This window comes from Cronobacter universalis NCTC 9529 (assembly GCF_001277175.1).
In the GTDB taxonomy this organism is placed as follows: domain Bacteria; phylum Pseudomonadota; class Gammaproteobacteria; order Enterobacterales; family Enterobacteriaceae; genus Cronobacter; species Cronobacter universalis.
Window position 1 is genome coordinate 1,492,756 of sequence record NZ_CP012257.1, and the last position, 115,343, is coordinate 1,608,098.

General features: G+C 58.3%; 94 protein-coding genes and 1 tRNA gene (2 of these 95 only partly in view). 54 read left to right on the forward strand and 41 right to left on the reverse strand.

The genetic code is table 11. The annotated features are described in order from the left end of the window. Positions 1-48: the end of an N-acetylmuramoyl-L-alanine amidase gene (locus AFK65_RS06830; protein WP_038857607.1), read on the forward strand. The gene continues 783 nt to the left of window position 1, outside the view; the window shows 48 of its 831 coding nt (coding positions 784-831); the start codon falls outside the window, past its left edge; its stop codon occupies positions 46-48. 63 nt (positions 49-111) lie between these two features. On the opposite strand, the gene AFK65_RS06835 is transcribed toward AFK65_RS06830, so the two are convergent. From AFK65_RS06835 to AFK65_RS06860, 6 genes are all read right to left on the reverse strand, one after another. Then, a complete protein-coding gene (locus AFK65_RS06835) occupies positions 112-1,128 on the reverse strand; it encodes an NAD-dependent epimerase/dehydratase family protein (protein ID WP_038857604.1) in 1,017 nt (338 codons plus the stop codon). 129 nt (positions 1,129-1,257) lie between these two features. Then, positions 1,258-2,265: a low-specificity L-threonine aldolase gene (gene ltaE, locus AFK65_RS06840; protein WP_007707369.1), complete on the reverse strand. Its 1,008-nt coding sequence runs from the start codon at positions 2,263-2,265 to the stop codon at positions 1,258-1,260. 34 nt (positions 2,266-2,299) lie between these two features. Further along, a complete protein-coding gene (gene poxB, locus AFK65_RS06845) occupies positions 2,300-4,018 on the reverse strand; it encodes a ubiquinone-dependent pyruvate dehydrogenase (protein WP_007707372.1) in 1,719 nt (572 codons plus the stop codon). A 253-nt stretch (positions 4,019-4,271) separates the two neighbouring features. Continuing rightward, positions 4,272-5,240, reverse strand: coding sequence for an NADH oxidoreductase (gene hcr, locus AFK65_RS06850; RefSeq protein WP_007707376.1), 969 nt, complete (start codon positions 5,238-5,240; stop codon positions 4,272-4,274). 10 nt (positions 5,241-5,250) lie between these two features. Next, on the reverse strand, positions 5,251-6,903 hold the full coding sequence (hcp, locus tag AFK65_RS06855; protein ID WP_007707379.1) for a hydroxylamine reductase: 1,653 nt from the start codon (positions 6,901-6,903) through the stop codon (positions 5,251-5,253). 140 nt (positions 6,904-7,043) lie between these two features. Then, a complete protein-coding gene (locus AFK65_RS06860) occupies positions 7,044-7,943 on the reverse strand; it encodes a lysine exporter LysO family protein (protein WP_007707382.1) in 900 nt (299 codons plus the stop codon). A 266-nt stretch (positions 7,944-8,209) separates the two neighbouring features. On the opposite strand from AFK65_RS06860, the gene AFK65_RS06865 reads away from it, so the two are divergent. Next, the gene (locus tag AFK65_RS06865; protein ID WP_038857603.1) at positions 8,210-9,868 is read left to right on the forward strand and encodes an ATP-dependent endonuclease; all 1,659 of its coding nucleotides are present in this window, start codon (positions 8,210-8,212) and stop codon (positions 9,866-9,868) included. Between the two features lie 104 nt (positions 9,869-9,972). Here AFK65_RS06865 and AFK65_RS06870 read toward each other — a convergent pair whose 3' ends face one another. After that, a complete protein-coding gene (locus tag AFK65_RS06870; protein ID WP_007707388.1) occupies positions 9,973-10,926 on the reverse strand; it encodes a VirK/YbjX family protein in 954 nt (317 codons plus the stop codon). Positions 10,927-11,086: 160 nt separating this feature from the next. Here AFK65_RS06870 and macA point away from each other — a divergent pair, with 160 nt between their 5' ends. Together macA and macB are read left to right on the forward strand one after the other, a co-directional pair. Then, positions 11,087-12,199 carry a macrolide transporter subunit MacA gene (macA, locus tag AFK65_RS06875; protein ID WP_007707391.1) on the forward strand — a complete coding sequence of 371 codons (1,113 nt, stop codon included), beginning with the start codon at positions 11,087-11,089 and terminating at the stop codon, positions 12,197-12,199. Further along, on the forward strand, positions 12,196-14,139 hold the full coding sequence (gene macB, locus AFK65_RS06880; protein ID WP_038857601.1) for a macrolide ABC transporter ATP-binding protein/permease MacB: 1,944 nt from the start codon (positions 12,196-12,198) through the stop codon (positions 14,137-14,139). Before macA ends, macB begins: the two co-directional genes overlap by 4 nt. A 64-nt stretch (positions 14,140-14,203) precedes the next feature. Here macB and cspD read toward each other — a convergent pair whose 3' ends face one another. After that, positions 14,204-14,434 carry a cold shock-like protein CspD gene (gene cspD / locus AFK65_RS06885; RefSeq protein WP_007707404.1) on the reverse strand — a complete coding sequence of 77 codons (231 nt, stop codon included), beginning with the start codon at positions 14,432-14,434 and terminating at the stop codon, positions 14,204-14,206. A 325-nt stretch (positions 14,435-14,759) separates the two neighbouring features. Between cspD and clpS the strand changes: the two genes are divergently transcribed. Both clpS and clpA read left to right on the forward strand, forming a co-directional pair. Beyond that, entirely contained in the window at positions 14,760-15,080 is a 321-nt protein-coding gene (clpS, locus tag AFK65_RS06890; protein WP_004387936.1) for an ATP-dependent Clp protease adapter ClpS, read from the forward strand. 28 nt (positions 15,081-15,108) lie between these two features. Beyond that, on the forward strand, positions 15,109-17,382 hold the full coding sequence (gene clpA / locus AFK65_RS06895) for an ATP-dependent Clp protease ATP-binding subunit ClpA (RefSeq protein WP_038857599.1): 2,274 nt from the start codon (positions 15,109-15,111) through the stop codon (positions 17,380-17,382). Positions 17,383-17,555: 173 nt separating this feature from the next. Here the strand turns inward: clpA and infA are convergent, their stop codons facing one another. The 5 genes from infA to trxB form a co-directional block, all read right to left on the reverse strand. Continuing rightward, positions 17,556-17,774, reverse strand: coding sequence for a translation initiation factor IF-1 (infA, locus tag AFK65_RS06900; RefSeq protein ID WP_001040187.1), 219 nt, complete (start codon positions 17,772-17,774; stop codon positions 17,556-17,558). Positions 17,775-18,049: 275 nt separating this feature from the next. Then, a complete protein-coding gene (gene aat, locus AFK65_RS06905) occupies positions 18,050-18,754 on the reverse strand; it encodes a leucyl/phenylalanyl-tRNA--protein transferase (RefSeq protein WP_007707412.1) in 705 nt (234 codons plus the stop codon). Positions 18,755-18,791: 37 nt separating this feature from the next. Continuing rightward, positions 18,792-20,525, reverse strand: coding sequence for a heme ABC transporter ATP-binding protein/permease CydC (gene cydC / locus AFK65_RS06910; RefSeq protein ID WP_038857593.1), 1,734 nt, complete (start codon positions 20,523-20,525; stop codon positions 18,792-18,794). Beyond that, entirely contained in the window at positions 20,526-22,292 is a 1,767-nt protein-coding gene (gene cydD, locus AFK65_RS06915; RefSeq protein ID WP_038857592.1) for a heme ABC transporter permease/ATP-binding protein CydD, read from the reverse strand. 115 nt (positions 22,293-22,407) lie between these two features. Next, a complete protein-coding gene (gene trxB / locus AFK65_RS06920; protein WP_038857591.1) occupies positions 22,408-23,376 on the reverse strand; it encodes a thioredoxin-disulfide reductase in 969 nt (322 codons plus the stop codon). A gap of 469 nt (positions 23,377-23,845) precedes the next feature. Between trxB and lrp the strand changes: the two genes are divergently transcribed. The 6 genes from lrp (at position 23,846) to AFK65_RS06950 (ending at position 33,585) form a co-directional block, all read left to right on the forward strand. Next, a complete protein-coding gene (lrp, locus tag AFK65_RS06925) occupies positions 23,846-24,340 on the forward strand; it encodes a leucine-responsive transcriptional regulator Lrp (RefSeq protein WP_002439523.1) in 495 nt (164 codons plus the stop codon). 119 nt (positions 24,341-24,459) lie between these two features. Beyond that, a complete protein-coding gene (gene ftsK / locus AFK65_RS06930) occupies positions 24,460-28,590 on the forward strand; it encodes a DNA translocase FtsK (RefSeq protein WP_038857588.1) in 4,131 nt (1,376 codons plus the stop codon). 189 nt (positions 28,591-28,779) lie between these two features. Continuing rightward, the gene (lolA, locus tag AFK65_RS06935) at positions 28,780-29,394 is read left to right on the forward strand and encodes an outer membrane lipoprotein chaperone LolA (protein ID WP_007707449.1); all 615 of its coding nucleotides are present in this window, start codon (positions 28,780-28,782) and stop codon (positions 29,392-29,394) included. A 12-nt stretch (positions 29,395-29,406) separates the two neighbouring features. Further along, complete coding sequence (rarA, locus tag AFK65_RS06940; protein WP_007707450.1) at positions 29,407-30,750, forward strand: replication-associated recombination protein RarA; 1,344 nt, start codon at positions 29,407-29,409, stop codon at positions 30,748-30,750. Positions 30,751-30,846: 96 nt separating this feature from the next. Next, positions 30,847-32,139 (forward strand): serine--tRNA ligase, encoded by a 1,293-nt coding sequence (gene serS, locus AFK65_RS06945; protein ID WP_007707452.1) that lies wholly within the window; start codon positions 30,847-30,849, stop codon positions 32,137-32,139. Positions 32,140-32,436: 297 nt separating this feature from the next. After that, positions 32,437-33,585, forward strand: coding sequence for an MFS transporter (locus tag AFK65_RS06950; protein WP_007707453.1), 1,149 nt, complete (start codon positions 32,437-32,439; stop codon positions 33,583-33,585). A gap of 33 nt (positions 33,586-33,618) precedes the next feature. On the opposite strand, the gene pflA is transcribed toward AFK65_RS06950, so the two are convergent. The 4 genes from pflA to ycaO form a co-directional block, all read right to left on the reverse strand. Beyond that, positions 33,619-34,359 carry a pyruvate formate lyase 1-activating protein gene (gene pflA, locus AFK65_RS06955; RefSeq protein WP_007707455.1) on the reverse strand — a complete coding sequence of 247 codons (741 nt, stop codon included), beginning with the start codon at positions 34,357-34,359 and terminating at the stop codon, positions 33,619-33,621. Positions 34,360-34,554: 195 nt separating this feature from the next. After that, complete coding sequence (pflB, locus tag AFK65_RS06960) at positions 34,555-36,837, reverse strand: formate C-acetyltransferase (protein WP_007707457.1); 2,283 nt, start codon at positions 36,835-36,837, stop codon at positions 34,555-34,557. A 51-nt stretch (positions 36,838-36,888) separates the two neighbouring features. Beyond that, entirely contained in the window at positions 36,889-37,746 is an 858-nt protein-coding gene (focA, locus tag AFK65_RS06965; protein WP_032804456.1) for a formate transporter FocA, read from the reverse strand. 403 nt (positions 37,747-38,149) lie between these two features. Next, entirely contained in the window at positions 38,150-39,913 is a 1,764-nt protein-coding gene (ycaO, locus tag AFK65_RS06970) for a 30S ribosomal protein S12 methylthiotransferase accessory factor YcaO (protein WP_007707461.1), read from the reverse strand. A gap of 141 nt (positions 39,914-40,054) precedes the next feature. On the opposite strand from ycaO, the gene AFK65_RS06975 reads away from it, so the two are divergent. From AFK65_RS06975 to kdsB, 13 genes are all read left to right on the forward strand, one after another. After that, positions 40,055-40,747, forward strand: a complete 693-nt coding sequence (locus AFK65_RS06975) for a DUF421 domain-containing protein (protein ID WP_032805300.1) — start codon at positions 40,055-40,057, stop codon at positions 40,745-40,747. A gap of 162 nt (positions 40,748-40,909) precedes the next feature. Next, the gene (serC, locus tag AFK65_RS06980; protein WP_007707471.1) at positions 40,910-41,995 is read left to right on the forward strand and encodes a 3-phosphoserine/phosphohydroxythreonine transaminase; all 1,086 of its coding nucleotides are present in this window, start codon (positions 40,910-40,912) and stop codon (positions 41,993-41,995) included. A gap of 68 nt (positions 41,996-42,063) precedes the next feature. Then, positions 42,064-43,350, forward strand: coding sequence for a 3-phosphoshikimate 1-carboxyvinyltransferase (gene aroA / locus AFK65_RS06985; RefSeq protein WP_007707474.1), 1,287 nt, complete (start codon positions 42,064-42,066; stop codon positions 43,348-43,350). 143 nt (positions 43,351-43,493) lie between these two features. Continuing rightward, positions 43,494-44,261: a metalloprotease LoiP gene (gene loiP / locus AFK65_RS06990; RefSeq protein WP_007707476.1), complete on the forward strand. Its 768-nt coding sequence runs from the start codon at positions 43,494-43,496 to the stop codon at positions 44,259-44,261. Between the two features lie 174 nt (positions 44,262-44,435). After that, the gene (cmk, locus tag AFK65_RS06995) at positions 44,436-45,122 is read left to right on the forward strand and encodes a (d)CMP kinase (RefSeq protein ID WP_007707479.1); all 687 of its coding nucleotides are present in this window, start codon (positions 44,436-44,438) and stop codon (positions 45,120-45,122) included. Positions 45,123-45,233: 111 nt separating this feature from the next. Further along, positions 45,234-46,907 (forward strand): 30S ribosomal protein S1, encoded by a 1,674-nt coding sequence (rpsA, locus tag AFK65_RS07000; RefSeq protein WP_007707482.1) that lies wholly within the window; start codon positions 45,234-45,236, stop codon positions 46,905-46,907. Between the two features lie 114 nt (positions 46,908-47,021). Beyond that, positions 47,022-47,306: an integration host factor subunit beta gene (gene ihfB, locus AFK65_RS07005; RefSeq protein WP_004387353.1), complete on the forward strand. Its 285-nt coding sequence runs from the start codon at positions 47,022-47,024 to the stop codon at positions 47,304-47,306. Positions 47,307-47,510: 204 nt separating this feature from the next. Beyond that, positions 47,511-49,769, forward strand: coding sequence for a ComEC family protein (locus tag AFK65_RS07010; protein ID WP_038857585.1), 2,259 nt, complete (start codon positions 47,511-47,513; stop codon positions 49,767-49,769). Between the two features lie 36 nt (positions 49,770-49,805). Beyond that, positions 49,806-51,554 carry a lipid A ABC transporter ATP-binding protein/permease MsbA gene (gene msbA, locus AFK65_RS07015; RefSeq protein ID WP_007707486.1) on the forward strand — a complete coding sequence of 583 codons (1,749 nt, stop codon included), beginning with the start codon at positions 49,806-49,808 and terminating at the stop codon, positions 51,552-51,554. Beyond that, entirely contained in the window at positions 51,551-52,528 is a 978-nt protein-coding gene (lpxK, locus tag AFK65_RS07020) for a tetraacyldisaccharide 4'-kinase (RefSeq protein WP_038857583.1), read from the forward strand. The genes msbA and lpxK overlap by 4 nt, the downstream gene beginning before the upstream one ends. Positions 52,529-52,562: 34 nt before the next feature. Then, on the forward strand, positions 52,563-53,822 hold the full coding sequence (locus tag AFK65_RS07025) for a winged helix-turn-helix domain-containing protein (protein WP_032804461.1): 1,260 nt from the start codon (positions 52,563-52,565) through the stop codon (positions 53,820-53,822). A 25-nt stretch (positions 53,823-53,847) separates the two neighbouring features. Continuing rightward, a complete protein-coding gene (gene ycaR, locus AFK65_RS07030; RefSeq protein WP_007707496.1) occupies positions 53,848-54,030 on the forward strand; it encodes a protein YcaR in 183 nt (60 codons plus the stop codon). Beyond that, positions 54,027-54,773 (forward strand): 3-deoxy-manno-octulosonate cytidylyltransferase, encoded by a 747-nt coding sequence (gene kdsB, locus AFK65_RS07035; RefSeq protein WP_038857580.1) that lies wholly within the window; start codon positions 54,027-54,029, stop codon positions 54,771-54,773. The genes ycaR and kdsB overlap by 4 nt, the downstream gene beginning before the upstream one ends. A 25-nt stretch (positions 54,774-54,798) precedes the next feature. On the opposite strand, the gene AFK65_RS07040 is transcribed toward kdsB, so the two are convergent. Further along, positions 54,799-55,287: an Lrp/AsnC family transcriptional regulator gene (locus tag AFK65_RS07040; RefSeq protein WP_007707501.1), complete on the reverse strand. Its 489-nt coding sequence runs from the start codon at positions 55,285-55,287 to the stop codon at positions 54,799-54,801. A 126-nt stretch (positions 55,288-55,413) separates the two neighbouring features. Between AFK65_RS07040 and AFK65_RS07045 the strand changes: the two genes are divergently transcribed. Then, the gene (locus tag AFK65_RS07045; protein ID WP_007707504.1) at positions 55,414-55,836 is read left to right on the forward strand and encodes a DUF2000 domain-containing protein; all 423 of its coding nucleotides are present in this window, start codon (positions 55,414-55,416) and stop codon (positions 55,834-55,836) included. A 91-nt stretch (positions 55,837-55,927) separates the two neighbouring features. Continuing rightward, a complete protein-coding gene (locus AFK65_RS07050) occupies positions 55,928-56,821 on the forward strand; it encodes a YcbJ family phosphotransferase (RefSeq protein WP_007707508.1) in 894 nt (297 codons plus the stop codon). On the opposite strand, the gene elyC is transcribed toward AFK65_RS07050, so the two are convergent. Beyond that, positions 56,798-57,577 (reverse strand): envelope biogenesis factor ElyC, encoded by a 780-nt coding sequence (gene elyC / locus AFK65_RS07055; RefSeq protein WP_038857578.1) that lies wholly within the window; start codon positions 57,575-57,577, stop codon positions 56,798-56,800. The two genes, AFK65_RS07050 and elyC, sit on opposite strands and share 24 nt — an antisense overlap. 132 nt (positions 57,578-57,709) lie before the next feature. Between elyC and cmoM the strand changes: the two genes are divergently transcribed. The 7 genes from cmoM to AFK65_RS07090 all read left to right on the forward strand — a co-directional run bounded on the left by cmoM (position 57,710) and on the right by AFK65_RS07090 (position 68,318). Next, on the forward strand, positions 57,710-58,489 hold the full coding sequence (cmoM, locus tag AFK65_RS07060) for a tRNA uridine 5-oxyacetic acid(34) methyltransferase CmoM (RefSeq protein ID WP_007707513.1): 780 nt from the start codon (positions 57,710-57,712) through the stop codon (positions 58,487-58,489). Between the two features lie 3 nt (positions 58,490-58,492). Continuing rightward, on the forward strand, positions 58,493-59,815 hold the full coding sequence (mukF, locus tag AFK65_RS07065; protein WP_007707516.1) for a chromosome partition protein MukF: 1,323 nt from the start codon (positions 58,493-58,495) through the stop codon (positions 59,813-59,815). Continuing rightward, entirely contained in the window at positions 59,796-60,506 is a 711-nt protein-coding gene (gene mukE / locus AFK65_RS07070) for a chromosome partition protein MukE (RefSeq protein ID WP_071602539.1), read from the forward strand. Before mukF ends, mukE begins: the two co-directional genes overlap by 20 nt. Next, positions 60,499-64,947, forward strand: a complete 4,449-nt coding sequence (gene mukB / locus AFK65_RS07075) for a chromosome partition protein MukB (protein WP_038857576.1) — start codon at positions 60,499-60,501, stop codon at positions 64,945-64,947. Before mukE ends, mukB begins: the two co-directional genes overlap by 8 nt. A 154-nt stretch (positions 64,948-65,101) precedes the next feature. After that, the gene (gene ldtD, locus AFK65_RS07080; RefSeq protein ID WP_007707523.1) at positions 65,102-66,904 is read left to right on the forward strand and encodes a L,D-transpeptidase; all 1,803 of its coding nucleotides are present in this window, start codon (positions 65,102-65,104) and stop codon (positions 66,902-66,904) included. A gap of 179 nt (positions 66,905-67,083) precedes the next feature. Beyond that, a complete protein-coding gene (locus AFK65_RS07085; protein ID WP_032805302.1) occupies positions 67,084-67,632 on the forward strand; it encodes a YcbK family protein in 549 nt (182 codons plus the stop codon). Between the two features lie 38 nt (positions 67,633-67,670). Next, a complete protein-coding gene (locus AFK65_RS07090) occupies positions 67,671-68,318 on the forward strand; it encodes an MBL fold metallo-hydrolase (protein WP_007707528.1) in 648 nt (215 codons plus the stop codon). A gap of 59 nt (positions 68,319-68,377) precedes the next feature. On the opposite strand, the gene AFK65_RS07095 is transcribed toward AFK65_RS07090, so the two are convergent. The 4 genes from AFK65_RS07095 to pncB form a co-directional block, all read right to left on the reverse strand. Then, positions 68,378-69,568, reverse strand: coding sequence for an amino acid aminotransferase (locus AFK65_RS07095; protein WP_007707530.1), 1,191 nt, complete (start codon positions 69,566-69,568; stop codon positions 68,378-68,380). Between the two features lie 185 nt (positions 69,569-69,753). Then, positions 69,754-70,848, reverse strand: coding sequence for a porin (locus AFK65_RS07100; RefSeq protein WP_007707533.1), 1,095 nt, complete (start codon positions 70,846-70,848; stop codon positions 69,754-69,756). Between the two features lie 531 nt (positions 70,849-71,379). After that, on the reverse strand, positions 71,380-72,780 hold the full coding sequence (asnS, locus tag AFK65_RS07105; protein WP_007707536.1) for an asparagine--tRNA ligase: 1,401 nt from the start codon (positions 72,778-72,780) through the stop codon (positions 71,380-71,382). A gap of 166 nt (positions 72,781-72,946) precedes the next feature. Further along, the gene (gene pncB / locus AFK65_RS07110; protein WP_032804465.1) at positions 72,947-74,149 is read right to left on the reverse strand and encodes a nicotinate phosphoribosyltransferase; all 1,203 of its coding nucleotides are present in this window, start codon (positions 74,147-74,149) and stop codon (positions 72,947-72,949) included. A 266-nt stretch (positions 74,150-74,415) separates the two neighbouring features. On the opposite strand from pncB, the gene pepN reads away from it, so the two are divergent. After that, positions 74,416-77,028 carry an aminopeptidase N gene (gene pepN, locus AFK65_RS07115; protein WP_007707545.1) on the forward strand — a complete coding sequence of 871 codons (2,613 nt, stop codon included), beginning with the start codon at positions 74,416-74,418 and terminating at the stop codon, positions 77,026-77,028. 280 nt (positions 77,029-77,308) lie between these two features. On the opposite strand, the gene ssuB is transcribed toward pepN, so the two are convergent. From ssuB to ssuE, 5 genes are read right to left on the reverse strand one after another with little or no spacing between them, the layout of a single operon-like run. Continuing rightward, entirely contained in the window at positions 77,309-78,076 is a 768-nt protein-coding gene (ssuB, locus tag AFK65_RS07120) for an aliphatic sulfonates ABC transporter ATP-binding protein (protein WP_007707547.1), read from the reverse strand. Continuing rightward, positions 78,073-78,864 carry an aliphatic sulfonate ABC transporter permease SsuC gene (gene ssuC, locus AFK65_RS07125; protein ID WP_007707551.1) on the reverse strand — a complete coding sequence of 264 codons (792 nt, stop codon included), beginning with the start codon at positions 78,862-78,864 and terminating at the stop codon, positions 78,073-78,075. Before ssuC ends, ssuB begins: the two co-directional genes overlap by 4 nt. 9 nt (positions 78,865-78,873) lie before the next feature. Next, complete coding sequence (gene ssuD, locus AFK65_RS07130; RefSeq protein ID WP_032982531.1) at positions 78,874-80,019, reverse strand: FMNH2-dependent alkanesulfonate monooxygenase; 1,146 nt, start codon at positions 80,017-80,019, stop codon at positions 78,874-78,876. Then, on the reverse strand, positions 80,016-80,987 hold the full coding sequence (locus tag AFK65_RS07135; RefSeq protein WP_007707559.1) for a sulfonate ABC transporter substrate-binding protein: 972 nt from the start codon (positions 80,985-80,987) through the stop codon (positions 80,016-80,018). Before AFK65_RS07135 ends, ssuD begins: the two co-directional genes overlap by 4 nt. Next, positions 80,980-81,555 (reverse strand): NADPH-dependent FMN reductase, encoded by a 576-nt coding sequence (gene ssuE, locus AFK65_RS07140; RefSeq protein ID WP_007707561.1) that lies wholly within the window; start codon positions 81,553-81,555, stop codon positions 80,980-80,982. The genes AFK65_RS07135 and ssuE overlap by 8 nt, the downstream gene beginning before the upstream one ends. Before the next feature lie 248 nt (positions 81,556-81,803). Here ssuE and pyrD point away from each other — a divergent pair, with 248 nt between their 5' ends. After that, positions 81,804-82,814 (forward strand): quinone-dependent dihydroorotate dehydrogenase, encoded by a 1,011-nt coding sequence (pyrD, locus tag AFK65_RS07145; RefSeq protein WP_007707563.1) that lies wholly within the window; start codon positions 81,804-81,806, stop codon positions 82,812-82,814. A gap of 165 nt (positions 82,815-82,979) precedes the next feature. After that, complete coding sequence (locus AFK65_RS07150; RefSeq protein ID WP_007707565.1) at positions 82,980-83,525, forward strand: cell division protein ZapC; 546 nt, start codon at positions 82,980-82,982, stop codon at positions 83,523-83,525. On the opposite strand, the gene AFK65_RS07155 is transcribed toward AFK65_RS07150, so the two are convergent. Beyond that, positions 83,522-84,628: a YcbX family protein gene (locus AFK65_RS07155; protein ID WP_038857573.1), complete on the reverse strand. Its 1,107-nt coding sequence runs from the start codon at positions 84,626-84,628 to the stop codon at positions 83,522-83,524. The two genes, AFK65_RS07150 and AFK65_RS07155, sit on opposite strands and share 4 nt — an antisense overlap. Before the next feature lie 102 nt (positions 84,629-84,730). Between AFK65_RS07155 and rlmKL the strand changes: the two genes are divergently transcribed. The 6 genes from rlmKL to rmf all read left to right on the forward strand — a co-directional run bounded on the left by rlmKL (position 84,731) and on the right by rmf (position 92,657). Then, on the forward strand, positions 84,731-86,848 hold the full coding sequence (rlmKL, locus tag AFK65_RS07160) for a bifunctional 23S rRNA (guanine(2069)-N(7))-methyltransferase RlmK/23S rRNA (guanine(2445)-N(2))-methyltransferase RlmL (RefSeq protein ID WP_007707568.1): 2,118 nt from the start codon (positions 84,731-84,733) through the stop codon (positions 86,846-86,848). A 6-nt stretch (positions 86,849-86,854) separates the two neighbouring features. Beyond that, complete coding sequence (locus AFK65_RS07165) at positions 86,855-88,759, forward strand: ABC transporter ATP-binding protein (protein ID WP_007707570.1); 1,905 nt, start codon at positions 86,855-86,857, stop codon at positions 88,757-88,759. A gap of 16 nt (positions 88,760-88,775) precedes the next feature. Next, positions 88,776-90,044, forward strand: a complete 1,269-nt coding sequence (gene pqiA / locus AFK65_RS07170; protein ID WP_038857572.1) for a membrane integrity-associated transporter subunit PqiA — start codon at positions 88,776-88,778, stop codon at positions 90,042-90,044. Further along, entirely contained in the window at positions 90,034-91,674 is a 1,641-nt protein-coding gene (gene pqiB / locus AFK65_RS07175; protein ID WP_038857570.1) for an intermembrane transport protein PqiB, read from the forward strand. The genes pqiA and pqiB overlap by 11 nt, the downstream gene beginning before the upstream one ends. Beyond that, entirely contained in the window at positions 91,671-92,234 is a 564-nt protein-coding gene (gene pqiC / locus AFK65_RS07180; RefSeq protein ID WP_007707576.1) for a membrane integrity-associated transporter subunit PqiC, read from the forward strand. The genes pqiB and pqiC overlap by 4 nt, the downstream gene beginning before the upstream one ends. A 255-nt stretch (positions 92,235-92,489) precedes the next feature. Next, on the forward strand, positions 92,490-92,657 hold the full coding sequence (gene rmf, locus AFK65_RS20830) for a ribosome modulation factor (RefSeq protein ID WP_004385424.1): 168 nt from the start codon (positions 92,490-92,492) through the stop codon (positions 92,655-92,657). Between the two features lie 69 nt (positions 92,658-92,726). Here rmf and fabA read toward each other — a convergent pair whose 3' ends face one another. Then, positions 92,727-93,245 carry a bifunctional 3-hydroxydecanoyl-ACP dehydratase/trans-2-decenoyl-ACP isomerase gene (gene fabA / locus AFK65_RS07185; RefSeq protein WP_007707580.1) on the reverse strand — a complete coding sequence of 173 codons (519 nt, stop codon included), beginning with the start codon at positions 93,243-93,245 and terminating at the stop codon, positions 92,727-92,729. Positions 93,246-93,313: 68 nt separating this feature from the next. Further along, positions 93,314-95,071, reverse strand: coding sequence for an AAA family ATPase (locus AFK65_RS07190; RefSeq protein WP_038857569.1), 1,758 nt, complete (start codon positions 95,069-95,071; stop codon positions 93,314-93,316). Positions 95,072-95,254: 183 nt separating this feature from the next. Here AFK65_RS07190 and matP point away from each other — a divergent pair, with 183 nt between their 5' ends. Next, positions 95,255-95,710, forward strand: a complete 456-nt coding sequence (matP, locus tag AFK65_RS07195; protein ID WP_038857568.1) for a macrodomain Ter protein MatP — start codon at positions 95,255-95,257, stop codon at positions 95,708-95,710. A gap of 163 nt (positions 95,711-95,873) precedes the next feature. Here the strand turns inward: matP and ompA are convergent, their stop codons facing one another. Together ompA and sulA are read right to left on the reverse strand one after the other, a co-directional pair. Continuing rightward, entirely contained in the window at positions 95,874-96,917 is a 1,044-nt protein-coding gene (gene ompA / locus AFK65_RS07200; RefSeq protein ID WP_105538005.1) for a porin OmpA, read from the reverse strand. A gap of 357 nt (positions 96,918-97,274) precedes the next feature. After that, positions 97,275-97,781: an SOS-induced cell division inhibitor SulA gene (gene sulA / locus AFK65_RS07205; protein WP_007707589.1), complete on the reverse strand. Its 507-nt coding sequence runs from the start codon at positions 97,779-97,781 to the stop codon at positions 97,275-97,277. 217 nt (positions 97,782-97,998) lie between these two features. On the opposite strand from sulA, the gene AFK65_RS07210 reads away from it, so the two are divergent. Next, a complete protein-coding gene (locus tag AFK65_RS07210; RefSeq protein WP_038857527.1) occupies positions 97,999-98,613 on the forward strand; it encodes a TfoX/Sxy family DNA transformation protein in 615 nt (204 codons plus the stop codon). Here AFK65_RS07210 and yccS read toward each other — a convergent pair. Continuing rightward, positions 98,604-100,739, reverse strand: coding sequence for a YccS family putative transporter (yccS, locus tag AFK65_RS07215; RefSeq protein WP_007707595.1), 2,136 nt, complete (start codon positions 100,737-100,739; stop codon positions 98,604-98,606). The genes AFK65_RS07210 and yccS overlap by 10 nt on opposite strands. 14 nt (positions 100,740-100,753) lie before the next feature. Then, positions 100,754-101,200: a YccF domain-containing protein gene (locus AFK65_RS07220; protein ID WP_038857526.1), complete on the reverse strand. Its 447-nt coding sequence runs from the start codon at positions 101,198-101,200 to the stop codon at positions 100,754-100,756. A 126-nt stretch (positions 101,201-101,326) separates the two neighbouring features. Here AFK65_RS07220 and helD point away from each other — a divergent pair, with 126 nt between their 5' ends. Beyond that, complete coding sequence (gene helD, locus AFK65_RS07225; RefSeq protein WP_038857524.1) at positions 101,327-103,381, forward strand: DNA helicase IV; 2,055 nt, start codon at positions 101,327-101,329, stop codon at positions 103,379-103,381. Between the two features lies 1 nt (position 103,382). Here the strand turns inward: helD and mgsA are convergent, their stop codons facing one another. Beyond that, positions 103,383-103,841, reverse strand: coding sequence for a methylglyoxal synthase (gene mgsA, locus AFK65_RS07230; protein WP_007707605.1), 459 nt, complete (start codon positions 103,839-103,841; stop codon positions 103,383-103,385). 163 nt (positions 103,842-104,004) lie between these two features. Here mgsA and AFK65_RS07235 point away from each other — a divergent pair, with 163 nt between their 5' ends. Continuing rightward, complete coding sequence (locus tag AFK65_RS07235; RefSeq protein WP_007707608.1) at positions 104,005-104,418, forward strand: CoA-binding protein; 414 nt, start codon at positions 104,005-104,007, stop codon at positions 104,416-104,418. A gap of 27 nt (positions 104,419-104,445) precedes the next feature. On the opposite strand, the gene hspQ is transcribed toward AFK65_RS07235, so the two are convergent. Together hspQ and rlmI are read right to left on the reverse strand one after the other, a co-directional pair. Then, the gene (gene hspQ, locus AFK65_RS07240) at positions 104,446-104,763 is read right to left on the reverse strand and encodes a heat shock protein HspQ (protein WP_007707610.1); all 318 of its coding nucleotides are present in this window, start codon (positions 104,761-104,763) and stop codon (positions 104,446-104,448) included. Between the two features lie 59 nt (positions 104,764-104,822). Further along, positions 104,823-106,013, reverse strand: coding sequence for a 23S rRNA (cytosine(1962)-C(5))-methyltransferase RlmI (gene rlmI, locus AFK65_RS07245; protein WP_038857522.1), 1,191 nt, complete (start codon positions 106,011-106,013; stop codon positions 104,823-104,825). 88 nt (positions 106,014-106,101) lie between these two features. On the opposite strand from rlmI, the gene yccX reads away from it, so the two are divergent. Further along, positions 106,102-106,383 (forward strand): acylphosphatase, encoded by a 282-nt coding sequence (gene yccX / locus AFK65_RS07250; protein ID WP_007707629.1) that lies wholly within the window; start codon positions 106,102-106,104, stop codon positions 106,381-106,383. On the opposite strand, the gene tusE is transcribed toward yccX, so the two are convergent. Together tusE and yccA are read right to left on the reverse strand one after the other, a co-directional pair. Further along, on the reverse strand, positions 106,380-106,709 hold the full coding sequence (tusE, locus tag AFK65_RS07255; RefSeq protein WP_007707633.1) for a sulfurtransferase TusE: 330 nt from the start codon (positions 106,707-106,709) through the stop codon (positions 106,380-106,382). The two genes, yccX and tusE, sit on opposite strands and share 4 nt — an antisense overlap. Positions 106,710-106,816: 107 nt before the next feature. Continuing rightward, on the reverse strand, positions 106,817-107,476 hold the full coding sequence (gene yccA, locus AFK65_RS07260; protein WP_004385411.1) for an FtsH protease modulator YccA: 660 nt from the start codon (positions 107,474-107,476) through the stop codon (positions 106,817-106,819). Positions 107,477-107,735: 259 nt separating this feature from the next. Between yccA and AFK65_RS07265 the strand changes: the two genes are divergently transcribed. From AFK65_RS07265 to AFK65_RS07285, 5 genes are all read left to right on the forward strand, one after another. Continuing rightward, entirely contained in the window at positions 107,736-109,361 is a 1,626-nt protein-coding gene (locus AFK65_RS07265; protein WP_038857519.1) for an ABC transporter substrate-binding protein, read from the forward strand. 157 nt (positions 109,362-109,518) lie between these two features. Then, positions 109,519-109,606 (forward strand) — tRNA-Ser (locus AFK65_RS07270). Between the two features lie 302 nt (positions 109,607-109,908). Next, positions 109,909-111,495 carry a type VI secretion system protein TssA gene (gene tssA, locus AFK65_RS07275; protein WP_038857517.1) on the forward strand — a complete coding sequence of 529 codons (1,587 nt, stop codon included), beginning with the start codon at positions 109,909-109,911 and terminating at the stop codon, positions 111,493-111,495. A gap of 31 nt (positions 111,496-111,526) precedes the next feature. Beyond that, complete coding sequence (gene tssE, locus AFK65_RS07280; RefSeq protein WP_007707646.1) at positions 111,527-111,982, forward strand: type VI secretion system baseplate subunit TssE; 456 nt, start codon at positions 111,527-111,529, stop codon at positions 111,980-111,982. Between the two features lie 23 nt (positions 111,983-112,005). Continuing rightward, positions 112,006-113,340 carry a VasL domain-containing protein gene (locus tag AFK65_RS07285; RefSeq protein ID WP_038857552.1) on the forward strand — a complete coding sequence of 445 codons (1,335 nt, stop codon included), beginning with the start codon at positions 112,006-112,008 and terminating at the stop codon, positions 113,338-113,340. A 164-nt stretch (positions 113,341-113,504) separates the two neighbouring features. On the opposite strand, the gene AFK65_RS07290 is transcribed toward AFK65_RS07285, so the two are convergent. Further along, complete coding sequence (locus AFK65_RS07290) at positions 113,505-114,407, reverse strand: LysR family transcriptional regulator (protein WP_038857515.1); 903 nt, start codon at positions 114,405-114,407, stop codon at positions 113,505-113,507. A 72-nt stretch (positions 114,408-114,479) separates the two neighbouring features. Here AFK65_RS07290 and blaCSR point away from each other — a divergent pair, with 72 nt between their 5' ends. After that, a protein-coding gene (gene blaCSR, locus AFK65_RS07295; RefSeq protein ID WP_236612734.1) for a CSR family subclass B3 metallo-beta-lactamase-like protein crosses the window boundary here: on the forward strand, positions 114,480-115,343 show its 5' portion. It continues 24 nt past the right edge of the window; only the first 864 of its 888 coding nucleotides appear in the window; its start codon is at positions 114,480-114,482; its stop codon lies beyond the right edge, outside the window.

Here is a 115,343-nt window from a genome sequence, read left to right on the forward strand (position 1 = left end):
AGCGAGGCCATCGCCGGGGCGCTGCTGGAGAAATATGGTCAGGGGTAAGATTCCAGAGCCAGAAATAAACAACGCCGTACGATGCGGCGTTGTTTTTATCCGTGAGGGGCGTTACCCGCGGTGCAGCGTACCGTGGTCGCGTAGCCAGTACGCGGTGCGCTCAATGCCTTCATCCAGCGACACCACCGGTTTATAGCCCAGTTCGCTCTCGGCGCGGCTGATATCCAGGGTGAAATCGAAATTCAGCTTGGAGACGCCGTAATGCGTCAGCGCCGGCTCTTTGTGCGAATGTTTGCCGAGCCGCTCCAGGCTTCTCGCCATCATATCCAGCATCGGGTAGGGCACCGAGCGGATACGACACGACATCCCCAGTTCATCAATCAGCTTCTGCACGATGCTTTTCAGCGGGCGCGCTTCGCCGTTGGTGATGTTATAGGCGCGGCCTGACGGCAGGGCGTCGCAGGCGCTGCTGCTCGCAAGCCACATCGCGTGCACCGCGTTTTCGTGATAGGTCATATCGACCATCGCCTCGCCGCCGCGCGGCAGCAACACGCTGCCGTAATGGCGCATCATCTGCACCAGGCGCGGGAAAAAGACTTTATCGTGGGGCCCGAACAGGCTTTGCGGACGCAGAATGGTAAAGCGCGTCTGCGGGTTGGCCTGCGCCAGCAACTGGATCACCTCTTCGCTGGCGGCTTTGCTGCGCGCAAAGGCGTTAGCCAGCCGGTGCGGGCGGAAATCTTCGCGGATATCGCGATGGTGGTGGTAATCGAAATAGAGCGCGGGCGAGGAGATATGCACGAAATTGCGCACGCCCCAGGCGACGGCCCATTCGCCAAGACGGCGGGTGGCACGCACGTTCGCGAGATCGAACGCCTCCTGCGGGCCCCAGGGAGAGGTAAAGCTGGAACAGTGCCAGAGGGTATCGATACCGGCCAGCATCGCTTTCGCCTGCGACGAGACCAGCTCGGTTAAATCGGCCTGGATAAACCCCGCGCCCATTTTCTCAAGCAGCCTGCCCATCGCTTCGTTGCGCCCGGTGGCTCTGACCTGGACGCCCTGATGACGTAAATATTCGACCGCGTTTCGGCCTAAACCGCTGGTGGCGCCCGTGACCAGTACCTTCATATCGATCCACTGTGCTGTAACGTTTAGCCGCGCATTCTTCCGTGAAATCAGCGCTGATGCAATGGGAACAACGTAACAATGCGCGTTAGCGCAGCTGAATATTCCCCTCGCCGCAGCGCTGTAAACGCGTTATGCCGCCTGCTGTAAAAATTCCCGCCAGTACGCCGCGACGGTTTCAAGCTGCGCGCGGTTGACATCAAGATGCGTGACCAGACGCGTCACCGGCGCGGCGCTTATCAGCACATCGCGCGATTTCATAAACGCGCCCAGCGCGGCCACCTGCGCCTGCGGCACGCTGACAAACAGCATATTGGTGTCGTGACGGCGCACCTCTGCGCCCGCGTCGCGCAGCGCCGCCGCAAGCCAGGCGGCGTTGTCGTGATCCTCTTGCAGTCGCGCGGCGTTATGCTCCAGCGCATACAGCCCGGCTGCCGCGAGAATACCCGCCTGGCGCATACCGCCGCCGGTCATCTTCCGCCAGCGTTTCGCGCGCTTAATATAGTCATGGCTGCCGACCAGCAGCGAACCCACCGGCGCGCCAAGCCCTTTGGAGAGGCAAATCGTGAAGGTATCGCAATACTGCGCGATATCTTTCAGCTCGCAGCCATACGCCACCACCGCGTTGAAAATGCGCGCGCCATCTACGTGCAGCGCCAGACCGCGCTCGCGGGTGAAATCCCACGCCTGCTGGAGATAGTCGCGCGGCAGCACTTTGCCGTTATGGGTATTTTCCAGGCTCAGCAGACGGGTGCGGGCGAAGTGAATATCGTCGGGTTTGATTTTCGCCGCCACTTTATCCAGCGGCAGCGTACCGTCGCCGTCCGCCTCAATCGGCTGCGGCTGAATGCTGCCGAGCACCGCCGCGCCGCCCGCTTCATACAGATAATTATGCGCGAGCTGGCCGACGATATACTCCTCGCCGCGTTCGCAGTGGCTCAGCAGCGCCACCAGGTTGGCCTGGGTGCCAGTCGGCAAAAACAGCGCCGCCGCTTTACCGCTTAAACGCGCGGCATAGTCCTGAAGCGCGTTGACAGTCGGGTCGTCGCCATAAACATCATCCCCGGTGGGGGCTGCCATCATGCGCTCCAGCATCGCTGTACCGGGGCGCGTGACGGTATCGCTGCGTAAATCGATCACGGCATATCCTTTTCAGTGAACAGAAAAGACTCTTTTACCGGAACCAGTTGGTTTTCGCCAGATCGATAACCTCATCCCCGCGGCCATTAATGATGGCGCGCAGCATATAGAGGCTGAAGCCTTTGGCCTGCTCCATCTTGATTTGCGGCGGCATCGCCAGCTCTTCTTTGGCGACGGTGACATCTACCACCACCGGGCCGTCGGTGCTGAAGGCGCGCGAAAGGGCGTCGTTCAGTTCGCTCGCTTTCTCGACGCGAATGCCCGGAATGCCGCACGCTTCCGCGATGCGCGCATAGTTGGTGTCGTGCAGGTCGGTGCCGTCGGTCAGATAGCCGCCCGCTTTCATCTCCATCGCCACAAAGCCCAGCACGCTGTTATTAAAGACGATGACTTTCACCGGCAGCTTCAGTTGCACCAGCGAAAGCAGATCGCCCATCAGCATACTGAAGCCGCCGTCGCCGCACATCGCCACCACCTGACGCCCCGGCGCGCTCGCCTGAGCGCCGATCGCCTGCGGCATGGCGTTCGCCATCGAGCCGTGGTTAAACGAACCGAGCAGGCGGCGTTGGCCGTTCATCTCCAGGTAACGCGCCGCCCATACCGTCGGCGTGCCGACATCGCAGGTGAAAACGGCGTCCGGCGCGGCGAAATGGCTTATCTGGCGGGCCAGATACTGCGGATGCAGCGCTTTCTCGCCCGGCTGCGCCAGGTCATCCAGCCCCTTGCGCGCGTCGCGGTAATCTTCCAGCGCTTTATCCAGGAAGTGGCGGTCGGTTTTCTCTTCAAGCAGCGGCAGAAGGGCGGTAAGCGTGGCTTTCACATCGCCCACCAGCGCCATGTCCACTTTGCTGTGCGCGCCAATGCTGCCGGGGTTGATATCTATCTGGATGATTTTGGCGTGAGTCGGGTAGAACGCGCGGTAGGGGAAGCGGGTGCCGAGGAGGATCAGCGTGTCGGCGTTCATCATGGTGTGATAGCCGGACGAGAAGCCGATAAGCCCGGTCATGCCCACATCATACGGGTTGTCGTACTCGACATGCTCTTTGCCGCGCAGGGCGTGGACGATGGGCGCTTTCAGCGTGCGGGCGAATTCCAGCAGCTCCTGATGCGCGCCCGCGCAGCCACTGCCGCACATCAGCGCGATGTTATCGGAGTAGCGCAGCAGCTGAGCGAGCTTTTTCAGCTCGTCATGCGGCGGCACGATGATCGGCTGCGGCGCGTGATACCAGCCGGGGCTGGTCTCTTCCGGCGCGGGTTTCAGCGCCACGTCGCCTGGCAGAACAATCACCGAGACGCCGCGCTCCAGCACCGCTTTACGCAGCGCGATGGCCAGCACCTGCGTGATCTGCTCCGGGCTCGACACCAGCTCGCAATAGTGGCTGCATTCGCGAAACAGTTCCTGCGGGTGCGTCTCCTGGAAATAGCCGCTGCCGATTTCGCTGGAGGGAATATGCGCGGCGATGGCCAGTACCGGGACATTGTTGCGGTGGCAGTCAAACAGGCCGTTGATGAGATGCAGGTTGCCAGGCCCGCAGGAGCCCGCGCAGACCGCCAGCTCGCCGGTCAGTTGAGCTTCCGCGCCTGCCGCGAACGCCGCGACCTCTTCATGGCGGGTGGACATCCACTCGATAGTGCCCATGCGGTTTAAGCTGTCGCTGAGGCCGTTGAGCGAATCGCCCGTCACCCCCCAGATGCGTTTCACGCCCGCCTGCTCCAGGGTTTTTGCGATATAGGACGCCACGGTCTGTTTCATTTTCCCTCCTTCGTGAAAAGTCAGTGATAACGGTTACAAGCGTAGTTCAAAATCGCAGCCAGGAAGGGACGTAGCCGTGAGTGGAGTTGATTTTACGGGCATGGTGGGTGCGCTTCGCTTACCCACCCTACGGGGCGTTGGGTTGGTTTTATTGGAATGGCGGGTGCGCTTCGCTTACCCACCCTACGGGGGGCGTTGGGTTGGTTTTACGTAGGGCTGGTAAGCGTAGCGCACCCGCCGCCCCGGAATCACATCACGCCAGAACCAGATTGCCTGCCGGATGGCACGAACACGCCAGCACGTAGCCGTCGGCGATCTCCTGCTCCGTCAGCGTCATGGTGCTCGTCACGCTGTACTCGCCGGAGAGCACCCGCGTTTTACAGCAGCCGCACACGCCCGCGCGGCATGCGGCGTTGACCGGCACCTGATTGCTCTCAAGCGCCGCCAGCAGCGTGGTGCCGACCGCGCCGTAAAACTCGCGGGCAGGCGTAATCGTGGTGAACTTAATCCCGCTGGTCGCGGCCTCGGCTACCGGTGTGAAAAACTGTTCTTTATAAAAGCGCATCACGCCGAGCGCTTTCACTTCCTGCTCCACGAAATCCATATACGGCGCGGGGCCGCACACCATCACGGTACGGCGGGTGAGATCCGGCACCGCCATCAGCATCTCGCGGGTCAGACGCCCGTGAACAAAACCCGGCGCGTCGCCGTTTTCCGCCACCAGCGTCACCGGGTAATCACGCCACTCGTCGGCGAAAATCACATCCTGCGGCGTGCGCACGTTATAGATCACCTGAACATCCGCCTGCGGGCGATATGCCGCGAGCCATCGGCGCATCGACATCACCGGCGTTACGCCGCAGCCGCCCGCCAGCAGCAGGAAGCGATCGTCGGTTTTGTCGGCGCAGGTAAAGTCGCCCTGCGCGTCGGACAGCCACAGATAATCGCCGCGTTTTACCTCGCGCGTCAGCCAGCCGGAGCCCTCGCCATTGTCGATGCGGCGCACCGTCAGCGTAATCAACGGGCTCACGCCAGGCGTTGAAGAAATCGTATACGCGCGCAGGGTATCGGCGCTGTTGCGAATGCTCACCAGCGCATATTGCCCGGCCTGATACGGATAGAAATCGTGGCACAGCAGCGAGAGCGTCCAGACATCCGGCGTCTCCTGCCGGATGTGATGCACCTGCATTCGCCACGGACATTGTGGGGTCGGCATCGTCATTCTTTCCTCCTTACGCGCCTAGCAGCGCACGCATATCCTGCTCAACGGTGGTCACCTGGCGCAGGCCGAATTTCTCATTCAGCACCGCCAGCAGATCCGGCGTCAGGAAGCCTGGCGCGGTCGGGCCGGTGACGATATTGGTCACGCCGAGCGACAGCAGCGTCAGCAGGATCACAATCGCTTTTTGTTCAAACCACGACAGCACCAGCGACAGCGGCAGGTCATTGACGCCGCAGCCCAGTTTTTCAGCAAGCGTCACCGCGAGAATAATGGCGGAGTAGGCGTCGTTGCACTGACCGGCGTCCACCAGACGCGGCAGCCCTTCGATCGCGCCGAAATCGAGCTTATTAAAGCGGTATTTGCCGCAGGCGAGCGTCAGGATCAGGCAGTCGTTCGGTACCTGGGTGGCGAAATCGGTGAAATAACTGCGCTCACCGCGCGCGCCGTCGCAGCCGCCGACCAGGAAGATGTGGCGCAGCTTTTCGCGGCTCACCAGATCGATCAGCGTATCGGCGGCGCCGAGCAGCGTCTGACGACCGAAGCCAACGGTGATGAGGTGTTGGATTTCGCTGTACGGGAAGCCCGCCATCTGCTGCGCCTGGGCGATCACCGGCCCGAAATCGTCGCCTTCAAGATGGCTCACGCCCGGCCAGCCGACGATGCTGCGGGTCCAGATACGATCGTCGTAGCTGCCGACGGTCGGGTCGATAATGCAGTTGGAGGTCATCACAATGGGGCCTGGGAAGCGGGCGAATTCAACCTGCTGGTTCTGCCAGCCGCTGCCGTAGTTGCCGACCAGATGCTTAAATTTGCGCAGCTCCGGGTAACCGTGCGCGGGCAGCATTTCACCGTGGGTATAAACATTCACGCCGGTGCCTTCCGCCTGCGCCAGCAGGTTATAGAGATCTTGCAGATCGTGGCCGGAAATCAGGATGCATTTCCCGGCCACGGCTTTGACGTTGACCTGCGTCGGCGTCGGATGACCATATTTACTGGTTTCGCCCGCGTCCAGAATACGCATCACACTGAAGTTCATCTGGCCGATTTCCATCGCGCATTCCAGCAGCGCGTTCATGTCCGCAGGCCAGGTGCCGAGCCACGCCATGATCCTGTGATACTGGCCGTAAATCTCGTTATCATACTGGCCGAGCACATGCGCATGCTCCATATAGGCCGCGGCGCCTTTCAGGCCATAAAGGCAGAGCAGGCGCAGGCCGAGAATATTCTCGCCAATCACCGCTTTGTCGATATTGGGCGCAAACGCGGCGGCCTGACGCTGTAAATCGCCCAAATCGTCGCTTGCCAGCGTCAGCGACGCCATCGGGTTATCCACCTGCGCGTTGGGGTCAATAGCCTGGCACCGGGTTTTCAGCGCCTCGCGCAGGGCGATGGCCTCGCGAGCGTAACCGACGATACGTGGTGAATCGAAGTTGACGTTGGTCAGGGTCGAGAAAAACGCGCGGGGCGCGAAGCTGTCTGTAGGGTGGTCGATGATGCCAAGCTCGCGTGCTTTGACCGCCCAGGCGGAAAGCCCCTGCAAAGCCGCAATCAGCAGATCCTGAAGGTCGGAGGTTTCGGCGGTTTTCCCGCACATCCCTTGCGCATACGCGCAGCCGTTGCCTGCCGGAGTACGAATCGTTTGTTCACATTGCACGCAAAACATGATGACACCTTAAAGTTATATTTAATATGCATGTTTAAGGTTAGGCTTCGGCATGAAAGGAGAAAAGCGATTTTTCAGGAACCTGAAGAGAGATTGATTTAACGCAATTTTGGCGGCAGGAGCCTACCGCCAAAGGAGTATCAGGCGGCGAAAAACGCCATCAGCAACGGCACCAGCAGGCTCAGAATAAACCCGTGCACGATAGCCGCAGGCACCAGCTCCAGGCCGCCGCTGCGTTGCAGCACCGGCAGCGTGAAATCCATCGACGTCGCCCCGCAGATGCCGAGCGCGCAAGAGCGGCTGCGGCGCACCAGCGCCGGGATCAGCATTATTGCGATAAGCTCGCGCCCCAGATCGTTAAAGAACGCGGCGCTGCCAATCACCGGCCCGAAGGATTCCGTCATCAGAATGCCGGAGAGTGAATACCAGCCGAAGCCGGACGCCATCGCAAGCCCCGTGCGCAGCGGCAGCCCGAGCAGCAACGCATTCACCACGCCTGCAATAAGGGAACTGACCAGAACCACAATAGCCACCATCATGCCGCGGCGGTTAAGCACTATCTGTTTCAGCGTCATGCCGTTGTTGCGAAGCTGAATACCAATCAGGAACAGCAGGAAAATTAAGGTGTATTCGCTGGCTTCGGTGGCGTGCCTGAGAAACGCAAGGCCGGTCAGTCCCAGCAGGAAACCCAGCACCACCACGCCGCAAAGCTTAAGGGACTCCAGCGCCATCGCGAGACGCGACGGCAGTTTTTCCTGGCGATGCTGATGGCGCCAGGGAATCGCGCGTTCAAGCCACAGAAGGGCGGCGATATTGCACAGCATAATGACCGTAATACTGACGGCGGAATAGTGCAGGATCGCCAGCAGATTCGCCGACAGATTATCGAGAAACGCCAGGCTGATGCCCATAAAGAAGAGAATGATGTACACCAGCCAGCTCAATAACTGATTGATAAGCCGCAGCGCGCCTGCGCTGCGCAGGGGAATAAGGTAGCCGAGAATAAGCGGCACTAAGATAATTAACAGTCCTGAAAACATGAGGCGAGCGGTCCCTGAGAGAGCTGAAATAAGCGTGCCGCCACACCCTACAGAATTCATCCTGGCGAGTAAAGCCAGGGTTATTAGCCATATTTCATTGCGTTAGCGCATCATGAACGCCATTTATAACCTGCCCTGAACATCACCTTTTTATTATTTCGAGACGCCTCGCAATGCGGCTTTTCCGTGCCGCCTTTCGCTGTTAAGGCTCTGATTGAATAGCTATACTGCCGACACGCAGCCATGCAGATGCAGCCGGAGGAGAGATGTTTCTTGAGCGCGTGGAGGTAGCCGGGTTTCGCGGAATTAACCGCTTATCGTTAATGCTTGAACATAATAACGTGCTGATTGGCGAAAACGCATGGGGGAAATCAAGCCTGCTGGATGCGCTGACGCTGCTGCTGAATCCGGGCGACTCGCTCTACGCTTTTACACGCAATGACTTCTGGTTCCCGCCGGGCGATATTCACGGGCGCGAACGCCATCTGCATCTTATTCTGATTTTTCGCGAGACAGAGCCGGGCGATTTTCAGCGCCGCCGTTTTCGCGGTCTGCGCGCATTAATGACGCCTGGCAGCGATGGCTTTCAGCGGATTTTCTACCGGCTGGAGGGCGAGCTGAATGACGATAACAGCGTACTGACGCTGCGCAGTTTTCTTAACGCCGAGGGTGAACCGCTCGCGCTTGAAGATATCGACGCGCTGGCGCGGCAACTTATCCGCTTAAACCCGGTGCTGCGGTTGCGTGACGCCCGTTTTATGCGCCGTCTGCACGACAGCGCCATCACCCATACGCCCCAGATGGAAGTGACCGCGCGCGAGCTTGAGTTTCTGACGCGCGAGCTGGTCTCCCGCCCGCAAAACCTCACGGATGAACAGATTCGCCAGGGGCTGTCGGCGATGGTGCAACTGCTGGAGCACTATTTTTCCGAGCAGGGCGTCGCGGGCCCGCGCTACCGTCTGATGCGTCGCCACTCGCATGATGAACAGCGCAGCTGGCGCTATCTCGATATCATCAACCGCATGATTGATAAGCCCGGCGGGCGCGCCTACCGGGTTATTCTGCTGGGGCTGTTCGCCACGCTGTTGCAGGCCAAAGGCAACGTGCGGCTTGATAAATACGCCCGGCCGCTGCTGCTGGTGGAAGACCCCGAAACGCGATTGCACCCTATTATGCTCTCTGTGGCCTGGCAGTTGCTGAACCTGCTGCCGCTGCAAAAGCTGACCACCACCAACTCCGGCGAGCTGCTGTCGATGACCCCGGTTGAACATGTCTGCCGGCTGGTGCGCGCTTCCGGCAAGGTGGCGGCGTGGCGGCTGGGGCCTGGCGGCATGAATGCCGAAGACAGCCGGCGCATCGCGTTTCATATCCGCTTTAACCGGCCATCGGCGCTGTTCGCGCGCTGCTGGCTGCTGGTGGAAGGGGAAACGGAAGTCTGGATGATGAACGAGCTGGCGCGTCAGTGCGGTTATCATTTTGAGGCTGAAGGCATCAAAGTCATTGAGTTCGCCCAGTCCGGCTTAAAACCGCTGATTAAATTCGCCCGCCGGATGGGGATTGAATGGCATGTGCTGGTGGATGGCGATGACGCCGGGCGCAAATATGCCGCGACGGTAAAAAGCATTGTGAATAACGACAGCGAGCAGGTGCGCCAGCATCTCACCGAGCTTCCTGCGCCGGACATGGAACATTTTATGTATCGCGAAGGATTTGACGCGGTGTTTTACCGCGTCGCGCAACTACCGGAAACGGTGCATATGAATATGCGGCGGGTCATCGTTAAAGCGATTCACCGCTCCTCGAAACCCGATCTGGCGATTGAAGTGGCGATGGAAGCCGCCCGCCGTGGGATGGACGCCGTGCCGCCGCTGCTGCGCAAAATGTTCTCGCGCGTGCTGTGGCTCGCCCGCGGACGCGCGGATTAGCGTTTGTGGGCAGGCGTAATCTCTCGCAGGGCGGGTAAGCCACGCCACCCGGCGAATACGTTTGTAGGGCGGGTAAACGAAGCGCACCCGCCAGACCGGGCCGGTTATCGCTCGTCAAACCGTGCGTCGATTTGCGCGGTCATGGTGTCCAGCAACGCATAACGACGACGATACTCCGCGCGTTTTTTACTGGCGATCTCCTCAAGCGACTTACGGGCAATCTGCAACGGCAAATGATATAGCCCCTGCACGTCTTTATAGCCGCCGAGCGATGCCCAGAAGCTGTCGTAGTCGGCGTGCAGCTTGTCCTTTTTCTTCTTCGCATAACGCCAGCTACGGTAGATATGCGTCTCATTGCTGACGGCGAGTATCTGGCTCACCGCAAAACGCTGCGCCAGCAGACAAACCGCCTCCAGCACCAGGCGTTTTGGAAACAGGCCGTGGCAGGCTTTGGTCGCGAGCTGGATCTGATCGTGCTCAACCCAGGCCTTGGCGCCCTGTAAGCCGCCGATAAACAGTACAGGCTCACCGTCAGCCTCGCACAGGGTAAACGTCATTTCGGCGAGCACGATGCCAGCGACATCACGGAAAATCACGGTCGTTTCGCCTTCTTTATCCAGATCCGCGACGGCGGCGAGATCCAGACAATACTGCGCGTCGTTTTTCCCGGTGAGCGTGGCAAGCGTAACGCCCTGGCGCATCAGGTGTCCCTGCATCAGCGCGTTGGGCAGCAGCCGCACGATATGCTGGTAATGATATTCCAGCGCCGCCAGCGCCGCTTTGCGGGACACATTGACCGACAGCCAGGGCCGGTGCAGACGGCACGGCAGGCCCGGCTGGGCGTGCAGTAGCGCGTCGAGCATGGGATGGCGCGCCAGTACCGCCAGCCAGCGGCGTGTGGCGAAGGGCGTCGCCAGCGAGCGCAGGATAAATTTCCGGCGATAGGCCGGATTCTGCCAGGCGAGCCCCGGCGTTTTCTGGCCTGTTGCGAGCAGGCGAAAGAGTTGCCAGGCGCTGTGGGCTGGCGGCTGAATGGATATTTCGGCAAATGCGGACATAACCTGATCTCGTCATGAGGTATGGGGTTATGGAAACAAACCATCACTTAACGCAATATCAACGCTGTGGTTTATTTGCGGGCTGCATAGGGTTTGGTTGAGATTGCGTTTAGAATAGAAGAGCAAACTCTGTTTACTCGTCCGAAACGTCAGGAAAGATATGAAGCTTAAGGGAAGGATCAAGAAGCGCTACGTGGCGCTGGCTCTGGTTATCGTTATCGGCGCGGTCTGGCTCTGGAAGACGCTGAATGCGCCGCTGCCCCGTTATCAGACCATGCTGGTGCGTAAAGGGGATTTGCAACAGAGCGTGCTGGCGACCGGCAAGCTCGACGCGCTGCGTAAAGTGGATGTCGGCGCGCAGGTGAGCGGCCAGCTTAAAACGTTGTCGGTCAATATCGGCGATAAAGTCAAAAAAGATCAGCTCCTCGGGGTTATCGATCCTGAGCAGGCCGAAAACCAGATTAAAGAAGTGGAAGCGACGTTAATGGAGCTGCGCGCCCAGCGGCGTCAGGCCGAGGCCGAGATGAAACTCGCCCGCGTCACGCTTTCTCGCCAGCAGCAGCTTGCCCGCACCCAGGCGATTTCACGCCAGGATCTCGACACGGCCGCGACCGAGCTTGCGGTCAAAGAGGCGCAGATCGGGACTATCGACGCGCAAATCAAGCGCAACCAGGCCTCCCTCAGCACGGCCAGAACTAACCTGGATTACACCCGCATCACCGCGCCGATCGCCGGTGAGGTGACGCAGATAACCACGCTACAGGGGCAGACGGTCATCGCCGCGCAGCAGGCGCCGAATATCCTGACGCTCGCCGATCTCAGCACCATGCTGGTGAAGGCGCAGGTCTCCGAAGCCGATATCATCCACCTGAAACCAGGGCAGAAAGCCTGGTTTACGGTGCTTGGCGATCCGCTGACCCGCTACGAAGGGCGGCTGAAAGATATTCTTCCGACGCCCGAGAAAATCAACGACGCCATTTTTTACTACGCGCGTTTTGAGGTGCCCAACCCGCAGGGCGTGCTGCGCCTGGATATGACCGCGCAGGTGCATATTCAGCTCGGCGGCGTCGACGATGTGCTGACCATTCCGCTGGCGGCGCTGGGCGAGCCGGTCGGCGATAACCGCTATAACGTGACGCTGCTGCGTAACGGCGAAACCCGCGAGCGTGAGGTGACCATTGGCGTGCGTAACGACACGCAGGTCGAAGTGGTGCAGGGCCTCGCAGAAGGTGATGAAGTGGTCATTGGCCGCGCGAGCGGGAGCGATCAATGACGGCGCTGCTTGAGCTGCGCGATATTCGCCGCAGCTATCCGTCGGGCGAAACGGAGGTCGAGGTCTTAAAAGGCGTCACGCTGACCATTAACGCCGGTGAAATGGTGGCGATTGTCGGCGCGTCCGGCTCCGGTAAATCGACGCTGATGAATATTCTCGGCTGTCTCGATAAGCCGAGCAGCGGCAGCTACAAAGTCGCGGGTGTGGATGTGGCGACGCTCGGCGACGACGCGCTCGCCCGTCTGCGGCGCGAACATTTCGGCTTTATTTTTCAACGCTATCACCTGCTTTCGCACCTGACCGCCGCGCAGAATGTCGAAGTACCCGCTATTTATGCCGGCACCGGGCGGGCCGCACGTGAGGCGCGGGCGCGCGAATTACTGGCGCGGCTGGGTCTTGAAGCGCGCGTCGATTACCAGCCCTCGCAGCTTTCGGGCGGTCAGCAGCAGCGCGTGAGTATCGCCCGCGCGCTGATGAACGGCGGGCAGGTGATTCTGGCCGACGAGCCGACCGGCGCGCTTGACAGCCGCTCCGGCGAAGAGGTGATCGCGACCTTAAAACAGCTGCGCGATCGCGGGCACACGGTGATTATCGTCACCCACGATCCTGATGTCGCCGCACAGGCTGAGCGCATTATCGAAATTCGCGACGGGGAGATCATCAGTAATCCGCCGCCGGCCGGGAAACGCGGCGTGGCCAGATTGCCTGCGCAACCGCACGACGCCCCGGCGCTCGGGCAGTTTATCAACAGCTTCCGTGAAGCGCTGACAATGGCCTGGCTTGCGATGGCGGCGAACAAGATGCGCACGCTGCTGACCATGCTCGGAATTATTATCGGCATCGCGTCGGTGGTCTCTATTGTGGTGGTGGGCGACGCCGCCAAACAGATGGTGCTGGAGGATATCCGCTCGATCGGCACCAACACGATAGATGTCTACCCGGGCAAAGATTTTGGCGATGACGATCCGCAATATCAACAGGCGTTACAGTATGACGATCTACAGGCTCTCCAGCGCCAGCCGTGGGTGAGTTCCGCCACGCCGGCGGTGTCGCAAAACCTGCGCCTGCGCTATGGCAACGTGGATGTCGCCGCCAGCGCAAACGGCGTGAGCGGGCAATATTTCAACGTCTACGGCATGACCTTTAGCGAAGGCAACACCTTTAACGACGAACAACTGCGCGGCCGCGCGCAGGTGGTGGTTATCGACAGCAACGCGCGCCGCCAGCTCTTCCCCAACAAGGCGAAGGTGGTGGGCGAAGTGGTGCTGGTCGGCAATATGCCCGCGACGGTCATCGGCGTGGCGGAAGAGAAGCAGTCGATGTTCGGCAGCAGCAAAATTCTGCGGGTATGGATGCCGTACAGCACCATGTCCGGGCGCATTATGGGGCAGTCGTGGCTGAACTCCATCACGGTGCGGGTAAAAGAGGGCTACGACAGCGGCGAGGCGGAGCAGCAGCTCACGCGGCTCCTGACGTTGCGGCACGGCAAAAAAGATTTTTTCACCTGGAATATGGACGGCGTGTTGAAAACGGCGGAAAAGACCACACGTACTCTTCAACTGTTTTTAACGCTGGTGGCGGTGATTTCACTGGTGGTCGGCGGTATCGGGGTGATGAACATCATGCTGGTGTCGGTCACCGAGCGCACCCGGGAGATCGGCATTCGTATGGCGGTCGGCGCGCGCAAGAGCGATGTGCTGCAGCAGTTTTTGATTGAGGCGGTGCTCGTCTGTCTGGTGGGCGGCGCGCTGGGTATCGGGCTCTCACTGCTCATCGCGTTTGCCTTACAGCTGATTTTACCCGGCTGGGAGATTGGCTTTTCGCCCGTGGCGCTGCTGACGGCGTTTTTGTGCTCGAGCGCGACGGGGGTGTTGTTCGGCTGGCTGCCCGCCCGCAATGCCGCCAGACTCAATCCTGTGGATGCGCTGGCTCGGGAATAAATAAAAATGCCAGTCCACGGGACTGGCATTTCAGGAGCAGGATGTACACAATGAAACAGAAGAGTTACGCAACTGCGGGTGCGGCTTCTGCTTCAAGAGGGACAATGACGCTGGCATGGTTGCCTTTGGGACCCTGATGTACATCGAACCTCACGACTTGTCCGGCTTTCAGCGTTCTGTAGCCGTCCATCTGGATTGTAGAGTAGTGCGCGAAGATATCTTCGCCGCCGCCTTCAGGGCAGATGAACCCAAACCCTTTGGCGTTATTGAACCATTTAACAGTACCCGTCTCCATGCTTCGACATCCTTCATAAGTCTTATTGAGTAAGATGGATTGAACCGGTGGGTGAGGGGGGCTGTTCAAAACCTCGCCAACTCACGCTTGTACAATTTAGAGAAATCGCACTCTGCGTCAAGCGTTGAGCGGGGTCTGGCAGGTGGGATTGAGTCAAAATTTTGAAGCAGTTAACGCTATTTTCATTAATGTGACAGAGCTCGCGAATACCAGTGATAGCTGGTTGCTTGCTGAACATTAGGGTAGATTCAGGATGCGTATTACACTCAACCAGAGCGCCGGAAAACACGCTGGCTGTACTGTTTAACCATGATGACGACTGGCAATGAGTAAAGACAAAAGTTGGCTGGATTTTGACCATTTGGCGGAAGATGATCTGCGCGAAGCGCTAAAGCCGCCATCTATGTATAAAGTTATATTAATGAACGACGATTACACGCCGATGGAATTTGTTATTGACGTGCTACAAAAGTTCTTTTCTTATGATGTAGAACGTGCAACGCAACTGATGCTCACGGTTCACTATCAGGGGAAAGCCATCTGTGGCGTTTTCACCGCGGAAGTGGCGGAAACCAAAGTGGCGCTGGTGAACAAATATGCGAGGGAGAACGACCATCCGTTGTTGTGTACGCTGGAAAAAGCCTGATTAAGGCAAACTATTGAGGGGGTGCCCTATGCTCAACCAGGAACTGGAACTCAGTTTAAACATGGCTTTCGCCAGAGCGCGCGAGCACCGACACGAGTTTATGACCGTCGAGCATCTGTTACTGGCTCTGCTCAGTAACCCATCGGCACGGGAGGCGCTTGAAGCCTGCTCCGTGGATCTGGTGGCGCTGCGTCAGGAGCTCGAAGCCTTCATTGAACAAACCACACCCGTACTGCCCGCGAGCGAAGAGGAGCGCGACACTCAGCCGACGCTCAGCTTCCAGCGCGTGTTGCAGCGCGCCGTGTTCCACGTCCAGTCCTCCGGCCGTAGCGAAGTGACTGGCGCCAATGTCTTAGTGGCTATCTTCAGCGAACAGGAGTCCCAGGCGGCCTATCTGTTGCGTAAACATGAAGTCAGTCGCCTTGATGTGGTGAATTTCATCTCCCACGGTACCCGTAAAGACGAGCCAGGCCAGGCGCCGGGCAATGACAATCCGGTCAACGAAGAGCAGGCAGGCGGGGAGGAGCGTATGGAAAACTTCACCACCAATCTCAATCAGCTTGCCCGCGTTGGCGGCATCGATCCGCTGATTGGCCGTGACAAAGAGCTGGAGCGCGCGATTCAGGTGCTCTGCCGTCGCCGGAAAAACAACCCGCTGCTGGTGGGCGAGTCGGGCGTCGGGAAAACCGCGATCGCCGAGGGGCTCGCCTGGCGTATCGTGCAGGGCGACGTGCCGGAAGTCATGGCCGACTGCACTATCTACGCGCTGGATATCGGCTCGCTGCTGGCGGGCACCAAATACCGCGGCGATTTTGAAAAACGCTTTAAGGCGCTGCTCAAACAGCTGGAACAGGATAACAACAGTATCCTGTTTATCGATGAAATCCATACCATCATCGGCGCGGGCGCGGCCTCCGGCGGCCAGGTCGATGCGGCAAACCTGATTAAACCGCTGCTCTCCAGCGGCAAAATCCGGGTGATGGGCTCCACGACGTATCAGGAGTTCAGCAATATTTTCGAAAAAGACCGCGCGCTGGCGCGTCGCTTCCAGAAAATCGACATCACCGAGCCGAGCGTTGAGGAAACCGTACAGATTATTAACGGCCTGAAGCCGAAATATGAAGCGCACCACGACGTCCGTTACACCGCGAAAGCGGTACGCGCGGCGGTGGAGCTGGCGGTTAAATACATTAATGATCGCCATCTGCCGGACAAAGCCATCGACGTTATCGACGAAGCGGGCGCGCGCGCGCGTCTGATGCCAGTCAGCAAGCGTAAGAAAACCGTCAACGTGGCGGATATCGAAACCGTGGTGGCCCGCATCGCGCGTATCCCGGAGAAGAGCGTGTCGCAAAGCGATCGCGATACGCTGAAAAATCTGGGCGATCGCCTGAAAATGCTGGTGTTTGGTCAGGATAAAGCCATTGAGGTATTAACCGAAGCCATCAAAATGAGCCGCGCGGGGCTGGGGCATGACCGTAAACCGGTGGGCTCTTTCCTCTTCGCAGGCCCGACCGGCGTCGGTAAAACCGAGGTGACGGTACAGCTCTCCAAAGCGCTGGGTATTGAACTGCTGCGCTTTGATATGTCCGAGTATATGGAACGTCATACCGTGAGCCGCCTGATTGGCGCGCCTCCGGGCTACGTTGGGTTTGATCAGGGCGGCCTGCTGACCGACGCGGTCATCAAACATCCGCATGCGGTACTGCTGCTTGATGAAATCGAAAAAGCGCATCCGGACGTCTTTAACCTGCTGCTGCAGGTGATGGACAACGGCACGCTGACCGATAACAACGGGCGCAAAGCGGATTTCCGCAACGTGATTCTGGTGATGACCACCAACGCCGGCGTGCGTGAAACCGAGCGTAAATCGATTGGTCTTATCCGTCAGGATAACAGCACCGACGCGATGGAAGAGATTAAAAAGATCTTTACGCCGGAGTTCCGCAACCGTCTCGACAATATCATCTGGTTCAACCATCTCTCTACCGAGGTGATTCATCAGGTGGTCGACAAGTTCATCGTCGAACTGCAGGCGCAGCTTGACCAGAAAGGCGTCTCCCTGGAAGTTACCCAGGAAGCGCGCGACTGGCTGGCGGAGAAAGGCTACGATCGTGCGATGGGCGCACGCCCGATGACCCGCGTGATTCAGGATAACCTCAAGAAACCGCTGGCCAACGAGCTGCTCTTCGGCTCGCTGGTGGATGGCGGTCAGGTCGCCGTCGCGCTGGATAAAGAAGGCGATAAGCTGACGTACAGCTTCCAGAGCGCGCAGAAGCATAAGCCTGAAGCCGCGCACTAAAGCAGTACGCCTGTAAAGCACAACGCCGGATAGCGATATCCGGCGTTTTTTTATGGCGTTTTTATGGGCGGCGCGCATAAAAAAAGCGCCGCGAAAGGGCGACGCTTTTTCTCAGGCTGGCGCGGCAAACGGCGGCGCGGCCTGGCTTCTCTTAACAAGAAGCCGGTATAAACTTAGCGACTACGGAAGACAATGCGGCCTTTGCTCAGGTCGTACGGGGTCAGCTCAACAGTCACTTTGTCGCCCGTCAGAATGCGGATGTAGTTTTTGCGCATTTTACCGGAGATATGGGCAGTTACCACGTGACCGTTTTCCAGTTCTACGCGGAACATAGTGTTAGGTAACGTTTCAAGAACGGTACCCTGCATTTCAATATTGTCTTCTTTGGCCATCTAATCCTCTGGGGTATCACTACCATAGTTTGAACCGGCAAGATAATGCCCAAGTTCACCCATTAAGTAAAGTTTTGCGGGCGAAATGCCCGTTGTACCGCTGCGCCTGCTTGTCTCCACGACAAAACCGCGCGGGCAGCGCAAGCATAACGGGGAGCGTGAGATCCAAAGCGTTGTCTTAACGGAGGGTCCCAAAACGGCGGCAGGGTAATGGCAGTCATTTTCTGCGTGCGTAAGTATAACACCCTGACAAAAAATGTGCCGAAAACATTCTGCTATCCTGCGGACGTAAAAAGAGTTTGCGGCACCCAGCAGCGTTTTTCGAGCGGCAACGGGCGAAGTTCAGCCAGCCGCTGTAAATAATCACGGCGCGGGATCTCGACCGCGCCCAGCGAGGCGGTGTGCGGGTTGAGTACCTGACAGTCGATAAGCCTGCCGCCCTGCGCTAAAAAGTAGTCGCAAAAGACCAGCAGCGCGGTTTTGGAGGCGTTTTCCCGGCGGCTGAACATCGACTCGCCGCAAAACAGCGCGCCCTGCGCCACGCCATACATGCCGCCCACCAGCGTATCGTCCTGCCAGACTTCAATAGAGTGCGCATGGCCCAGTTCATGCAGACGCTGCCAGGCGATCACCACATCGTTGGTTATCCAGGTGCCGTCGTCGCGGTCGCTGGCGCAGCCCTGGATCACGGCGTTAAAGGCGTGGTTCAGCGTCACGCGATAGGGCGAGCGGCGGTGAAAGCGCTTCATGCTGCGGCTGATGTGTAATCGCTCAGGCCAGATCACCGCGCGCGGATCGGGCGACCACCATAAAATCGGATCGCCCGGCGAGAACCACGGGAAAATGCCCTGCTGATAGGCCATCATCAGGCGCGCCGGGCTGAGATCGCCGCCTAATGCCAGTAAGCCGTTGGGTTCACGTAACGCCCCCTCAGGCGAGGGGAAAGCAATCGAATGACGAGAAAGCTGCACCAGACGCATCACAACGGCGCTCCCTGACAACAGTGCCAAATATCAATCAATGATAGTGTACTGAACGCGCGCGAAACTGATAATAACGTCCCTGCTGCGCCAGTAATTCCTTATGACTACCTTGCTCAGTAATCTGCCCGTTGTCCATGACAATGATGCGATCGAACGCCGTCAGGCCCTGCAGACGGTGGGTCACCATCAGCAGCGTTTTTTGCGCGGCGACTTCTTTTACCAGCGTGAGTATCTGACGCTCGGTTTCAGCATCCAGTCCTTCCGTTGGTTCATCCAGTAAAAGCATCGGCGCGTCGTGCAGCAGCGCGCGGGCGATGCCGAGACGGCGCAGCTCGCCGCCGGAGAGCTGGCGTCCGCCTTCGCCAAGCCACGCGTTCAGCCCGTCGTCTTCCAGCAGTTTTTCAAGCCCCACGCGGGCGAGCGCGGCGCCGAGGGCCGCGTCATCGGTCTGCGGCGCGGCGAGCAGGAGGTTGTCGCGAAGCGTGGCGCTAAAGAGATGCACGCGCTGCGGTACGACGCTCATGGCGGCGCGCAGCGCCGCTTCGCGGTATTCGGTAATGGAGACGCCGCCAAGCGCCACGTCGCCTGAGGTCGGGTCCCAGGCGCGGGTCAAAAGTTGCAGCAGCGTCGATTTACCACAGCCGGTGCGTCCGAGGATCGCGATATGCTCGCCCGGCGCGACATCAAGCGTAATATCGCGCAGCGCAGGTTGCGGCTGGCCCGGGTAGCTAAAGCTCACGTTGCGCAGCGACAGCGAGGCCTCGCGCGGCGAATCTTTGCCCGACTCTGCAAAGGCGATGTCAGCGGGCTGGTCAATGACGTCGCTGACGCGACGCGCGGAGGCGATAACCTGGCCCAGGTGCTGGAACGCGCCGCCGACCGGCGCCAGCGCTTCAAAGGCGGCCAGCGCGCAGAAGACAAACAGCGCAATAAGCGAGCCGGGTGTGCTGTTGCCGCCAACGCCGCCTGCGGCCATCCACAGTATCAGCACCACCGTCATGCCGCTTATCAGCATCATCATCGCCTGCGAAAGCGCCGTCAGCCCGGCCTGGCGGCGCTGCGCCTCGTGCCAGACTTGCTCGGTCGCATCAAGATTATCGCGATAACGCCCGGCGGCGCCGAAAATCGACAATTCCGCCTGGCCCTGCAACCAGCCCGTCAGTTGCTGACGATAGCTGGCGCGAAGCATCGTCAGCGCTTCGCCCACCGGGCGACCGGCGCGATAGAAGAGGGGAGGGAGCAGCAGCAGCGTCGCCAGCATGATCCCGCCAAGCGTCAGCGCCAGCGTCACATCCAGCAGGCTTAAGCCAAGCGTCACCACCGCGATAACAGCGAGCGCGCCAATGAGCGGTGAAATCACGCGCAGATAGAGGTGATCCAGCGTATCGACATCCGCCACCAGGCGGTTCAACAGTTCGCCCTGACGAAAACGCGCCAGTCCAGACGGAGAAAGCGGCAGCAGGCGGCTGAAGGTATAGACTCGCAAGTGTTCAAGCACGCGGAACGTGCCTTCGTGGCTCACCAGTCGCTCGAAATAACGCCCGGCGGTGCGGATAATCGCGGCGCCGCGAACCCCTGCGGCAGGCAGCATATAGTTAAAGCTGTACAGGCCAGCCATGCCCACCACCGCGGAGGCGGAGAGAAACCAGCCGGAGAGGGTCAGCAGGCCGATGCTGGCGAGCAGCGTCACGATAGCCAGCACGACGCCAAGCGACAGCAGCCATTTGTGGCGTTTGTAGAGCGCCAGATAAGGTAGCAACGCGCGCATTTAAATCTCCTCCTGACGGTGCGCCAGCAGCGCCGCGAAATAGCCGTCGGCCTCGCTAAGCGCGGCGACGTCGCCGCGCTCCACGATACGCCCGTCGCGCATCACCCAGACTTCATCCCAGGCGGCGATATCATCAATCTGATGGGTGACCATCAATGTGGTCTGCGCCAGCGACGCGGCCTCCAGCGCCTGCATTACGCGGCGCTCGCTGCCCGCATCCAGGCTTGCGGAAGGCTCATCCAGCAGCAGCAAACGGCATGGCGTTAACAGCGCGCGGGCAACCGCCACGCGCTGCGCCTGGCCTACGGAGAGGCCGGACGACTGATCGCCAATCGGCGTGTCGACGCCCTGCGCCAGCAGCGGTAAGAATTCGCTCACCCAGGCTTTATCAAGCGCCGCCTGAAGCTGCGCGTCGCTCGCCTCGGGATCGGCCAGTAAGACGTTCTCTTTGAGCGTCCCGGCAGGCAGTTGCGGGTTTTGCCCCACCCAGCTTAACTGGCGCCGCCAGCTGTCCGGCTCCAGCTCGCGCAGTTCAACACCATTGACGCGCAGCGAGCCTTCATACGGCAGAAACCCGGCCAGCAGGTTTAAAAGCGAGCTTTTCCCGGCGCCGCTTTGCCCCACCAGCGCCACGCGTTTGCCCGCAGGCAACGTAAAATTCAGCGGCCCGGCGAGACGTTTCCCCTGCGGAGAAAGAACGATCAGGCCCTGCGCCTCAAGCGAAAGCGGCTCGCAGCCAGGAAGCTCCAGCGTGCCTTTTTCGGCATGCTGAATTGGGGTTTCAAGGAACGTTTTCAGGCTGTCCGCCGCGCCGACAGCCTGCGCTTTGGCATGGTAAAAGGTGCCGAGATCGCGCAGCGGCTGGAAGAATTCCGGCGCCAGAATCAGCGCCAGGAAACCGGCGAACAGCGTAACGCCGGTGCCGTAATGGCCAAAATTCAGCTCGCCCAGATAAGAGAAGCCGAAATAAACCGCGACCAGCGCAATGGAAAGCGAGGTGAAAAACTCCAGCACGCCGGAGGAGAGAAACGCCAGGCGCAATACTTCCATCGTTCGCTGGCGGAAATCCTGCGAGGCAGCCTGAATATTGTGCGTTTCCGCCGCGCCGCGGTGGAAAAGGCGCAGCGTTTCCATACCGCGCAGGCGGTCAAGGAAGTTGCCGCTAAGGCGCGCCAGCGCCTGAAAATTGCGGCGGTTGGCGTCGGCTGCGCCCATGCCGACCATCGCCATAAACAGCGGGATCAGCGGCGCGGTGCAAAGCAGGATCAGCGCCGCCGCCCAGTTATAAGGGAAAATCGCCAGCACAATCAGCAGCGGCACGCTCGCCGCCAGCGCCATTTGCGGCAGGTAGCGGGCGTAGAAATCGTGCATATCGTCAATCTGCTCAAGGATAAGCGTCGCCCAGCTGCCGGCGGGTTTTCCCTGGATCCAGGCAGGCCCGGCCTCCTGCAGGCGGTTCATCACCTGCCGGCGAATGCGGGCGCGGATATGTTGCCCGGCATGAAACCCGACTTTTTCGCGCAGCCATACCACCCAGGCGCGCAGCACAAAGACCAGAATCAACAGCACAAACGGCAGCAGCAGCGCCTCGCGCGGGATGCTTTTGATTATCAAATCGTTAAGGAGATCGGCCAGCAGCCAGGCCTGCGCGACGATAAGCAAACCGCTTACCACGCCCAGCAGGCGCGACAGGCTGAGCCAGCGACGGGAGAGAACGCTTTGCTGCTTAAGCCAGCGGGTCAGTTCTTGTTGACGGGTTTTATTCATTGCATGCACTGAGCAGTAAAATCCAGAGTGCTCGCCGCAAGGCGAGAGAGCAGGCAATGTTACAACGGGGATAAAAGAAAGGCGACTGATTCGTCGCCTTGTTTAACGTGCGGAATTAACTCTGCTTTTCAGCGAGGCCGTCCAGGTAGCGTTCGGCGTCCAGCGCGGCCATACAGCCGGTACCGGCGGAGGTGATAGCCTGACGGTAAATATGGTCCATCACGTCGCCCGCGGCGAAGACGCCCGGGATGCTGGTCTGGGTGGCGTTGCCGTGAATGCCGGACTGCACTTTGATGTAGCCGTTCTCAAGCTCCAGCTGGCCGTCAAAAATCGCGGTGTTCGGGCTGTGGCCAATCGCGACGAACAGGCCTGCGACATCCAGCGTCTCGATGTTTTCCGGGTTCACGGTGTCGCGCAGACGCAGGCCGCTCACACCCATCTGGTCGCCAGTCACTTCTTCCAGCGTGCGATGGGTGTGCAGCACGATGTTGCCGCTTTCCACTTTATCCATCAGGCGCTTTATCAGGATCTTCTCGGCGCGGAAGGTGTCGCGACGGTGGATCAGGTGCACTTCAGAGGCGATATTCGCCAGATACAGCGCTTCTTCTACGGCCGTGTTGCCGCCGCCGATGACCGCGACTTTCTGGTTGCGGTAGAAGAACCCGTCACAGGTGGCGCAGGCGGAGACGCCGCGGCCTTTGTAGGCTTCTTCAGACGGCAGACCCAGATAACGCGCGGAGGCGCCGGTGGCGATGATAAGCGCGTCGCAGGTGTATTCGCCGCTGTCGCCGATAAGACGGAACGGACGGTTTTGCAGATCGACCTTGTTGATATGGTCGAACAGGATTTCTGTTTCAAACTTCGCGGCATGCTCGTGCATGCGTTCCATCAACAGCGGACCGGTCAGATCGTGCGGGTCGCCCGGCCAGTTTTCCACTTCGGTGGTCGTGGTCAACTGACCGCCTTTTTCCATACCGGTAATCAGAACCGGCTTCAGGTTGGCGCGCGCCGCGTAGACCGCAGCGGTGTATCCCGCCGGGCCGGAGCCAAGAATTAACAGCTTACTGTGTTTAGCCGTGCCCATGAGATCCTCATTGTTGTTGGCAGACAATGGGCTGGATTGTAGGGAATTTACGGGGCTAAAAAAAGAGTGTGGCAATTTTGTTAACGATTCATGCAATAGCCGCGGCCGATAGCGTCATTATTTTTACTGATTAAAAAGCGCGGCGGATAAGGCAGTAAAATGAGGAATAATCGCCGCTCGTTACCACTCTCTGGCACGTTCTACTAAAAATCGATGTTTTGCTTTGACAATCCCCTGCGCTTTTGCGAAAACATTCGAGGAAGAAAAAAGGGTTGGCTTTGGTTGCAGCGCATTCTGGCGCAAGCTTGTGCCACTTTCCGGGCTATTGAAATTCACGCATGGCGTGGACAGACGCCATGCGTAATGTCGATAGCTGCCAGCGGGCAACGGTCTTCTAACTGACGCCCTGAACAGTGAAGTGCAACGGGTAATGGCAGGTGTAGGGAAGGAATACAGAGAGACAATAATAATGGTAGATAGCAAAAAGCGCCCTGGCAAAGATCTCGACCGTATCGATCGTAACATTCTTAATGAGCTGCAAAAGGATGGGCGCATTTCTAACGTCGAGCTTTCAAAAAGAGTGGGTCTTTCACCGACGCCGTGCCTTGAGCGCGTTCGTCGCCTGGAACGACAGGGTTTCATTCAGGGCTATACGGCGCTGCTGAACCCGCATTATCTGGATGCCTCACTTCTGGTATTTGTTGAGATTACTCTGAATCGTGGCGCGCCGGATGTGTTTGAGCAGTTTAATTCCGCTGTACAAAAGCTGGAAGAAATTCAGGAGTGCCATCTGGTTTCGGGCGATTTCGACTACCTGTTGAAAACCCGCGTACCGGATATGTCCGCGTACCGTAAGCTGCTGGGCGAAACCCTGCTGCGTCTGCCGGGCGTAAACGACACCCGCACTTACGTCGTGATGGAAGAAGTCAAGCAAAGTAATCGTCTGGTTATTAAGACCCGCTAACACAGAACAGGTGCAAACCGGGCGTAGTTTGATTACACTCCTGTTAATCCATACAGCAGCAGTGGCGGGGTTTCTCGCCACTGCTGTCCGTTTTACCTCATGGACCTGGAGAGCCTGTCTTGAGCCAGGAATACACCGAAGACAAAGAAGTCACACTCACTAAATTAAGCAGCGGGCGACGACTGCTCGAAGCGCTGCTGATCCTCGTGGTGCTGTTTGCCGTCTGGCTGATGGCCGCCCTGTTAAGCTTTAACCCTTCCGATCCGAGCTGGTCACAAACGGCCTGGCATGAGCCTATCCATAATCTGGGCGGCGCGCCGGGGGCCTGGCTTGCGGACACGCTGTTCTTTATTTTCGGCGTGATGGCCTACACCATTCCCGTGATTATGGTGGGCGGCTGCTGGTTTGCCTGGCGTCAGCGCGGCAACGAAGATTACATCGACTATTTCGCGGTAGCGCTGCGCCTTATCGGCGTGCTGGCGCTGATCCTTACTTCCTGCGGGCTGGCGGCGATTAACGCCGACGATATCTGGTATTTCGCCTCCGGCGGCGTGATTGGCAGCCTGCTCAGCACCGCGCTTCAGCCGATGCTGAACAGCAGCGGCGGCACCATTGCGCTGCTCTGCGTCTGGGCGGCAGGGCTGACGTTGTTTACCGGCTGGTCCTGGGTCAGCATCGCCGAGAAAATCGGCAGCGTCGTGCTTACCGTACTGACGTTCGCCAGCAACCGTACCCGCCGTGACGACACCTGGCAGGATGAAGACGACTACGAGGACGATGAAGAGCACGACGAATATGAAGAGGATGAGCGTGAGCCTCAACCCGCGAAAGGGGAATCCCGTCGCGCGCGTATTCTTCGTGGTGCTTTAGCCCGCCGCCAGCGGCTGGCGGACAAATTCAGCAACCCTGTCGCCCGTAAAACCGACGCCGCGCTCTTTTCAGGCAAGCGTATGGATGACGCCGACGAGGTGCAATACAGCGTGCGCGGCACCCCTGCGGATGCTGACGACGTGCTGTTCTCCGGCCATAAAGTGACCGAGCCGGACGCGTTTTATGATGAAAACGATCCGCTGCTGAACGGCCATTCTATTGCCGATCCGGCCGCCGTTGCCGCGGCCGCTACGCCGGTGGCGCCTGTCTGGGCATCCGCTCAAACGGCCATGCCGTCTGAAGCGGTAAATGTACAGGCGCCGGACGTTGCGCCTGAGATTGAATGGCATTCCGCGCCTTCGGCGCCGCAGTCGCATCCGGGCATCGCGCCGGAGCCGGATTACTACGCGCAGCCGCCAGTCGCGCAAGCGCCGCTACAGGAAGAAGAGTACTGGCAACCCGCGCCGAACAGCGCGCCGGTAGCCCCCGCTTATCAACCTGCGCAACAGCCGCAGCCCTATCAGACGCAGCAACCGCATCCTGGGGCGTATCAACAGGCACCGCACGATCCGTATGCGCAGCCGCACGCCGCACAGTATGCGCCAGACCCTTACGCGCCTGCGCCTGAACCCTATACCCCTGCGCCGCAGCCATCTTACGCCGCGTCGCAACCGTACGCCCCGGCACCGGCGCACGAGCCGGAGCCCGCAGCCCCGGTGGAAGAAGTGAAGCCCGCGCGTCCGCCGCTGTATCATTTCGAAGAAGTGGAAGCGCAGCGCGCCCGCGAGCGCGAACAGCTGGCCGCCTGGTATCAGCCGATTCCTGAGCCGGAAGAGCTTACCCGTAAGCCTGAGCCCGCACGGGCGCCTGAGCCTGCACCTGCGGCGCCGTCAGTCTCCGCTACCGATATAACAGGCGCCGCCGCGTCCGGCCTGAATGTGGCCGCGCAGGCGACCGCCGCCGCGGCTTCCGTGCACGGTGCGGCGCAGGCAACATCGGCGGCAGCGCAAACCGCGGGCCTGGCTTTTACGCCAGTGGCCGGCGAGGCGCCGCGTCCGCAGGTGAAAGAGGGCATTGGCCCGCAGCTGCCGCGCCCGAACCGCGTTCGTGTGCCTACGCGTCGTGAACTGGCTTCCTATGGCATTAAACTGCCTTCTCAGCGGATGGCGGAAGAACGCGCCCGCGAAGAGGCGGAGCGTCGTATGGCGCAACAGCAGCAGGGCGTTTCCGATGAAGAAGCGGATGCGATGTACCAGGATGAGCTGGCGCGTCAGTTCGCCGCGTCCCAGCAGCAGCGTTACGGTGAAGAATACCAGGCGGAGATGAGCCCGGAAGAGGAAGACGCCGCTGAGCAGGCGGAGCTGGCGCGCCAGTTTGCCGCGTCTCAGCAGCAGCGTTATTCCGCCCCGCAACCGTCTGGCGCTGCGCCATTTGCGCCGGATGAGGCAGCGTATTCTCCGACGGCGCAGGTAAACGAGAGCCCGAGCCAGCCGCTGTTCATGCCGGAGCCTGCCGCGCCACAGCCGCATCGCCCGGTATCACCGGCTGAGACGCAACACTATCAACAGCCGCCGCAACAGCCACCCGCGCATGTTGCGCCTGTGCGGCCCGCAGCGCCTGCGCAAAGCTACGCGCCGTCGCAGGCTTATACGCCGCAGCCGCAGGCACCGCAGGGTTATGCACAACCTGTTACCACGCATCAGCCTCAGGTGTCGCCGCCGCAGTACGCTGCGCCAGAGGCGGCCCACCAGCCGTATTCAGCGCCTGCGCAGTACCAGACGGAGCCTCCGGCCGCGCCTGTACAGCCTCATCAGCCTGCGGCTCCGGCATCGCCTCGCGACAGCCTGATCCACCCGCTGCTGATGCGTAACGGCGAAGAGCTGCCGAAGCATAAACCGTCAACGCCGCTGCCGTCGCTGGATCTCCTTACGTCGCCGCCTGCGGAAGTGGAGCCGGTAGATACCTTCGCCCTGGAGCAGATGGCGCGTCTGGTGGAGGCGCGTCTCGCCGATTTCCGCATTAAAGCTGATGTGGTGAACTACTCGCCAGGCCCGGTCATTACCCGTTTCGAGCTGAACCTGGCGCCGGGCGTTAAGGCCGCGCGCATTTCTAACCTGTCGCGCGATCTGGCCCGTTCGCTCTCGACCGTCGCGGTGCGCGTGGTGGAAGTGATCCCCGGCAAGCCGTATGTCGGCCTTGAGCTGCCGAACAAAAAGCGTCAGACCGTTTACCTGCGTGAAGTGCTCGACTGCGCGAAATTCCGTGAGAACCCGTCGCCGCTGAGCGTGGTGCTCGGTAAAGATATCGCCGGCGATCCGGTCGTGGCGGATCTTGCGAAAATGCCGCACCTGTTGGTGGCCGGTACGACCGGTTCCGGTAAATCGGTGGGCGTGAACGCCATGATCCTGAGTATGCTCTATAAAGCGACGCCGGAAGAGGTGCGCTTTATCATGATCGACCCGAAAATGCTGGAGCTGTCAGTGTATGAAGGCATTCCGCATCTCCTGACTGAAGTGGTCACCGACATGAAAGACGCCGCCAACGCGCTGCGCTGGAGCGTGAATGAGATGGAGCGCCGCTACAAGCTGATGTCGGCGCTCGGCGTGCGTAACCTCGCCGGTTACAACGAGAAGATTGCTGAAGCTAAACGTATGGGCCGACCGATCCCGGATCCGTACTGGAAACCGGGCGACAGCATGGACGCCACCCATCCGGTGCTGGAAAAACTGCCGTATATCGTGGTGCTGGTCGATGAGTTCGCCGATCTGATGATGACGGTCGGTAAAAAAGTCGAAGAGCTGATCGCGCGTCTCGCGCAGAAAGCGCGTGCGGCGGGTATTCACCTGGTGCTGGCGACGCAACGCCCGTCCGTGGATGTCATCACCGGCCTGATTAAAGCCAACATTCCGACGCGTATCGCGTTTACCGTATCCAGCAAAATCGACTCGCGCACCATTCTCGATCAGGGCGGCGCGGAATCGCTGCTGGGGATGGGGGATATGCTCTACTCCGGTCCGAACTCCTCCATGCCGGTGCGTGTTCACGGCGCCTTCGTGCGTGATGAAGAAGTCCATGCCGTTGTGCAGGACTGGAAAGCGCGCGGCCGTCCGCAATATGTTGATGGGATTACCTCCGACAGCGAAAGCGAGGGCGGCGGCGGCGGTTTTGACGGCGGCGAAGAACTGGATCCGCTGTTCGATCAGGCCGTCTCGTTCGTGGTGGAAAAACGTAAAGCGTCAATTTCCGGCGTACAGCGTCAGTTCCGCATCGGCTATAACCGCGCGGCGCGCATTATCGAACAGATGGAAATGCAGGGCATCGTCAGCGAGCAGGGCCATAACGGCAACCGCGAAGTGCTGGCGCCGCCGCCGTTCGAGTAACCGTTCTTTTCCCTGCGCGCGCGTCATCTGGCAGCGTGCGCAGGGCGTCACGCTCATCATGATTCTGAAAAGATGGGTAAATTACCAAAAAATCAGGTTTTTCTTCTGTCGAAAATGTCAGCCTTATGGCTACAGTTAGGGACAGTAAGCGATCCCGTACCGGGGTCGGTCGTATTCTGAGGGATAACAATGAAAAAAATCGCCGTTACCTGTGCTTTGCTTTCCGCGTTTGCCGTATCGTCCGTCTGGGCGGATGCCGCAGGCGATTTGAAAAGCCGCCTTGATAAAGTCAGCAGCTTCCACGCCAGCTTCACCCAGAAAGTGACCGATGGCAGCGGGGCCGCCGTTCAGGAAGGCCAGGGCGATCTGTGGGTCAAACGTCCGAATCTTTTCAACTGGCATATGACGCAGCCGGATGAAAGCGTGCTGATTTCCGATGGCAAAACGCTGTGGTTCTACAACCCGTTTGTAGAGCAGGCGAGCGCCACCTGGCTGAAAGACGCCACCAGCAATACGCCGTTTATGCTGATTGCGCGTAATCAGAGCAGCGACTGGCAGCAGTACAACATTAAACAGAACGGCGATGATTTCGTGCTGACGCCGAAAGCCAGCAGCGGCAACCTGAAGCAGTTCACCATCAACGTGAGCCGCGATGGCACCATTAATCAGTTCAGCGCCGTTGAGCAGGACGATCAGCGCAGTAACTATCAGCTTAAATCCCAGCAGAATGGCGCGGTGGATATGAGCAAATTTACCTTTACGCCGCCGCAGGGCGTAACGGTGGACGACCAGCGTAATAAGTAAGTAGAGGTCCGGGTGGGCAATCTTTCGCTCGATTTTTCCGAAAACACCTTTCAGCCTCTGGCCGCGCGTATGCGGCCAGAAAATCTGGCGCAGTATATCGGGCAGCAGCATCTGCTGGCGCCCGGTAAGCCGCTGCCCCGCGCTATCGAGGCAGGGCATCTGCACTCCATGATCCTCTGGGGCCCGCCGGGCACCGGGAAAACCACGCTTGCCGAAGTCATCGGGCGTTACGCGAATGCTGATGTGGAACGTATTTCGGCGGTGACATCCGGCGTGAAAGAGATTCGTGAAGCCATTGAGCGCGCCCGCCAGAACCGCAATGCGGGTCGCCGCACGATTTTGTTCGTCGACGAAGTGCATCGCTTTAACAAAAGCCAGCAGGACGCCTTCCTGCCGCACATCGAAGACGGCACCATTACGTTTATCGGCGCGACCACGGAAAATCCGTCGTTTGAGCTGAACTCGGCGCTGCTTTCCCGCGCGCGCGTCTATCTGCTGAAATCCCTGACGGTGGAAGATATCGAACAGGTGCTGACGCAGGCGATGAACGACCGGGAGCGCGGCTACGGCGGCCAGGATATCGTATTACCGGATGCAACCCGGCTCGCCATCGCGGAGCTGGTCAACGGCGATGCGCGCCGCGCGCTTAATACGCTGGAAATGATGGCCGATATGGCGCCGACCGATGACAACGGCAAACGGGTGCTGAAACCCGAACTGCTGACGGAAATCGCTGGCGAGCGCAGCGCCCGCTTTGATAATAAAGGCGACCGTTTTTACGATTTGATTTCCGCGCTGCATAAGTCGGTGCGCGGCTCCGCACCCGATGCGGCGCTCTACTGGTACGCGCGTATTATCAGCGCGGGCGGCGATCCGCTGTATGTCGCCCGGCGCTGTCTGGCGATCGCCTCGGAAGATGTCGGCAATGCCGATCCGCGCGCCATGCAGGTAGCGATTTCCGCGTGGGACTGCTTTACGCGCGTCGGCCCGGCGGAAGGCGAAAGGGCGATTGCCCAGGCGATTGTCTATCTCGCCTGCGCGCCGAAGAGCAACGCGGTCTATACCGCCTTCAAGGCGGCGCTGAAAGACGCGCGCGACCGCCCGGATTACGACGTACCGGAACATCTGCGCAACGCCCCGACGAAGCTCATGAAGGAAATGGGTTACGGACAGGAGTACCGTTATGCGCATGACGAACCCAACGCCTACGCGGCTGGCGAAGACTACTTCCCCGCGGAAATGGCACAAACGCGCTACTATCACCCCACCAACAGAGGTCTTGAAGGCAAGATTGGCGAAAAGCTAGCCTGGCTTGCTGAGCAGGATCAGAAAAGCCCCACAAAACGCTACCGCTAACGCGATCGTTGCGGTAAGGTTAATCGTTGAATATCAGTGCGACCGCAGGCTGCGGTCGCCTTTCCCTTTTCTTTTTTCGATAAGCACAGGATAAGCATGCTCGATCCCAATCTGCTGCGTACCGAGCCAGACGCAGTCGCAGAAAAACTGGCACGCCGGGGCTTTAAGCTGGATGTAGATAAGCTGGTCGCTCTTGAAGAGCGTCGTAAAGTTCTGCAGGTAAAAACTGAAAATCTGCAGGCTGAACGTAACTCGCGATCGAAATCCATCGGCCAGGCGAAAGCGCGTGGGGAGGATATTGAGCCGCTTCGTCTGGAAGTGAACAAACTCGGCGAAGAGCTTGATGCGGCGAAAAATGAGCTGGATGCGCTGCTCGCTGAAATCCGTGATATCGCGCTGACCCTGCCGAACCTGCCGGATGATGACGTACCGCTTGGTAAAGACGACAGCGAAAACGTGGAAGTGAGCCGCTGGGGCACGCCGCGTAAATTCGATTTCGAAATCCGCGATCATGTGACGCTGGGCGAAACGCTGGGCGGCCTGGATTTTGCGAGCGCCGTGAAGCTGACCGGCTCGCGTTTTGTGGTTATGAAAGGGCAGATTGCCCGCCTGCACCGCGCGCTGGCCCAGTTTATGCTGGATCTGCATACCGAAGAGCATGGCTATAGCGAAAACTATGTGCCGTACCTGGTGAACCATGACACGCTCTACGGTACGGGTCAGTTGCCGAAGTTCGCAGGCGATCTATTCCACACGCGTCCGCTGGAAGAAGAAGCCGACAGCAGTAACTACGCGCTGATCCCGACGGCGGAAGTGCCGCTGACGAACCTCGTGCGCGATGAGATCATCGACGAAGAGACGCTGCCTGTTAAAATGACCGCGCATACGCCGTGCTTCCGCTCTGAAGCGGGTTCTTACGGTCGCGACACCCGTGGTCTTATTCGTATGCACCAGTTCGATAAAGTGGAAATGGTGCAGATTGTACGTCCGGAAGATTCCATGCAGGCGCTGGAAGAGATGACGGGCCATGCGGAGAAAGTGCTGCAACTGCTCGGTCTGCCGTATCGTAAAGTACTGCTGTGCTCTGGCGACATGGGCTTCGGCGCGCGTAAAACCTACGACCTGGAAGTCTGGCTTCCGGCGCAGGATACGTACCGCGAAATCTCTTCCTGCTCCAACATGTGGGATTTCCAGGCTCGCCGTATGCAGGCGCGCTGCCGCAGCAAATCTGATAAAAAGACGCGTCTGGTGCACACGCTGAACGGCTCAGGTCTGGCGGTAGGACGTACGCTGGTCGCTGTGCTGGAGAACTATCAGCAGGCGGATGGACGCATCGAAATTCCTGACGTGCTGCGTCCGTATATGAAAGGGCTTGAGTTCATCGGTTAAGGTGAATGGCCCGTTCTTTTAAAAGCGCCTGCGGGCGCTTTTTTCGTTTTTACCCCGCCTGTTTTTTTAGCAGAATTATTGATAAATTTTTTCATCGATATCCGCGCAGTATTATTCAGCTAAATTATTATTTTTAATAGATAAAGATAAGTAAAACGCGTCAGTGCCGTAACGGATAAATGAACGCTGTTCATCGACAGCCTGTTTCAGCCAGAAAAGGCGATTTCTGGCAGATTGACTTTGCCGCGGCTGGTGGCATGATGCGCACGAATTCTTACCTTCCTCACGGTTTTATCCATGTCTATCTATACCCGGCCAGTGCTGCTTTTGCTCTGTGGCCTGCTTCTGTTGACCCTGGCGATAGCGGTGTTAAATACGCTCGTACCGCTGTGGCTTGCCCATGACAATCTGCCGACCTGGCAGGTCGGTATGGTCGGTTCATCCTATTTTACCGGCAACCTGCTGGGCACGTTGATTACCGGGGCGCTTATCAAGCGCTATGGATTTAACCGCAGCTACTATCTCGCCTCGCTGATTTTCGCCGCTGGCTGCGCCGGGCTTGGCGTGACGCTCGGTTTCTGGAGCTGGCTGGCGTGGCGCTTTATCGCCGGTGTCGGCTGCGCCATGATTTGGGTGGTCGTGGAAAGCGCGCTCATGTGCAGCGGTACGGCACGCAACCGCGGGCGCCTGCTGGCGGCGTATATGATGGTTTACTATCTTGGCACGGTTGCGGGCCAGTTGATGGTCAGTAAACTGCCGACCGACCTGATGAGCGTTCTGCCGTGGGTCACCGGCATGGTGATGGCGGCCATTCTGCCGCTGCTCTTTACTCGTATCGTTAACAGCAGTAGCGAGCATCAGGAAAAAACGCACGTCTGGCCGATGTTTAAGCTGCGTCAGGCGCGTCTCGGCGTTAACGGCTGTATTATCTCTGGCATTGTGCTGGGCTCGCTGTATGGCCTGATGCCGCTGTATCTCAACCATCAGGGCGTGAGCGACGCCGGGATTGGCTTCTGGATGGCGGTGATGGTGAGCGCCGGGATTATCGGCCAGTGGCCAATTGGTAAGCTGGCTGACCGCTTCGGGCGTTTGCTGGTGCTGCGCGTGCAGGTGTTTGTCGTGATTGTGGGCTGTATGGCGATGCTGGCGCAGGCCGCGATGGCGCCTGCGCTGTTTGTGCTGGGGGCCGCCGGTTTTACGCTTTATCCGGTTGCGATGGCCTGGGCCTGCGAGAAAGTCGAGCACCATCAGCTGGTGGCGATGAATCAGGCGCTGCTGCTGAGCTATACCATCGGCAGCCTGTTGGGGCCTACGTTCACGGCGATGCTGATGCAGAGCTATTCAGACAGCCTTCTGTTCGTGATGATTGCCAGCGTGTCTTTTGTCTATCTGATGATGCTGATGCGCAAAGCCGGGCATCATCCTACGCCGGTGGCACACGCCTGATAACAAAACGCCCGCATGATGCGGGCGTTGTTTTTAGTACATCACTTTGTGGCCGTACTGCTCAAGGATCCCTTTGACGCGCTCCATCGTTTCCTTTTTCGGTGGTTTCACGCCATCAAGCTTATATTCTTCACCCATCGCCACCCATTTATGTTTACCCAGCTCATGATAGGGCAGAAGCTCAATTTTCTCGACGTTGCCCATATCACGGGTAAATTCGCCCAGGCGATGTGCGGAATCATCATCATCAGACCAGCCAGGAACGACGACATAGCGGATCCAGGTTTTGATGCCTTTGGCTGAAATATATTTGGCGAACTCCAGCGTGCGGTGGTTGGATACGCCGACCAGATTCTGGTGGATGTCATCGTTCATCTGCTTGAGATCGAGCATCACCAGATCGGTGACTTCCAGCAGCTCATCGATCACCGGATCGTAGCGACGCACGAAACCGTTGGTATCAAGGCAGGTGTGAATGCCTTCTTTCTTACAGGCGCGGAACCAGTCACGCACGAACTCCGCTTGCAGTATCGCTTCGCCGCCGGACGCCGTCACGCCGCCGCCGGATGCATTCATAAAATGCCGGTAGGTCACCACCTCTTTCATCAGCTCTTCAACCGTGATCTCTTTGCCGCCATGCGTGTCCCAGGTGTCGCGGTTATGGCAATAGAGGCAGCGCATCAGGCAGCCCTGAAAGAAGGTGATAAAGCGGATCCCCGGCCCGTCGACGGTGCCACAGGATTCGTAGGAGTGAATGCGACCAATAACTGACATTGCGGTGTTATCTCCAGTTCTGGCCCGAAACAACGGGGCCGGGTGAGCGCGGTCTGTGCCGCGTCGAGTCTTTTTTGCGAGATAACTGAAGTATAGTCAGTCGCCTTGCAGAAAAGGCTCATACCGGGGTGGGTTATAAGAAAGGCCCCACAAACGTGGAGCCTTCATTTTACGCATTTTCAGTCAGAGCGGGTATTACATTGTCTGAGTGAAAGTACGGGTGATGACGTCCTGCTGCTGTTCTTTGGTCAGCGAGTTGAAGCGTACCGCGTAGCCAGACACGCGAATGGTCAGCTGCGGATATTTCTCAGGATGTTCCATCGCATCCAGCAGCATTTCACGGTTCATGACGTTCACGTTCAGGTGCTGACCGCCTTCGATGGACGCTTCATGATGGAAGTAACCATCCATCAGGCCCGCCAGGTTGGTTTTACGCACTTCGTCGTCTTTACCCAGCGCGTTCGGCACGATAGAGAAGGTGTAAGAGATACCATCTTTCGCGTAGGCGAACGGCAGTTTAGCGACGGAGGTCAGAGAAGCGACAGCGCCTTTCTGGTCGCGGCCGTGCATCGGGTTCGCACCCGGACCGAACGGTGCGCCAGCGCGACGACCATCCGGGGTGTTACCGGTTTTCTTACCATAAACCACGTTAGAGGTAATGGTCAGCACGGACTGGGTCGGGATAGCGTTGCGGTAGGTTTTCAGCTGCTGAATTTTCTTCATGAAGCGTTCAACCAGGTCAACCGCCAGGTCATCCACGCGAGCGTCGTTGTTACCGAACTGCGGGTATTCGCCTTCGATTTCGAAGTCGATGGCCAGACCGTCTTCATCGCGAATCGGTTTCACTTTCGCGTATTTAATGGCGGACAGGGAGTCGGCCGCAACGGACAGACCTGCGATACCACACGCCATGGTGCGGATAACGTCGCGATCGTGCAGCGCCATCAGCGAAGCTTCGTAGCTGTATTTATCATGCATGTAGTGGATGATGTTCAGGGCGGTGACGTACTGTTTCGCCAGCCAGTCCATGAAGTGATCCATACGTTCCATGACTTCGTCGAAGTTCAGCAGATCGCCTTTGATCGGTTCAGATTTCGGGCCTACCTGCATTTTCAGTTTTTCATCAACGCCGCCGTTGATAGCGTACAGCATGGTTTTCGCGAGGTTAGCGCGAGCGCCGAAGAACTGCATTTGCTTACCAACCACCATCGGGCTTACGCAGCACGCGATAGCGTAGTCGTCGTTGTTGAAGTCCGGACGCATCAGGTCATCGTTCTCGTACTGCAGAGAAGAGGTGTCGATGGAAACTTTCGCCGCGAATTTTTTGAAGTTCAGCGGCAGTTTTTCGGACCACAGGATAGTGATGTTCGGCTCCGGAGACGGCCCCATGGTGTACAGGGTGTTCAGGAAGCGGAAGCTGTTTTTAGTCACCAGCGTACGGCCGTCAACGCCCATACCGCCAACGGATTCGGTCGCCCAAATCGGGTCGCCGGAGAACAGCTCATCATATTCCGGCGTACGCAGGAAGCGCACCATACGCAGTTTCATGACCAGGTGGTCGATCAGTTCCTGGGCTTCCTGCTCGTTGAGTTTGCCGGCTTTCAGGTCGCGTTCGATGTACACGTCAAGGAACGTGGAGACGCGGCCGAAGGACATGGCAGCGCCGTTCTGGGATTTCACCGCAGCCAGGTAGCCGAAGTAAGTCCACTGTACGGCTTCCTGCGCGTTAGTCGCCGGACCAGAAATATCGCAGCCATATTTCGCTGCCATCTCTTTGATCTGACCCAGCGCGCGGTGCTGTTCAGCAATCTCTTCGCGCAGACGAATAGTCGCTTCCAGGTTTACGCCGTTTTCCAGATCCTGCTGCAGAGAGACAAACTGCGCATATTTGTCTTTCATCAGGAAGTCGATACCGTACAGCGCAACGCGGCGGTAGTCGCCGATGATACGGCCACGGCCGTAAGCATCCGGCAGACCGGTCAGCACGCCGGATTTACGGCAGTTCAGGATGTCTTTGGTGTAAACGTCGAATACGCCCTGGTTATGGGTTTTACGGTATTCTGTGAAGATTTTTTTCAGTTGCGGATCCAGTTCGCGGTTATACGCTTTGCAGGAACCTTCAACCATTTTGATGCCGCCAAACGGGATAATGGCGCGTTTCAGCGGAGCTTCAGTCTGCAGGCCAACAATTTTCTCAAGAGATTTGTTGATATAACCTGCGTCATGCGAGGTGATGGTGGACGCCACGGAAGTGTCGAAGTCTACTGGCGCATGAGTGCGGTTCTCCAGTTTGACGCCTTCCATAACTTTGTCCCACAGGGTAGTGGTGGCTTCAGTTGCGCCAGCCAGGAAGGATTCGTCACCCTCGTATGGCGTGTAGTTTTTCTGGATAAAGTCGCGGACGTTGACTTCATTCTGCCAGTCGCCTTTCGCAAAACCTTCCCAGGCTGTGGCTAACTTTTCATTAAGCTCGGACATGTAACACCTACCTTCTTAAGTGGATTTTTTATTTACTGCCTGGAACAACTATCAGCGATGGTCGTCGCCACGCAGGTAAATGACCCAGTATGTCAATCCGACAAGTAACCCCCCACCGATAATATTACCAATCGTTACCGGTATCAGGTTATCGATGATGAAATTCATCACGGTCAGATGAGAAAATTGGTCTGGCGAAGCGTGGATCGCGCTCCAGAACTCCGGGCTGCCAAAGTGACGAATCACTATCCCCATCGGGATCATAAACATGTTGGCGATACTGTGTTCGAAACCGCTGGCCACAAACATGCCGACCGGCAGAATCATAATAAAGGCCTTATCGATAAGGCTGCGTCCTGAGTAACTCATCCAGACGGCCAGACAGACCATCAGGTTAGCCAGGATGCCGAGGCAAACCGCCTCAATAAAGGTATGTTCAACTTTATGCGACGCGGTCTGGAGGACATTAAGCCCCCAGCCGCCATTGGCGGTCATATACTCGCCAGAAAGCCACATCAGTAAAACAAAGAGCAGAGCGCCTATCAGGTTGCCGATATAAACATTCACCCAGTTACGCGTCAGTTGACCCCAGGTGATGCGACCGCTGGCTTTAGCGACCACAATCAGCACCGTTGAGGTAAAAAGATCGGCGCCGCAAATGACGCAAAGAATCAGGCCGAGTGAGAAACAGATACCGCCAATCAGTTTGGTAATGCCGAAAGGCATCGCGGCAGCGCCGGTGGTGGCGGTGATATAGAAAACGAAAGCAATAGAGATAAATACGCCAGCCGTAATTGCCAGATAAAACGTCTTTAACGGATGTTTCGTGGCTTTGTAAACACCCGCTTCTTCGGCGACTTTGGCCATAGCAGCGGGGAGTAAGGAGTCAAAAGGGTTGTCAGCTTTCACACTAACTCTCTCTTTATTTATTCGGCGAGTTGATACTAACAAAGCATGATGCAGTGAAATTTGATATGGATCATATCTCGCCAGGTTTGCAGGACTGAAAGGTGTCTGGTTTTTACGCAGTTTCAGCTTAACGTTTTGATTATCCAATAAAAAATAAATTTTAAAAATTATTAAAAGTGTTGAAAAAAAGCGGTTTGCCTCTCCCCATAAAGTGTTAATCAATATGAATTATTGGCTAAAAAAAGTAACAATCAAGCCGGGTGGATATAATTCATATTCACCAGTAATTAACTCAATATTCACAATTTATTTTTTAGCCAGACAAATAAAAACGGGGCCGTAAACGTGCCCCGTCATATTTGCTAAACATAAGTGTGAAGCAGGTCAATTGATATGCGTTATATCAATTTCCCTGCCAAAACCTGGCTTTAGCGCGCTGAAGCTTCTCATAGGCTGCCAGCAGCGACTGATGCGCCGTGAAGGCTTGCAGGTCGGCGTCAACCGGCTGGAGGCCATAGAAGGGCGCTTCGCCACTAATGGCCGCGCTGGCGGCTTCGACCGCTTCTGCGCCATACATACGAACAAAGGCATTCAGGTATTGCAGCGGCTCGCGCTCCTCTTCCTGCGCCAGCAGCAGCAGCGTCTGCAGGCAGCGATAGTAATTGGCGCGTTCAGCGCTGAAGACCGACGCGTTAAATTCCATGGTCCATTCGGTCCAGATCAGCGCCTGATCCAGATCGCCGCCTGCCAGCGCCAGCATCGCTTTCAGCTCGCCGATGCGCAGGGTATACCAGCCGTTATCTTTACCGGTCGCAAGACCCAGCAGCTCGCGCACGCGCGTAAAATCGTCATGGCCTTCTTCGTCCAGTTGGGCGATAAGGTTGAGATAATCTTCTTTCTCCCACTCGCTGCCCGGCAGGGCCAGCAGGGTTTCACGCAGATGGCTGCCCATGCTGTTGTTGGCGAGCAGCAGATCTTCCGCCGGGTAGATATCAGACATGCCCGGTACCAGAATACGGCAGGCGTAAACGCCCAGATGCTCGTAATCGGCGATATAGACTTCTTTATCTTCGGCCTTGAAAATCGCCATCAGGGTGGCGAACTCTTCTTCCGTGGTGCCGGCGAAGCTCCAGTCCACAAACGGGTAATCGGCGTCCTGCTTGAACATATCCCAGGAGATCAGACCGCTGGAGTCGATGAAGTGCGTCTCCAGGTTCGCGTGCTCAGCCACTTCTTCGTCATCGAAGGTCGGCGGCGTAAACACGTCGAGATCTTTCAGGCCGCGACCCTGCAGCAGTTCGGTGACGGTACGCTCCAGCGCCACGCCGAAATCAGGGTGCGCGCCGAAAGAGGCAAAGCAGGTGCCGTTGGCCGGGTTAAACAGCACGACGCAGATAACCGGGTACTGGCCGCCCAGCGAGCCGTCGTAAGCGAAAATCGGGAAGCCTTCCGCTTCAAGCGTATTGATAGCTTCCACCACGCCCGGGTAGCGCGCCAGCACCTCCTGCGGGATCTCCGGCAGGCTGATGCTCTCGGCAATAATGCGGTTTTTAATATGGCGCTCAAATACTTCCGACAGCCCCTGAACGCGGGCTTCGTTGCGGGTGTTGCCTGCTGACATGCCGTTAGACACATACAAGTTGCCCACAATATTCATCGGAATATAAACCGTTTGCTCGTCCGACTGACGGGTAAACGGCAGGGCGCAGATGCCGCGCGCTTCATTGCCGGACTGCAGGTCAATCAGCATGCTGGCGGTCAGCTCGTTCTCCGGATCGTAAAACGCGCGCAGGCGGGCATCGAGAATGCCTTCCGGCAGCTCGTCGCTCTGCGGGATCGGGAACCATTTTTCGTTCGGGTAATGCACGAACGGGCCGTTCGCGATCGTATCGCCCAGCCAGAAATCGGCGAAGAAATAGTTGGTGGACAGACGCTCAAAATATTCGCCCAGCGCGGAAGCCAGCGCGGCTTTTTTGGTGGCGCCTTTACCGTTGGTAAAGCACAGCGCGCACTCTTTATCGCGAATATGCACGGACCAGACGTTCGGCACCGGGTTCAGCCAGGAGGCCTCTTCGATATTAAAGCCCAGATCGGTGAGTTTCTGCTGGAAGCGAGCGATGGAGTCTTCCAGAGCGGCATCTTTGCCGGGGATGAAGGTTTGAGTCATGGGATCCACTTTTGTCGTACGCAAAGCGCGCAATGATACGGATTTTAGCCCTTCTGCGCCATCGTCCCGCCCGACGCGGCAAAAATAAATCTTGCGACTATGCTTAATGAAGATAACTCCCTGTTATGGCGTAAGAAAAATATGAAAGCTTTCGATTTGCAACGGATGGCGCTTGACAAGTTTCCGCTGGAATTTCTGGGTGAAGTCGCGCTGCGCAGCCTTTACACCTTTATTCTGGTCTTTCTGTTTCTCAAAATTACCGGGCGACGCGGCGTGCGTCAGATGTCGCTCTTTGAAGTACTGATTATCCTGACGCTCGGCTCCGCGGCGGGGGACGTGGCGTTTTATGACGACGTGCCGCTGCTGCCGGTGCTGGTGGTTTTCGTCACGCTTGGCGTGCTCTACCGACTGGTAATGTGGCTGATGTCCTGCAGCGAAAAGCTGGAGGATCTGCTGGAGGGTAAACCGCGCATCATTATTGAAGATGGCGAACTGGCCTGGGAAAAACTCAACCGCGAGAACATGACGGAGTTTGAGTTCTTTATGGAGCTTCGCACCAAAGGCGTGGAACACCTGGGCCAGGTGCGGCTCGCCATCCTTGAGGCCAACGGTCAGATAAGCGTCTACTACTTTCCCGATAAACTGGTGCGCCCTGGCCTGTCGATTCTGCCGGAGTATTGCAGCGAGCGTTTTGAACACATTCCGGAAACCGGCGATTACGCCTGTATTCGCTGTAGCGAAGTGGTGACGTTTAACGCAGGCGTCAAACCGTCCTGCCCGCGCTGCAAAAACCATATATGGGTGAAGGCAAGCACCGCGACCCGCGTCACCTGACAGCCAATTCCACCGCCAGCGGGCGCTGCGCTGGCGGATTGTGTTGTGTGATTTGGCGCACATTCCCCCCGGCGCCAGGATTAGCCGTTGCAGCCCTGTCAACGGAATGATAAAACCGATAGCCACAGGAAAAACTTATTGCTTTTAGCGTGGTGAGGGGAAATGGCTCAGGTCTACAATTTTAGTTCTGGCCCGGCAATGCTGCCGGCGGATGTGTTACGAGTGGCTCAGGAAGAGTTACGTGACTGGCAGGGGTTAGGCACCTCTGTGATGGAGATAAGCCACCGCAGCAAAGAGTTTATTCAGGTGGCTGAACAGGCGGAACAGGATTTTCGCGATCTGCTGGAGATCCCCTCGAATTATAAAGTTTTATTCTGCCACGGCGGCGGACGCGGGCAGTTCTCCGCGCTTCCGCTGAACCTGCTGGGCGACAAAACCACCGCAGACTACGTCGATGGCGGCTACTGGGCGGCAAGCGCTGTTAAAGAAGCCAAAAAATACCTGACGCCGAATGTGATCGACGCGAAAATCACCGTTGATGGTAAACGCGCCATCAAGCCGATGAGCGAATGGCAGCTCTCGGCGGATGCCGCTTACGTGCACTACTGCCCGAACGAAACCATCGACGGTATCGCGATTAACGATACGCCTGATTTTGGCGACGCCATCGTTACCGCCGATTTCTCCTCCACCATTCTTTCTCACCCGATTGACGTCAGCCGTTATGGCGTCATCTACGCGGGCGCGCAGAAAAACATCGGCCCTGCGGGCCTGACGCTGGTTATCGTGCGCGAGGATCTCCTCGGCAAGGCGCATGTCGCTTGCCCGTCGGTGCTGGACTACAGCGTGCTGAGCGAGAACGACTCTATGTTCAACACGCCGCCGACGTATGCCTGGTATCTGTCGGGCCTGGTCTTCAAATGGCTCAAAACCAAAGGCGGCGTGGCGGCGATGGATAAGATCAACCAGCAAAAAGCGGATCTGCTCTACGGCGTGATTGATAACAGCGATTTCTACCGCAACGATGTGGCGGCCGCTAACCGCTCGCGCATGAACGTGCCGTTCCAGCTTGCCGACAGCAATCTGGATAAGCTGTTCCTTGAAGAAGCTTTTGCCGCCGGCCTGCACGCGCTGAAAGGCCACCGCGTGGTAGGCGGCATGCGCGCCTCTATTTACAACGCGATGCCGCTCGAAGGGGTAAAAGCCCTGACCGACTTTATGGTGGATTTCGAACGCCGCCACGGCTAATCCTTCCGTTACGTTTCGCCCCGCGGCTGGCCGCGGGGTTTTTATTCTGTTTTATTGAGACTTTTTCCATGCAGGAATCCCTGACCTTACAACCCATCGCGCGCGTGGATGGCACCATCAACCTCCCAGGCTCCAAGAGCGTTTCCAACCGGGCGCTGCTGCTGGCGGCGCTGGCGAAAGGCACCACCACGCTCACCAACCTGTTAGACAGCGATGATGTGCGCCACATGCTCAATGCGCTGAAAGCGCTCGGCGTTACTTATTCGCTTTCAGACGATCGCACCCGCTGTGAAATTCAGGGGCAGGGCGGGCCGTTCAATACGCTCGTTGAACTGGAGCTGTTTTTAGGCAACGCGGGCACCGCGATGCGTCCGCTGGCGGCGGCGCTGAGCCTTGGCACCAATAATGTGGTGCTGACCGGCGAGCCGCGCATGAAAGAGCGCCCGATTGGGCATCTGGTGGACGCGCTGCGTCAGGGCGGCGCGGACATCACTTATCTGGAGCAGGAAAACTATCCGCCGCTGCATCTGAAAGGCGGGTTCGCAGGCGGCAACGTGGCCGTTGACGGCAGCGTATCCAGTCAGTTTCTGACCGCGCTGTTAATGGCCGCTCCGCTGGCACCGGGCAACACCGCCATTGATATCAAAGGCGAGCTGGTATCAAAGCCCTATATTGATATTACGCTGCACCTGATGAAAACCTTCGGGGTTGAGGTAGAAAACCAGAACTACCAGCGCTTCGTTATCCAGGGCGGCCAGCAGTATCAGTCTCCTGGACACTATCTGGTGGAGGGCGACGCGTCTTCCGCTTCTTATTTCCTTGCCGCGGCGGCCATTAAAGGCGGTACCGTGAAGGTCACCGGTATCGGGCGCAACAGCGTGCAGGGCGATATTCGCTTCGCCGACGTGCTGGAGAAAATGGGCGCGCAAATCACCTGGGGCGACGACTTCATCAGTTGCACCCGCGGCGAGCTGAACGCGATTGATATGGATATGAACCATATTCCCGACGCGGCGATGACCATCGCCACCGCCGCGCTGTTCGCTCAGGGCACGACGACGCTTCGCAATATCTACAACTGGCGTGTGAAGGAAACAGACCGCCTGGCGGCGATGGCGACCGAATTGCGCAAAGTCGGCGCCACGGTCGAAGAGGGGCATGACTTCATCACCGTAACGCCGCCTGCGCAGTTGCAGTTTGCGGACATCGGCACGTATAACGATCACCGCATGGCGATGTGCTTCTCGCTGGTGGCGCTTTCCGATACGCCGGTCACAATCCTCGACCCGAAATGCACCGCGAAAACCTTCCCTGATTACTTCACGCAGCTGGCGCGCATCAGCCATCCCGCCTGATCCTGCTATCGCCCCGTATCACAAGTACGGGGCGTCGGGTAGCCGTTATTTTTCGGATAAGCGCCCATGTTTCAATAATGTTAATCTGCCGCCGGGTTAATTGACCCGCGGCTTTTTTACGTTGAATCCATGGACGATTTATTATGAAAAACAATAAAGTACTTTTAAGCTGCCTCGTTGCGGCAGCGCTGGTGTCTGGCTGTAAAAATATGGGCGCGCTTAACGGCGACGCGCTGGCGAAATCCGGTATGTCTGCGTATCAGGCCGCCACGCTCAGCGATGCGGACGTTAAAAAGCTGTCCGATCAGGCGTGCGCAGAAATGGACAAGCAAAACCCGGTTGTGCCGGCGTCCAGCAAATACACTAAGCGTCTGAATAAAATTGCAAAAGCGCTCGGCAATAATATCAACGGCACGCCGGTTAACTACAAGGTTTACCAGACCCCGGAAGTCAACGCCTGGGCGATGGCGAACGGCTGCATCCGCGTTTACAGCGGTCTGATGGACATGATGACCGACAACGAAGTGGAAGCGGTGCTGGGCCATGAAATGGGCCATGTCGCCTTAGGCCATACCCGTAAAGCTATGCAGACTGCTTACGCGACCGTCGCGGCGCGCGATGCGGTAGCCGCCTCCAGCGCCGTAGGCGCGCAGCTGTCTGAGTCTGAACTGGGCGAAATGGCGCAGGGCGTTATCAACTCCGCGTTCTCCCGCAGCCAGGAGTCCGATGCAGACGACTTCTCCTACGATCTGCTGAAAAAACGTAACATCAGCACCAAAGGCCTCGTGACCAGCTTTGAGAAACTGGCGAAACTGGATGCCGGCTCTGAGAAATCGATGTTTGATTCTCACCCGCCTTCAGCGGAACGCGCTCAGCACATCCGCGATCGCATCGCTGCAGACAAGAAATAATCCTGCTCACCCGGACCAGCAGCGCGCCGGTCCGGGCATCTGCGCCCACTTCTTCTACACTCAGCCACAATGGCGGCGATATTTTGCCGGAAAGATAACAGTCTGCGGTGATGAAGCGTATAATGCGCCGCGTTCACGTTGCAGGCCTGCCATTTGTTATTGAAGGAGAAAAAGATGACGGCATCCGTCCCGGTAATCACAATCGATGGCCCAAGCGGCGCAGGCAAAGGCACGCTCTGTAAAGCGATGGCTGAAACCCTGCAATGGCATTTGCTGGATTCCGGCGCCATCTATCGGGTTCTCGCGCTGGCCGCCCTGCATCATCATGTCGATGTCGCCTCTGAAGAAGCGCTCGTTCCGCTGGCCGCGCATCTCGATGTGCGATTCGTCGCGCAACAGGGCGAGCTGGAAGTGATCCTGGAAGGCGAAGACGTCAGCGCCGAGATCCGCACGCAGGAGGTGGCGAACGCCGCCTCGCAGATCGCCGCGTTCCCGCGCGTGCGCGAAGCGCTGTTGCGCCGTCAGCGCGCGTTTCGTGAAGCCCCCGGCCTGATAGCCGACGGTCGTGACATGGGAACCGTGGTTTTCCCTGATGCGCCAGTGAAAATTTTCCTTGAAGCCTCCTCGGAAGAACGCGCCCATCGCCGCATGCTACAGTTGCAGGAAAAGGGCTTTAGTGTTAACTTTGAACGCCTTTTGGCCGAGATAAAAGAGCGCGACGACCGCGATCGTAACCGGCCGGTAGCGCCATTAGTGCCTGCGCACGATGCTCTGGTGCTGGATTCCACCAGCCTTAGCATCGAAGAGGTGATTGAAAAGGCGCTCGATTACGCCCGTGAAAAACTGGCGCTCGCGAAGTAACGCGACCGAATTTGCAGTACCCCCGTTGCAATGGAGTGACAGCGGGTATGTGAAACAACCCCACCCAGCATGATGCCAGGTGGACGTTAATTTAAAACCTGAAGATTAAACATGACTGAATCTTTTGCTCAACTCTTTGAAGAATCCCTGAAAGAAATCGAAACCCGCCCGGGTTCTATCGTTCGTGGCGTTGTTGTTGCTATCGACAAAGACGTAGTACTGGTTGACGCCGGTCTGAAATCTGAGTCCGCCATTCCGGCAGAGCAGTTCAAAAACGCCCAGGGCGAACTGGAAATCCAGGTTGGTGACGAAGTTGACGTTGCTCTGGATGCAGTAGAAGACGGTTTCGGCGAAACCCTGCTGTCTCGTGAGAAAGCTAAACGTCACGAAGCGTGGCTGATGCTGGAAAAAGCTTACGAAGAAGCGGCGACCGTTACTGGTGTTATCAATGGCAAAGTCAAGGGCGGCTTCACTGTTGAGCTGAACGGTATTCGTGCGTTCCTGCCGGGTTCCCTGGTAGACGTGCGTCCGGTTCGTGACACTCTGCACCTCGAAGGCAAAGAGCTTGAATTCAAAGTAATCAAGCTGGATCAGAAGCGCAACAACGTTGTTGTTTCTCGTCGTGCCGTTATCGAATCTGAAAACAGCGCAGAGCGCGATCAGCTGCTGGAAAACCTGCAGGAAGGCATGGAAGTTAAAGGTATCGTTAAGAACCTCACTGACTACGGTGCATTCGTTGATCTGGGCGGCGTAGACGGCCTGCTGCACATCACTGATATGGCCTGGAAACGCGTTAAGCATCCGAGCGAAATCGTGAACGTGGGCGACGAAATCACTGTTAAAGTGCTGAAGTTCGACCGCGAGCGTACCCGTGTCTCCCTGGGCCTGAAACAGCTGGGCGAAGATCCGTGGGTAGCTATCGCTAAACGTTACCCGGAAGGCACCCGCCTGACTGGTCGCGTAACCAACCTGACCGACTACGGCTGCTTCGTTGAAATCGAAGAAGGCGTTGAAGGCCTGGTACACGTTTCCGAAATGGACTGGACCAACAAAAACATCCATCCGTCCAAAGTCGTTAACGTTGGTGACGTGGTAGAAGTTATGGTTCTGGATATCGATGAAGAACGTCGTCGTATCTCCCTGGGCCTGAAACAGTGCAAATCCAACCCGTGGCAGCAGTTCGCTGAGACCCACAACAAAGGCGATCGCGTTGAAGGTAAAATCAAGTCTATCACTGACTTCGGTATCTTCATCGGCCTGGACGGCGGCATCGACGGTCTGGTTCACCTGTCTGACATCTCCTGGAACGTGGCTGGCGAAGAAGCCGTTCGCGAGTACAAAAAAGGCGACGAAATCGCTGCCGTTGTACTGCAGGTTGACGCAGAGCGTGAGCGTATCTCCCTGGGCGTTAAACAGCTCGCAGAAGATCCGTTCAACAACTACGTTGCGCTGAACAAGAAAGGTGCAATCGTTACTGGTAAAGTAACCGCAGTTGACGCGAAAGGTGCTACAGTTGAATTAGCAGACGGCGTTGAAGGCTACCTGCGCGCTTCTGAAGCTTCCCGTGACCGCGTAGAAGACGCGACGCTGGTTCTGAGCGTTGGCGACGACGTTGAAGCTAAATTCACCGGCGTTGATCGTAAGAACCGCGTAGTAAGCCTGTCTGTTCGTGCGAAAGACGAAGCTGACGAGAAAGATGCAATCGCTTCTGTTAACAACAAACAGGAAGAAGGCAACTTCTCTAACGCAATGGCTGAAGCGTTCAAAGCAGCTAAAGGCGAGTAATTGCCTTGACAGATTACAGGTTCCGGCCTGTAATCAGACACTAAGGGCGGCTTTGGCCGCCCTTGTTCGATGATAGCTGTAAGACAATTTTCCTGAATGGAAACCGGAGGAAACATGACCAAGTCAGAATTAATCGAAAGACTTGCAAGCCAGCACTCACATATCCCGGCGAAAGCGGTGGAAGATGCGGTTAAAGAGATGCTGGAACATATGGCCTCTACTCTTGCCCAGGGCGAGCGTATTGAAATCCGGGGTTTCGGCAGTTTCTCCTTACACTATCGCGCACCACGCACCGGGCGTAACCCGAAAACAGGTGATAAAGTCGAGCTGGAAGGTAAATACGTTCCGCACTTTAAACCGGGTAAAGAACTACGCGACCGCGCCAATATTTACGGCTGAGTTTTATGACTCAACCTTGCAGAGAACGGTACCTTCGGGTGCCGTTTTTTGTTCCCGCCATACCCTTTCGCGAGCCGCCTCGATACTTTTCCTGCAATGATTGCAACGCTATAAATTCCTTTCTGCACATCTCGTAAACCCGCCAGTCTCCGCCTGACAACGCTGCTTTCCAGCCGCACACTCCTTCGTAACAAGGAGGTGCTTGTGATCCCGTTGCCCGCGCTGAGCCTGTGCGTCATAGCAGGGCTTTCCCCGCTGCTGTTTTTACCTGCGCTGTCGTCTGTCCCGCAGATAGCCGCGCTTACGCTCATATCGTCGCTGGCGCTTCTTCTGCGATGCCGTGCCGTGCGGTTTGCCGCACTGACGCTGCTCTTCCTCTGCTGGGGGCTGCTGGCCGCCCATCAGCTCACGCTGCCGTCTGCCTTACTCACAGGAAAAACACGGCAAGTGGAGGCGCTTATTAACGCTACCGACGGCGCGACGGAACACCAGATTACTATCATGCGGGTAAACGGCGAGCGGCGCTTTCCGGCGCCTGGCGCCGTACTGCGGGACGCTTATTTACCGCAAAAGGTATGCGCTGGTCAGCGCTGGTTGATGACGCTACGGCTGCGGCCCGTTCATGGTCAGCTCAACGAAGGCGGGTTCGACAGCCAGCGTTATGCCCTGTCTCAGCATCAGCCGCTGAGCGGGCGCGTTGTAGCTGCGCAGTTGCTTCATGATGAGTGTAGCTTTCGGGCGCGTTATCTGGCCTCTTTCAGCCAGCACATGGCGCCATTCAGCTGGCGTCCGGTCATTCTGGCGCTCGGTTTCGGCGAGCGCGTCGCGCTGACGGAGGAGGTTAAAAGACTGCTGCGGGAAACCGGCACCGCGCATTTAATGGCAATTTCAGGATTACACATCGGCTTTGCAGGCACGCTGGGATGGGGGCTGGCGCGTTTGCTGCAACTGTTACTGCCCGCGCGACGGGTGGGTTACCGGTTTCCCTTACTGGCGATGCTGGGCACGGCGGCGCTCTATACGTGGCTTTCCGGGAGTAACCCGCCTGCGATCAGAACGCTGGTCGCCATTTCGGCCTGGTGCGCGCTGCGCCTCTGCGGCAGACAGTGGACGCCCTGGCAGGTCTGGGTGTGCTGCGTGGCGGCTATCCTCTTCTCTGATCCTGTGGCGATATTAGCGGAAAGCCTCTGGCTCTCCGCTTTCGCTGTGGCCGCGCTGATTTTCTGGTATCAGTGGGTGCCGTTGCGTGCAGAAGGGAAGTGGCGCCCACTGAAAAGCCTGCTGCATTTGCAATGCGGTATGACGCTTCTGCTGCTGCCGCTTCAGCTCGTGCTGTTTCATGGCATCAGCCTGACCTCCCTGCTGGCGAATCTGATGGCGGTGCCTGTTATCACTTTCATCGTCGTTCCGCTGGTGCTGGCGGGCATGATATTGGATCTGGCGCAGCTGACATGGCTGGAGCAGGGCGCGGGGCTGTTGGCCGACAGGGTGCTGGCGTCGCTTTTCTGGCTACTGCGGGAACTTCCTCCTGGATGGCTGAATCTCGACCAACGCTATCAGTGGCTCACGCTCGCGCCGTGGCTTGCGGTTATTGCGTGGCGAGGAGGCTGGCATCGTGTCTCACCGGCGACCTGCTGTATCTCACTGGGGTTGTTAACGTGGCCGTTCTGGCAAAAATCGGCGGATGAGGGGTGGCGGCTCCATATGCTGGATATCGGGCATGGTCTCGCCATCGTCATTGAACGCCACGGTAAGGCCATCCTGTATGACAGCGGTAATGCCTGGGAGGGCAGCGACAGTGCGCTGCGAACGATAATTCCCTGGCTGCGATGGCATCATCTTAAACCTGAAGGCATCATCATCAGCCACGAGCACCTCGATCACCGCGGCGGTCTGGAGAGCCTGACGCGCGCGTGGCCTGATATGTGGATCCGCAGTTCGCTTCACTGGGCCGGCCACGTTTCTTGCGTGAAGGGCACACGCTGGCGCTGGCAGGGGCTGCTCTTTACCGTTCACTGGCCGCCTGCAAATTATAATGAGCAAGGCAATAACCGCTCCTGCGTCGTGAAAGTAAATGACGGTGAGCACAGCGTCCTGCTGACGGGCGATATTGAAGCCCCCGCAGAGTTGGCTATGCTCAAAAAACAGTGGCGACAGGTGCAGGCGGATATTCTCCAGGTGCCTCACCACGGCAGCCGTACTTCATCAACGCCAACGCTGTTATCGGTGGTGAATGGCAAAGCGGCGCTGGCATCGGCGTCGCGCTACAACGCCTGGCGATTACCCTCGGCGAAAGTGGTGAAACGCTATCAGGAACACCATTACCAGTGGTTTGATACGGCACACGCCGGGCAGCTTTCTGTCTCATTTTCGCCAGGGCAATGGAAAATCGAGGGGTTAAGGAAACAGATTTCGCCCCGCTGGTATCATGAGTGGTTTGGCTCACCTGCTGAATACAGGTAGAATATGCGGCTATTTCAACGAAAGCTGGTTTTTTGAATGCATAACGATAAAGATCTCTCCACGTGGCAGACCTTCCGCCGACTCTGGCCGGTGATTGCGCCCTTTAAAACGGGTCTGATTGTGGCTGGGGTAGCGTTAATACTCAACGCAGCCAGCGATACCTATATGCTATCGCTACTTAAACCGTTACTGGATGATGGTTTCGGTAAAACCGACCGCTCAGTGCTGCTATGGATGCCGCTGGTGGTCATCGGGCTGATGGTGCTTCGTGGTATCACCAGCTACGTTTCCAGTTATTGCATCTCCTGGGTTTCCGGGAAAGTCGTCATGACGATGCGCCGCCGCTTGTTTAATCATATGATGGGGATGCCTGTCTCTTTCTTTGATAAACAATCGACTGGTACGCTGCTCTCCCGTATTACCTACGATTCCGAGCAGGTCGCGTCGTCCTCTTCCAGCGCGCTCATTACCGTCGTGCGTGAAGGGGCGTCGATCATCGGTCTGTTCATCATGATGTTTTACTACAGCTGGCAGCTTTCGCTGATTCTGATAGTACTGGCGCCCATCGTGTCGATTGCGATCCGCGTCGTGTCGAAACGCTTTCGCAGCATCAGTAAAAACATGCAGAACACCATGGGGCAGGTGACGACCAGCGCCGAGCAGATGCTTAAAGGCCATAAAGAAGTGCTCATTTTTGGCGGTCAGGAGGTTGAGGGCGAACGCTTCGCGAAAGTCAGCAACAAGATGCGTCTGCAGGGCATGAAAATGGTCTCGGCCTCATCCATTTCCGACCCGATTATTCAGCTGATTGCGTCTCTGGCGCTGGCGTTTGTGCTGTACGCGGCAAGCTTCCCGAGCGTCATGCAAACCCTGACGGCAGGCACTATCACCGTCGTATTCTCCTCCATGATTGCGCTGATGCGCCCGCTGAAATCGCTCACTAACGTAAACGCGCAGTTCCAGCGCGGGATGGCGGCTTGTCAGACTCTGTTCGCTATTCTGGACAGCGAGCAGGAGAAAGATGAAGGCACGCGTGTTGTTGAGCGCGCCCAGGGAAATCTCGAATTCCGTGATGTCACCTTCACTTATCCGGGCCGTGAAATTCCGGCGCTGCGCGATATCAACCTGTCTATCCCTGCCGGGAAGACGGTCGCGCTGGTGGGGCGTTCGGGTTCCGGCAAATCGACGCTCGCAAGCCTTATCACGCGCTTTTACGATATCGACAGCGGCGAGATCCTGCTGGACGGCCACGATCTGCGCGAATACACGCTCTCATCGCTGCGTAACCAGGTCGCGCTCGTCTCCCAGAACGTGCATCTGTTTAATGACACGATCGCGAACAACATTGCGTACGCGCGCACGGATGTCTACAGCCGTGAAGCGATCGAGAAAGCCGCCCGTATGGCTTATGCGATGGACTTTATCAATAAGATGGATAACGGCCTGGATACGGTCATTGGCGAAAACGGCGTACTGCTTTCCGGCGGGCAGCGTCAGCGTATCGCGATTGCCCGCGCGCTGCTGCGCGACAGCCCGATCCTTATCCTTGATGAGGCGACTTCGGCGCTGGATACCGAGTCAGAACGCGCTATCCAGGCGGCGCTGGATGAACTGCAAAAGAACCGCACGTCGCTGGTTATCGCGCATCGTCTCTCCACTATCGAGCAGGCGGACGAAATTGTGGTTATCGAAGATGGACGCATCGTGGAGCGCGGCAATCATGCTGAACTTCTGGAACAGCATGGCGTCTATGCGCAGCTTCATAAGATGCAGTTTGGTCAATGATTGAGCGCATCTGGTCCGGCCGTTCGCCATTATGGGTGCTCCTGCTGCCGCTCTCCTGGCTGTACGGCCTGGTCAGCGGCGCTGTCCGACTGAGCTATCAACTGGGCTTACGTAAAGCCTGGCGCGCGCCGGTACCCGTGGTCGTGGTGGGGAATCTTACCGCAGGCGGTAACGGGAAAACGCCGGTCGTGGTCTGGCTGGTTGAGCAACTGCACCAGCGGGGCGTGCGCGCCGGCGTGGTGTCGCGCGGTTACGGCGGGAAAGCGGCGCATTATCCGCTCGTGCTTAGCGACGCCACTACCCCCGCGGAGGCGGGCGACGAGCCGGTGCTTATTTACCAGCGTACCGGCGCGCCCGTCGCGGTCTCGGCGAACCGCGCGCAAGCGGTTCAGGCGCTGATTGATCATGCTGGCCCACAAATCATCATTACCGATGACGGTCTGCAGCACTACGCGCTGGCGCGGGATAAAGAAATTGTCGTGATCGATGGCGTGCGCCGTTTCGGCAACGGCTGGTGGCTCCCGGCAGGCCCGATGCGCGAGCGCGCATCCAGGCTTAAGCAGGTCGATGCCGTCATTACGAACGGCGGAGAGGCGCGGCCTGGCGAAATTGCCATGCAGTTACAGCCAGGGCTCGCGGTTAATCTGCGCAGCGGCGAAAGGCGTGCAGTCAACACGCTGGAGAATGTGGTCGCGATGGCAGGCATCGGTCATCCGCCGCGCTTTTTCGCCACGCTTGAGAAATGCGGCCTGACGCCGGTAAAAACGGTAAGTCTTGCCGATCATCAGGCATTGCGCGAAGCCGATGTGCTGGCGCTGATGCGCGAAGGCCAGACTCTGCTGATGACGGAAAAAGACGCGGTGAAATGTCGCGCCTTCGCCCATGACGACTGGTGGTATCTGCCGGTCGACGCGACGCTTGCGCAGCCGCAAGCCGATCAATTACTGAAGGAAATTCTCGCGCTGGTGCGTTAAGCAGGTGCGCCAGCCATAGCGGACGGGAGCGGATATGTCTGGAGTGCATCTTTCGTTGCGCGCGGCGCGCCACCTTCACCTTGCCGCGCAGGGGCTGCTGAAAAAGCCGACGCGGCGCGCGCGTCCTGCCGATATTCTTAGCACCATCACTCGCATGTCTCTCCTGCAAATCGACACGATCAATATCGTGGCCCGCAGTCCGTATCTGGTGCTTTTCAGCCGTCTCGGCAGCTATCCGGGGCGCTGGCTTGATGAGGCGCTGGCCCGCTGCGAACTGATGGAGTACTGGGCGCACGAAGCCTGTTTTCTGCCGCGCAGCGATTTCCCGCTCTTTCGCCACCGTATGCTCAGCCCTGAAAAGATGGGCTGGAAATACCGGGCCGCGTGGATGGAAGAACACGCGCAGGAAATCGGCGAACTGATGGCGTTTATCGAGCGTAACGGCCCGGTACGTTCGGCGGATTTTGAGCATCCGCGTAAAGGCGCCAGCGGCTGGTGGGAATGGAAGCCCCATAAAAAACATCTCGAAGGGCTGTTTACCGCAGGGCAGGTGATGGTGGTGGAGCGGCGCAACTTTCAGCGCGTCTACGATCTCACCACCAGGGTTTTGCCCGACTGGGACGACAGCCTGCATCTGATTGACCAGGCGCAGGCTGAGGGGCAGATGCTCGCCAACAGCGCCCGCAGTCTGGGGATCTTTCGCAGCGCCTGGCTTGCCGATTACTACCGGCTGCGCCATGTCGCCATCGGGCCGCTACTGCAGGCGTGGCAGGATGAAGGATTTGTGGTGCCAGTTGAGGTTGAGACGCTCGGGCCGATGTGGCTGCATCATGAACTCGCGCCGCTGCTGGAGCAGGCCGTGGCAGGCAAACTCACCGCCACCCACAGCGCGGTCCTTTCGCCATTCGACCCGGTGGTCTGGGATCGCCGCCGCGCGGAAGAGCTCTTTAACTTCTCCTATCGCCTTGAATGTTACACGCCAGCGCCAAAGCGCAAATATGGCTATTTCGTTCTGCCGTTATTGCACAAAGGCGCGCTGGCGGGAAGGATGGATGCCAAAATGCACCGCCGGCAAGGCGTTCTGGAGATCATGGCGCTGTACGCAGAAGAGGGCGTCTCGTTCACAGCAGGGGTTATCGCCGGTCTGCGGCAGGCTATTGGCGATTTCGCCGCCTGGCAGGGCGCAAGGCGGGTGGTTTTCCGCCAGTTGCCCGGCCCGCTTGCGCAGGCGTGGGGCGAAGGCTGGGAAATTGACCCCGCGCCGGAAACGCATGTGATATCCTCAAAAGATTAATACCACCGGTCCATCAGGAGGAACCATGGATCATCGTTTACTCGAAATCATCGCCTGTCCGGTTTGCAACGGCAAACTCTACTTCAATCAGGAAAAGCAGGAGCTTATCTGCAAGGCCGACCGTCTCGCTTTCCCGCTGCGCGACGGCATTCCGGTGCTGCTGGAAACGGAAGCCCGCTCGCTTGCTGCCGAAGAGACTAACCCATGAGTTTCGTGGTCATTATTCCGGCCCGCTACGCGTCGACGCGTCTGCCGGGCAAACCGCTGGTCGATATCAACGGCAAGCCGATGATCGTGCATGTGCTGGAGCGCGCGCGTGAATCGGGGGCGGCGCGCATCATCGTGGCAACCGATCACCCGGACGTCGCCCGCGCGATTGAAGCGGCAGGCGGCGAGGTCTGCATGACCCGCGCCGATCATCAGTCCGGTACGGAACGTCTGGCGGAAGTTGTGGAGAAGTGCGGTTTCGATGACGACACGGTGATTGTCAACGTTCAGGGCGACGAGCCGATGATCCCGCCGGCGATTATTCGTCAGGTGGCGGAAAACCTGGCGGGCGCCCAGGCAGGAATGGCGACGCTGGCGGTGCCGGTCCATGACGCCCAGGAAGCGTTCAACCCGAACGCCGTGAAAGTGGTAATGGATGCGCAGGGTTACGCGCTCTACTTCTCACGCGCCACGATCCCCTGGGATCGCGACCGTTTCGCGCAGTCGCGCGATACTATCGGCGACAGCTTCCTGCGCCATATCGGCATCTATGGCTACCGCGCCGGGTTTATCCGCCGCTATGTCACCTGGCCCGCCAGCCCGCTTGAGCAGATTGAAATGCTGGAGCAGTTGCGCGTTCTGTGGCACGGCGAGAAAATCCATGTGGCCGTTGCCGCCGTGGTGCCTGGCACCGGCGTGGATACGCCCGACGATCTTGAGCGCGTACGCGCCGAAATGCGTTAACAGAAAACCGGCCCAGGCCGGTTTTTTAATGGCGCCCGGCAGGCGAGCTCACCGGCAGCGTCTGGAACGGTTTGATCTCTTTTAGCACGAACATACTCTGCATCTCTTTAATGCCCGGCAGGCGGCGCAGCACCGACATGGCGAACTCCGCATAGGCGTCGAGATCGCGCGACACCACCTGCAACAGGAAGTCGGCGTCCCCGCCAATGCTGTAACAGGCCACCACGTTTTCCAGCTCCATTACCTCTTGTTCAAAGCGCCGCGCCTGGGCTTCACTGTGGCTGTCGATACTGACGCGCACGAAAACCATCACGCCAAGCCCGATTTTGCGGCGGTCCAGCGCGGCGTGATAGCCGAGGATCACTTTATCTTCTTCCAGCTTTTTCACTTTACGCCAGCAGGGCGAGGGCGAGAGATTAACGGCCTCCGCCAGAGCCTGATTAGTGGTTCGCGCATCCTGCTGCAACAGCGTCAGCAGGGTGATATCAGCGGACGTCAGCGTATCATAAGACATTATTTTTCTCATTTAGGGTTTTAAAGGGTAATTTTACCCTTTTACCGCGCATTGTGGTGCAAGAAAGGTCATTTTTCTCCGCCGTTGTCGGGCAGACTTACTGCATCAACTGACAGGGAGAAAAACATGCAATTCGATACCAGCCTGCATAAATGCACCATCGTCGTCGATCGCGCGCTCACGCCAGGGCTTGCCATGAACGCCGCGAGCGTACTGGGCGTTTGTCTTGGAAGGCAGGTGGAAGGATTAGTCGGGCCCGATCTGTTAAGCCTGGACGGCGTCACCTATCCGGGCGTGATCCGCGCGCCGCTGCCGGTGCTGCTCGGCGAGGGCAACACGCTGTTAAGCCTGTTTAGCGCCGCGCAGAACGATCCGCAGATCCTGGTATTGCCCTTCAGCGCGCTGGCGCAATCGTGCAAAACCTGGGAGGAGTATGAACGGCGGCTGGCGGGCGCCAGCAGCGCGGAGACCGAGCTGGCGGCGCTGGCGCTCGTCGGCCCTAAAAAACTGATAGCCCGTCTGACGGGCAATCTGCCGCTTTATCGTTAATGCAAACTGGCGAGGAATTGATCTCAACAGATGACATCTGCCGCAAGGACGCCCATTATAAAAACAGTAGCGTTTATAAGGGTAACGGCAAATGGAGCAACTGCGTGCGGAACTCAGTCATCTGTTAGGTGAAAAACTCAGTCGGCTTGAATGCATCAGCGAAAAAGCGGATACGGCGCTCTGGTCGCTCTACGACAGCCACGGCAATCCGATGCCGTTGCTGGCGCGGAGTTTCACCTCGCCGGGGCTTGCGCAGCAGCAGGCCGGGAAAATGTCGATACTGGCGCGTTACGGCACGGTGCGACTGCCGGTGGTATACGGGGTGATGACCCACGAGGAGCATCCTGGGCCGGATGTGCTGCTGATGGAGCGCCTGCGGGGCGTTCCGGTAGAAGCGCCCGCCCGCACGCCGCAGCGCTGGGAACAGCTTCAGGATCAGATAATCGAAGCGTTGCTGAGCTGGCATCGCGTTGACAGCCACGGCTGCGTGGGCAGCGTCGACAGCACCCAGGAGAATCTCTGGCCGCACTGGTATCGCCAGCGTGTCGAAGTGCTCTGGAGCACGCTCAATCAGTATCAGAATACCGGCCTGACGATGCAGGACAAACGGATGCTGTTTCGCACCCGTGAATGCCTGGAAGAGATGTTCGCCGGGTTTAATGACAACTGCGTGCTGATCCACGGCAACTTTAACCTGCGCAGTATGCTGAAAGATGCGCGCAGCGATCAGCTGCTGGCGATGGTCAACCCCGGTATTGTGCTGTGGGCGCCGCGCGAGTATGAGCTTTTCCGCCTGTTCGACACGCCGCTTGCCGAAAGCCTCTTCTGGCGGTACATCCAGCGCGCGCCGGTGGCGGAATCGTTCCTCTGGCGCCGCTGGCTCTATGTGCTGTGGGATGAAGTGGCGCAGCTTTTACAAACCGGGAAAATGAACCGCGCCGCGTTTACCACGGCGTCGGAATCACTTCTGCCCTGGGTCGCCTGAGCCCACGCCCTTAACCCACTGCCAGGCGCGGCCGAGCAGTTCATAGCCGGCGCGTTCGCTGTGCATCAGCCACAGCGAGGAGGGATACACGCGCTCCCACGGATTCAGCGGCGAGTCGATCGCCATCTGGTTGGCGGGCGCCGGGATCGGGTTCAGCCCCTGACGCTTAAAGAAAATCATCGCGCGCGGCAGATGCGACGCCGACGTCACCAGTAAAAACGGCTGTTTGCCGAGCGCCGCGGCGACCGCCGCGGCTTCTTCTTCGGTATCTTTCGGCGTATCGAGCGTGATGATATCGCTGCGCGGCACGCCTAAGCTTTCGGCCACGCGGGCGCCCGCTTCCGCTGTGCTGACCGGATTAGTCGTGGCGCGCGCGCCGGTAAAGACCATTTTCGCGCCAGGATTCGCCAGCCACAGACGCACGCCTTCGGTTACGCGCGGCAGGCTGTTATTGACCAGATTTGAGCTCGGCGCCCATTTGTCATTCCACGTATAACCGCCGCCCAGCACCACGATGTAATCCGCTCTCTGGCCGTTCCAGGTCGGGTAGTCATCTTCTACGGGTTTCAGCAGGCCATCCGCCACCGGTTGCAGGCTTAACAGCAGCAATACCAGCCAGCTGGCGGTCATTAAAACCTTGCCGCTTTTCTTAAATCGCGTGAACCACAGCAGCGCAAGCGCGATGCCCATCATCAGCAGCAGAAACGGCAGCGGCAGCAGCAGCGTGCCGGTGAGTTTTTTCAGAATAAAAAGCATCGGTTATGGGTCCTTTTTTAACCATACGGCAGGTAAACGCGGCCTATCTTACGCGAGATGGGTTCATTCTCCCTCCGGCTGTGACAAAATAGCGGTTTTGCCGGATGCGCTTATCACCTGGAGAGTGTGCCCATGCGGGATCGCAATTTTGACGACATCGCCGAAAAGTTTGCGCGCAACATTTACGGTACAACAAAAGGCCAGTTGCGTCAGGCTATCCTCTGGCAGGATCTCGACGCGTTGTTAAGCCTGTTGCCTGACCGCCCGCTGCGCGTGCTGGATGCTGGCGGCGGGGAAGGCCAAACCGCGTGCCGCATCGCGGAGCGGGGTCATCAGGTGGTGCTGTGCGATCTCTCCGCGGAAATGATAGCCCGCGCCAGTAAAGCGGCGCAGGAGAAAGGTGTGAGCGGCAACATGCATTTTGTACAATGCGCCGCGCAGGAGGCAGGTCAGCATTTGGAAAGCCCGGTTGATCTGATATTGTTTCACGCTGTGCTGGAATGGGTGGCCGATCCGCAGGCGGCGCTGCGCCATTTATGGCAATGTCTGGCGCCGGGCGGCGCGCTCTCGCTGATGTTCTACAACGCCAATGGCCTTCTGATGCATAACATGGTGGCGGGTAATTTCGCCTATGTGCAGCAGGGGATGCCCAAAAAGAAAAAACGCACCCTTTCGCCGGACTACCCGCGCGAGCCGCAGCAGGTCTACCGCTGGCTTGAAGAGATGGGCTGGCGGATCCACAGCAAAACCGGCGTGCGGGTATTTCATGACTATCTGCGTGAAAAACATCAGCAGCGCGACGAGTATGAGACGCTGCTTGAGCTTGAAACGCGTTACTGCCGACAGGAGCCCTGGGTGAGCCTGGGCCGATACATCCATGTCACTGCGTTTAAGCCGGAGATCCAAGGATAAACTATGAGTACTATTTCCCAGACAGTCCCTGAACTGGTTGCCTGGGCCAGGAAAAACGACTTTTCGATCCAGCTTCCGGTAGACAGGCTGGCTTTTTTGCTGGCTATCGCCACGCTGAACGGCGAAAGGCTGGATGGCGAAATGAGCGAAGGAGAGCTGGTGGACGCGTTTCGCCACGTCAGCGACGCCTTCGAGCAATCCACCGAAACCGTCGCCCAGCGCGCCAACAACGCCATCAACGATATGGTGCGCCAGCGTCTGATTAACCGCTTTACCAGCGAGCAGGCGGAGGGCAACGCGATTTACCGTCTGACGCCGCTGGGTATCGGCATCACCGATTACTATATCCGCCAGCGCGAATTCTCCACGCTGCGTCTCTCGATGCAGCTCTCCATTGTGGCAAGCGAGCTTAAGCGCGCCGCGGACGCCGCGCAGGAAGGGGGCGACGAGTTCCACTGGCACCGCAACGTTTACGCGCCGCTGAAATACTCGGTTGCGGAAATTTTCGACAGTATCGATCTCACCCAGCGCATCATGGATGAGCAGCAGCAGCTGGTGAAAGACGATATCGCCCAGTTGTTGAATAAAGACTGGCGCGCGGCGATCTCCAGCTGCGAACTGCTGCTTTCAGAAACCTCCGGCACGCTGCGCGAACTGCAGGATACGCTGGAGGCCGCGGGCGATAAGCTCCAGGCCAACCTGCTGCAAATTCAGGAAGCGACGCTGGGCCGCGACGATCTTCATTTCGTCGACCGTCTGACGTATGACCTGCAAAGCAAGCTCGACCGCATTATCAGCTGGGGCCAGCAGGCGATTGACCTGTGGATTGGCTACGACCGCCACGTCCATAAATTTATCCGTACCGCTATCGATATGGATAAAAACCGCGTCTTCGCCCAGCGTCTGCGCCAGTCGGTGCAGAACTATTTCGATGCGCCCTGGGCGCTCACTTACGCCAGCGCCGATCGCCTGCTCGATATGCGCGATGAAGAGATGACGCTGCGCGATGAAGAAGTGACCGGTGAACTGCCGCCGGATCTGGAGTTTGAAGAGTTTAACGAGATCCGCGAACAACTGGCGGCGATGATTGAGGCCCAACTCAACGTCTACCGTGAGCGTCAGCAGCCGCTCGACCTAAGCGTCGTGATGCGCGATTACCTGGCCCAGTTCCCGCGAGCCCGCCACTTTGACGTGGCGCGCATCGTGGTAGACCAGGCGGTGCGCCTGGGCGTCGCTGAAGCGGACTTTACCGGCCTGCCAGCTAAATGGCAGCCCATTAATGATCATGGAGCCAAGGTACAGGCGAATGTCATCGACAAATATTGAACACGTCATGCCAGTAAAGCTGGCGCTGGCGCTCGCGAATCCGCTATTTCCGGCGCTCGACAGTCAGCTGCGTGCCGGGCGTCACATTGGCCTGGACGAGCTGGATAATCACGCTTTCCTGATGGATTACCAGGGCGAGCTGGAAGAGTTCTACAGCCGTTATAACGTCGAGCTTATCCGCGCGCCGGAAGGCTTTTTCTATCTGCGTCCACGCTCCACCACGCTCATTCCGCGCTCGGTGCTGTCCGAGCTGGATATGATGGTGGGCAAAATCCTCTGTTATCTCTACCTGAGCCCGGAGCGCCTGGCGAACGAAGGTATCTTCACCCAGCAGGAACTCTATGACGAGCTGATGGCGCTGGCCGACGAAACTAAACTGCTCAAGCTTGTGAATAACCGCTCGACCGGCTCCGATCTCGATCGTCAGAAGCTGCAGGAAAAAGTGCGCTCATCGTTAAGCCGCCTGCGCCGTCTGGGCATGGTCTGGTTTATGGGCCATGACAGCAGCAAATTCCGCATCACCGAATCGGTGTTTCGCTTCGGCGCCGATGTGCGCGCCGGCGACGATCCGCGCGACGCGCAGCTGCGCATGATCCGCGACGGCGAAGCGATGCCGGTGGAGAGCCACCTGCAGCTCAATGATGAGAACGACGATACCCAGCAGGATAATGCGGAGGATGACAATGATTGAACGCGGTAAGTTTCGCTCGCTAACGCTTATCAACTGGAACGGCTTTTTTGCCCGTACGTTTGATCTCGACGAGCTGGTCACCACGCTGTCCGGCGGTAACGGCGCCGGGAAATCGACCACGATGGCGGCGTTCGTTACGGCGCTGATTCCCGACCTCACGCTGCTGCATTTCCGTAACACCACCGAGGCGGGCGCCACCAGCGGCTCGCGCGATAAAGGTCTGCACGGCAAACTGAAAGCGGGCGTCTGTTATTCGGTGCTGGATGTCGTCAACTCGCGCCATCAGCGCGTGCTGGTGGGCGTGCGTCTGCAACAGGTCGCCGGTCGCGACCGTAAAGTGGATATCAAACCGTTCGCCATTCAGGGCCTGCCGAGCGCGATCCTGCCGACACAGCTGCTGACGGAAACCCTGAACGATCGTCAGGCGCGCGTGCTGAGCCTGAACGAGCTGAAAGATAAAATCGACGCGATGGAAGGGGTGCAGCTTAAGCAGTTCAACTCCATCACCGATTATCATTCGCTGATGTTCGATCTGGGCGTGGTGGCGCGTCGTCTGCGGTCGGCATCCGATCGCAGCAAATATTATCGCCTGATTGAGGCCTCGCTCTACGGCGGGATCTCCAGCGCCATCACCCGTTCGCTTCGCGACTACCTGCTGCCGGAAAACGGCGGCGTGCGTAAAGCGTTCCAGGACATGGAAGCGGCGCTGCGTGAAAACCGCATGACGCTGGAAGCTATCCGCGTGACCCAGTCGGACCGCGATCTCTTCAAACACCTGATTTCCGAAGCCACCAACTATGTGGCGGCGGATTACATGCGCCATGCCAATGAGCGACGCATTCATCTCGACCAGGCGCTGGAGCTGCGCCGCGAGCTGTTCACCAGCCGCAAGCAGCTCGCCGCCGAGCAGTATAAGCATGTCGATATGGCGCGCGAACTCTCCGAGCACGCCGGCGCCGAAGGCGATCTCGAAACCGACTATCAGGCGGCGAGCGATCACCTGAATCTGGTGCAGACCGCGCTGCGTCAGCAGGAGAAAATCGAGCGCTACGAGGCCGATCTCGAAGAGCTGCAGATTCGCCTTGAAGAGCAGAGCGAAGTGGTGGCGGAAGCGGCCGGGCAGCAGGAAGAGAACGAAGCTCGCGCGGAAGCCGCCGAGCTTGAAGTCGATGAACTCAAAAGCCAGCTTGCCGACTATCAGCAGGCGCTTGACGTGCAGCAGACCCGCGCCATTCAGTACCAGCAGGCGCTCACCGCGCTGGAGCGCGCCCGCGAGCTGTGTCACCTGCCGGATCTGAGCGCCGACAGCGCCGACGAATGGCTGGATACCTTCCAGGCCAAAGAGCAGGAGGCTACCGAACGGTTGCTATCGCTTGAGCAGAAAATGAGCGTCGCGCAGACCGCGCACAGCCAGTTCGAGCAAGCTTATCAGCTGGTCGCCAGCATTAACGGCCCGGTAAGCCGCGCGGAGGCCTGGGACGTGGCGCGCGAACTGCTGCGCGACGCCAGCCAGCAGCGCCATCTGGCCGAACAGGTGCAGCCGCTGCGTATGCGTCTGTCCGAGCTGGAGCAGCGCCTGCGCGAACAGCAGGACGCCGAACGTCTGCTGGCCGAATTCTGCAAGCGTCAGGGCAAAGCGTACGATCCGGAAGAACTCGAAGCGCTGAACGACGAACTGGAAGCGCGCATCGCGGCGCTCTCCGACAGCGTCTCGCAGGCGGGCGAACAGCGCATGACGCTGCGCCAGGAGCTGGAGCAGATCCAGAGCCGCGTTAAAACGCTCACCAGCCATGCGCCAGCCTGGCTTGCGGCGCAAAACAGCCTCAACCAGATTAGCGAGCAGAGCGGCGAGACGTTTGAGTCCGGCCAGCAGGTCACCGAATATCTCCAGCAGTTGCTGGAGCGCGAGCGCGAAGCCATCGTTGAACGTGACGAAGTGGGCGCGCGCAAGCGGGCGGTCGACGAAGAGATTGAGCGTTTAAGCCAGCCGGGCGGCGCAGAAGACGCGCGCCTGAATGCGCTGGCGGAGCGTTTCGGCGGCGTGCTGCTCTCTGAAATTTATGACGATGTGTCGTTCGACGACGCGCCGTACTTCTCCGCGCTCTACGGCCCGTCGCGCCATGCGATTGTGGTGCCGGATTTGTCGCGCGTGCGCGATCTGCTCGACGGCCTCGAAGAGTGCCCGGAAGATCTCTACCTGATCGAAGGCGATCCGCAGTCCTTCGATGACAGCGTCTTCAGCGTTGAAGAGCTGGAAAAAGCGGTAGTGGTGAAAGTGGCCGAGCGCCAGTGGCGCTATTCTCGCTTCCCGTCGGTGCCGCTGTTTGGCCGCGCCGCGCGCGAAAGCCGCATCGAGAGCCTGCATGCCGAGCGCGAGGCGCTGTCTGAGCGCTACGCGACGCTCTCCTTCGACGTACAGAAAACGCAGCGTCTGCATCAGGCGTTCAGCCGGTTTGTCGGCCAGCATCTCGCCGTGGCGTTTGAGGCGGATCCGGAAGCCGAAATCCGTAAGCTCAACACGCGCCGCAGCGAAATCGAGCGCGCCATCAGCCAGCACGAAAACGACAACCAGCAGCAGCGCGTGCAGTTTGAACAGGCGAAAGAGGGCGTGGCCCAGCTTAACCGCCTGCTGCCGCGCCTGAGCCTGCTGGCAGACGACAGCCTGGCCGACCGCGTGGAAGAAATTCAGGAGCGCCTGGCGGAAGCTCAGGACGCCGCGCGTTTCCTTTCTCAGCACGGCAATGCGCTGGCGAAACTCGAACCAGTGGCGTCTGTACTGCAGAGCGACCCGGAGCAGTTCGATCAGCTGAAACAGGATTACGAACAGGCGCGCCAGACCCAGCGCGACGCCCGTCAGCAGGCCTTTGCGCTGAGCGAAGTGGTGCAGCGTCGCGCGCACTTCAGCTACAGCGATTCGGCGCAGATGTTCAACGGCAACACCGATCTCAATGAGAAGCTGCGCCAGCGTCTGGAGCAGGCGGAAGGCGAGCGTACCCGCGCCCGCGAAGCGCTGCGCACCCATGCCGCGAAGCTCAGCCAGTACCATCAGGTGCTGGCGTCGCTGAAAAGCTCCTTCGACACCAAGAAAGAGCTGCTGGGCGATCTGCAACGTGAACTGCAGGATATCGGCGTGCGCGCCGACGCCGGGGCCGAAGAGCGCGCGCGCCAGCGTCGCGACGAGCTGCATACGCGCCTGAGCAACAACCGTTCGCGCCGTAATCAGCTGGAGAAACAGCTGACGCTGTGCGAAGCGGAGATGGACAACCTGACCCGCAGCCTGAAGCGCCTTGAGCGTAACTACCACGAGATGCGCGAGCAGGTGGTCAGCGCGAAAGCGGGCTGGTGCGCGGTGATGCGGATGGTGAAAGACAACGGCGTGGAGCGCCGCCTGCACCGCCGCGAGCTGGCGTATCACTCCGGCGACGATCTACGGTCGATGTCGGATAAAGCCCTCGGCGCGCTGCGTCTGGCCGTGGCGGATAACGAGCACCTGCGCGACGTGCTGCGCCTGTCCGAAGATCCGAAACGCCCGGAGCGTAAAATCCAGTTCTTCGTGGCGGTCTATCAGCACCTGCGCGAGCGTATCCGCCAGGATATTATCCGCACCGACGATCCGGTCGAGGCGATTGAGCAGATGGAAATTGAGCTGGGCCGCCTGACGGAAGAGCTCACCTCGCGCGAACAGAAGCTCGCCATCAGCTCCCGCAGCGTGGCGAATATTATTCGCAAGACAATTCAGCGCGAGCAGAACCGTATCCGTATGCTCAACCAGGGCCTGCAGAGCGTGTCGTTCGGCCAGGTCAACAGCGTGCGCCTGAACGTTAACGTGCGTGAAAGCCATGCGACCCTGCTGGAGGTGCTCGCCGAGCAGCACGAGCAGCATCAGGACTTGTTTAACAGCAACCGCCTGACGTTCTCGGAAGCGCTGGCGAAACTCTGGCAGCGCCTGAACCCGCAGATCGATATGGGCCAGCGCACCGCGCAGACCATCGGCGAAGAGCTGCTCGACTACCGTAACTATCTGGAGATGGAAGTTGAGGTTAACCGCGGCTCAGACGGCTGGCTGCGCGCGGAAAGCGGCGCGCTCTCGACCGGCGAGGCGATCGGGACCGGGATGTCGATCCTGGTGATGGTGGTGCAGAGCTGGGAGGATGAGTCGAGCCGTCTGCGCGGCAAAGATATTTCACCATGCCGTCTGCTGTTCCTCGACGAAGCGGCGCGTCTTGACGCCCGCTCCATCGCCACGCTGTTTGAGCTCTGCGAACGTTTGCAGATGCAGCTCATCATCGCGGCGCCGGAAAACATCAGCCCGGAAAAAGGCACCACCTACAAGCTGGTGCGTAAAGTCTTCCAGAACCACGAACATGTGCATGTGGTTGGCCTGCGCGGTTTTGCCGCCCCGCCGGTTGAAGCCTTGCCGGGCGCGGCGGAAGTATCGTAACGTTATCACCTAAAAGAGCGGGCTTCGGCCCGCTTTCTTTTTGGTCGGTAAATCTTTAAACTTCTTTACATTCGGTCAGGCAAATGGTTTTTTCTCTTTATATACTCACAATAAGCCTGAGTGCCGAACTATTCTGAAAAACAGGGGGCAAGGGATGGTGCTTAATATGCATGGTTTTCGACGGTCAGCGCTGAGTTTGTGCCTGGCTCTCAGTATCGCTCCACTGTTTAACGCGTATGCCGATGAACCGGAACTGATCACGACCGACAGCATTACAACGCTCAGCGCGCAGCCGCTGGCGCTGTCGCCGGGCATGGCGTTCCTGGCGGCGAATGCGGCGCCCGATGCCGCAAGTCGCCTCGCGAGCGCGCGTACGCAACTACAGGCGGCGCTGCCTGCGGGCTTTACGCCTGTGTATATGAACGCGCTGGTGGGGCTATACGCTGCCCGCGATCTCAAGCCCATGTGGGAGAACCGCGACGCGGTGCAGGCATTCCAGCAGCAGCTGGCGGAAGTGGCGCTGGCCGGTTTTCAGCCGCAGTTTACCGCCTGGGTTGAGCAACTCACCAATCCTGCCGTGACGGGGCTCGCGCGCGATATCGTGCTGAGCGACGCGATGGTCGGCTATCTGCAGTTTATTTCCGGCATCCCAAGCCAGGGCAACCGCTGGCTCTACAGCGAAAAGCCGTACAAACCGGAAATGCCCGCGCTGAACGTCCTTAACCAGTGGCAGGTCGCGCTGGATAATGGCTCTGTCCCCGCGTTTGTGCGCTCTCTCGCCCCTGCGCACCCGCACTATGCGGCGATGCACGCCTCGCTGTTGCAACTGGTGGCGGACACGCGTCCGTGGCCGCAGATGACCGGCAAAGAGAAGCTGCGCCCCGGTCAGTGGAGCAGCGACGTGCCGGCGCTGAAAGAGATTTTACAGCGCACCGGGATGCTGGACGGCGGCCCGGATATTGTGTTGCCGGGCGATAATAATGGCGTCGTGAGCCCGTCTGCGGCTGCGCAAACCGCGAGCCAGTCCAGCACGCCGAAACCGGCGCGCGCTGTCTACGATAAAGACCTCGTCGCGGCGGTGAAACGTTTTCAGAAGTGGCAGGGGCTGGGCGCCGATGGCGTGATTGGCCAGTCGACCCGCGACTGGCTGAACGTGACGCCCGCGCAGCGCGCGGCGCTGCTGGCGCTTAATATCCAGCGTCTGCGCCTGCTGCCTGGCAAACTTAGCACCGGCATTATGGTGAATATTCCCGAGTATTCGCTGGTCTATTACCAGAACGGCAATCAGGTGCTGGCGTCGCGCGTTATCGTCGGCAGACCCGATCGCAAAACGCCGCTGATGAGCAGCGCGCTCAATAACGTGGTGGTGAACCCGCCGTGGAACGTGCCGCCGACGCTGGCGCGCAAAGATATTCTGCCGAAAGTCTGGAACGACCCCGGGTATCTCGAAAGCCACGGCTATACCGTGCTGAACGGCTGGGGGAGCAATGCTGACGTGGTGGATCCGTGGATGGTGGACTGGGCGACGATTACGCCGTCTAACCTGCCTTTCCGTTTCCAGCAGGCGCCGGGCGCGCATAACTCGCTGGGGCGGTATAAGTTCAATATGCCGAGCTCAGACGCTATCTATCTACACGATACGCCGAACCACAATCTCTTCCAGCGCGATGCGCGGGCGCTCAGCTCCGGCTGCGTGCGTGTGAACAAGGCGTCTGAACTGGCTAATATGCTGCTGCAGGATGCGGGCTGGAATGATTCGCGCATTTCGCAGACGCTGAAAGAGGGGAATACGCGTTACGTGAATATTCCGCAGACCATTCCGGTGAACCTCTATTATCTGACCGCCTTTATTGGCGAAGACGGGCGTCCGCAATATCGTACAGATATTTACAATTATGATCATACCGCGCGATCGGGCGCACAAATCCTCCCAAAAGTGGAACAACTCATCCGCTAACAGGTTTAATTCCGCGGACTTAACCTGCTCTATGTGAAGCGAAAACGGGCCGAACGTGAAAAAAGGCCCGTTATTCGCGGCTTTGACCCGTATTGACTCCCCCCCGGCTGGCGGTTAAGGTGCCACTCGTGCGCCAGAAGTGCATAGTTATTGTTCATTTGATTGTAGACCTGAATATCATGGATAAAATTGACGCTCATCGCCGCAAACTGCTGGCGTTCGGCGGCGCCGCTTTAGGCGCTGCGATACTGCCCACGCCTGCGTTTGCTACCCTGTCGACGCCACGACCGCGTATTCTTACGCTAAATAACTTACATACCGGCGAATCGATTAAGGCCGAATTTTTTGATGGCCGGGGCTATATTCAGGATGAATTAGCAAAGCTTAACCATTTCTTTCGTGATTACCGGGCAAATAAGGTAAAAGCGATTGATCCCCGTTTATTTGACCAGCTTTTCCGTTTGCAGGGGCTGCTCGGCACCCGCAAACCGGTACAGCTGATCTCCGGCTATCGCTCCGTTGATACCAATAACGAATTGCGATCCAAAAGCCGCGGTGTAGCGAAACACAGCTACCACACCAAAGGCCAGGCCATGGATTTTCATATCGAAGGCATTTCGTTAAGCAATATTCGCAAAGCGGCGTTATCTCTGCGCGCCGGTGGTGTAGGATACTATCCCAGCAGTAACTTTGTGCATATTGATACCGGGCCGCTAAGGCACTGGTAATTAACGACCCCGGCAGCGCGCCGGGTAAAAGGAGCGGTATGAACTATCATATTATTCCGGTAACGGCGTTCGCCCAGAACTGCTCGTTAATCTGGTGTGAGGAGACGCGACAGGCGGCGCTGGTGGACCCTGGCGGCGATGCGCAGCGTATCAAGGAAGAGGTCGCCCGTCTGGGCGTGACGCTGCAGCAGATCCTGTTGACGCATGGTCATCTCGACCACGTCGGCGCGGCGGCGGAGCTTGCGGCGCACTACGGCATCCCCATTATCGGCCCGGAAAAAGAAGATGAGTTCTGGCTGCAGGGCCTGCCTGCGCAAAGCCGCATGTTTGGCCTTGATGAGTGCCAGCCGCTGACGCCAGATCGCTGGCTTAATGAAGGCGACACGGTGAACGTCGGCAATATAACGCTTGCCGTGCTGCACTGTCCGGGCCATACGCCGGGCCATATTGTCTTTTTCGACGCCCAGTCCCGCCTGCTGGTCTCCGGCGACGTGATATTCAAAGGCGGGGTGGGGCGCAGCGATTTCCCGCGCGGCGATCACAGCCAGCTTATTGATGCCATCAAGCGTAAGCTGCTGCCGCTCGGCGATGACGTCACTTTTATTCCTGGCCACGGCCCGATGTCAACGCTCGGTCACGAGCGCCTGCACAATCCTTTCCTGCAGGATGAAATGCCGGTCTGGTAATTATGTCTCTCAATAAAAAAGGGCCGCACTGTGCGGCCCTTTTGCTTTTTATGGATGAATTACAGCACAGCGACGATAGCTTCGCACAACGGCGCCATGTTATCCGGCGTCATGCCCGCCACGTTCACGCGCCCGGACGCCACCGCATACACGCCAAACTCTTCACGCAGACGCAGCACCTGTTCTTTGGTCAGGCCGCTGAACGAGAACATGCCGTTCTGTTTGGTGATAAAGCTGAAATCGCGGTTTGCGCCTTTCTCCGCCAGCGTGTTCACAAACAGCTGACGCATACGCTGGATGCGCTGGCGCATATCGGTCAGCTCCTGTTCCCAGATGGCGCGCAGGGCGTCGTTGCTGAGAATGGTCGCGACTACTGACGCGCCGTGTGCCGGCGGGTTGGAGTAGTTGGCGCGAATGCAAGATTTCATCTGGCTGAAGGCGCGATCCGCGGCGTCGGCATCCGCCGCGACCAGCGTACAGGCGCCGACGCGCTCGTTGTACAGACCAAAGTTTTTGGAGAACGAGCTCGCGACGATAAGTTCTTTATGCAGGGCGGCAAACGCGCGCAGGCCTTCAGCATCTTCTTCCAGACCGCGGGCGAAGCCCTGGTAGGCGAAGTCAAACAGCGGCAGCCAGCCTTTTTCGACAGACAGCTTCGCCAGCTGTTCCCACTGATCCAGCGTCGGGTCGATGCCGGTCGGATTGTGGCAGCAGCCATGGAACAGCACCACGTCGCCCGCCTGGGCTTCCTGCAGGCTGCTTAACAGGCCGTCAAAGTCGAGCGTGTGGTTCGCCGCGTCGTAGTAGGCATACTCACGCACTTCCAGCCCGGCGGAATTAAACACGCCTTTATGGTTCGGCCAGCTCGGGTTAGAAACCCAGACGCGTTTGACGTCGGTGTTTTTGGCGAGGAAATCCGCCGCGACGCGCAGCGCTCCGGTGCCGCCTGGAGTCTGCGCCGTGCGGGCGCGTTTATCGCTGATGATATGGCTGCCTTTGCCGAACAGCAGTTCCTGCGTGCAGCGGCCAAATTCGGGAATACCGTCAATGCCGAGGTAGTTTTTGGTGGTTTCATTTTCCAGCAGATATTGTTCTGCTTTTTTTACGCTGGTCAGAACCGGGGTCTTACCGGTTTCATCCTTGTAAACACCAATGCCTAAGTTAATTTTGGTTGGGCGATCGTCGGCACGAAACAGATCGGCCAGGCCAAGGATCGGGTCGGCTGGGGCGGCGGTAATGTTCTCAAACATGACGAGGTTCCATTGTGATTTCAGAAGGGAAATTCGCTATCAGGTTAACGGGAGATTTACAAAATGCCAACCGTTTGCCCGGAAAAGTTACGTGGATCGCAAAAGTTGGCAGAATTTTCTTTTACACATAAAAAAACAGGGCCGAAGCCCTGTTTTTTCGCTATCAGACAACAAGGTTGTGCTGATTAGAACTGGTAAACGATACCAACACCAGCTTGGTCATCGGTAGATAAACCAGCAGCACGAGTATAATCGTTTGTATCCAGCAGGTTGAAACGATATGCTGCATAGACGTTCATATTTTTATTGAAGTAGTACCAAGTACCAACTTCAATATACTTCACGAGATCGTTATCGCCGCCCGTAAAGGTGGCGTTATTAGCTGTACGAGCTGACAGGTCTTTACCTTTAGATTGTACGTAGCCTAAAGACGGACGCAGGCCAAAGTCGAATTGGTACTGAACTACAGCTTCGATGTTTTGAGTTTTGTTAGCAAACTGATCGTCGTTTTCACGAGTCATGTTATGTGATTCGCCGTACATTACCGCAGCATAGAGATTGTTTGCATCATACTTAACAGATGTTGCCCAACCATCAGCGCGTTTACCTTTGCCATCTTCCGTTTGTTTAGAAGAACGGTCAGAATTGGTATATGCAGCAGTTACGTTGAAGCCCTCGCCAAAATCGTAAGCTAAGGAGTAGCTGCCACCATCGCCATTCTGGCGAGAAGTTGCATGGCCATCACCTTCATTTTTACCCTGATACTGCAAACCCAACGCCAGGCCGTCAACCAGACCGAAGAAATTACTGTTACGGTAAGTTGCAACGCCATTAGTACGGGCAGTCATGAAATTATCAGTTGCTGCGAGAGAATCGCCACCCCAGATAACGAACATATCGGTAGACGCCAGAGCATCGTAGAAAGCACCATAATTACGACCATAGTCGAAAGAACCATATTCACCGGCTTTCAGGCCAGCAAAAGCCAGACGTGTTTTAGTGCCTTGTTTACCTTCCTGAGCGCTCGCATCCATGTTGTATTCCCATTGACCATAACCGGTCAATTGGTCATTAACTTGAGTTTCTCCTTTAAAGCCGATACGTGCATAAGTAGTATCAGCATTATTAGAGTCACCGTTAGTAGTCCACTGATGCTCACCTACAGCCTTGCCATAGAAATCCAGTTTGTTGCCGTTTTTGTTATAGATTTCAGCAGCGTTTGCTGCACCGGCTACCAGCAGGGCAGGGATAACCACTGCCAGGATATTGCGCTTCATCATTATTTATTACCCTCATTGGTTTTTTTGAACACCTGCCACTGCCGTCAATAATTCATTACGGAACTATTGATGAGAGTTTGGTGTCTTTCTGTGTCTGTCTGGCATCTTTCCATTCATATAATCGTTTCGCTACCCGGAAAGTGCTACAAATGTCTAAATCAGGTAACAAAAAGAAATATTGTGTAAGAATTTATTAATGAAAGGGAACTTTGTGAGAGACCTCAAATTTATTACTTAAGTGAATAAATTTCGGCCATTCATTTCTTATATATATGAAAACCTTATTATTAATTTAGATAAGACGCATTTTTATACAATTGTAAGTAATGTGTGTCTTTTGCAGTACAGGAAGGATGGAAGTCTGGATGTCTGTGGAAGTTGTGTACAAATATGCTATAGCGAAGCGGTGCTAAAAATCGCCATCAGATAAGTGATGAATTTTTGTACAGGCAAAAATACAGTGAAACCGTAATAAAAAATGAACAAAACGGGTAGGCAGAAAAAAGGGCCAGCAAGCTGGCCCTCTGAGGATTAGAAGTTCGCGTTGCGCGGGGTACGCGGGAAGGGAATGACGTCGCGCACGTTCTGAACGCCGGTAACATAGGCGATCAGACGTTCAAAGCCGAGACCAAAGCCGGAATGCGGCACGGTGCCGTAGCGGCGCAGGTCGCGATACCACCAGTAGTCTTCTTTATTAAGACCCATCTCTTCCATACGCGCGTCCAGCACATCGAGGCGCTCTTCACGCTGGGAGCCGCCGATGATTTCACCGATGCCCGGCGCGAGAACGTCCATCGCCGCCACGGTTTTGCCATCTTCGTTAAGGCGCATATAGAACGCCTTGATGTCTTTCGGGTAGTTTTTAACAACAACCGGCGCTTTAAAGTGTTTCTCGGCGAGATAACGCTCATGCTCAGACGCCAGATCCACACCCCAGTAGACCGGGTTCTCGAATTTCTCGCCGCACTTCTCAAGAATGGCGACCGCGTCGGTGTAATCCACCTGCGCGAAGTCGGCGGAGATGAAACGCTCCAGACGCTCAATCGCTTCTTTATCCACGCGCTCGGCGAAGAACTTCATGTCGTCCATGCGTTCATCAAGCACCGCTTTGAAGACATATTTCAGCATCGCTTCCGCGAGACCTGCGACATCGTTCAGGTTAGCGAACGCCACTTCCGGCTCCAGCATCCAGAACTCCGCCAGGTGGCGGCTGGTGTTGGAGTTTTCAGCGCGGAAGGTTGGGCCGAAGGTATAGACTTTCGACAGCGCGCAGGCGTAAGTTTCGCCGTTCAGCTGGCCGGAAACGGTCAGGAACGCTTCTTTGCCGAAAAAGTCTTTATCGAAATCGATTTTGCCCTGATCGTCGCGCGGCAGGTTTTCCAGATCCAGCGTCGACACGCGGAACATCTCGCCTGCGCCCTCGGTATCCGATGCGGTGATAAGCGGCGTGGAGACCCAGAAGAAACCCTGCTCGTGGAAGAAACGGTGCAGCGCCTGCGCCAGCGTGTGGCGTACGCGGGCCACGGCGCCTATCAGGTTGGTGCGCGGGCGCAGGTGCGCCACTTCACGCAGATACTCGATGCTGTGGCGCTTGGCCGCCATCGGGTAGGTATCCGGATCGTCCACCCAGCCGGTCACTTCAACCTGGGTTGCCTGCAGCTCAAAGCTCTGGCCTTCGCCCGGGGATTCCACCACCTTGCCGGTGACGATAACCGAACAGCCCGTCGTGAGGTGTAAAACCTCTTCATTGTAATTGGGCAGAGAATTATTAATGACAGCCTGTATCGGATCAAAGCAGGAACCGTCATAAACGGCGAGGAAGGAGATGCCAGCTTTTGAATCTCTTCGGGTACGCACCCACCCGCGCACGGTGACTTCACTGTCAACGGCAACGCGGCCCTGGAGTACGTCGGCTACAGGCACAACGCTCATAATTTTCTCTCTGGTTAATGGTCAAAAATAACATTTTCCACCCGGACGGGGGGTTATCTATGTTACCTGGCATACGCCATCAGACAAGCAGAATTCGCGGTGCGGGAAAAAGAAATCGCAAAGGGCAGGGAAAAGCAGGGAGCGCGCGGCTCCCTTTGAGAAAACATCAGCTTGCTTTACGCACCTGCGGAAGATCGAAGGCTTTGCGCAGCGCGCGGACAAACGCCTTATCGTGACAAATCGTTTTGCCTGGGCTGTCGGAGAGCTTTGCCACCGGACGGCCATTACACTCAACGAGCTTAATCACGATATTGAGCGGCTTCACGTGCGGGATATCGCAGGTCAGGCGAGTGCCGATGCCAAAGCCCAGCTTCACGCGGTCGGCGAAGTGGCGATAGAGCTCAATCGCTTTCGCGAAATCGAGGTTATCGGAAAAAATCAGCGTCTTACTGAGCGGATCGATGCCGAGCTGCTGATAGTGCGCGATGGCTTTCTCGCCCCACTGCACCGGGTCGCCGGAGTCGTGGCGCAGGCCCTGATAACGGCCAGCGAATTCCGGGCCGAAATCGCGCAGGAAGGCGTCCATCGTAATGCAGTCGGTCAGCGCAATGCCGAGCATATCCGGGTATTCGTCAAGCCACGCCTGCAGCGCCGCAATCTGGCTGTTCGCGAGATCGGGGCTGATTTGCTGATGGGCCTGGAACCATTCGTGGGCCTGCGTGCCCATTGGAGTCAGGGAGAGACGGCGGGCGAGATCGTAGTTGCTGGTGCCGATAAACCATGGCTCCAGCTTGAGACGCTCGACAATCGCCTGCTGAACGTCGCGGGAGAAACGGCGACGGGTGCCGAAATCCATCAGACGGAAAGCGCTTAAATCGAGCCCGTCGGTCATCGCGCGGAAATCATTGAGTTTGACTTCAAGATGCGCCAGCGCCTGATCGACGCTCGCTTCCGGGGAGCGGTAGCGGTGCACCAGCTCGCTTATCACGGCCAGCAGCGGCACTTCCCACATGATTACTTCGCGCCACGGGCCGCTTAAGCGGATATCAAGCTTGCCGCCGTCGTTGCGGATCTGCACCTGCGTCGGATCATAACGGAACGTTTTCAGCCACTGGAGGTAATCGGGCTTGAAAAACGGCAGGCCGGAGAGCCACTGATACTCCGCGTCAGAGAGCGCCAGATGCTGCATGGCATCGACCTGTTCGCGGATAGCGTCAGCATAGATGCCCAGCAGATCGTCACCCCGGCAGCGAAATTCCGCTGCGACATGCACGTCATAATAGTGGTGAAACACCGCCTGCTGCATATGCAGCTTATAGGCGTCCGTATCCAGCAGCGATTGCAATAGGGGGGAAGCGTATTGTGTCATGGTGCGAACTGGCATCCTCTCACAGGCGCGTATCTATCAGTGGCATAAGCAGATAAAGACGCAGGAGTATACCCTGATTATCGGTTTATTGAAGCAGGATCACAACACAACCGGCGAGGCGGGTCGATGGCAATTTGTGCCGCATGTTACTTAAATGTAGCAATCTGCGCGGTAGCTGCTGAAAAGTGAAAGATTCTGCGTGGCAACATTAACGCAACAGGAATAGACTGGAGACGTAACCATACGGACCCTGGATAAGGTTTTTTATGACTCAACAGCCACAAGCAAAATACCGCCACGACTACCGTGCGCCGGATTACCTGATTACCGACATTGATCTGACCTTCGACCTCGACGCCGCCAGAACGCGGGTCACTGCGGTCAGTCAGATCAACCGCCGTGTGGCGGAGAACGCGCCGCTGCGTCTGGACGGCGAAGACCTTACCCTGATCTCGGTCGAGGTGGATGGACAGCCCTGGACGCATCACCGCCTGGAAGAGGGCGCGCTGGTGCTGGAAAACCTGCCGGAGCGCTTTACGCTTAAAATCGTCAACGACATCAACCCGGCGGCGAACACCGCGCTGGAAGGCCTGTATCAGTCAGGCGAGGCGCTCTGCACCCAGTGCGAAGCCGAAGGCTTCCGTCACATCACCTGGTATCTGGATCGACCGGATGTGCTGGCGCGCTTCACCACAAAAATTATCGCCGATAAAGCGAAATACCCCTATTTGCTCTCCAACGGCAACCGCATGGCGCAGGGCGAGCTGGAAGATGGCCGCCACTGGATGCAGTGGGAAGATCCCTTTCCGAAACCGTGCTACCTGTTTGCGCTGGTGGCGGGTGATTTTGACGTGTTGCGCGATACCTTCACCACCCGTTCCGGTCGCGACGTGGCGCTGGAGCTCTATGTGGATCGCGGCAACCTGGATCGCGCCGGCTGGGCGATGACCTCGCTGAAAAACTCCATGAAGTGGGACGAAGAGCGCTTCGGCCTGGAATACGATCTCGACATCTATATGATTGTCGCGGTGGATTTCTTCAACATGGGCGCGATGGAGAACAAGGGGCTTAACGTCTTTAACTCCAAGTTCGTGCTGGCGCGCGCTGAAACCGCGACGGATAAAGACTATCTCAATATTGAACGCGTTATCGGCCACGAATATTTCCACAACTGGACCGGCAACCGCGTCACCTGCCGCGACTGGTTCCAGTTGAGCCTGAAAGAGGGGCTGACCGTCTTTCGCGATCAGGAGTTCAGCTCCGATCTCGGCTCCCGCGCCGTTAACCGCATCAGCAACGTGCGTACCATGCGCGCAATGCAGTTCGCCGAAGACGCAAGCCCGATGGCGCACCCGATTCGCCCGGACATGGTCATTGAGATGAATAACTTCTACACCCTGACCGTGTACGAAAAGGGCTCCGAAGTCATCCGCATGCTCCATACGCTCCTTGGCGAAGCGAATTTCCAGAAAGGGATGCAGCTCTACTTCGAGCGTCACGACGGCAGCGCCGCCACCTGCGACGATTTCGTTCAGGCGATGGAAGACGCGTCGAATGTCGATCTTTCACATTTCCGCCGCTGGTACAGCCAGTCCGGTACGCCAATTGTCACCGTGCAGGATGATTACAATCCACAGACCGAGCAGTACACGCTGACGTTAAGCCAGCGCACGCCGCCGACGGCGGATCAGCCGGAAAAACTGCCGCTGCATATTCCGTTCGATATCGAGCTGTATGACAACGAAGGCAAGGTTATCCCGCTGCAAAAAGACGGGCATCCGGTGCACCATGTGCTGAACCTGACGCAGGCGGAGCAGACGTTCGTCTTTGATAACGTTTACTTCCAGCCGGTGCCGTCGCTGCTGCGCGAATTCTCCGCGCCGGTGAAGCTGGAATATAAATGGAGCGACCAGCAGTTAACGTTCCTGATGCGCCATGCGCGTAACGATTTCTCGCGCTGGGATGCGGCGCAGAGCCTGCTGGCGACTCATATCAAGCTCAACGTCGCGCGCTACCAGCAGCAACAGCCGCTGTCGCTGCCGCTGCATGTGGCAGACGCTTTCCGCGCGATCCTGCTTGACGAAACCATCGATCCGGCGCTGGCGGCGGAGATCCTGACGCTGCCGTCGCAAAATGAGATCGCGGAGCTGTTCCAGACCATCGATCCGCAGGCCATCGCGGCGGTGCACGACGCGCTGACCCGCACGCTGGCGACCGAGCTTGCCGATGAACTGCTGGCGGTCTACAACGCGCATAAACTCACCGGCTACCGTATCGATCACGCGGATATCGGCAAACGCGCGCTGCGTAACACCTGCCTGCATTATCTGGCGTTTGGCGACGCGCAGCTGGCCGACAAGCTGGTCCGCGCCCAGTATCACGACGCGGACAACATGACCGACGCGCTGGCCGCCCTGGCGGCGGCCGTGGCGGCGCAACTGCCGTGCCGCGATACGCTGCTCGCCGAGTATGATGACAAGTGGCATCACGATGGTCTGGTGATGGATAAGTGGTTTATGTTGCAGGCGATGAGCCCGGCGAAAGCGGTGGTGAGCAAGGTTCGCGCGCTGCTGGAGCACCGTTCCTTCAGCCTCGGCAACCCGAACCGCGTGCGAGCGCTGGTGGGCGCGTTCGCCACTAACAACCCGGCGGCGTTCCATGCCGAAGATGGCAGCGGCTACCGCTTCCTGGTGGATATGCTGATTGAGCTGAATACCCGCAACCCGCAGGTGGCGTCGCGTCTGATTGAGCCGCTGATCCGTCTGAAGCGTTATGACGAAAAACGTCAGGCGCTGATGCGCGCGGCGCTGGAGGAGCTGAAAGCGCTGCCGAAGCTGTCCGGCGATCTGTATGAGAAAGTGAGCAAGGCGCTGGCGTGATGGGCTGAAGTGGGGTGGTGGGTGCGCTGCGCTTACCCACCCTACGGGGTTTTGTGGTGGGTGCGCTTATGCTTACCCACCCGACATAACACCCTGTCGGCATTGTAGGGCGGGTAAGCGTAAGCGCACCCGCCTTTCTTTTATGGATAACGAATCACCCCACCTTTACCGCCCGCACTGGCGCAGGCGTTTTACGCATTACTCGGTTCAATACCTGCGCTTCCAGCATTGTAGGGCGGGTAAGCGTAAGCGCACCCGCCTTTCTTTTATGGATAACGAATCACCCCACCTTTACCGCCCGCACCGGCGCAGGCGTTTTACGCATCACCCGGTTCAATACCTGTGCTTCCAGCTCCGCCAGCCGCGGCGTACCGTGGTGACGCGGATGTGGCAACTCCACGTCCATATCGAGCCCAATTTTCCCGTCTTCGATTAACAACACCCGCTCCGCCATCGCCACCGATTCGCTCACGTCATGCGTCACCAGCAACACCGTAAAACCGTGCTCGCGCCACAGCGACACAATCAGTTCCTGCATCTCCAGGCGCGTCAGCGCATCCAGCGCGCCGAGCGGCTCATCAAGCAGCAACAGGCCGGGGCGATGAATCAACGCGCGCGCCAGCGCCACGCGCTGCTTTTGTCCGCCGGAAAGCGCGGCGGGCCAGTCGTTCGCGCGGTCGGCCAGGCCTACTTCTTCCAGCGCCCGGCGCGCCGCAGGCTGCCAGTCGCCTGTAAGCCCCAGCCCGACATTATCCAGCACCTTTTTCCACGGCAGCAGCCGCGCATCCTGAAACATCATGCGCGTATCCTCGCGCACGTCGGCAAGCGGCGCGTTCCCGGCGCGCAGTTCTCCGCCGTCTGGCGTTTCCAGCCCGGCGAGCAGGCGCAGCAGCGTGCTCTTGCCGCCGCCGCTGCGCCCGACTACCGCCACAAACTGCCCGGCGGGAATATGCAGATCCAGCGCGTTAAGGATGATCTTCGCGCCGTAGCGTTTGGTCACGCCTTCCAGCAGCAGCGGCGTTCCCTGGTTGAGTCGTGATGTCGTCATGCGTTCGCCTCTTTAGTCTGGTAAGCGGGGTGCCAGCGCAGCCAGACGCGCTCAAGCAGGCGGGCGCTGAGATCGGCAAGCTTGCCGAGCAGGGCGTAGAGAATAATCGCCACCACCACCACGTCGGTTTGCAAAAACTCGCGCGCGTTCATCGCGAGGTAGCCAATGCCGGCGTTCGCCGAAATCGTCTCCGCCACGATAAGCGTCAGCCACATCAGCCCGAGCGCGAAGCGCACCCCGACCATAATCGAGGGCAGGGCGCCCGGTAAAATCACCTGCCGGAACAGACTGAAGCCCGAAAGCCCGTAGCTGCGCGCCATCTCCAGCAGGCCGCTGTCAATATTGCGGATGCCGTGCCAGGTATTGATATAGATCGGGAACAGCGTGCCGAGCGCCACCAGAAAAATTTTGGCGCTCTCGTCGATGCCGAACCACAAAATCACCAGCGGGATCAGCGCCAGATGCGGCACGTTGCGCAGCATCTGGATGGAACTGTCGAGCAGCCGTTCGCCCCAGCGCGACAGACCGCTGATAAGTCCGAGCGCCAGCCCAATCAAACCGCCGATGGAAAAGCCCACCAGCGCGCGCCAGCTGCTGATCGCCAGATGCTGCCAGAGCTCGCCGCTCGCCGTCAGCCGCCAGAACGTTTCCACCACGCTTTCCGGCGACGGCAGAATGCGCGTCGACAGCCAGCCCGTCTGGGAGGCGAGCTGCCAGACGGCGATAATTCCCACCGGCACCACCCACGGGGCGGCGCGCTGGAGCCATTTTTGCGAAGCGCTTGTCATGCGGCCTCCTTAACTCTGCGCCACCCGGCGCGGTATAAACTCATTGGCTACCGCTTCGCCCTGCGCCGTGAGCGGGCGAGGCTGCGGCACGTCGGGGATGGCGACATCCAGATGCGGGAACAAAAGTTCACCGACCCGGTACGCCTCTTCGAGATGCGGATAACCGGAGAGGATAAAGCTGTCGATGCCAAGCGCCGCGTATTCATTAATGCGCGCCGCCACCGTTGGGCCATCGCCCACCAGCGCCGTGCCCGCGCCGCCGCGCACCAGCCCCACGCCCGCCCAGAGGTTCGGGCTGATCTCAAGCTGGTCGCGCCGCCCGCCGTGCAGCGCCGCCATGCGCCGCTGGCCGACCGAATCCTGACGCGCGAACGCCGCCTGGGCTTTGGCGATGGTTTCATCGTCAAGATGGGCGATCAGCCGGTCGGCGGCCTGCCAGGCTTCTTCGCTGGTTTCACGCACAATCACATGCAGGCGAATGCCGAAGCGCACCGTGCGTCCGTGGGCGGCCGCTTTGGCGCGCACCTGGGCTATCTTCTCTTTTACCTGCTCCGGCGGCTCGCCCCAGGTCAGATAGAGATCGACCTGCTCGGCAGCCAGATCCTGCGCCACGTCGGACGATCCGCCGAAGTAGAGCGGCGGGCGCGGTTGCTGTACCGGTGGGAACAGCAGCTGCGCGCCGCGCACCTTAATATGCTTGCCTTCAAAATCGACCTTTTCGCCTTCCAGCAGGCGACGCCAGACGCGGGTAAACTCGGCGGACGCCTCATAACGCGCGGTGTGATCGAGGAACACGCCGTCACCGGCCAGCTCCTGCGGATCGCTGCCGGTCACCAGGTTAAAGAGCGCGCGCCCGTTGGAAAGCCTGTCCAGCGTCGCCGCCTGGCGCGCCGCCACGGTCGGCGACACCACCGACGGGCGTAGCGCGACCAGAAACTTCAGGCGCTGGGTGACCGGGATCATCGAGGCTGCCACCAGCCAGGCGTCTTCGCAGGAGCGCCCGGTCGGGATCAGCACGCCGGTAAATCCGAGGCGGTCGGCAGCCTGCGCAATCTGTTGCAAATAACCATGATCCACCGGGCGGGCGCCCGCGTCGCTACCAAGATAGTGGCCATCGCCGTGGGTCGGTAAAAACCAGAACAGATTCAGACTCATGATTTCGCTCCTTCAGTAGCGCCGGACCAGATGCGGCTGCGGATATCGACTTTTTTCGGGACCAGATGGTTGTCATAAAACAGATCGGCGGTGTGCTGCTGGCGCACGACCGTCTCTTCATTCACGGGCGTGATACGCGTCGGCGGGCGGTGATCGAAATAGAGCTCAATGACCGGCTCCGGCAGCCCGATGCTCTGCGCGAACAGTTTCACGCTCGCTTGGCGCTGGCTGCGCGTCAGGGCGTCCGCTTCGCTGAAGCTCTCCAGCACGTTTGTCAGGAACTGACCATATTTTTCGGCATAGGGGCGCGAGGCGAGGTAGAACGATCCGGTAAGGTCGAGATCGGTGCCGTCGGTCAGCACCCGCACGCCGCCCTGAATGAGCGCGGCGGAGTAGTACGGGTCCCAGATGGCCCAGGCGTCGACGTTACCCTGCGTAAACGCGGCGCGCGCATCGGCGGGCGTCAGATACACCGGCTGGATATCGGTAAATTTCAGGCCAGCTTTTTGCAACGCGCGCAGCAGCAGATTGTGCGAGCTGGAGCCTTTCTGGAACGCGACCTTATGGCCTTTCAGATCGGCGACGCTTTTAATCGGGCTGTTTTCCGCCACCAGCAACACCTCGGCTTTCGGTTTCGGCGGCTCGCTGCCGACATAGACCAGATCTGCGCCCGCCGCCTGGGCGAAGATCGGCGGAATGTCGCCGGTACTGCCGAGATCGATGCTGCCGACATTGAGCGCTTCAAGCAGCTGCGGGCCCGCCGGGAATTCCACCCAGGTGATTTTGGTGTTCGGGTAACGCTCCTCAAGCAGATGATGGCTTTTCGCCAGCACCATGCTCACAGAGCCTTTTTGATAGCCGATGCGCAGCGCCTCCGGCTGCGGCGCGGCGGCGCTGACGCCTGCGGTAAAAAGCGCGAGGCTGGCTGCCAGTAGCGGCGCGGCGTGACGACGCAAAAGATTAAGCATGTAACGTTCTCCTTGTGAACTGCGGCGCAGGGGTCGCCAGATGGCGGCGGGTCAGCGCCTGCCAGAAAGTGTCCAGCGCATCGTCAAGACGCGTTTGTAACAGCGGTGAAAAGCGCGGCTGATGGTGGTAATCCAGCACCTGAGTGTCGTCGGCGAAGACGCCATGCAGGATCTCCTGCGCCTTCAGCGCGTTGAGCACCGGTTTGAGCGCGTAATCCAGCGCCAGCAGATGGCCCACCGAGCCGCCGGTGGCGATGGGCAGTACGACTTTTTTCTCCAGCGCCCGCTCGGGCAGGAGATCGAGCAGCGTCTTCAGCGCGCCGGAAAACGAAGCCTTATAGATGGGCGTGGCGATGATGACGCCATCGGCCTGCTGGAGCTGTTCGATAAGCGTCAGCAGCGCCGGGCTGTCGAAACGCGCATAGAGCAGATCCTCTGCGGCGAAATTCTGGATATGCCAGTGACAGACCTCGACTTCCAGCCGGGTAAGCTCGCCCGCCAGCCAGGAGAGCAGAGCGCTGGAGCGTGAAGGAAAGCGTGGGCTTCCCGCCAGTGTAATAACCCGCATATCATCTCCTTATAACCAAAATGTAGTTTTTGATTAACATTAATAACAATATGAGAGGATAGTGGCAGAGGGGCTGGCCGTGAGAAACTAAAAATAGTAGCGATGCTTTGCCGGAAAACGCATAAACCGACGCTAAAAAGAAAACGTTTGCTTTCACAGGGCCTTTTTTGCCGCAGGTCAATTCCCTTTGTGAAGCGGATCGCAGATAATAGCGCCCCGGTTTGCACACCGGGAATCCAGGAGAGTTCATGTACTACCCCTTCGTTCGAAAAGCCCTTTTTCAGCTCGACCCCGAGCGCGCTCACGAATTTACCTTCCAGCAGATGCGCCGCATTACCGGCACGCCCCTTGAAGGGCTGCTGCGCCAGAACGTGCCGGCAAAACCGGTCACCTGCATGGGGCTGACGTTTAAAAACCCGCTGGGACTCGCCGCGGGCCTTGATAAAAACGGCGAGTGCATCGATGCGCTCGGCGCGATGGGGTTCGGATCGGTTGAAATCGGCACCGTGACGCCGCGTCCGCAGCCGGGCAATGACAAGCCGCGCCTGTTCCGCCTGGTCGAGGCGGAGGGGCTGATTAACCGCATGGGCTTTAATAATCTCGGCGTGGACAACCTGGTGGAGAACGTCAAAAAAGCGCATTTTGACGGCGTGCTCGGCATTAATATCGGGAAAAATAAAGATACGCCCGTCGAGCAGGGAAAAGATGACTATCTGATCTGCATGGAAAAAGTGTTTCCCTACGCCGGGTATATCGCGATTAATATCTCGTCACCGAATACCCCTGGTCTGCGTTCGCTGCAATATGGCGACGCGCTCGACGATCTTCTCGCCGCCATTAAAAATCAGCAGCAAGCGCTTTCGCAAAAGCACCATAAATATGTGCCGGTGGCCGTGAAGATCGCGCCGGATCTTTCTCCCGAAGAATTGATCCAGGTGGCCGACAGCCTGGTGCGGCATAATATTGATGGGGTTATTGCGACCAATACGACGCTGGATCGCAGCCTGGTGCAGGGTATGAAAAATTGCGATGAAACGGGCGGATTAAGCGGCCGTCCGCTGCAATTAAAAAGTACGGAAATCATTCGCCGGTTAAGCCAGGAGCTGCAAGGGCGTCTGCCGATTATCGGCGTCGGCGGTATTGATTCCGTTATCGCCGCACGCGAAAAAATCGCCGCTGGCGCTTCGCTTATTCAGATCTATTCCGGCTTTATTTTTAAAGGCCCACCGCTCGTTAAAGAAATCGTGACCCACCTTTAAGCATTTCCCTATCTGAGACCGCCAGGGCTTTATTTTCAGCCCTGGTTGTTTTATATTCCGCGATTGTTGCTAATTTAAACGTCATTGTCTTAGATTAATGAGGGAATAAACGAAGCGGCAAATTCAGGGAAATAATTTTGAATTTCATCGCACCAGGGGGTAACGATGCGTATAAAGCCGGACGATAACTGGCGCTGGTATTACGATGATGAGCACGACCGGATGATGCTCGATCTGGCTAACGGCATGCTGTTTCGCTCGCGTTTTGCCCGCAAAATGTTGACGCCCGACGCGTTCGATCCTTCAGGATTCTGCGTCGATGACGCCGCGCTCTGGTTCTCCTTCGATGAAAAATGCCGTGACCTTCCCCTCGCCGCCGAACAGCGCGCCGAACTGGTGCTGAACGCCCTTGTCGCTATCCGTTTCCTCAAACCTCAAATGCCGAAAAGCTGGCATTTCCTTGCCCATGACGACACCGAATGGTCGCCTGGCTGCGGTGATGCCGCGTGCGTATGGCTGAGCGACAGCGGCGAGGCCGTGAATCTGCTGGTGGTTGAACCTGGCGATAACGCCACGCTTTGCCTGCTGGCGCAGCCTGCGTTGACACTGGCGGGCCGCGCGATGCAACTGGGTGATGCGATTAAAGTGATGAATGACCGGCTCAAACCGCTGGCGAGCGCCCCGCATCTGAGCCTTGATCAGGCGGTTTAACGCGCGAGCCGTAGCGGGCCTGCCGGCACGCAGCTGCAGCTTAAAAACGTGCCGTCGTCGCTCAGCGCGCTTTTCTTCAATGGCGTCACTTCTCCTTCCAGCAGCGTCACGCGGCAGCTGCCGCAAATCCCGGCGCGGCAGGAGTAGGGCACCCGAATGCCCTGCTGTTCAAGCTGCTCCAGCACCACCTGCTGATTATTCCCGTTAAAGCGCTTGCCTTCCCATTCGACAGACACCTGCGCCGCTGCGTTTGCCGCAGGCATGACGCTCTCTTCCATTTCACCCGCGCCATAAAGCCGCGCCGGGCCGGTAGCCAAGACTTCAACGCGATCGCCTGCGCGGATCACGCCGCTGTTGCGGGCAATCAGGTTCTGGCCAAAATCGACATCGCCGTTATCCAGCGCCGTGCGGAATTTTTGCAGCGTCGCCAGCGGTTCGCCGCTCGGGTGTTTGCGGCCGCGTTCGGGGCTGACGGTGGTAAAAACGCAGCGACTGCACGGTTTTGCGACGTCAAACACGACTTCGCCGATGCGGATCACTTTCCAGGTATCCTCCGCCCACGCCTCAACGCCCGTCACGACAAGATTCGGGCGAAACTGATTCATCGCCACGCCCGCCGGGCAGCGCTTTTGCAGATCGCGCAGCGAGGCTTCATTGGCGAGCAGATAGGGGAAGCCATCGGCGAAACCGAGTGGTACGCCAGGGTGGAGTTTTACCCGGCGCGTGGGCGACGGCCCGACCCAGCGCAGCTGCACATCGCGGCCAAAAAAGCCGCTCAGCCACTGATTGACGCTTTCGGGCGCGATAAGCGCGGTGAAGTGGTTGCCCCAGACTTCCGTCGGCGCGGGGGCGGCTGCGAAATCAGCGAAGCGAACCGCGGCGCTGCTGCCATCCGGCGCCGTGAGGTGCAGCCCGTCCGGCAGCAGCGCGGGCGTGAAGAGCACCATTTGCGGATACTGGCGCGCGGTAATAAAGGTGCCATCGGTTTCCGTCACCATAAACGCGCGGTCAAATGCCAGGCCGCTGACATCCGCCAGCGCGTGGGAAACCTGCAACCCACGCATCGATTTCACCGGATGAATGAAAAGCTGCGATAAAACCATGGCGTATGCCCTCCCGGCATAAGAAATAGAAGGGCAACTTTATGACATGCGTGCGGGATTGGCTATAATGCGCCACTATTTTCTTTTTACTGAAGTGACGATATGAATGCTTTGTTTGCCAGTACGGCGCGTGGGCTCGAAGAGCTGTTAAAAACTGAACTGGAAAACCTCGGCGCGCAAGAGTGCCAGGTGGTTCAGGGAGGCGTGCATTTTCAGGGCGATGCGGCTCTGGTTTATCAAAGCCTGATGTGGAGCCGTCTTGCGTCGCGTATTTTGCTGCCGCTTGGCGAGTGCGCGGTTTACAGCGACCTGGATCTCTATCTGGGCGTTCAGGCTATCGACTGGACGAGCATTTTCGCGCCCGACGCCACGTTTGCCGTTCATTTCAGCGGTCTTAACGACACCATCCGCAACAGTCAGTATGGCGCCATGAAGGTGAAAGACGCGATTGTCGACGCCTTTACCCGTAAAAATCTGCCGCGTCCGAGCGTCGATCGCGAGCTGCCGGATCTGCGTATTAACGTCTGGCTGAATAAAGACACCGCCAGCATTGCTATCGATCTCAGCGGCGAAGGTCTGCACCAGCGCGGGTATCGCGATCGCACCGGCCAGGCGCCGATCAAAGAGAACCTGGCGGCGGCGATTGTGATGCGCTCCGGCTGGGAGCCGGGCACGCCGCTGCTCGACCCGATGTGCGGCTCCGGCACGCTGCTGATTGAAGCGGCGATGATCGCCACCGATCGCGCGCCGGGCTTGCATCGTACCCACTGGGGTTTTAACGGCTGGGCGCAGCATGATGAAAGCGTATGGAAAGAGGTGAAAACCGAGGCGCAGGTGCGCGCGCGTCGCGGCCTTAGCGACTATGCCTCGCGTTTTTACGGCTCCGATAACGATCCGCGCGTCATTGAGCGCGCCCGCACTAACGCCCGTCGCGCCGGTCTTGCCGACATCATTACGTTCTCAGCGCAGGATGTGGCGAATCTGACCAATCCGCTGCCGGAAGGGCCGACCGGCACCGTTATCAGCAACCCGCCTTACGGCGAGCGTCTGGAGAGCGAACCGGCGCTGATCGCGCTGCACAGCCTGCTCGGACGCATCATGAAAAACCAGTTCGGCGGCTGGAGCCTGTCGCTGTTTAGCGCCTCGCCGGAGCTGTTAAGCTGCCTGCAACTGCGCGCCGATCGCCAGTTCAAAGCGAAAAACGGCCCGCTCGATTGCGTACAGAAAAATTATCGTCTGGCGCCGACGCAGCCGGGCGCCGCGCCAGCCCAAGTGGCGGAAGATTACGCCAACCGCCTGCGTAAAAATCTGAAGAAGCTGGAGAAGTGGGCGAAACAGGAAGGCATTGAATGCTACCGCCTGTATGATGCCGACCTGCCGGATTACAACGTGGCGGTCGACCGCTACGCCGACTGGGTGGTGATTCAGGAATATGCGCCGCCGAAAACCATCGAGCCGGAAAAAGCGCGCCAGCGTCTGTTCGACGTGATTGCCGCCACGCTCTCGGTGCTGGGCCTGGCGCCGAATAAGCTGGTGCTGAAAACCCGCGAACGCCAGAAAGGCAAAAATCAGTATGAGAAACTGGCCCAGAAGGGCGAGTTTATGGAAGTGCATGAGTTTAACGCGCGTCTGCTGGTCAACCTGACGGATTATCTCGATACCGGCTTGTTCCTCGATCACCGTATCGCGCGCCGGATGCTCGGCCAGATGAGCAAAGGTAAAGATTTCCTGAACCTTTTCTCTTATACCGGCAGCGCCAGCGTCCATGCGGGCCTCGGCGGCGCGCGCTCCACCACCACGGTGGATATGTCGCGCACGTATCTGGAGTGGGCGGAGCGCAACTTACGCCTTAACGGGCTGAGCGGCCGCGCGCATCGTCTGATTCAGGCCGACTGCCTGAGCTGGCTTGCCGAGAGCGATGAGCAGTTCGACCTGATCTTTATCGATCCGCCGACGTTCTCTAACTCCAAGCGTATGGAAGAGACGTTCGACGTACAGCGCGATCATCTGCGGCTGATGAAAGACCTCAAGCGTCTGCTGCGTCGCGACGGGACGATTATGTTTTCCAATAACAAGCGTGGGTTCAAGATGGATCACGAAGGGCTTGCGGCCCTGGGCCTGAAAGCGCAAGACATCACACAAAAAACGCTCTCTCAGGACTTCGCGCGCAACCGCCAGATCCACAACTGCTGGCTTGTTACTCACCAGACCAAGGAATAAAGAATTATGTCGTTAATCAGTATGCATGGCGCCTGGCTCTCTTTCAGCGACGCGCCGCTGCTCGATAATGCCGAACTGCATATCGAAGAAAATGAGCGTGTCTGCCTGGTGGGGCGCAACGGGGCCGGTAAATCGACCCTGATGAAAATCCTCAACCATGAGCTGCCGCTGGACGATGGCCGCATTGTCTATGAACAGGATCTGGTCGTCGCGCGTCTGCAACAGGATCCGCCGCGTAACGTTGCGGGCACCGTTTACGATTTTGTCGCCGAAGGCGTGGCGGAGCAGGCTGAATACCTCAAGCGCTATCACCAGATTTCCCATCTGGTGATGGCCGATCCGAGCGAGAAAAACCTGTCAGAGCTTGCGAAAGTGCAAGAGATGCTGGAGCACCACGACTTGTGGCAGCTTGAAAACCGCATCACGGAAGTGCTGGCGCAGCTGGAGCTGGATGCCGATACGCCGCTGGCGTCGCTCTCCGGCGGCTGGCTGCGTAAAGCGGCGCTGGGCCGCGCGCTGGTCAGTGCGCCGCGCGTGCTGCTGCTCGACGAACCGACCAACCATCTGGATATCGAGACCATCGACTGGCTGGAAACCTTCCTGAAATCGTTCTCCGGCAGCATCGTGTTTATCTCGCACGACCGTTCGTTTATCCGCAATATGGCGACGCGCATCGTCGACCTCGACCGCGGCAAGCTGGTGTCGTATCCGGGCGACTACGATAAATATCTGGTGGCGAAGGAAGAAGCGCTGCGTGTTGAAGAGCTGCAAAACGCCGAGTTCGACCGCAAGCTGGCGCAGGAAGAAGTGTGGATCCGCCAGGGCATCAAAGCGCGTCGTACCCGTAACGAAGGCCGCGTGCGCGCGCTGAAGGCGATGCGTCGCGAGCGCGGCGAACGCCGTGAAGTGATGGGCAGCGCGAAAATGCAGGTGGAAGAGGCGACCCGCTCCGGCAAAATCGTCTTTGAGATGGAGAACGTCAATTACCGTGTCGGCGAGAAAGTGCTGGTGCGCGATTTCTCCGCCCAGGTGCAGCGCGGCGATAAAATCGCGCTGGTGGGGCCGAACGGCTGCGGTAAAACCACGCTGCTCAAATTGATGCTCGGCCAGCTGAAAGCCGACAGCGGCCGGGTGCATTGCGGCACTAAGCTGGAAGTGGCGTACTTCGACCAGCACCGCGCGGAACTCGACCCGGAACGCACCGTGATGGACAACCTGGCCGAAGGCAAACAGGAAGTGATGGTGAACGGCAAGCCGCGCCATGTGCTTGGCTATCTGCAGGACTTCCTGTTCCATCCGAAGCGCGCCATGACGCCCGTGCGCGCGCTCTCCGGCGGTGAACGTAACCGCCTGCTGCTGGCGCGTCTGTTCCTCAAGCCCAGCAACCTGCTGATCCTCGATGAACCGACCAACGACCTCGACGTCGAAACGCTGGAACTGCTGGAAGAGCTTATCGACAGCTATCAGGGTACCGTGCTGCTGGTGAGCCACGACCGTCAGTTTGTGGACAACACCGTGACCGAATGCTGGATTTTCGAAGGCGAAGGCCGTATCGGCCAGTATGTGGGCGGCTATCACGACGCCCGCGGCCAGCAGGCCTCGTCGCGCGCGATGCAGCAGCCGGCCGCGAAGAAAGCGGAAGCGGCGGCGGAGTCAAAGGCAGAAACTGTTAAACGAGGCAGCAACAAACTAAGCTATAACTTGCAGCGCGAACTGGAACAGCTGCCCGCCCGTCTGGAGACGCTGGAGGCGGAGCTTGAGGCGCTGCAGGTGAAAGTCAGCGACGCGTCATTCTTTAACCAGCCTCACGATGTTACGCAGGATGTGCTGGCGCAGCTGAGCGCCGCCGAAGCCGCGCTGGAAGAAGCGTTCGAGCGCTGGGAATATCTTGAATCACTTAAAAACGGCTGATTATTCAGGAACCCGCATGCATGAACGTCATCATGCGGGCGAGCATATGCTCTGCCCGCAATGCGATCTTCTGGTAAAGCTCCCGGCGCTGGCGCCGGGGCAAAAGGCGCATTGCCCTCGCTGCGACACCACGCTTGCCGTTGAGTGGGCTGCGCCACGCCAGCGTCCTACGGCGTATGCGCTGGCGGCGCTGTTCATGCTACTCCTCTCCAATCTTTTTCCCTTCGTCAATATGGAAGCGGCGGGCGTCAGCAGCGAGGTGACGCTGCTTGAAATCCCCCGCGTGCTGTTTAATGAAGACTATGCGAGCCTTGGCTCGCTGTTCATGCTGTTTGTCCAGCTCGTGCCCGCGTTCTGTCTGGTCACGATCCTGCTGCTGGTCAACCGCGTCACGCTGCCGCCGCGGCTTAAAATCGCGATGGCCCGCGTGCTGTTCCTGCTGCGCAGCTGGGGCATGGCGGAAATTTTCCTGGCAGGCGTGCTGGTGAGCTTTGTGAAGCTGATTGCCTATGGCGATATCGGCATTGGCAGTAGCTTTATCCCCTGGTGTCTGTTCTGCATCCTGCAACTGCGCGCTTTTCAGTGTGTCGATCGCCGCTGGCTCTGGGACGATATCGCGCCGATGCCGCCGGTGGAGCAGCCGCTGAAAGTGGGCGTCGCCGGGATCCGCCAGGGGCTGCGCGCCTGCCCGTGCTGCACCGCTATCCTTACCGGCGAAGAGGGCCGCTGTCCGCGCTGTCATACGCATGGTCATGTGCGCCGTAAACACAGTCTTCAGTGGACCGTCTCTCTGCTGGTCTGCTCCATTATGCTTTATCTGCCCGCGAATCTGTTGCCGATCATGATTACCGATCTGCTGGGCGACAGAATGCCTTCCACGATTATCGCGGGCGTGATCCTCATCTGGAATGACGGCTCCTACCCGGTGGCGCTGGTGATTTTCATCGCCAGTATTATGGTGCCGACCCTGAAGATGATCGCTCTCGGCTGGCTGTGCCTTGACGCCAAAGGTTACGGGCGCCAGGAGCGCGAGCGAATGCATCTGATGTATGAAGTGGTGGAGTTCGTCGGCCGCTGGTCGATGATCGACGTCTTTGTGATTGCCGTGCTCTCCGCGCTGGTGCGCATGGGCGCGCTGATGAATATTTATCCGGCCTGGGGAGCGGTCATGTTTGCGATGGTGGTGATCATCACCATGTTCGCCGCCATGACTTTCGACCCGCGTCTCTCCTGGGACCGCGAGCCTGATTCAAGTTATGAGGAGTTACCCGAACATGGAAAATAAACGCGGGGAAGCGAAGATTAAACGGGTGAAGAACTGGTCGCCTGTCTGGATCTTCCCGATTATTACCGCGCTTATCGGCGCCTGGATCCTGTTTTATCACTACAGCCACCAGGGGCCGGTGGTGACGCTAATGACCACCAACGCAGAAGGCATCGAAGGCGGGAAAACCACCATCAAGAGCCGCAGCGTGGATGTGGGCGTGGTGGAAAGCGCCGTGCTGACGGATGATTTGCATCATGTCGAAATCAAAGCGCGCATGAACCCTGGCATGGAAAAACTGCTGTATGAAGATTCCGTCTTCTGGGTGGTTAAGCCGCAAATCGGACGCGAGGGCGTCACCGGGCTGAACACGCTCTTATCCGGCGCCTACATTGAACTCCAGCCGGGGTCGAAAGGCAGCGCGCCGGAATCCTATAAACTGCTGGATGCGCCGCCGCTGGCGCCGCCGGATGCCAAAGGCATTCGCGTTATCCTCGACAGCAGCAAAGCCGGACAGCTTAATCCGGGCGATCCGGTGCTGTTCCGCGGCTATCGCGTCGGCTCGGTGGAAACCAGCACGTTCGATCCGCAAAAGCGATCCATTAGTTATCAGCTCTTTATCAATGCGCCGAACGATCGTCTGGTGACCAGCAACGTGCGCTTCTGGAAAGACAGCGGGATCGCAGTCGATCTCAGCTCCTCCGGTATGCGCGTGGAGATGGGCTCGCTCAGCACGCTGTTTAGCGGCGGCGTCAGCTTTGACGTGCCGGACGGCTGGGAGCTGGGGCAGCCGGTGGCCGAGAAAACCGCCTTTACGCTCTATGACGACCAGCGCAGCATTCAGGAATCGCTCTATACCGAACATATCGATTACCTGATGTTCTTTAAAGACACCATTCGCGGCCTGCAGCCTGGGGCGCCGGTGGAGTTCCGCGGGATTCGTCTCGGGACCGTTGCGCAGGTGCCGTTCTTTGTCCCTGGCCTGCACCAGGCGGTGACCACCGACTACCGTATTCCGGTGCTGGTACGTATTGAGCCGGAGCGTCTGGCGAATCAGATTGGCGAAGATCCGAACATCGCAAATCATATGCACGATCTGCTGAAAAAAGGCCTGCGCGCGACGCTCAAAACCGGCAATCTGGTGACCGGGCAGCTGTTTGTCGACCTCGACTTCTACCCGAAAGCGCCGCCGGTGACCGATATGGCGAGCTTCAACGGTTATCCTGTGATCCCGACAGTCAGCAGCGGGCTTGCGCAGATCCAGCAGCGTCTGATGGATACGCTCGATAAGATTAACAATCTGCCGCTCAACCCGATGATCGAACAGGCGACGAATACGCTCTCGGAAAGCCAACGCACCATGCGCCGCCTGCAGACGACGCTCGATAACCTGAACCAACTGACATCAAGCCAGTCGGCGCAGGATTTGCCGGCAGATATGCAGAAAACGCTGCGCGAGCTTAATCGCAGCATGCAGGGCTTCCAGCCGGGCTCTGCCGCCTATAACAAAATGGTGGCAGATATGCAGCGTCTGGATCAGGTGTTGCGTGAGCTCCAGCCGGTACTGCGTACGCTCAATGAGAAGAGCAACGCGCTGGTATTCGAATCGAAAGAGAAAAAGGACCCGCAACCGAAGAGGGCGAAAGAATGAAAAAATGGCTCCCGCTTGTCGCCGTTGCGCTACTGAGCGCCTGCAGCAGCACCGAGGAAACCACCTGGTACCAGCTGCCGGCGTCTACCGCGCCCGTGACGCGCAGTGCCTCAATGGACAGCCAGCATCTGCTGTGGGTGGAGCAGGTGTCGGTGCCCGATTATCTGGCGGGCAACGGCGTGGTTTATCAGACCACCGATGTGCAGTATGTGATCGCCAGCCAGAACCTGTGGGCGAGCCCGCTGGATCAGCAGCTGCGCAATACGCTGGTGACCAATCTGAGCGCCACACTGCCGGGCTGGGTGGTTTCCGCCCAGCCGCTCGGAGCGGAGCAGGATACGCTGAACGTCAACGTGACCGGCTTTCATGGCCGGTATGACGGGCGGGTGATCGTGAGCGGGGAATGGTTGCTTAAGCATAAGGGGCAGCTCATCAAGCGGCCTTTCTATACCGAGCTTAAGCAGCAGCAGGATGGCTACGACGCGATGGTGAAAACCCTGGCGCAGGCCTGGCAGCTGCAGGCGAAAACCATTGCCGATGAGGTGGCGCGTCAGCCATAAAAAATTTGAATGATGCGCAAAGCCGTCGCCTTCTTCTTAAAGAGGGCGGCGGCTTTCTCTTTTATGCCAGTCAGATAAGCTCAACAGGCGCACTTTTTTTGTATAAATCTTATCCAAAGTAGCTCACAAATATGACATTGGCGTGAATTTTGCGCATTGACGTTCCCTGGGTTTGCAGGTATTCGTAAAGGGTGATTGCGCAAAATGTAATCACTGTTTTCTTTTCCACCAGACCTGAAATGAGGGAAACGAGGCATGAAGAGACAAAAAAGAGATCGCCTGGAACGGGCACATCATCGTGGTTATCAGGCCGGTATCACCGGACGCTCCAAGGAAATGTGTCCTTACCAGACCCTGAATCAGAGGTCTTATTGGCTGGGAGGCTGGCGAGAAGCCATGGAGGACAGGGCTCAGATTGCGTGAGCTTGTCTCTTTAAAAAGAAACCTCCGCAGTGCGGAGGTTTCGCCTTTCTGAAAGCTGGGAAATGGCTATCAGAAAGCGGAGGTATCCTGGAACAGGCCCACTTTCAGGTCAGTCGCGGTGTAGATCTGTTTGCCATCGACCAGCACTTCGCCATCGGCAATACCCATCACCAGACGACGATTTACCACACGTTTGAAATGGATACGGTAGGTCACTTTTTTCGCGGTCGGCAGTACCTGACCGGTAAATTTCACTTCGCCCACGCCCAGCGCGCGGCCTTTGCCTTCGCCGCCCAGCCAGCCTAAATAGAAGCCGACCAGCTGCCACATGGCATCGAGGCCCAGGCAGCCTGGCATCACCGGATCGCCGATGAAATGGCAGCCAAAGAACCACATATCCGGGTTGATATCCAGTTCTGCTTCCACGTAACCCTTATCAAAGTTACCGCCGGCTTCGGTCATTTTCACCACGCGGTCCATCATTAACATGTTGGGTGCCGGCAGTTGCGGGCCGTTCGCGCCGAACAGCTCGCCGCGCCCGGAGGCAAGAAGGTCTTCTTTCGTATAGGATTCGCGTTTGTCTACCATGTTCTCAGTATGCCTTATTTTAGTGAAGCCCGCAGGTTAGCTAACACGTGTACGCTGAACAAGTCCGATCAGTTGTGGTTAAACCAGTTCAACCAGCGTAACGGCCACGGACGCTGGCGGATATCCTGCTGCGTCGCCTGCGCGATTCGCTCGCCGATAACGCCAAGCAGCGTCGTCTGACCTTCGCCATCCCACGGGAGAGTGGTTAATAAGGGTAGCGCATCTGTGACATCATCGATGGCCCAGATGGAAAATTGCCCTTGATCGACCGCGTCCAGAATCGCCTGACATAACGATAAATGACGCACATTGGCCGAAGGAATAATCACGCCCTGTTTGCCCGTTAAACCGCGGGCCTGACAGACGGTAAAGAAGCCTTCGATTTTCTCATTCAGCCCGCCGACCGGCTGCGCTCGTCCAAACTGGTCCACGGAGCCGGTAATGGCAATCTGTTGATTAAGTGGCGCATTGGCCAGCGCGCTGATAAGGGCGCAAAGCTCGGCCATCGAGGCGCTGTCGCCGTCCACTTCGCTGTAGGACTGCTCAAACGTCAGCGAAGCAGAAAAGGGCATCTGCTGCTCCAGATCCAGCTCCGCCATCAGAAACGCCTGCATGATCATCATGCCTTTGGCGTGGATATTGCCGCCGAGTTCAGCCTTGCGTTCGATATCGGTAAATTCGCCGTCGCCGACATGCACCACGCAACTGATGCGCGACGGCTCGCCGAACGCGCGCGGGTGACCCGGGAATTCAACTACCGAGAGCGCGTTAATCTGGCCGATGCGCTCGCCTTCGGTTTCGACCAAAAGCTGGCCGAGCAGAATTTCATCCTGCATACGCTCTGCAAGATACCCTTCACGCCAGGCGCGGCGCGCCAGCATGTCGGAAAAGTGCGCCGCGCTGAACGTCGCGTCGTCGCAGAAGGCCGCCACTTCAGTTAGCTGGCGCGCCATCCAGAGCGGATCGAGCGGCAGCGTTTCCTGATCGCCGGTGTAGCGCACGGCCTCCCGGATCAAGAGCGGCCAGGCGTCGCTTGCCGGTGCAGGAAGCGCCCGCTGTGCGGCCTGCGCGCAGACCCAGCTGCACCAGAGCGCGATATCTTCTTCGTCAGCGATTTGCAGATCGTCTTCATATTCGCTGTAGATAGCCTGCTGCGCGAGCACGGGCTCCATCTCCTGGAAATCCGCCAGCGATTCGCGATCGCCTACCAGCACGACGCGAAGGTCAAGAGGCAGAGAAGGGACAGACACCGGCAGCGGACGCGTCTCGTCCGGCGCGACCCAGTCGAAGCGTTTGGTGACAACCATTTGCTTCAGGCGCAGCCACAGCAGCGGCTGCAGAAGCAGCGTTTTCAGCGACACGATCAGAATGCCGCCGTTCGCTTGATGCACGAGGCCGGGCTCAAGAGAAAGCTGGCCTGCGAACTGTCTGACACAGCCGAACAGCGTGCCCGCTTCAGCCCAGGTCGCGACAACCACATCGCGACGAACGGCGAAATCGCCCGGCGTCGCGCCGGGCGGTGTCAGCGTGATGTTCTGATTTTCAACAAGATAATGACCGCCAGCCAGTTCTGGCTGGTGCGGCAGCAGTGCTTTCGCGGCGCTGGCGATAAGCTCCAGCAAAGGCTTCTCTTCGTCAGCCTTCACCAGCATGAAATCATTTAAGGGACGTGGAGCGCACAGCTGGCTCAGTCCGTCGTGAAGGCGAGGCTGAAGCGCCTCAAAATCAAGCGCGGCCGCAACACCGGCATCCATTTCAGCAAACCGGGACTGGAAGGTCTCCGTATCGGGTACAAGCGCTTGTGATGTAAGTCTGTTAATGGTCAATGTCGAGGTTTTTTAGTCAGATGTAAAAGGCGAGATTATAGCGTAATGGGCGGGTCAGCACACCGGAAATGCCACTCTTGCCCTGCAGAATCTCCCCCTGCGTCACAGACGATTATTTCCCCTCAGCGAATCGAAAAAAAACTGTTATCCTGAAATGAGTTACACGGTCATCCTGAGATCGCAATGAAATACCAACAACTCGAAAACCTCGAAAGCGGCTGGAAGTGGAAATATCTGGTGAAGAAGCATCGTGAAGGCGAGCTGATAACCCGGTATGTTGAAGCCAGCGCGGCGAAAGAGGCGGTGGATCTCTTGCTGGGTATGGAAAACGAACCGGTAAGAGTGCTGGGCTGGATTGAACAGCATATGAATCCGGCGCTGCAAAACCGCCTGAAACAGACGATTCGCGCCCGTCGTAAGCGGCATTTTAATGCCGAGCACCAGCATACCCGTAAAAAGTCCATCGACCTGGAATTTATGGTCTGGCAGCGGCTCGCAGGTCTCGCGCAGCGTCGCGGCATCACGCTTTCAGAAACCATTGTTCAGCTGATAGAAGACGCCGAGCGCAAAGAGAAATATGAAACCCACATGTCGACGCTGAAGCAGGATTTACAGGCATTGCTAGGGAAGAAAGAGTAACCGGGGCAGGCTTTAGCGGGTATGGTTTTACTGCGCGTGGTAAACGCTATGCAGGCTGAGCGACACGGCGCACAGGCGCTCTCCATCACAAACCCCACCGCTGGCATTACGCTCCCAGAAAACAAAAAACCCCGCCGTGGCGGGGTTTTTCTTAACGTTTAACTTAAGCCTGCGGCTGAGTTACAACGTCTTTAACGCCTTTAACTTCGATCTCTACGCGACGATCCGGACCCAGGCACTCGATCAGAGCTGCACGAGGTTTCACGTTGTCACAGGTGTTGCCAGTGACCGGATTGGATTCGCCCATACCACGTGCGGAGATCTTGTTGGACGGGATACCTTTGGAGATCAGGTAGTCAACAACAGACTGAGCACGTTTCTCGGACAGACCCTGGTTGTAAGAGTCAGAACCGATACGGTCGGTGAAGCCCAGAACCACGACGGAACCGTCTTTCGGATCCAGGTTGCTCAGCTGAGAGTACATCTGATCCAGCGCCTGCTGACCTTCCGGTTTCAGGGTCGCTTTGTTGAAGTTGAACAGAACGTCAGACTTCAGAGTGAAGTGCTTGGTCTGTACTTCCGGAGCCGGAGCCGGAGCCGGAGCTACAACCGGAGCTGCATCTTCCTGCTGGCCGAAACGGTAGGAAACACCTACGCTCAGCATGCCGTTGTCCGGACGAGCGCCAACAGTCTGCGCGTCACCGATGTTGTTAACCCACTGGTATTCCAGACGGGTAGCGATGTCGCGGGTCATTGCCCACTCAACGCCGCCAGCGAATACCGGAGAAACGCCAGTGTCGTGGTCGTCGCCGCCGATGTTAGAAGAGGAGTCAGCACGCCATACCATGCCGCCCAGACGGGTGTAAACGTCCAGATCGTCGGTTACCGGGTAACCCAGTTTAGCGGTCAGCTGTACGCCCTGAGCTTTGAAAGCGCCGTTTACAGTGTCGCCTTTATACGGCATGCGGCCCAGCCAGTCGTAGCCCATTTCGAAACCAACGTACGGGTTAACCTGGTAACCACCGAACGCGCCTGCGCCCAGCTGGCTTTCGTGAGTCGGGCCGTCGTTAGGGATAAAGCCGGTATCGTGGAACTGGGACCAACCCAGTTTGCCACCTGCATACCAGGTGTTATCTTTCGGTGCGGCCTGCGCTACGGTAGCGAAGCCAGCCAGTGCCACTGCAATCGCGATAGCTGTCTTTTTCATTTTTTGCGCCTCGTTATCATCCAAAAAGGCCATGCGCTTTTCCTTTGGAAAAGTTCACGGTTAAATCCTTCACCGGGGTTATAGCTCAATGGTTACTCTACCGATATTGTCGGTTTATTGATGAGCACCCTGGCGAGGTAAAGTCTACAACGTAGTTGAAAACTTACAAGTGTGAAGTCCGTCAGGCATATGAAAAAAAACAACTTGCGAAAGCGAAATTTAACATTTTTGGGTCAATTTTAAACACTCGTAAAGTGCGCGACCGGACAAAACTGCCCGTCTGACCGTTCATTCGCCACTATCGCTTCTGTTAAAGAGACGCGAACAAATTTTTACCAGGATTTATCCTAAAAAGGATTAATGCACCATTCTGGAGTGAATTCTTAAGCCCGAACGTGGTCGGTCACCCGGCAGTAAGGGCTGTACAGGGCGCATTAAAAAGCCCATCGCGTTACCTTTCTCTGCCGCCGCGGTCAGACGGCGATGCTCATCATCCGTTAAATCATCATGCAGCCAGGCGATAACCACGCTGTAGTTGCCGGTCTCCAGCGCGCGGATCATGGAATCCAGCGTAACCTGCGGGTTCATCTGGCTAACCTGCATCACTTTCGTGAGCGGCAGACCGGCGGATTCGACCCACTCGCGACTCAGACGCTGTTGCGGGGTAAGCCACAGCTGCCAGCGGGACTGCTGACCGAGTTGCTGCAGGAGAGGCAGCAGCACCAGTTGCGTCATCCACGGCTGATCTTCGTTGTACATCACTTCACTGATCAGGCCTCTTGTTTCAGCCTGAGCCAAAGCGTCAGCCGTTTCTTTTGCCAGACGACGTGAGCCATGCGCGCGATTTTGATGAGAAAAGTACATAAAGGTCCAGCCTCGCTAGTTACTGTATGCATATACAGTAATGCTGGCGCGGCCAAAGATCAATCGAAATTTCGGAAAGCATCTCGCAAATTTCGCATCTGGATCGTCTGAAAACGAAATTCGGATTGCTCACGAGACACAACTTTCATATGTTCCTGTTAAGGGAAAAGCTAATGGAATTTTTTATCCGTTACTTGTTGATATGAAAGGAATAATCATGGATAAAGCCTCGTCTGACACTCTGGTTCGGGTGCAGAATACTCTTTCATCTTTGGGAAACGTGACCCATCGTTCGCTCTTCGGGGGCTATAGCCTCGCCATCGATGAGGCCGTGTTCGCCATGCTGGTCGAAGGGCGGTTATATCTGCGCGCCAGCAACCAGAGTCGCGGCTATCAGCACGCCCATAATCCGCCGATGCTGGTCTGTACCCGTCGCGGGCGCCACATCAGCCTCAACTATTATCTGGTGGATGACGCGCTATGGGATTCGCCGTCATCGCTGCGTGAGCACGCCCGCACGGCGCTCGCCTGCGCGCAGGCGGAGAAAACCGAACGCGCCCGCGAGCGGCGCGTTAAAGATCTTCCCAACCTTAACGTTCAGCTTGAGATGTCGCTGTGGGAAGCCGGCATCCGGGATGTGGAGACGCTCTGCGCATACGGCGCGAAGGAATGCTGGCTGAAGCTGCGCAAAGCCCGCAAAAACCTCAGCCTGCAAGTGCTCTACGCGCTTCAGGGCGCCATTATCGGCACCCATGAAGCGGCGTTACCCGTACAGGTTCGTGAAGAGCTGCTGGAGTGGTTTATGCAGCTGTCGGTGCAGAATCAATCCTGAGCCAGCTGGCGCTGAAGACGGCTGATTTCCGGTAAAAGGGAAATCAACAGGCCGATTTGCTGCAGCACCAGCGGCTCTTTGCTCTCCTGGCGCGGCTCAATCTGCGCGATGCGCTGCGCCAGTGCCGTCAGCGATTTTTCCACGCGCGCTTCATCCGCGGGCTGGTGATGCAGCGCGTCGTCGACATAACAGACGGCGTCGTCGAGCAGAGAAAGGATCTCCTGACGCGTCAGTTTTTCGCGATGGGCACCTAAAGCCGAGATATAGCTGGTCAGCGTGTGGTTCAGGCACAGGAACCGGAAGGCGATATCGCGCATCTGCGCGCTTACGCGGGGCTCGCTGGACATATTTGAGACCACCGACGCCAGCTCCGCATCGCTGTTATGCGCGTCACGACGGGCGATACGATACGCCAGACGGTTATCGCGGCCCTGGTGATACTGCTCGAGGATGGCATCGAGATAACGGCAGTTGGCGTTCAGCGCGCGCTCCAGCACCACGGGCAACCGGCGAAACCGCCAGTCGGGCCAGATAAAGCTCACCGCGCACCACGCGATAGCGCAGCCGATTATCGTATCCACCACGCGCGGCAGCGCCACCTCGAAACCTTCGCCCAGCAGGTTAAAGCACAGCAATACCAGCAGCGTGATAAACAGCGTGGCGTGCGCGTATTGCACCGTACGGAAGACAAAGAAGAGCACGCCGGTGATAACGATCAGCACCAGTTGGCCTTCAAGCGAAGGCACGAAATAGAGCACGGGAATGCCGACCGCGACGCCCGCCAGCGTGCCGATAATGCGCAGCGTCAGGCGGTGACGCGTGGCGTTATAGTTCGGCTGGCATACAAAAAGGCTGGTCAGCAATATCCAGTAGCCGTGATGAAGCCCGGTGAACTGGATAAAGGCATAACCCACGCACAGCACCACGGACATTCGCACCGCATGGCGAAAGAGCGCGGACTGCGGCGTCAGGTTGCGGGTCAGGCGAAACCAGACATCGCTGAAGCCGTTCAGACTGTCATCCGACAGGCTGTGCTCGCTCTCGCTGACGACGGGCTGCGTAAACGGCTGCTCCGATTCAATGGTAGCGAGCTGGGCGTCGATCGCTTTCAGGTTAGCGACCAGAAAGCGCACGGCTTTGATCTCCGACGCCGAACCGCCCGCCGCCGCGGTGCGATCGAGCGCGGCGTCGAGATGCGTAAAAGCGCGCTCAAAACGAGGATCATGCTGGTACGGCGTGCGCAACAGTACAGAGCGCGCCATTTGCTGACACGCCTGCGACTGCATCGATAGCAATCGCTGGAAGCGGAACATGACATCGCTGTAGCGGAAGGTGTCGCGCAGCGTCTGATACTGAATATGCGACGAACTGGCGCGCTCATGAATATCCTGGGCGACAAAATAATAGTGCAGTGTCCGGCGCGTGCTGCGCTGGCCGCGGTCGCCGCGCAGGCGGGTCAGCAGCGAGGCTTTCGTCTGGTTCAGCGTGGCGACCAACTGGCTGTTCGCCATCGCCAGCTCCATCATCGGCACCTGGCTTTCATCTTCGATATCCGGGTCGAAAAAACGCGATTTGATTTCCAGATAGTGCGCCAGCTGTTCATAACAGCGGGCGAGGTTTTCCTGAAGTGGGCGCACCGGGAAGAGCAGATGGCCTGCAAGCGTCAGGAGGTTGTACCAGACCGCGCCCGCGAGCAGCAGCAGCGGCTGCTGATACCAGTGCTCGTATAATGAAACCCCGAGCATGGTGTAAATCGCGATCAGCAGCGCGCCGAAGGCGATCGTGGCGTAGCGCTGACCGAGGCCGCCCAGCAAAATAAAACCGATAGTGGAGACCGTCAGCCCGGCCGCGAACAGCCACGGCCACGGAAAGAGCAGTTCCACCGAGGCGGAGGCGATGAAAAAGCTGACCAGCGTAATCAGCAGATTGCGCAGGCGGCCCGTCAGGCGGTCGTCGAGATCGGTGAGCGCCGCGGCCACCACGCCAAGCGTCAGCGGGATAGTCAGCTTCGCCTCGCCAAGCCACCAGGGCAGCGCCGCCGTACCGCACAGCGCGATAAAAATGCGCACGTTGGTCAGCCACGCGCTGTTCCAGGCGTGGCGGTGAAGCAGAGGATTGAGCATCATGAGCGCATCCGGCGTTACTGGAAACGGCGGCGCGCGTTGGCTTCGCGGGCGGCCTGCGCCGTTTCGACGGACACGACCCGGCGGCCGACCGGCCAGAGCGCGATCGCGGCGATTTTAAAATTCGCGATGCCGACCGGGATGCCGATGATGGTTACACACTGCGCAATCCCGGTCGCGATATGCAGCAGGCACAGCCACCAGCCGAAAAAGACCAGCCAGAAAATATTCAGCAGCGTGCCGCCCGTGTTCAGCAGCGCGTTTTTGCCTGTCGGGTCGAGCTCATCGACATGCACCGCTTCATTACCGTACGGCAGCAGCGAAAGCTTCGTGATTTCCCAGCAGGAGCGGGTCAGCGGCAGCGTCACAACCAGAATGATGCTGATAAGCGTCGCCACAAGCCAGGAGAGCGTCGTGGCGAAGCCGCCCAGGACGAAATTCAGAATATTTAAAACAGTACGCATAAAACCTCAAAAGCGTCGGCAGAGCGCCGGAGTGATAACCACAACAATTGTAACGCGTTTTGGGTCTGGAGCGTGATATCGCAGGCAGGTAAACTTAACGCTATAACACCATACACTGGCAGCCTCATGGAACTGAAAGCAACCTCTCTGGGTAAACGTCTGGCGCAGCACCCCTATGACCGCGCGGAAATTCTCACCGCCGGGGTGAAAGTTTCCGGCGATAAGCATGAATATCTGATCCCGTTTAATCAGTTGCTGGGCATCGACTGCCGCCGGGGGCTGGTCTGGGGCGAGCTGGAATTTACGCTGCCGGATAACAAAGTGGTGCGTCTGCACGGCACCGAGTGGGCTGAAACCCAGCGCTTTTATCACCACCTGACGACCCTCTGGCAGCAGTGGAGTCAGGAGATGAGCGAGGTGGCGGCGGGCGTGCTTAACGCCTGGCGGGAGAAGCTGCGCAGCAGCGAAGCCCAGGAGAAATGGCTTAAGCGCGACGAGAGCGAGGCGCTGTGTCACGCGCTGCGCCGGGCGTTGCAGGCGCTGCCGGTGCCCGCATCGCGCCTTGAGGCGTTCGAGAACTGCCGCGACGCCTGGCGCGAATGTCAGGACTGGCTTGCCGACAGCGAGGCGAAGCGTCTTGCGCATAATCAGGCCTATACCGACGCGATGCTGACGCGCTACGCCGGTTTCTTCTCGCAGATTGAAAGCTCGCCGCTCAATCCGTCGCAGGCGCGGGCCGTTGTCAACGGCGAAAGCTCGCTGCTGGTGCTGGCGGGCGCCGGGAGCGGCAAAACCTCGGTACTGGTGGCGCGCGCGGGCTGGCTTATCGAGCGCGGCGAGGCGACGGCGGAGCAGATCCTGCTGCTCGCCTTCGGGCGTCAGGCCGCCAAAGAGATGGAAGAGCGGCTGCAGGCGAGGCTGCATACGGATGCCATTACCGCACGCACGTTTCATGCGCTTGCCTTGCAGATTATCGGCCAGGGCGGGCGGAAAACCCCGCGCGTCAGCGAACTGGAAAACGATACCGCGGCGCGCCATGAACTTTTACTGAACGCCTGGCGTGAGCAGTGCCGCGAGAAAAAAGCGCAGGCGAAAGGGTGGCGTCAGTGGCTTACCGACGAGCTGGAATGGGACATTGATGACGGCGATTTCTGGGAGGACGAGGCGCTGGGCAAACGGCTGGCGAGCCGTCTCGATCGCTGGCTTGGGCTGATGCGCATGCAGGGCGGTTCGCAGGCTGAAATGATAGCCGCCGCGCCCGAAGAGGTGCGCGATCTGTTCCAGAAGCGCGTTAAGCTGATGGTGCCGCTGCTGAAAGCCTGGAAATCCGCGCTGAAAGCCGAAGAGGCCGTCGATTTCTCCGGGCTTATCCATCAGGCCATCAATGTGCTGGAAAAAGGCCGGTTCGTCAGTCCATGGAAGCATATTCTTGTGGACGAGTTTCAGGATATCTCGCCGCAGCGTGCGGCCCTGCTGGCGGCGTTGCGCCGCCAGAATTCCGCCGCCAGCCTGTTTGCGGTGGGCGACGACTGGCAGGCTATCTACCGCTTCAGCGGCGCGCAGCTTTCACTGACGACGGCGTTTGAAGAGCATTTCGGCCTGGGCGATCAATGCGCGCTGGATACCACCTACCGTTTTAACGGGCGCATCGGCGAAATCGCGAACCGCTTTATTCAGCAAAACCCGCATCATCGCGAAAAACCGCTTAACAGCCTGCGCGCGGGCGACAACAAAGCCGTGACCCTGCTCGCGCAGGAGCAACTGGAGGCGCTGCTCGACAAAATGAGCGGTTACGTGCGCCCTGACGAGCGGATTCTGGTGCTGGCGCGCTACCATCATCTGCGCCCGGCAGTACTGGAGATGGCCGCGACGCGCTGGCCGAAACTGCAACTGGAGTTTATGACGATCCACGCCAGCAAAGGGCAGCAGGCGGATTATGTGATTATTCTTGGGCTGAACGAGGGTCGGGAAGGGTTTCCGGCACCGGCGCGGGAATCCATCATGGAGCAGGCGTTGCTGCCGCAGCCAGAGGATTTCCCGGATGCCGAAGAGCGGCGTCTGCTCTATGTGGCGCTGACCCGCGCGCGGCATCGCGTCTGGCTGCTGTATGACAAAACGGCGCCGTCGGCGTTTGTCGAAGCGCTGACGCGTCTCGGCGTGCCGACGGCCCGTAAGCCGTAATTTATTTCAGGCGTTCGGCGAGATAGCGCGGGTAGTCGGGGATCAGCACATCCAGCGTGTCGCTGAAGGTCGGCGACTGAATAATAAAATCCGCCGTCGAGAGATTGGTCGCCACCGGAATGTTCCAGACGGTGGCAAGACGCAGCAGCGCTTTGACGTCGGGATCGTGCGGCACGGCGTTCAGCGGGTCCCAGAAGAAAATCAGCACGTCGATTTTGCCTTCGGCGATCATCGCGCCGACCTGCTGATCGCCGCCCATCGGGCCGCTCAGCATGGCGTTGACGTTAAGACCTGTCGCGCGCTGTACCAGATTGCCGGTAGTGCCGGTCGCATACAGCGTATGGTTGGCCAGCAGCGCTTTATGGCGCTCCACCCATTTCATCAGCATCGATTTGCAGTGGTCATGCGCCACCAGGGCGATTTTCTTTTGGGCTGGCAGGGTTCGGGTTGTCAGTTCCATATCATTTTCCGGATTACATAACTGCCTACAGATTACTGGAAGTGATGGCGGCTGCAAGCGAAGCCGGTAAAAACTGCGCGCTGGTTTCAGGCTCACAGGCGTCGAATGGTGCGCCCGACGCCTTTGGCATACACTGAAAGGACTGAGCTAACGGGGAGGTAAAATGAAAGATTCTGATATCGCAGAGATTTTACAGAGCACCAAAACGATCGCGCTGGTGGGCGCGAGCGATAAACCGGACCGTCCGAGCTATCGCGTCATGTCGTATCTTCTGGATAAAGGCTATCACGTAATCCCCGTCTCGCCGAAAGTGGCGTGCAAAACGCTGCTCGGCCAGCAGGGGTACGCTACGCTTGCCGACGTCCCGGAAAAAGTCGATATGGTGGATGTATTCCGCAACTCCGAGGCCGCGTGGGGTGTCGCGCAGGAAGCCATCGCCATCGGAGCGAAAACGCTCTGGATGCAGCTTGGCGTCATCAACGAAGAGGCTGCCGTACTGGCGCGCGATGCGGGGCTGAAAGTGGTGATGGACCGCTGTCCGGCGATAGAAATTCCGCGTCTCGGGCTTTTTCAGTAATAAAAAACCCGGCGTTGCCGGGTTTTTTTAGTTGCGCAGACGGGGCGCCTGGAGCTGCTGGCGAATGGATCGCGCCAGTTCATCCATAGAGGGTTGCTCCGGATGTTCCTCCTGCATCTCGCCGCTCAGTTGGGCTTCTGCAAGGTAGGTATGCACGGGCTGGCCGTCGTCGTCTTCCATCACGACGTGATACCACGGCGCGTCGCGCAGCTCGGCGTTTACCGCCAGTTCATCCACTTCAGGTTCATCAAGCGAGTATTCAGGGTCGATATCCACCACAACCCCTAAATACCCCAAAAGAGAATGACGAACCTGCTGGCCGATACCAAATTTGCTGGCAATCATTGTCACCTCCGGGGAAACGTTCATACCCTGTATATGAGGGCGGAGCATTCCTTTTCAAGCTACATGACGCGACAGGCAAACCCTTTCAGATAAAGACCTTCCGGGTAGCTCGCGATCACAGGGTGATCGGCGGCCTGACGGAACTGCTCTATAAATTGTACATCACGACCCGCATCTGTTGCGGCATCAGCAACAATTTTCTGGAATAAATCGGTGGTCATCAGCCCGGAGCAGGAGAACGTCAGCAAAATGCCGCCTGGGTTGAGCAACTGAATCGCCAGCATATTAATGTCTTTATAACCGCGGCACGCGCCCTGGAGCTGGCTCTTGTTCTCCACGAATTTCGGCGGATCCATCACGATGACATCGAACGTCTCGCCCTGATCGCGGTATTTACGCAGCAGCTTAAAGACGTCGTCGCGCACGAACTCCGCTTTGCTGATATCAAGTTTGTTGAGCTCAACGTTTTGTTTCGCGACATCCAGCGCGTCCTGCGACGTGTCGACGCTGATGACCTGGCGGCAGCCGCCCATCAGCGCAGAAACGGCAAAACCGCCGGTGTAGGAGAAACAGTTCAGCACGCGTTTGTCTTCTACGTAACGGCGCGTGGCGAAACGGCTGTCGCGCTGATCGAGGTAATAACCGGTTTTATGGCCGCCTTTAATATCCACCAGCAGCTTCATGCCGTGCTCTTCAATCGCGAGCAGATCCGGCGGCAGCTCGCCGCTGACGGGGCCCTGCGCGAGCTCCATGCCTTCTTTCTTACGCACTGCGACGTCGGAACGGTCATAGATGGAACAATCCGGGTAGAGCGCCTGCAATGCCGACACCAGCGCCGGGCGTTGATATTCCGCGCCCGCCGAGAGCAGTTGCAGCACCAGGAAGTTGCCGAAGCGGTCAATCGTCACGCCCGGCAGACCGTCAGATTCCCCGGCGATAAGACGGTAGCTGTCGAGCCCGTCCTTTTTCGCCAGCCAGTCGCGCCACTGCTGCGCCTGTTGCAGGCGGCGTGTGAAAAAGGCGATGTCGATGGTTTCATTCGGATCGAACGTCCAGACGCGCGCGCGGATCTGCGAGGCGGGGGAGAGGGCGGCGCGTGCTAACCATTTTCCCTGATGGTCGACGATGTCGATGGTTTCACCCGGCGCGGCTTTACCTTCCATGCGCGCGACGGCGCCGGAAAAGACCCAGGGATGGCGGCGCAGGAGAGATTTCTCGCGCCCTTTGGCTAACACTAAACGTACGCTCATAATTTGCTATTCTGTGATTCAAAGAAAATGGCCGCCATTCTCCCGGCTTCAGTCGGGAAATGCAACGCTACCGCAAAGGAGAACAGCTATGGCTCAACAATGCACGATGGCCTGGGTACACGGCCGGGTACAGGGCGTCGGGTTTCGCTACACCACGCAGCATGAAGCGATGCGGCTGGGGCTGACCGGCTATGCGCGTAATCTCGACGACGGCAGCGTGGAGGTGCTGGCCTGCGGCGAGCCTGAACAAGTGGAAAAATTAATCGCCTGGCTGAAAGCGGGCGGGCCGCGCAGCGCCCATGTGGAAAAGGTGCTGACGGAGCCGCATTCGCCCGCTGAAGATCACCGCGAGTTCCGCATTCGCTATTAAATGCACTTCACCGGTTTCGGCAGGCCGGCGATTTTAGTGGCCTGTTTCGCGGGGCCTTTCGGGAAGAGGCGATAGAGATAGCGGCTGTTGCCTTTTTCTTCGCCAAATTTCGTCGCCATGGCTTTGACCAGCATGCGGATAGCCGGCGACGTATTAAATTCGATATAAAACTCGCGCACGAAGCGCACCACTTCCCAGTGCTCCGGCGTGAGCGTAATGCCTTCTTTTTCGGCGATAACGTCCGCCAGCCCCTCGCTCCAGGCGTCGAAGACTTTCAGATAGCCTTCGGCGTCGGTTTCAAACTCTTTACCTTCAAACGTTAACATACGCAGTCTTGCCCTGATTCACACAGCGCGCAGTGTAGCAAATTCCCGCCGCCAGAAAAAATAAAGCCCCGCACAGGGCGGGGCCTAAAGGCAGTTTCGGCTAACGGTTAGTCGCGGCTCGCGAAGCCCAGAATGCTCAGCAGGCTCACGAAGATGTTGTACAGCGAGACATACAGGCTGACCGTCGCGCGAATGTAGTTGGTTTCGCCGCCGTGGATGATATTGCTGGTTTCAAACAGGATGGCGCCTGAAGAGAGCAGAATAAACACGGCGCTAATCGCCAGGTGCAGCGCAGGAAGCTGCAGGAAGATGTTCGCCACCATGCCGATCAGCACTACCACCACGCCCGCCATCAGCATACCGCCCAGGAAGGACATATCTTTACGGGTGGTCAGCACGTAGGCGGAACAGCAGAAGAACACCAGCGCGGTGCCGCCAAGCGCGAGTGCGATGACATCCCCCATACCGGCAGACAGATACGCATTCAGCATCGGGCCCAGGATATAGCCCAGGAAACCGGTAAAAGCGAACGCCGCCAGAATGCCGCTCGGCTTATCGGCCAGGCGGTAGGTCAGGAACATCAGGCCGTACATGCCCACCAGCGTCAGAATCAAACCTGGCGACGGCAGCGCGAATACGGTGCTGGCGGTCGCGGTGATCGCGGAAAACGCCAGCGTCAGGCTCAGCATAAAATAGGTGTTACGCAGAACCTTATGGGTGCTAAGCAGCGACTGTCTGTCGCGCGCAGAGGTAATTAAGCGATCCATGAGTAGTCTCTCATTACAGGTGTTTAGTTTCCGAGCATAGAAGGTTGCACGCAACGGGAAAAGAGCTTTTACCCATCTTTACGCTGCTTTATTTCTCTAAAAACAAGGACTCAGAAAAGACGTTTATATCATAAAAACCGGGCTGCCCGGACGCGCTTTCAGATCCCCCTCTTATATATGACGCAAAACCATTGCATGAAACCCGGCGCGCGACTATCTGTGTTAACGACACATCACAACAACACACAAGGCGTGGAAAATGAAAGTGAATCATAAAGCTCTGGCTTTTTCTCTCATCGCCGCCGTCATTTCCGGCGCATGCGCGACGGCGTATGCGGCGCAGGTGCCGGCAGGCGTTGAGCTGGCGGCAAAACAGGAACTGGTGCGCAATAACGGCAGCGAGCCTGCCTCGCTCGATCCGCATAAAGTGGAGAGCGACGTTGAATTCAACATTATCAGCGACGTTTTCGAAGGGCTGGTGGCGGTGCGTAAAGATGGCTCGATTGAGCCGCGGCTCGCGGAAAGCTGGGAAAACAAAGACAACACCGTCTGGACGTTTCATCTGCGCAAGGGCGTGACCTGGTCTGACGGCGAGCCTATCACGGCGGAAGATGTGGTCTGGAGCTGGCGGCGCCTGGTCGATCCGAAAACCGTCTCTCCGTACGCCACCTTCCCGGGCAACATGCATATTGAAAACGCCGCCGACATCGCTGACGGCAAAAAGCCGACCGACACCCTGGGCGTGAAGGCGCTGGATGACAACACCATTCAGGTGACCCTGACGCAGCCCACCGCGGCGTTCCTGTCGATGCTGGCGCACCCGTCGCTGGTGCCTGTCGATAAAACCGCGGTCGAGCGTTTTGGCGATAAATGGGCGCGGCCGGAGCATTTCGTGTGCAGCGGCGCGTATAAAGTCACCGACTGGGTGGTGAATGAAAAAATCGTGGCCGAGCGCAATAAACGCTACTGGAACGACAAAGAGACCGTTATTAATAAAGTCACTTATCTGCCGATCGCCGCCGAAACGGCGGATCTGAATCGCTATAAAGCGGGCGAAATTGACATCACCAGTACCGTGCCGCTCAACCAGTTCACCCAGCTGAAAAAAACGGTGCCCGATCAGGTTGATGTCTCGCCGCTGCTGGCGACGTATTACTATGAGTTTAATACCAGTAAAGCGCCGTTTAACGATCCGCGCGTGCGCCGCGCGCTCAACATGGCGCTCGATAAAGACATCATCGCCCAAAAAGTGCTGGCGCAGGGGCAGCGTCCGGCGTGGGTGGTCAGCCAGCCGGAGATCGGCGGCGTGAAAATCGCGCCGCCGGAGTACGCCAGCTGGCCGCTGGAAAAACGCGTCAGCGAGGCGAAAAAACTGCTGGAGGAGGCAGGCTTCAACGCTCAGCATCCGCTCACGTTTAATCTGCTCTATAACACCATGGAATCGCACCAGCGCATCGCTATCGCGGCAAGCTCCATGTGGCAGAAAAATCTCGGCGTGGTGGTAAAACTCCAGAACCAGGAGTGGAAAACCATGCTGGATAGTAAACACACCGGTAATTTCGATGTGGTGCGCTACGCCTGGAACGCCGATTACGACGACGCCTCTACTTTCCTGAATAACTACCGCACCGGCGACAGCCAGAACACCTCGCGCTATACCAACAAAGCCTATGACGAGGTCCTGGCGAAAGCGTCCAAAGCCGGCGATGTCACCGAACGCGGGAAATATTATCAGCAGGCGGAAACGATCCTGGCTCAGGATGTGCCTGCCATTCCGGTCTATCACTACGTGCGCACCCATATGGTGAAACCCTGGGTTGGCGGTTTTTACTCCAGTAACCTGGGTTTCTATTACACGAAAGATATGTACATCAAAAAACATTAACCGGAACGCGGTGCTGTTATTGCCCGTAAAACTGCTTTATTTGTGATCGTTGTGCCGGTATTTCAGTCAATTAGCGGGCTTTTGGCTGTTTTTAAGGCAATCGAACACATTCGGGCTTTACACGGCGCGGGGGGATGTTTATAGTTCGCGTCATTGCGGAAGTGTGGCCGAGCGGTTGAAGGCACCGGTCTTGAAAACCGGCGACCCGAAAGGGTTCCAGAGTTCGAATCTCTGCGCTTCCGCCAACCAATTTAAGGGGATGCCGAAAGGCGTCCCCTTTTTCGTTTGGGTGTTTCGCCTTCCGCGCTTCATCAGGGTTTCCTTAATGGTTTTCGGTAAGTTTGTTACTGGAAGAAAAACCGCCTGCCGCATGCAGGGCCGCCTGACCGCCTGATACCTCTCCTGACCGGTAAACTCTGCTTACATCTGCCCGTTGCCCATTGCTTGTGAATGTTATTTGCGTGCGTAGCATCTGCGCTTTAACCCGCTGTTAAACAAACGCTTCTCGCTGAAGCAAAGCGGGCAGGTGGTTTCAGGGAGAGAAACAATGGCATCGCTGCAGACGGTTTTAGAGAGTTGTCAGGTACAGGCAGATGAACTGGCGGCGCAGACTCAGGCACGTCTCGCGCTCTGGGAAAAATGGCTGCAACCCGTCATCGCCACCCACCCCACCGGCGACGATCCGGGCTATGACGACCATTTCCAGCAGATCCGCGAAGAGGTGAATAAACTCTCCGGCGCGGACACCACGCTTATCAGCGAACTGGCGGAAAAAGTGCTGACCACGTCAGCCAAGGATATTCGCGTCGCGACCTATTACGCCTGGTCGCGGCTGCATCGTGAGGGCGAAGCGGGCTTTGCCGAAGGGCTGGAGCTGCTCGCCGCGCTGCTTGCGCGGTTTGGCGCGGCGCTGCACCCGCAGCGCGCGCGCAGCCGTCAGGCGGCGCTGGAGTGGCTGGCAGGCGCGCGCGTCCTCGACAGCCTGTCGCTTTACCCGGAAGTGACGCGCGATGACGCCCGGCGAACCGCGGGCGCGCTGCTCTTGATTGAACAGGCGCTGGCGCAGGAAGAGCCTGCAGCGCGCCCGTCGTTCACCGCACTGTACGGCGCGCTGGAAGCGCGGCTGATAAAAGCGGGCGGCGTGGATGCGGTTGTGCCGCAAACCACCAGCGACAGCAGCGCGACGCCGCCCGCGGCTGCGCCTGTCATCAGCGCTATTACTTCCGGGCGCGACCTGCTGGATCAGGCCCGCCAGCTTGCCGATTACCTGCGTAACCAGCCCGACGGCTGGCTCGCCGCCCACCGCATGATGAAAAGCCTGCGTCACGACACCCTTCATCAGTTGCCGCCGCTCGCAGGCGACGGGCGCACCCGCATTGAACCCCCAAAGGCCGACCAGCGCGCGCTGTTAAAACGGCTCTGGCTTCAGCAGAGCTGGCTTGAGCTGCTGGAGCAGGCCGACAGCCTGTTTGCGCGCGGCGCCAGTCACTTGTGGCTCGATTTGCAGTGGTATCTCCATGAAGCCTTACAAAAATCTGGCCAGGAGACGCTGGCGGGTATCATTCGCGCCGATCTTAACGGGCTGTTAAGCCGGCTGCCGGGCCTTGAGACGCTGGCGTTCAGCGACGGCACGCCGTTCGCCGACGAGGTGACGCAGCACTGGATCGCGCAGCAGGTGCGGGAAAATGCCTCCGGCCCTGACGCGGCGCACGTTGTGGACGCAGGCAGCGCTGCCGATGATGAGGTGCTGCAACTGGAGCCGGAAGCCGTCGCGCTCGCCGACAGCGACGGCATTGACGCAGCGCTCGGCTGGCTACAGGCCCGGCCCGCGCTCGCCACGCCGCGCCAGCGCTGGTTACTGCGTCTGCTGATGGCGCGTTTAGCCGAGCAATACGGCAAAAACGATCTGGCGCTGCATCTGCTGGCGGGGCTGGATGCGAACGCATCGCAGATGACGCTCTCACAGTGGGAGCCGGCGCTGCTTTTTGAAGTAGGCGCCAGGCGGCTGCGGCTGCTGCGCATGAAAGCCGGACGCAGCGACGCGGAGAAAGCGCGTCTGCAAACCGATATGGAACAGCTGCTGGCGGGGCTTATCGCCATCGATCCGGCGCGCGCCGCCGTGCTGTGCGGCTAAGTCATCACTGTATTCAGGGAAGGAGAAAACGATGCCCGAAACCCCTCTCACGCCGTCGCTCTATGAAATACTCTACGGCCATTTCGCCGGCGGCCTGCCGCTGGATGTTGTCAGCGAAGAAAATCAGGTGGTCTTGTCCGTGCTCGATAACATGCAACGCATTCTCAATACCCGCGCCGGCAGTCTCAAACATCTGCCGGATTACGGCCTGCCGGATCTGACCAAAATTCTTCAGGGTATGCCCGGCACCGCGCATGAACTCATCAGCGCGCTCTCCGCCGTGTTGCTGAAATATGAGCCGCGGCTGAAGCGGCTTACCGTTGTGATGCTCCCGCAAACCATTCCCGGCGAGCTGCGCTACGCGATTGACGCCGAGCTGAAAGGCGTGGGGCTGGTGCGCTACGGCACCGAGTTTATGCCGGAAGGGCGGGTGCTGATCCGCCATCTCAAACAACAGCAATTTATGGATAACCGCGCCGCGATCTGAGCGGCCTTCAGGACAGGGATATGATGGACACGTCCACTGAACGTCATCTGAAAACCGGCGGCGATCCGCGTCTGCTGCCGGATTACGCCGCGCTTCGCGAAGAACTCGGCAAACTCACGCACCCGGCGCGCCCGGATGTCGACTGGCGGCGGGTCGAACAGCTGTCGCTCTCGCTCTTTGAGCGCAACGGCGTCGAGCTGCAAACCGCCGCGTGGTATACGCAGGCCCGTCTGCGCTTGCTGGGGCTGCCGGGCCTTAACGAAGGGCTGGCGATCCTTGAGGCGCTTATCGCGCGCCAGTGGAGCAACCTGTGGCCGCAACCGGTGCACGCGCGCATGGAGATTTTAAGCGGCCTCAGCCAGCGCGTGCAGCAGACGCTGCGCACACTTTCATTGACCTATGCGGATCTCGGCGCGCTCTATCAGGCGGAGCAGCACGTAACGCGTATTATCGCGGTGCTGGAGCGCCTTGAGCTGAAGCATGTCAGTCAGATGGACGCTCTGCGTACGCACCTGCATAACGCGGCGTCGCGCCTGGAAAACGACGCCGGGCAGGGCGAGGTGACGCTAAAAGCGGGCGCGACGGCGGTTCAGGACGCGCAGACGGATGACATCCGCCGGGTCTATGTCGCGGCCAGCGCGCCAGCGCCGAACGTAATATTGCCTCAACCGTCAGCGCCCCGCGGGCTGAAACCTTTTATCGCCGGTATGCTCACTATGCTGGTGGCGGGCGGCGCGCTGCTGATGGGCTGGCAGGCGTATCAGCGCCCCGATCCGGCGCAGGCGCTGATTGCGGCGTCGCTTCGCGCGTGGCCGCAGGTGGCGGAAAACGCCGCCATCACGCCGGAACAGGCGCGCCGGATAGATCCTGGCGCGGTACTTGACCAGACGCGACAGCGCCTCGACTGGCTGGCCGCGCTGTCGCCGGCGCGCAATATCCGCTTTGCCTGCGCGCTGGCGCGTCAGGCCGGCGTACTCTGGCCGCAGCATCCCCAGGCGCAGGCGCTGACCCGCCAGTGGCGCCAGCAGATGAGCGCCGCCGCGATGCCGCTGCAAAATCTTGACGGCTGGCGTCGCGGCATGACGCAGCTTGATGCGCTTGCCGCGCGGCTCAACGCGCTTGATGAACGGCGTGGGAAATACCTGACCGCCAGCGAACTCAAAACGATGGTATTTAACATTCACCAGGCGTTTGCCGCCATGCCGCCCGCCGAAGAGTTGCTGCGCCAGATGGCAGAGCAGCGCCAGCAGGGCATGGAGTCAGCCGCGCTGCGTCAGGAGACCGAAACCCGCCTGAATCAGCTTCTTTACCGTTATGTTCTGCTGACGCCGCCGTCGCCCGATAACACCACGCCATGACGGTCAGTTTCGCTCTCCCTGTAACAGGCAAAAAAAATCCTGCCCGTCGGGCAGGAAATTAACAGTATCAGGGGATTCACATCGAGCGTGTCTCTCAGGAGGAGTGAGTACACATTTGAAGTGTAGCCAGCCGGCAGCCGGCAGCCCCGCATTTGAGTGGATTCTCAACGATACCAGGGGGTTAGCGCCTGACGTACCGCGCCGATGAGGCGCTTTTTCCATGCCACCGTCGAGGTGCGGTACTGCAAAAAAAGACTGCCGAGCGCTTTTTCATCATCCAGCTCCAGCATGGAGAGCTGCGCATTATCTTTGAGCGTGGCGAACCACGGCCAGGGTACCACCGCCAGCAGCGGCGCTTCACGTAACGCGCCTGGAAGCTGGGCGTAGTCGGTACAGATAAATTCCAGCCGTCGCGTCAGTCCGCTGCGCGCCAGCTGGCGATCCAGCTCGTTTTCTGGCTGCGGCCACGGGTGACAATAGGCGTGCGGATAGTCGCACAGTCCCGCCAGCGTCAGGCGGGTCTGCCCGGCGAGCGCCTGGCGAAGCGGCGGGCCATAAAGGATAACCAGCCGCGTCTGCCCGACGCGTTCATAGTGCAGGGCGCTGAGCTGCTTCTGGTGATCGCCCACCGCCAGCAGCAGATCGATTGAACCCTCCACCAGGTCGTCGCGCCAGGCGCGCCGCTCGAACGCCACGCACTCAACGCTCGCCTGGGCCTGATGCGCTTTTTGCGCCAGCACCGGCGCCAGCAGCGTATTAAGCGCGGGCGGCACGACCACCCGAAAGCGCCGCTCGTGCGGCTGCGGCTCGCCGAACATCTCTTCATTCAGCGAAACAAACAGCGGCACCAGTTTATCGCGCAGCGCCTGCGCGAAAGGCGTCGGATGCTGGCGGTTCCCTTCGCGGCGAAACAGCGGATCGCCCAGCGCCTCGCGCAGCCGCGACAGCGCATGGCTCACGGCCGAAGGCGTAATGTTCAGCCGCTGCGCCGTCTCGCCGGTGGTGCCCGTCTGTAGCATCACGTAAAGCACTTTCAGCAGGTTCATATCCAGTTGCAGGATATTCATCAGATGCCATTCCAATTGAGCAGCATTAAAAAGGCGCTAATTATACTGCGTCTCCTTACTCAGGAGATGCTAATGAAACCTCGTATCGCACTTTTTTCTTGTCTGATGTCGCTGCTCTCTGTACCTGCGTATGCCGCGCTCGACCCTGCCCAGCCGCTGGCCGAGGCGCCGCCCTATTCACTTTTTGAGGCCTGGGCCAAGCCTGTGCAGCCCTTCGCCATCTGGCCCGGCGTCTGGTACGTCGGTACCGAAAATCTCTCGTCGGTGCTGCTCACCACGCCGCAGGGCCACATCCTGATTGACGCGGGCCTTGACGCCAGCGCGCCGCAGATCAAACGCAACATAGAAGCGCTCGGTTTTCGCCTGACCGATATCCGCTACATCGTGAACAGCCATGCGCGGCTCGATCAGGCGGGCGGCATCGCGCGCCTGAAAGCGTGGAGCGGCGCGCGCGTTATCGCAAGCCATGCCAACGCGGAGCAGATGGCGCGCGGCGGTAAAGAGGATGTCGCGCTGGGCGATGCGCTGCCGTTCCCGCCAGTAACGGTGGATATTGAGGCGCAGGACGGGCAGCAGTGGCATCTGGGCGGCGTGACGCTGGTGGCCATGTTTACACCCGGCCATCTGCCGGGCGCGACCTCCTGGAAAGCGACGCTCGCCGACGGCAAAACGCTTATCTACGCCGACAGCCTGGCGACGCCGGGCTATCCGCTGGTTAATAACCGCAACTACCCGACGCTGGTGGGAGATATTCGCCAGAGCTTTACGCGGCTTGAGGCGCAACAGGTGGATATCTTTCTTGCCAATAAAGGCGAGCGTTTTGGTCTGATGGATAAAATGGCGCGCAAGGCGCGGGGCGAAGATAACGCGTTTATCGACCCTGAGGGATTACGGCGCTATGTCGCGCAGTCGCGGGAGGCTTTTGAGAAACAGCTG

Excerpts from the sequence above, each read along its gene's own strand:
- ssuC (WP_007707551.1), bottom strand. The coding sequence starts at position 78,864 with ATGACAAGCGCTTCGCAAAAATGGCTCCAGCGCGCCGCCCCGTGGGTG.
- ssuB (WP_007707547.1), bottom strand. The coding sequence starts at position 78,076 with ATGACGACATCACGACTCAACCAGGGAACGCCGCTGCTGCTGGAAGGC.
- pqiB (WP_038857570.1), top strand. The coding sequence starts at position 90,034 with ATGGAAAATAAACGCGGGGAAGCGAAGATTAAACGGGTGAAGAACTGG.
- lpxK (WP_038857583.1), top strand. The coding sequence starts at position 51,551 with ATGATTGAGCGCATCTGGTCCGGCCGTTCGCCATTATGGGTGCTCCTG.
- trxB (WP_038857591.1), bottom strand. The coding sequence starts at position 23,376 with ATGGGCACGGCTAAACACAGTAAGCTGTTAATTCTTGGCTCCGGCCCG.
- AFK65_RS06950 (WP_007707453.1), top strand. The coding sequence starts at position 32,437 with ATGTCTATCTATACCCGGCCAGTGCTGCTTTTGCTCTGTGGCCTGCTT.
- clpA (WP_038857599.1), top strand. The coding sequence starts at position 15,109 with ATGCTCAACCAGGAACTGGAACTCAGTTTAAACATGGCTTTCGCCAGA.
- hcr (WP_007707376.1), bottom strand. The coding sequence starts at position 5,240 with ATGACGATGCCGACCCCACAATGTCCGTGGCGAATGCAGGTGCATCAC.
- pflB (WP_007707457.1), bottom strand. The coding sequence starts at position 36,837 with ATGTCCGAGCTTAATGAAAAGTTAGCCACAGCCTGGGAAGGTTTTGCG.
- serC (WP_007707471.1), top strand. The coding sequence starts at position 40,910 with ATGGCTCAGGTCTACAATTTTAGTTCTGGCCCGGCAATGCTGCCGGCG.
- yccS (WP_007707595.1), bottom strand. The coding sequence starts at position 100,739 with ATGATGCTCAATCCTCTGCTTCACCGCCACGCCTGGAACAGCGCGTGG.
- AFK65_RS07090 (WP_007707528.1), top strand. The coding sequence starts at position 67,671 with ATGAACTATCATATTATTCCGGTAACGGCGTTCGCCCAGAACTGCTCG.
- pyrD (WP_007707563.1), top strand. The coding sequence starts at position 81,804 with ATGTACTACCCCTTCGTTCGAAAAGCCCTTTTTCAGCTCGACCCCGAG.
- serS (WP_007707452.1), top strand. The coding sequence starts at position 30,847 with ATGCTCGATCCCAATCTGCTGCGTACCGAGCCAGACGCAGTCGCAGAA.
- lrp (WP_002439523.1), top strand. The coding sequence starts at position 23,846 with ATGGTAGATAGCAAAAAGCGCCCTGGCAAAGATCTCGACCGTATCGAT.
- AFK65_RS06835 (WP_038857604.1), bottom strand. The coding sequence starts at position 1,128 with ATGAAGGTACTGGTCACGGGCGCCACCAGCGGTTTAGGCCGAAACGCG.
- cydD (WP_038857592.1), bottom strand. The coding sequence starts at position 22,292 with ATGAATAAAACCCGTCAACAAGAACTGACCCGCTGGCTTAAGCAGCAA.
- lolA (WP_007707449.1), top strand. The coding sequence starts at position 28,780 with ATGAAAAAAATCGCCGTTACCTGTGCTTTGCTTTCCGCGTTTGCCGTA.
- mukF (WP_007707516.1), top strand. The coding sequence starts at position 58,493 with ATGAGTACTATTTCCCAGACAGTCCCTGAACTGGTTGCCTGGGCCAGG.
- matP (WP_038857568.1), top strand. The coding sequence starts at position 95,255 with ATGAAATACCAACAACTCGAAAACCTCGAAAGCGGCTGGAAGTGGAAA.
- aroA (WP_007707474.1), top strand. The coding sequence starts at position 42,064 with ATGCAGGAATCCCTGACCTTACAACCCATCGCGCGCGTGGATGGCACC.
- AFK65_RS07135 (WP_007707559.1), bottom strand. The coding sequence starts at position 80,987 with ATGCTTAATCTTTTGCGTCGTCACGCCGCGCCGCTACTGGCAGCCAGC.
- rmf (WP_004385424.1), top strand. The coding sequence starts at position 92,490 with ATGAAGAGACAAAAAAGAGATCGCCTGGAACGGGCACATCATCGTGGT.
- AFK65_RS07155 (WP_038857573.1), bottom strand. The coding sequence starts at position 84,628 with ATGGTTTTATCGCAGCTTTTCATTCATCCGGTGAAATCGATGCGTGGG.
- AFK65_RS07220 (WP_038857526.1), bottom strand. The coding sequence starts at position 101,200 with ATGCGTACTGTTTTAAATATTCTGAATTTCGTCCTGGGCGGCTTCGCC.
- aat (WP_007707412.1), bottom strand. The coding sequence starts at position 18,754 with ATGCGTCTGGTGCAGCTTTCTCGTCATTCGATTGCTTTCCCCTCGCCT.
- ycaO (WP_007707461.1), bottom strand. The coding sequence starts at position 39,913 with ATGACTCAAACCTTCATCCCCGGCAAAGATGCCGCTCTGGAAGACTCC.
- tssA (WP_038857517.1), top strand. The coding sequence starts at position 109,909 with ATGGCATCGCTGCAGACGGTTTTAGAGAGTTGTCAGGTACAGGCAGAT.
- pflA (WP_007707455.1), bottom strand. The coding sequence starts at position 34,359 with ATGTCAGTTATTGGTCGCATTCACTCCTACGAATCCTGTGGCACCGTC.
- macA (WP_007707391.1), top strand. The coding sequence starts at position 11,087 with ATGAAGCTTAAGGGAAGGATCAAGAAGCGCTACGTGGCGCTGGCTCTG.
- ssuD (WP_032982531.1), bottom strand. The coding sequence starts at position 80,019 with ATGAGTCTGAATCTGTTCTGGTTTTTACCGACCCACGGCGATGGCCAC.
- AFK65_RS07085 (WP_032805302.1), top strand. The coding sequence starts at position 67,084 with ATGGATAAAATTGACGCTCATCGCCGCAAACTGCTGGCGTTCGGCGGC.
- AFK65_RS07100 (WP_007707533.1), bottom strand. The coding sequence starts at position 70,848 with ATGATGAAGCGCAATATCCTGGCAGTGGTTATCCCTGCCCTGCTGGTA.
- msbA (WP_007707486.1), top strand. The coding sequence starts at position 49,806 with ATGCATAACGATAAAGATCTCTCCACGTGGCAGACCTTCCGCCGACTC.
- mukB (WP_038857576.1), top strand. The coding sequence starts at position 60,499 with ATGATTGAACGCGGTAAGTTTCGCTCGCTAACGCTTATCAACTGGAAC.
- infA (WP_001040187.1), bottom strand. The coding sequence starts at position 17,774 with ATGGCCAAAGAAGACAATATTGAAATGCAGGGTACCGTTCTTGAAACG.
- pqiC (WP_007707576.1), top strand. The coding sequence starts at position 91,671 with ATGAAAAAATGGCTCCCGCTTGTCGCCGTTGCGCTACTGAGCGCCTGC.
- AFK65_RS07235 (WP_007707608.1), top strand. The coding sequence starts at position 104,005 with ATGAAAGATTCTGATATCGCAGAGATTTTACAGAGCACCAAAACGATC.
- pqiA (WP_038857572.1), top strand. The coding sequence starts at position 88,776 with ATGCATGAACGTCATCATGCGGGCGAGCATATGCTCTGCCCGCAATGC.
- AFK65_RS07265 (WP_038857519.1), top strand. The coding sequence starts at position 107,736 with ATGAAAGTGAATCATAAAGCTCTGGCTTTTTCTCTCATCGCCGCCGTC.
- poxB (WP_007707372.1), bottom strand. The coding sequence starts at position 4,018 with ATGAAACAGACCGTGGCGTCCTATATCGCAAAAACCCTGGAGCAGGCG.
- sulA (WP_007707589.1), bottom strand. The coding sequence starts at position 97,781 with ATGTACTTTTCTCATCAAAATCGCGCGCATGGCTCACGTCGTCTGGCA.
- AFK65_RS07290 (WP_038857515.1), bottom strand. The coding sequence starts at position 114,407 with ATGAATATCCTGCAACTGGATATGAACCTGCTGAAAGTGCTTTACGTG.
- elyC (WP_038857578.1), bottom strand. The coding sequence starts at position 57,577 with ATGCTTTTTATTCTGAAAAAACTCACCGGCACGCTGCTGCTGCCGCTG.
- yccA (WP_004385411.1), bottom strand. The coding sequence starts at position 107,476 with ATGGATCGCTTAATTACCTCTGCGCGCGACAGACAGTCGCTGCTTAGC.
- AFK65_RS06865 (WP_038857603.1), top strand. The coding sequence starts at position 8,210 with ATGTTTCTTGAGCGCGTGGAGGTAGCCGGGTTTCGCGGAATTAACCGC.
- rpsA (WP_007707482.1), top strand. The coding sequence starts at position 45,234 with ATGACTGAATCTTTTGCTCAACTCTTTGAAGAATCCCTGAAAGAAATC.
- clpS (WP_004387936.1), top strand. The coding sequence starts at position 14,760 with ATGAGTAAAGACAAAAGTTGGCTGGATTTTGACCATTTGGCGGAAGAT.
- cspD (WP_007707404.1), bottom strand. The coding sequence starts at position 14,434 with ATGGAGACGGGTACTGTTAAATGGTTCAATAACGCCAAAGGGTTTGGG.
- yccX (WP_007707629.1), top strand. The coding sequence starts at position 106,102 with ATGGCTCAACAATGCACGATGGCCTGGGTACACGGCCGGGTACAGGGC.
- helD (WP_038857524.1), top strand. The coding sequence starts at position 101,327 with ATGGAACTGAAAGCAACCTCTCTGGGTAAACGTCTGGCGCAGCACCCC.
- cmk (WP_007707479.1), top strand. The coding sequence starts at position 44,436 with ATGACGGCATCCGTCCCGGTAATCACAATCGATGGCCCAAGCGGCGCA.
- AFK65_RS07040 (WP_007707501.1), bottom strand. The coding sequence starts at position 55,287 with ATGTCTTATGATACGCTGACGTCCGCTGATATCACCCTGCTGACGCTG.
- AFK65_RS06860 (WP_007707382.1), bottom strand. The coding sequence starts at position 7,943 with ATGTTTTCAGGACTGTTAATTATCTTAGTGCCGCTTATTCTCGGCTAC.
- mukE (WP_071602539.1), top strand. The coding sequence starts at position 59,796 with ATGTCATCGACAAATATTGAACACGTCATGCCAGTAAAGCTGGCGCTG.
- mgsA (WP_007707605.1), bottom strand. The coding sequence starts at position 103,841 with ATGGAACTGACAACCCGAACCCTGCCAGCCCAAAAGAAAATCGCCCTG.
- AFK65_RS07050 (WP_007707508.1), top strand. The coding sequence starts at position 55,928 with ATGGAGCAACTGCGTGCGGAACTCAGTCATCTGTTAGGTGAAAAACTC.
- AFK65_RS07095 (WP_007707530.1), bottom strand. The coding sequence starts at position 69,568 with ATGTTTGAGAACATTACCGCCGCCCCAGCCGACCCGATCCTTGGCCTG.
- AFK65_RS07165 (WP_007707570.1), top strand. The coding sequence starts at position 86,855 with ATGTCGTTAATCAGTATGCATGGCGCCTGGCTCTCTTTCAGCGACGCG.
- hspQ (WP_007707610.1), bottom strand. The coding sequence starts at position 104,763 with ATGATTGCCAGCAAATTTGGTATCGGCCAGCAGGTTCGTCATTCTCTT.
- ldtD (WP_007707523.1), top strand. The coding sequence starts at position 65,102 with ATGGTGCTTAATATGCATGGTTTTCGACGGTCAGCGCTGAGTTTGTGC.
- macB (WP_038857601.1), top strand. The coding sequence starts at position 12,196 with ATGACGGCGCTGCTTGAGCTGCGCGATATTCGCCGCAGCTATCCGTCG.
- AFK65_RS07150 (WP_007707565.1), top strand. The coding sequence starts at position 82,980 with ATGCGTATAAAGCCGGACGATAACTGGCGCTGGTATTACGATGATGAG.
- asnS (WP_007707536.1), bottom strand. The coding sequence starts at position 72,780 with ATGAGCGTTGTGCCTGTAGCCGACGTACTCCAGGGCCGCGTTGCCGTT.
- cmoM (WP_007707513.1), top strand. The coding sequence starts at position 57,710 with ATGCGGGATCGCAATTTTGACGACATCGCCGAAAAGTTTGCGCGCAAC.
- rlmI (WP_038857522.1), bottom strand. The coding sequence starts at position 106,013 with ATGAGCGTACGTTTAGTGTTAGCCAAAGGGCGCGAGAAATCTCTCCTG.
- ompA (WP_105538005.1), bottom strand. The coding sequence starts at position 96,917 with ATGAAAAAGACAGCTATCGCGATTGCAGTGGCACTGGCTGGCTTCGCT.
- ihfB (WP_004387353.1), top strand. The coding sequence starts at position 47,022 with ATGACCAAGTCAGAATTAATCGAAAGACTTGCAAGCCAGCACTCACAT.
- AFK65_RS07210 (WP_038857527.1), top strand. The coding sequence starts at position 97,999 with ATGGATAAAGCCTCGTCTGACACTCTGGTTCGGGTGCAGAATACTCTT.
- cydC (WP_038857593.1), bottom strand. The coding sequence starts at position 20,525 with ATGCGCGCGTTGCTACCTTATCTGGCGCTCTACAAACGCCACAAATGG.
- AFK65_RS06975 (WP_032805300.1), top strand. The coding sequence starts at position 40,055 with ATGAAAGCTTTCGATTTGCAACGGATGGCGCTTGACAAGTTTCCGCTG.
- ycaR (WP_007707496.1), top strand. The coding sequence starts at position 53,848 with ATGGATCATCGTTTACTCGAAATCATCGCCTGTCCGGTTTGCAACGGC.
- ssuE (WP_007707561.1), bottom strand. The coding sequence starts at position 81,555 with ATGCGGGTTATTACACTGGCGGGAAGCCCACGCTTTCCTTCACGCTCC.
- AFK65_RS06870 (WP_007707388.1), bottom strand. The coding sequence starts at position 10,926 with ATGTCCGCATTTGCCGAAATATCCATTCAGCCGCCAGCCCACAGCGCC.
- loiP (WP_007707476.1), top strand. The coding sequence starts at position 43,494 with ATGAAAAACAATAAAGTACTTTTAAGCTGCCTCGTTGCGGCAGCGCTG.
- AFK65_RS07285 (WP_038857552.1), top strand. The coding sequence starts at position 112,006 with ATGGACACGTCCACTGAACGTCATCTGAAAACCGGCGGCGATCCGCGT.
- fabA (WP_007707580.1), bottom strand. The coding sequence starts at position 93,245 with ATGGTAGACAAACGCGAATCCTATACGAAAGAAGACCTTCTTGCCTCC.
- kdsB (WP_038857580.1), top strand. The coding sequence starts at position 54,027 with ATGAGTTTCGTGGTCATTATTCCGGCCCGCTACGCGTCGACGCGTCTG.
- pepN (WP_007707545.1), top strand. The coding sequence starts at position 74,416 with ATGACTCAACAGCCACAAGCAAAATACCGCCACGACTACCGTGCGCCG.
- pncB (WP_032804465.1), bottom strand. The coding sequence starts at position 74,149 with ATGACACAATACGCTTCCCCCCTATTGCAATCGCTGCTGGATACGGAC.
- rlmKL (WP_007707568.1), top strand. The coding sequence starts at position 84,731 with ATGAATGCTTTGTTTGCCAGTACGGCGCGTGGGCTCGAAGAGCTGTTA.
- AFK65_RS07025 (WP_032804461.1), top strand. The coding sequence starts at position 52,563 with ATGTCTGGAGTGCATCTTTCGTTGCGCGCGGCGCGCCACCTTCACCTT.
- hcp (WP_007707379.1), bottom strand. The coding sequence starts at position 6,903 with ATGTTTTGCGTGCAATGTGAACAAACGATTCGTACTCCGGCAGGCAAC.
- AFK65_RS07045 (WP_007707504.1), top strand. The coding sequence starts at position 55,414 with ATGCAATTCGATACCAGCCTGCATAAATGCACCATCGTCGTCGATCGC.
- tusE (WP_007707633.1), bottom strand. The coding sequence starts at position 106,709 with ATGTTAACGTTTGAAGGTAAAGAGTTTGAAACCGACGCCGAAGGCTAT.
- tssE (WP_007707646.1), top strand. The coding sequence starts at position 111,527 with ATGCCCGAAACCCCTCTCACGCCGTCGCTCTATGAAATACTCTACGGC.